This window comes from Chryseobacterium lineare (assembly GCF_977014045.1).
In genome coordinates, this window is sequence record NZ_CDRNIQ010000001.1 from 4,058,289 (window position 1) to 4,173,631 (window position 115,343).

111 protein-coding genes, 1 tRNA gene, 1 other RNA gene and 1 pseudogene (2 of these 114 cut by a window edge) are annotated in these 115,343 nt (G+C 35.9%); 66 read left to right on the forward strand and 48 right to left on the reverse strand.

Annotation, left to right across the window (positions count from 1 at the left end; genetic code table 11):
- The 3 genes in view from ACWNCI_RS18235 to ACWNCI_RS18245 are tightly spaced (at most 57 nt apart) and all read right to left on the reverse strand, a layout consistent with a single transcriptional unit that may run on beyond the window.
- On the reverse strand, positions 1–95 hold the start of the coding sequence (locus tag ACWNCI_RS18235) for a putative signal transducing protein (RefSeq protein ID WP_346986417.1). Its footprint begins 304 nt before the window's first position; 95 of the gene's 399 nt are visible here — the first part of the coding sequence; it begins with the start codon at positions 93–95; the stop codon falls past the left edge of the window.
- Positions 96–97: 2 nt separating this feature from the next.
- Positions 98–862 (reverse strand): 3'-5' exonuclease, encoded by a 765-nt coding sequence (locus ACWNCI_RS18240; protein ID WP_346986416.1) that lies wholly within the window; start codon positions 860–862, stop codon positions 98–100.
- Between the two features lie 57 nt (positions 863–919).
- Positions 920–1,639, reverse strand: a complete 720-nt coding sequence (locus ACWNCI_RS18245; RefSeq protein ID WP_449389371.1) for a CDP-alcohol phosphatidyltransferase family protein — start codon at positions 1,637–1,639, stop codon at positions 920–922.
- A gap of 159 nt (positions 1,640–1,798) precedes the next feature.
- Here ACWNCI_RS18245 and ACWNCI_RS18250 point away from each other — a divergent pair, with 159 nt between their 5' ends.
- The 9 genes from ACWNCI_RS18250 to ACWNCI_RS18290 all read left to right on the forward strand — a co-directional run bounded on the left by ACWNCI_RS18250 (position 1,799) and on the right by ACWNCI_RS18290 (position 12,939).
- Complete coding sequence (locus tag ACWNCI_RS18250; RefSeq protein ID WP_449389372.1) at positions 1,799–3,730, forward strand: LTA synthase family protein; 1,932 nt, start codon at positions 1,799–1,801, stop codon at positions 3,728–3,730.
- Positions 3,731–3,879: 149 nt separating this feature from the next.
- A complete protein-coding gene (locus ACWNCI_RS18255; protein WP_449389373.1) occupies positions 3,880–4,296 on the forward strand; it encodes a DUF2147 domain-containing protein in 417 nt (138 codons plus the stop codon).
- Between the two features lie 109 nt (positions 4,297–4,405).
- Positions 4,406–5,386, forward strand: coding sequence for a pyruvate dehydrogenase complex E1 component subunit beta (locus tag ACWNCI_RS18260; protein ID WP_449389374.1), 981 nt, complete (start codon positions 4,406–4,408; stop codon positions 5,384–5,386).
- 123 nt (positions 5,387–5,509) lie between these two features.
- Positions 5,510–7,504 (forward strand): KUP/HAK/KT family potassium transporter, encoded by a 1,995-nt coding sequence (locus tag ACWNCI_RS18265; RefSeq protein WP_449389375.1) that lies wholly within the window; start codon positions 5,510–5,512, stop codon positions 7,502–7,504.
- Between the two features lie 67 nt (positions 7,505–7,571).
- Positions 7,572–8,045, forward strand: a complete 474-nt coding sequence (locus tag ACWNCI_RS18270; protein WP_042720826.1) for a Fur family transcriptional regulator — start codon at positions 7,572–7,574, stop codon at positions 8,043–8,045.
- Between the two features lie 19 nt (positions 8,046–8,064).
- Complete coding sequence (locus ACWNCI_RS18275; protein ID WP_449389376.1) at positions 8,065–9,798, forward strand: OstA-like protein; 1,734 nt, start codon at positions 8,065–8,067, stop codon at positions 9,796–9,798.
- 425 nt (positions 9,799–10,223) lie between these two features.
- Positions 10,224–11,399: an aspartate aminotransferase family protein gene (locus ACWNCI_RS18280; protein WP_449389377.1), complete on the forward strand. Its 1,176-nt coding sequence runs from the start codon at positions 10,224–10,226 to the stop codon at positions 11,397–11,399.
- A 268-nt stretch (positions 11,400–11,667) separates the two neighbouring features.
- Positions 11,668–12,054 (forward strand): START-like domain-containing protein, encoded by a 387-nt coding sequence (locus ACWNCI_RS18285; RefSeq protein WP_029294636.1) that lies wholly within the window; start codon positions 11,668–11,670, stop codon positions 12,052–12,054.
- A gap of 69 nt (positions 12,055–12,123) precedes the next feature.
- Positions 12,124–12,939, forward strand: coding sequence for an aminotransferase class IV (locus ACWNCI_RS18290; protein ID WP_449389511.1), 816 nt, complete (start codon positions 12,124–12,126; stop codon positions 12,937–12,939).
- A gap of 73 nt (positions 12,940–13,012) precedes the next feature.
- On the opposite strand, the gene ACWNCI_RS18295 is transcribed toward ACWNCI_RS18290, so the two are convergent.
- Together ACWNCI_RS18295 and ACWNCI_RS18300 are read right to left on the reverse strand one after the other, a co-directional pair.
- Positions 13,013–13,597, reverse strand: coding sequence for an N-acetylmuramoyl-L-alanine amidase family protein (locus ACWNCI_RS18295; RefSeq protein ID WP_449389378.1), 585 nt, complete (start codon positions 13,595–13,597; stop codon positions 13,013–13,015).
- A gap of 104 nt (positions 13,598–13,701) precedes the next feature.
- A complete protein-coding gene (locus ACWNCI_RS18300) occupies positions 13,702–14,250 on the reverse strand; it encodes a YqgE/AlgH family protein (protein WP_449389379.1) in 549 nt (182 codons plus the stop codon).
- Between the two features lie 24 nt (positions 14,251–14,274).
- Between ACWNCI_RS18300 and pdxH the strand changes: the two genes are divergently transcribed.
- The gene (gene pdxH / locus ACWNCI_RS18305; RefSeq protein ID WP_346986407.1) at positions 14,275–14,919 is read left to right on the forward strand and encodes a pyridoxamine 5'-phosphate oxidase; all 645 of its coding nucleotides are present in this window, start codon (positions 14,275–14,277) and stop codon (positions 14,917–14,919) included.
- Between the two features lie 103 nt (positions 14,920–15,022).
- Here pdxH and ACWNCI_RS18310 read toward each other — a convergent pair whose 3' ends face one another.
- The gene (locus tag ACWNCI_RS18310; RefSeq protein WP_346986406.1) at positions 15,023–15,313 is read right to left on the reverse strand and encodes an HU family DNA-binding protein; all 291 of its coding nucleotides are present in this window, start codon (positions 15,311–15,313) and stop codon (positions 15,023–15,025) included.
- Between the two features lie 400 nt (positions 15,314–15,713).
- Here ACWNCI_RS18310 and panD point away from each other — a divergent pair, with 400 nt between their 5' ends.
- The 3 genes from panD to ACWNCI_RS18325 all read left to right on the forward strand — a co-directional run bounded on the left by panD (position 15,714) and on the right by ACWNCI_RS18325 (position 17,818).
- Positions 15,714–16,064, forward strand: coding sequence for an aspartate 1-decarboxylase (panD, locus tag ACWNCI_RS18315; RefSeq protein WP_072954497.1), 351 nt, complete (start codon positions 15,714–15,716; stop codon positions 16,062–16,064).
- Positions 16,065–16,068: 4 nt separating this feature from the next.
- A complete protein-coding gene (locus ACWNCI_RS18320; protein WP_346986405.1) occupies positions 16,069–17,097 on the forward strand; it encodes a lysylphosphatidylglycerol synthase transmembrane domain-containing protein in 1,029 nt (342 codons plus the stop codon).
- A gap of 145 nt (positions 17,098–17,242) precedes the next feature.
- Positions 17,243–17,818 carry a TerD family protein gene (locus ACWNCI_RS18325; protein ID WP_346986404.1) on the forward strand — a complete coding sequence of 192 codons (576 nt, stop codon included), beginning with the start codon at positions 17,243–17,245 and terminating at the stop codon, positions 17,816–17,818.
- Positions 17,819–17,838: 20 nt separating this feature from the next.
- Here the strand turns inward: ACWNCI_RS18325 and ACWNCI_RS18330 are convergent, their stop codons facing one another.
- Positions 17,839–18,456 carry a hypothetical protein gene (locus ACWNCI_RS18330; RefSeq protein WP_449389380.1) on the reverse strand — a complete coding sequence of 206 codons (618 nt, stop codon included), beginning with the start codon at positions 18,454–18,456 and terminating at the stop codon, positions 17,839–17,841.
- Between the two features lie 190 nt (positions 18,457–18,646).
- On the reverse strand, positions 18,647–20,683 hold the full coding sequence (locus ACWNCI_RS18335; RefSeq protein WP_449389381.1) for a M3 family metallopeptidase: 2,037 nt from the start codon (positions 20,681–20,683) through the stop codon (positions 18,647–18,649).
- A gap of 216 nt (positions 20,684–20,899) precedes the next feature.
- Between ACWNCI_RS18335 and ACWNCI_RS18340 the strand changes: the two genes are divergently transcribed.
- The 7 genes from ACWNCI_RS18340 (at position 20,900) to rimM (ending at position 25,536) form a co-directional block, all read left to right on the forward strand.
- Positions 20,900–21,433 carry an SRPBCC family protein gene (locus ACWNCI_RS18340; RefSeq protein WP_346986401.1) on the forward strand — a complete coding sequence of 178 codons (534 nt, stop codon included), beginning with the start codon at positions 20,900–20,902 and terminating at the stop codon, positions 21,431–21,433.
- 121 nt (positions 21,434–21,554) lie between these two features.
- Positions 21,555–22,004 (forward strand): hypothetical protein, encoded by a 450-nt coding sequence (locus ACWNCI_RS18345; protein ID WP_449389382.1) that lies wholly within the window; start codon positions 21,555–21,557, stop codon positions 22,002–22,004.
- A gap of 97 nt (positions 22,005–22,101) precedes the next feature.
- On the forward strand, positions 22,102–22,755 hold the full coding sequence (locus ACWNCI_RS18350) for a DoxX family protein (protein ID WP_449389383.1): 654 nt from the start codon (positions 22,102–22,104) through the stop codon (positions 22,753–22,755).
- A gap of 27 nt (positions 22,756–22,782) precedes the next feature.
- Positions 22,783–23,295 (forward strand): nitroreductase family protein, encoded by a 513-nt coding sequence (locus ACWNCI_RS18355; protein ID WP_449389384.1) that lies wholly within the window; start codon positions 22,783–22,785, stop codon positions 23,293–23,295.
- Between the two features lie 187 nt (positions 23,296–23,482).
- Positions 23,483–24,322, forward strand: coding sequence for a T9SS type A sorting domain-containing protein (locus ACWNCI_RS18360; protein WP_449389385.1), 840 nt, complete (start codon positions 23,483–23,485; stop codon positions 24,320–24,322).
- A gap of 102 nt (positions 24,323–24,424) precedes the next feature.
- Positions 24,425–24,982 (forward strand): 30S ribosomal protein S16, encoded by a 558-nt coding sequence (locus ACWNCI_RS18365; RefSeq protein ID WP_449389386.1) that lies wholly within the window; start codon positions 24,425–24,427, stop codon positions 24,980–24,982.
- Between the two features lie 11 nt (positions 24,983–24,993).
- Positions 24,994–25,536: a ribosome maturation factor RimM gene (gene rimM / locus ACWNCI_RS18370; protein WP_449389387.1), complete on the forward strand. Its 543-nt coding sequence runs from the start codon at positions 24,994–24,996 to the stop codon at positions 25,534–25,536.
- A 74-nt stretch (positions 25,537–25,610) separates the two neighbouring features.
- On the opposite strand, the gene ACWNCI_RS18375 is transcribed toward rimM, so the two are convergent.
- The 3 genes from ACWNCI_RS18375 to ACWNCI_RS18385 form a co-directional block, all read right to left on the reverse strand.
- The gene (locus ACWNCI_RS18375; RefSeq protein ID WP_449389388.1) at positions 25,611–27,254 is read right to left on the reverse strand and encodes a serine hydrolase domain-containing protein; all 1,644 of its coding nucleotides are present in this window, start codon (positions 27,252–27,254) and stop codon (positions 25,611–25,613) included.
- A gap of 240 nt (positions 27,255–27,494) precedes the next feature.
- Positions 27,495–28,301 carry a helix-turn-helix domain-containing protein gene (locus ACWNCI_RS18380; RefSeq protein WP_449389389.1) on the reverse strand — a complete coding sequence of 269 codons (807 nt, stop codon included), beginning with the start codon at positions 28,299–28,301 and terminating at the stop codon, positions 27,495–27,497.
- Position 28,302: 1 nt separating this feature from the next.
- Positions 28,303–29,247 (reverse strand): XRE family transcriptional regulator, encoded by a 945-nt coding sequence (locus ACWNCI_RS18385; RefSeq protein ID WP_449389390.1) that lies wholly within the window; start codon positions 29,245–29,247, stop codon positions 28,303–28,305.
- An 89-nt stretch (positions 29,248–29,336) separates the two neighbouring features.
- On the opposite strand from ACWNCI_RS18385, the gene ACWNCI_RS18390 reads away from it, so the two are divergent.
- The 6 genes from ACWNCI_RS18390 (at position 29,337) to rpoN (ending at position 34,277) form a co-directional block, all read left to right on the forward strand.
- A complete protein-coding gene (locus ACWNCI_RS18390) occupies positions 29,337–29,903 on the forward strand; it encodes a hypothetical protein (protein ID WP_449389391.1) in 567 nt (188 codons plus the stop codon).
- A 6-nt stretch (positions 29,904–29,909) separates the two neighbouring features.
- Positions 29,910–30,509, forward strand: coding sequence for a CDP-alcohol phosphatidyltransferase family protein (locus tag ACWNCI_RS18395; RefSeq protein WP_449389392.1), 600 nt, complete (start codon positions 29,910–29,912; stop codon positions 30,507–30,509).
- A gap of 121 nt (positions 30,510–30,630) precedes the next feature.
- Positions 30,631–32,079 carry an asparagine--tRNA ligase gene (gene asnS, locus ACWNCI_RS18400; protein WP_346986392.1) on the forward strand — a complete coding sequence of 483 codons (1,449 nt, stop codon included), beginning with the start codon at positions 30,631–30,633 and terminating at the stop codon, positions 32,077–32,079.
- 81 nt (positions 32,080–32,160) lie between these two features.
- On the forward strand, positions 32,161–32,376 hold the full coding sequence (locus tag ACWNCI_RS18405; RefSeq protein WP_346986391.1) for a DUF2683 family protein: 216 nt from the start codon (positions 32,161–32,163) through the stop codon (positions 32,374–32,376).
- Positions 32,364–32,657: a type II toxin-antitoxin system RelE/ParE family toxin gene (locus ACWNCI_RS18410; RefSeq protein ID WP_346986390.1), complete on the forward strand. Its 294-nt coding sequence runs from the start codon at positions 32,364–32,366 to the stop codon at positions 32,655–32,657. Before ACWNCI_RS18405 ends, ACWNCI_RS18410 begins: the two co-directional genes overlap by 13 nt.
- Before the next feature lie 156 nt (positions 32,658–32,813).
- Positions 32,814–34,277 carry an RNA polymerase factor sigma-54 gene (rpoN, locus tag ACWNCI_RS18415; protein WP_449389393.1) on the forward strand — a complete coding sequence of 488 codons (1,464 nt, stop codon included), beginning with the start codon at positions 32,814–32,816 and terminating at the stop codon, positions 34,275–34,277.
- 74 nt (positions 34,278–34,351) lie between these two features.
- Here the strand turns inward: rpoN and ACWNCI_RS18420 are convergent, their stop codons facing one another.
- Genes ACWNCI_RS18420 through ACWNCI_RS18430 form a run of 3 tightly spaced genes read right to left on the reverse strand, consistent with a single transcriptional unit; the run spans position 34,352 to position 37,193 of the window.
- Positions 34,352–35,974 (reverse strand): AMP-binding protein, encoded by a 1,623-nt coding sequence (locus ACWNCI_RS18420; protein WP_449389394.1) that lies wholly within the window; start codon positions 35,972–35,974, stop codon positions 34,352–34,354.
- 60 nt (positions 35,975–36,034) lie between these two features.
- A complete protein-coding gene (locus tag ACWNCI_RS18425) occupies positions 36,035–36,709 on the reverse strand; it encodes a beta-carotene 15,15'-monooxygenase (RefSeq protein WP_449389395.1) in 675 nt (224 codons plus the stop codon).
- Positions 36,702–37,193, reverse strand: coding sequence for an RNA polymerase sigma factor (locus ACWNCI_RS18430; protein WP_042722258.1), 492 nt, complete (start codon positions 37,191–37,193; stop codon positions 36,702–36,704). The genes ACWNCI_RS18425 and ACWNCI_RS18430 overlap by 8 nt, the downstream gene beginning before the upstream one ends.
- A gap of 156 nt (positions 37,194–37,349) precedes the next feature.
- On the opposite strand from ACWNCI_RS18430, the gene rnpB reads away from it, so the two are divergent.
- An RNA gene (gene rnpB / locus ACWNCI_RS18435) (RNase P RNA component class A) lies at positions 37,350–37,673 on the forward strand.
- A 160-nt stretch (positions 37,674–37,833) separates the two neighbouring features.
- Here the strand turns inward: rnpB and ACWNCI_RS18440 are convergent.
- Both ACWNCI_RS18440 and ACWNCI_RS18445 read right to left on the reverse strand, forming a co-directional pair.
- Entirely contained in the window at positions 37,834–38,706 is an 873-nt protein-coding gene (locus ACWNCI_RS18440) for a PPK2 family polyphosphate kinase (RefSeq protein ID WP_449389396.1), read from the reverse strand.
- A gap of 86 nt (positions 38,707–38,792) precedes the next feature.
- Positions 38,793–39,260, reverse strand: coding sequence for a DUF1573 domain-containing protein (locus ACWNCI_RS18445; protein ID WP_449389397.1), 468 nt, complete (start codon positions 39,258–39,260; stop codon positions 38,793–38,795).
- A gap of 128 nt (positions 39,261–39,388) precedes the next feature.
- Between ACWNCI_RS18445 and ACWNCI_RS18450 the strand changes: the two genes are divergently transcribed.
- The 8 genes from ACWNCI_RS18450 to ACWNCI_RS18485 all read left to right on the forward strand — a co-directional run bounded on the left by ACWNCI_RS18450 (position 39,389) and on the right by ACWNCI_RS18485 (position 47,147).
- Positions 39,389–42,004 (forward strand): valine--tRNA ligase, encoded by a 2,616-nt coding sequence (locus tag ACWNCI_RS18450; RefSeq protein WP_449389398.1) that lies wholly within the window; start codon positions 39,389–39,391, stop codon positions 42,002–42,004.
- Positions 42,005–42,072: 68 nt separating this feature from the next.
- On the forward strand, positions 42,073–42,708 hold the full coding sequence (locus tag ACWNCI_RS18455; protein WP_346986384.1) for a DUF4241 domain-containing protein: 636 nt from the start codon (positions 42,073–42,075) through the stop codon (positions 42,706–42,708).
- 44 nt (positions 42,709–42,752) lie between these two features.
- Entirely contained in the window at positions 42,753–43,643 is an 891-nt protein-coding gene (locus ACWNCI_RS18460) for a ribokinase (RefSeq protein WP_449389399.1), read from the forward strand.
- Positions 43,644–43,730: 87 nt separating this feature from the next.
- Positions 43,731–44,570, forward strand: coding sequence for an alpha/beta hydrolase family protein (locus ACWNCI_RS18465; RefSeq protein WP_449389400.1), 840 nt, complete (start codon positions 43,731–43,733; stop codon positions 44,568–44,570).
- Positions 44,571–45,215 carry an HD domain-containing protein gene (locus tag ACWNCI_RS18470; protein ID WP_449389401.1) on the forward strand — a complete coding sequence of 215 codons (645 nt, stop codon included), beginning with the start codon at positions 44,571–44,573 and terminating at the stop codon, positions 45,213–45,215.
- A 41-nt stretch (positions 45,216–45,256) separates the two neighbouring features.
- Complete coding sequence (locus ACWNCI_RS18475; protein ID WP_449389402.1) at positions 45,257–45,850, forward strand: hypothetical protein; 594 nt, start codon at positions 45,257–45,259, stop codon at positions 45,848–45,850.
- A gap of 141 nt (positions 45,851–45,991) precedes the next feature.
- Positions 45,992–46,282, forward strand: a complete 291-nt coding sequence (locus tag ACWNCI_RS18480) for a hypothetical protein (protein ID WP_449389403.1) — start codon at positions 45,992–45,994, stop codon at positions 46,280–46,282.
- Between the two features lie 319 nt (positions 46,283–46,601).
- Positions 46,602–47,147: a hypothetical protein gene (locus ACWNCI_RS18485; RefSeq protein ID WP_449389404.1), complete on the forward strand. Its 546-nt coding sequence runs from the start codon at positions 46,602–46,604 to the stop codon at positions 47,145–47,147.
- 203 nt (positions 47,148–47,350) lie between these two features.
- Here the strand turns inward: ACWNCI_RS18485 and ACWNCI_RS18490 are convergent.
- Positions 47,351–48,441 (reverse strand): IS3 family transposase gene (locus tag ACWNCI_RS18490; RefSeq protein WP_449386732.1). Its coding sequence is split into 2 segments (ribosomal slippage): positions 47,351–48,189 and positions 48,189–48,441, totalling 1,092 coding nucleotides; the frame shifts between segments, so codons are not numbered across the junction.
- Positions 48,442–48,527: 86 nt separating this feature from the next.
- Here ACWNCI_RS18490 and ACWNCI_RS18495 point away from each other — a divergent pair.
- The 7 genes from ACWNCI_RS18495 to ACWNCI_RS18525 all read left to right on the forward strand — a co-directional run bounded on the left by ACWNCI_RS18495 (position 48,528) and on the right by ACWNCI_RS18525 (position 60,106).
- Positions 48,528–49,274, forward strand: coding sequence for a hypothetical protein (locus ACWNCI_RS18495; RefSeq protein WP_449389405.1), 747 nt, complete (start codon positions 48,528–48,530; stop codon positions 49,272–49,274).
- Positions 49,275–49,585: 311 nt separating this feature from the next.
- Complete coding sequence (locus ACWNCI_RS18500) at positions 49,586–50,401, forward strand: cell wall anchor protein (protein WP_449389406.1); 816 nt, start codon at positions 49,586–49,588, stop codon at positions 50,399–50,401.
- Positions 50,402–50,406: 5 nt separating this feature from the next.
- Entirely contained in the window at positions 50,407–50,880 is a 474-nt protein-coding gene (locus ACWNCI_RS18505; RefSeq protein ID WP_449389407.1) for a hypothetical protein, read from the forward strand.
- 37 nt (positions 50,881–50,917) lie between these two features.
- Complete coding sequence (locus ACWNCI_RS18510; protein ID WP_449389512.1) at positions 50,918–57,799, forward strand: colicin E3/pyocin S6 family cytotoxin; 6,882 nt, start codon at positions 50,918–50,920, stop codon at positions 57,797–57,799.
- Between the two features lie 9 nt (positions 57,800–57,808).
- Positions 57,809–58,369: a DUF7683 domain-containing protein gene (locus tag ACWNCI_RS18515; RefSeq protein ID WP_449389408.1), complete on the forward strand. Its 561-nt coding sequence runs from the start codon at positions 57,809–57,811 to the stop codon at positions 58,367–58,369.
- Positions 58,370–58,458: 89 nt separating this feature from the next.
- Complete coding sequence (locus ACWNCI_RS18520; protein ID WP_449389409.1) at positions 58,459–58,998, forward strand: M20/M25/M40 family metallo-hydrolase; 540 nt, start codon at positions 58,459–58,461, stop codon at positions 58,996–58,998.
- A 421-nt stretch (positions 58,999–59,419) separates the two neighbouring features.
- Positions 59,420–60,106, forward strand: a complete 687-nt coding sequence (locus tag ACWNCI_RS18525) for a hypothetical protein (protein ID WP_449389410.1) — start codon at positions 59,420–59,422, stop codon at positions 60,104–60,106.
- A 154-nt stretch (positions 60,107–60,260) separates the two neighbouring features.
- Here the strand turns inward: ACWNCI_RS18525 and ACWNCI_RS18530 are convergent.
- Together ACWNCI_RS18530 and ACWNCI_RS18535 are read right to left on the reverse strand one after the other, a co-directional pair.
- Positions 60,261–60,347, reverse strand: a tRNA-Ser gene (locus ACWNCI_RS18530).
- Positions 60,348–60,401: 54 nt separating this feature from the next.
- Positions 60,402–61,418: an asparaginase gene (locus ACWNCI_RS18535; RefSeq protein ID WP_346986348.1), complete on the reverse strand. Its 1,017-nt coding sequence runs from the start codon at positions 61,416–61,418 to the stop codon at positions 60,402–60,404.
- Positions 61,419–61,498: 80 nt separating this feature from the next.
- Here ACWNCI_RS18535 and ACWNCI_RS18540 point away from each other — a divergent pair, with 80 nt between their 5' ends.
- Positions 61,499–62,179 carry a TrmH family RNA methyltransferase gene (locus ACWNCI_RS18540; protein ID WP_449389411.1) on the forward strand — a complete coding sequence of 227 codons (681 nt, stop codon included), beginning with the start codon at positions 61,499–61,501 and terminating at the stop codon, positions 62,177–62,179.
- A gap of 15 nt (positions 62,180–62,194) precedes the next feature.
- Here the strand turns inward: ACWNCI_RS18540 and ACWNCI_RS18545 are convergent, their stop codons facing one another.
- Genes ACWNCI_RS18545 through tsaD form a run of 3 tightly spaced genes read right to left on the reverse strand, consistent with a single transcriptional unit; the run spans position 62,195 to position 64,298 of the window.
- Complete coding sequence (locus ACWNCI_RS18545) at positions 62,195–62,893, reverse strand: RsmE family RNA methyltransferase (RefSeq protein ID WP_449389412.1); 699 nt, start codon at positions 62,891–62,893, stop codon at positions 62,195–62,197.
- Positions 62,890–63,285, reverse strand: a complete 396-nt coding sequence (locus tag ACWNCI_RS18550) for a hypothetical protein (RefSeq protein WP_449389413.1) — start codon at positions 63,283–63,285, stop codon at positions 62,890–62,892. Before ACWNCI_RS18550 ends, ACWNCI_RS18545 begins: the two co-directional genes overlap by 4 nt.
- Positions 63,282–64,298 (reverse strand): tRNA (adenosine(37)-N6)-threonylcarbamoyltransferase complex transferase subunit TsaD, encoded by a 1,017-nt coding sequence (gene tsaD / locus ACWNCI_RS18555; RefSeq protein ID WP_346986344.1) that lies wholly within the window; start codon positions 64,296–64,298, stop codon positions 63,282–63,284. The genes ACWNCI_RS18550 and tsaD overlap by 4 nt, the downstream gene beginning before the upstream one ends.
- Before the next feature lie 4 nt (positions 64,299–64,302).
- Between tsaD and ACWNCI_RS18560 the strand changes: the two genes are divergently transcribed.
- The 5 genes from ACWNCI_RS18560 to ACWNCI_RS18580 all read left to right on the forward strand — a co-directional run bounded on the left by ACWNCI_RS18560 (position 64,303) and on the right by ACWNCI_RS18580 (position 71,308).
- Positions 64,303–69,099 (forward strand): translocation/assembly module TamB domain-containing protein, encoded by a 4,797-nt coding sequence (locus tag ACWNCI_RS18560; protein WP_449389414.1) that lies wholly within the window; start codon positions 64,303–64,305, stop codon positions 69,097–69,099.
- Between the two features lie 134 nt (positions 69,100–69,233).
- A complete protein-coding gene (locus tag ACWNCI_RS18565) occupies positions 69,234–69,704 on the forward strand; it encodes an Lrp/AsnC family transcriptional regulator (protein ID WP_042723244.1) in 471 nt (156 codons plus the stop codon).
- A 68-nt stretch (positions 69,705–69,772) separates the two neighbouring features.
- Positions 69,773–70,150, forward strand: a complete 378-nt coding sequence (locus ACWNCI_RS18570) for a hypothetical protein (RefSeq protein WP_449389415.1) — start codon at positions 69,773–69,775, stop codon at positions 70,148–70,150.
- Between the two features lie 213 nt (positions 70,151–70,363).
- Positions 70,364–70,888, forward strand: a complete 525-nt coding sequence (locus ACWNCI_RS18575; RefSeq protein ID WP_449389416.1) for a TetR/AcrR family transcriptional regulator — start codon at positions 70,364–70,366, stop codon at positions 70,886–70,888.
- Positions 70,889–70,894: 6 nt separating this feature from the next.
- Positions 70,895–71,308, forward strand: a complete 414-nt coding sequence (locus ACWNCI_RS18580; protein WP_449389417.1) for a DUF1348 family protein — start codon at positions 70,895–70,897, stop codon at positions 71,306–71,308.
- Positions 71,309–71,357: 49 nt separating this feature from the next.
- On the opposite strand, the gene ACWNCI_RS18585 is transcribed toward ACWNCI_RS18580, so the two are convergent.
- From ACWNCI_RS18585 to ACWNCI_RS18645, 13 genes and pseudogenes are all read right to left on the reverse strand, one after another.
- On the reverse strand, positions 71,358–72,305 hold the full coding sequence (locus ACWNCI_RS18585; RefSeq protein WP_449389418.1) for a transketolase family protein: 948 nt from the start codon (positions 72,303–72,305) through the stop codon (positions 71,358–71,360).
- 98 nt (positions 72,306–72,403) lie between these two features.
- Positions 72,404–73,255: a transketolase gene (locus ACWNCI_RS18590; RefSeq protein ID WP_449389419.1), complete on the reverse strand. Its 852-nt coding sequence runs from the start codon at positions 73,253–73,255 to the stop codon at positions 72,404–72,406.
- A gap of 250 nt (positions 73,256–73,505) precedes the next feature.
- The gene (locus tag ACWNCI_RS18595) at positions 73,506–75,047 is read right to left on the reverse strand and encodes a sodium:solute symporter (protein WP_449389420.1); all 1,542 of its coding nucleotides are present in this window, start codon (positions 75,045–75,047) and stop codon (positions 73,506–73,508) included.
- 162 nt (positions 75,048–75,209) lie between these two features.
- Positions 75,210–75,503: a GNAT family N-acetyltransferase gene (locus ACWNCI_RS18600; protein WP_449389421.1), complete on the reverse strand. Its 294-nt coding sequence runs from the start codon at positions 75,501–75,503 to the stop codon at positions 75,210–75,212.
- A 1-nt stretch (position 75,504) separates the two neighbouring features.
- Positions 75,505–75,903, reverse strand: coding sequence for an OsmC family protein (locus tag ACWNCI_RS18605; RefSeq protein ID WP_449389422.1), 399 nt, complete (start codon positions 75,901–75,903; stop codon positions 75,505–75,507).
- Between the two features lie 10 nt (positions 75,904–75,913).
- A complete protein-coding gene (locus ACWNCI_RS18610) occupies positions 75,914–76,447 on the reverse strand; it encodes an NADPH-dependent FMN reductase (protein WP_449389423.1) in 534 nt (177 codons plus the stop codon).
- An 18-nt stretch (positions 76,448–76,465) separates the two neighbouring features.
- A pseudogene (locus tag ACWNCI_RS18615) lies at positions 76,466–77,369 on the reverse strand (pirin family protein).
- 98 nt (positions 77,370–77,467) lie between these two features.
- Complete coding sequence (locus ACWNCI_RS18620; protein WP_449389424.1) at positions 77,468–78,343, reverse strand: pirin family protein; 876 nt, start codon at positions 78,341–78,343, stop codon at positions 77,468–77,470.
- 592 nt (positions 78,344–78,935) lie between these two features.
- Positions 78,936–80,339: an MFS transporter gene (locus ACWNCI_RS18625; protein WP_449389425.1), complete on the reverse strand. Its 1,404-nt coding sequence runs from the start codon at positions 80,337–80,339 to the stop codon at positions 78,936–78,938.
- A 169-nt stretch (positions 80,340–80,508) separates the two neighbouring features.
- Positions 80,509–81,321 (reverse strand): hypothetical protein, encoded by an 813-nt coding sequence (locus ACWNCI_RS18630; protein ID WP_449389426.1) that lies wholly within the window; start codon positions 81,319–81,321, stop codon positions 80,509–80,511.
- A gap of 281 nt (positions 81,322–81,602) precedes the next feature.
- Complete coding sequence (gene asnB, locus ACWNCI_RS18635) at positions 81,603–83,285, reverse strand: asparagine synthase B (RefSeq protein ID WP_449389427.1); 1,683 nt, start codon at positions 83,283–83,285, stop codon at positions 81,603–81,605.
- Positions 83,286–83,602: 317 nt separating this feature from the next.
- On the reverse strand, positions 83,603–85,267 hold the full coding sequence (locus tag ACWNCI_RS18640) for a GLPGLI family protein (RefSeq protein ID WP_449389428.1): 1,665 nt from the start codon (positions 85,265–85,267) through the stop codon (positions 83,603–83,605).
- A gap of 151 nt (positions 85,268–85,418) precedes the next feature.
- A complete protein-coding gene (locus ACWNCI_RS18645) occupies positions 85,419–86,624 on the reverse strand; it encodes an RsmB/NOP family class I SAM-dependent RNA methyltransferase (protein ID WP_449389429.1) in 1,206 nt (401 codons plus the stop codon).
- 148 nt (positions 86,625–86,772) lie between these two features.
- Here ACWNCI_RS18645 and ACWNCI_RS18650 point away from each other — a divergent pair, with 148 nt between their 5' ends.
- A complete protein-coding gene (locus ACWNCI_RS18650; RefSeq protein ID WP_449389430.1) occupies positions 86,773–87,117 on the forward strand; it encodes a zinc ribbon domain-containing protein YjdM in 345 nt (114 codons plus the stop codon).
- Positions 87,118–87,588: 471 nt separating this feature from the next.
- On the opposite strand, the gene ACWNCI_RS18655 is transcribed toward ACWNCI_RS18650, so the two are convergent.
- Positions 87,589–88,524 (reverse strand): sulfate/molybdate ABC transporter ATP-binding protein, encoded by a 936-nt coding sequence (locus ACWNCI_RS18655; protein ID WP_449389431.1) that lies wholly within the window; start codon positions 88,522–88,524, stop codon positions 87,589–87,591.
- Between the two features lie 85 nt (positions 88,525–88,609).
- Here ACWNCI_RS18655 and ACWNCI_RS18660 point away from each other — a divergent pair, with 85 nt between their 5' ends.
- The 4 genes from ACWNCI_RS18660 (at position 88,610) to ACWNCI_RS18675 (ending at position 92,801) form a co-directional block, all read left to right on the forward strand.
- Positions 88,610–89,269, forward strand: a complete 660-nt coding sequence (locus ACWNCI_RS18660; RefSeq protein WP_449389432.1) for a YceI family protein — start codon at positions 88,610–88,612, stop codon at positions 89,267–89,269.
- Between the two features lie 130 nt (positions 89,270–89,399).
- Positions 89,400–90,410 carry a phenylalanine--tRNA ligase subunit alpha gene (gene pheS, locus ACWNCI_RS18665; RefSeq protein WP_449389433.1) on the forward strand — a complete coding sequence of 337 codons (1,011 nt, stop codon included), beginning with the start codon at positions 89,400–89,402 and terminating at the stop codon, positions 90,408–90,410.
- Positions 90,411–90,492: 82 nt separating this feature from the next.
- Positions 90,493–92,208: a sensor histidine kinase gene (locus ACWNCI_RS18670; protein ID WP_449389434.1), complete on the forward strand. Its 1,716-nt coding sequence runs from the start codon at positions 90,493–90,495 to the stop codon at positions 92,206–92,208.
- Positions 92,205–92,801 (forward strand): response regulator, encoded by a 597-nt coding sequence (locus ACWNCI_RS18675; protein WP_449389435.1) that lies wholly within the window; start codon positions 92,205–92,207, stop codon positions 92,799–92,801. The genes ACWNCI_RS18670 and ACWNCI_RS18675 overlap by 4 nt, the downstream gene beginning before the upstream one ends.
- A 484-nt stretch (positions 92,802–93,285) precedes the next feature.
- On the opposite strand, the gene ACWNCI_RS18680 is transcribed toward ACWNCI_RS18675, so the two are convergent.
- Positions 93,286–94,056 (reverse strand): DUF3108 domain-containing protein, encoded by a 771-nt coding sequence (locus tag ACWNCI_RS18680; RefSeq protein ID WP_346986324.1) that lies wholly within the window; start codon positions 94,054–94,056, stop codon positions 93,286–93,288.
- Positions 94,057–94,212: 156 nt separating this feature from the next.
- Between ACWNCI_RS18680 and ACWNCI_RS18685 the strand changes: the two genes are divergently transcribed.
- Together ACWNCI_RS18685 and ACWNCI_RS18690 are read left to right on the forward strand one after the other, a co-directional pair.
- The gene (locus tag ACWNCI_RS18685) at positions 94,213–95,268 is read left to right on the forward strand and encodes an NAD(P)/FAD-dependent oxidoreductase (RefSeq protein ID WP_449389436.1); all 1,056 of its coding nucleotides are present in this window, start codon (positions 94,213–94,215) and stop codon (positions 95,266–95,268) included.
- A gap of 76 nt (positions 95,269–95,344) precedes the next feature.
- Positions 95,345–95,674: a ferredoxin gene (locus tag ACWNCI_RS18690; RefSeq protein ID WP_449389437.1), complete on the forward strand. Its 330-nt coding sequence runs from the start codon at positions 95,345–95,347 to the stop codon at positions 95,672–95,674.
- A 66-nt stretch (positions 95,675–95,740) separates the two neighbouring features.
- Here the strand turns inward: ACWNCI_RS18690 and ACWNCI_RS18695 are convergent, their stop codons facing one another.
- From ACWNCI_RS18695 to ACWNCI_RS18720, 6 genes are all read right to left on the reverse strand, one after another.
- Positions 95,741–96,322: an LOG family protein gene (locus tag ACWNCI_RS18695; RefSeq protein ID WP_449389438.1), complete on the reverse strand. Its 582-nt coding sequence runs from the start codon at positions 96,320–96,322 to the stop codon at positions 95,741–95,743.
- A 13-nt stretch (positions 96,323–96,335) separates the two neighbouring features.
- Positions 96,336–96,635: a type II toxin-antitoxin system RelE/ParE family toxin gene (locus ACWNCI_RS18700; RefSeq protein ID WP_346986319.1), complete on the reverse strand. Its 300-nt coding sequence runs from the start codon at positions 96,633–96,635 to the stop codon at positions 96,336–96,338.
- On the reverse strand, positions 96,619–96,852 hold the full coding sequence (locus tag ACWNCI_RS18705) for a hypothetical protein (RefSeq protein WP_449389439.1): 234 nt from the start codon (positions 96,850–96,852) through the stop codon (positions 96,619–96,621). The genes ACWNCI_RS18700 and ACWNCI_RS18705 overlap by 17 nt, the downstream gene beginning before the upstream one ends.
- 115 nt (positions 96,853–96,967) lie before the next feature.
- Complete coding sequence (locus tag ACWNCI_RS18710; RefSeq protein ID WP_449389440.1) at positions 96,968–98,413, reverse strand: aminoacyl-histidine dipeptidase; 1,446 nt, start codon at positions 98,411–98,413, stop codon at positions 96,968–96,970.
- Between the two features lie 85 nt (positions 98,414–98,498).
- Positions 98,499–98,990: a hypothetical protein gene (locus ACWNCI_RS18715; RefSeq protein WP_449389441.1), complete on the reverse strand. Its 492-nt coding sequence runs from the start codon at positions 98,988–98,990 to the stop codon at positions 98,499–98,501.
- Between the two features lie 20 nt (positions 98,991–99,010).
- Positions 99,011–99,616: an LURP-one-related/scramblase family protein gene (locus ACWNCI_RS18720; protein ID WP_312901631.1), complete on the reverse strand. Its 606-nt coding sequence runs from the start codon at positions 99,614–99,616 to the stop codon at positions 99,011–99,013.
- A gap of 382 nt (positions 99,617–99,998) precedes the next feature.
- Here ACWNCI_RS18720 and recR point away from each other — a divergent pair, with 382 nt between their 5' ends.
- The 5 genes from recR to ACWNCI_RS18745 are packed head-to-tail and all read left to right on the forward strand — an operon-like array spanning position 99,999 to position 104,131.
- Positions 99,999–100,613 (forward strand): recombination mediator RecR, encoded by a 615-nt coding sequence (recR, locus tag ACWNCI_RS18725; RefSeq protein ID WP_449389442.1) that lies wholly within the window; start codon positions 99,999–100,001, stop codon positions 100,611–100,613.
- A gap of 15 nt (positions 100,614–100,628) precedes the next feature.
- Positions 100,629–101,420: a glycosyltransferase family 2 protein gene (locus tag ACWNCI_RS18730; protein WP_449389443.1), complete on the forward strand. Its 792-nt coding sequence runs from the start codon at positions 100,629–100,631 to the stop codon at positions 101,418–101,420.
- On the forward strand, positions 101,417–101,968 hold the full coding sequence (locus ACWNCI_RS18735) for an acyltransferase (protein WP_449389444.1): 552 nt from the start codon (positions 101,417–101,419) through the stop codon (positions 101,966–101,968). The genes ACWNCI_RS18730 and ACWNCI_RS18735 overlap by 4 nt, the downstream gene beginning before the upstream one ends.
- A gap of 4 nt (positions 101,969–101,972) precedes the next feature.
- A complete protein-coding gene (locus tag ACWNCI_RS18740) occupies positions 101,973–103,106 on the forward strand; it encodes an NAD-dependent epimerase/dehydratase family protein (protein ID WP_346986312.1) in 1,134 nt (377 codons plus the stop codon).
- Positions 103,103–104,131 (forward strand): hypothetical protein, encoded by a 1,029-nt coding sequence (locus ACWNCI_RS18745; protein WP_449389445.1) that lies wholly within the window; start codon positions 103,103–103,105, stop codon positions 104,129–104,131. Before ACWNCI_RS18740 ends, ACWNCI_RS18745 begins: the two co-directional genes overlap by 4 nt.
- Positions 104,132–104,220: 89 nt before the next feature.
- On the opposite strand, the gene secG is transcribed toward ACWNCI_RS18745, so the two are convergent.
- The 3 genes from secG to ACWNCI_RS18760 form a co-directional block, all read right to left on the reverse strand.
- A complete protein-coding gene (secG, locus tag ACWNCI_RS18750; protein ID WP_346986309.1) occupies positions 104,221–104,577 on the reverse strand; it encodes a preprotein translocase subunit SecG in 357 nt (118 codons plus the stop codon).
- A gap of 133 nt (positions 104,578–104,710) precedes the next feature.
- A complete protein-coding gene (locus ACWNCI_RS18755) occupies positions 104,711–106,756 on the reverse strand; it encodes a M16 family metallopeptidase (RefSeq protein ID WP_449389446.1) in 2,046 nt (681 codons plus the stop codon).
- A 49-nt stretch (positions 106,757–106,805) separates the two neighbouring features.
- On the reverse strand, positions 106,806–108,119 hold the full coding sequence (locus ACWNCI_RS18760; RefSeq protein ID WP_449389447.1) for a M16 family metallopeptidase: 1,314 nt from the start codon (positions 108,117–108,119) through the stop codon (positions 106,806–106,808).
- A 179-nt stretch (positions 108,120–108,298) separates the two neighbouring features.
- Between ACWNCI_RS18760 and ACWNCI_RS18765 the strand changes: the two genes are divergently transcribed.
- Together ACWNCI_RS18765 and ACWNCI_RS18770 are read left to right on the forward strand one after the other, a co-directional pair.
- Positions 108,299–110,155, forward strand: coding sequence for an ATP-binding protein (locus ACWNCI_RS18765; protein ID WP_449389448.1), 1,857 nt, complete (start codon positions 108,299–108,301; stop codon positions 110,153–110,155).
- A gap of 10 nt (positions 110,156–110,165) precedes the next feature.
- On the forward strand, positions 110,166–110,534 hold the full coding sequence (locus tag ACWNCI_RS18770) for a response regulator transcription factor (protein ID WP_449389449.1): 369 nt from the start codon (positions 110,166–110,168) through the stop codon (positions 110,532–110,534).
- 78 nt (positions 110,535–110,612) lie between these two features.
- On the opposite strand, the gene ACWNCI_RS18775 is transcribed toward ACWNCI_RS18770, so the two are convergent.
- Complete coding sequence (locus ACWNCI_RS18775; protein ID WP_449389450.1) at positions 110,613–110,786, reverse strand: hypothetical protein; 174 nt, start codon at positions 110,784–110,786, stop codon at positions 110,613–110,615.
- Here ACWNCI_RS18775 and ACWNCI_RS18780 point away from each other — a divergent pair.
- The 3 genes from ACWNCI_RS18780 to ACWNCI_RS18790 all read left to right on the forward strand — a co-directional run bounded on the left by ACWNCI_RS18780 (position 110,767) and on the right by ACWNCI_RS18790 (position 114,402).
- Positions 110,767–111,303 (forward strand): TlpA family protein disulfide reductase, encoded by a 537-nt coding sequence (locus ACWNCI_RS18780; protein ID WP_449389451.1) that lies wholly within the window; start codon positions 110,767–110,769, stop codon positions 111,301–111,303. The two genes, ACWNCI_RS18775 and ACWNCI_RS18780, sit on opposite strands and share 20 nt — an antisense overlap.
- Before the next feature lie 81 nt (positions 111,304–111,384).
- A complete protein-coding gene (locus tag ACWNCI_RS18785) occupies positions 111,385–111,726 on the forward strand; it encodes a hypothetical protein (RefSeq protein WP_449389452.1) in 342 nt (113 codons plus the stop codon).
- A 342-nt stretch (positions 111,727–112,068) separates the two neighbouring features.
- Positions 112,069–114,402 (forward strand): ATP-dependent helicase, encoded by a 2,334-nt coding sequence (locus ACWNCI_RS18790; RefSeq protein ID WP_346986305.1) that lies wholly within the window; start codon positions 112,069–112,071, stop codon positions 114,400–114,402.
- A gap of 13 nt (positions 114,403–114,415) precedes the next feature.
- Here ACWNCI_RS18790 and ACWNCI_RS18795 read toward each other — a convergent pair whose 3' ends face one another.
- Positions 114,416–114,565 (reverse strand): hypothetical protein, encoded by a 150-nt coding sequence (locus ACWNCI_RS18795; protein ID WP_449389453.1) that lies wholly within the window; start codon positions 114,563–114,565, stop codon positions 114,416–114,418.
- Between the two features lie 12 nt (positions 114,566–114,577).
- Here ACWNCI_RS18795 and ACWNCI_RS18800 point away from each other — a divergent pair, with 12 nt between their 5' ends.
- On the forward strand, positions 114,578–115,343 hold the 5' portion of the coding sequence (locus tag ACWNCI_RS18800) for an alpha/beta hydrolase (protein ID WP_449389454.1). Its footprint extends 53 nt past the window's final position; 766 of the gene's 819 nt are visible here — the first part of the coding sequence; it begins with the start codon at positions 114,578–114,580; the stop codon falls past the right edge of the window.

A 115,343-nucleotide genomic window follows, 5' to 3' on the forward strand; every position in this document is an offset into this window, starting at 1 on the left:
ATAAAGCTGTTGATGCCACTTTCCGCCAGGATCTGCTTGTCCCGGTTGGCTTGAAGCGCCGTTTCATAGAATTTAAATTTTACAAGCTCACTCATGATTAAAATCTGCTTGATAACTGGATTTTCGTAAAGACTTTCTTGGTGTACAAAGGGAATTCCGCATTCTGAAGCCACCCGAAATAGCCAAGATCTTTCTTGAAAACGACCTTTACACACTGTCCTTTATATTTTCCGAAGTTGAATACTTCCTCCAGTTTTTCGTTATACCCGATAAATCCGGCAAGATCTGCGTGTTTATTGTGGAAAGTAAACTCACTTAGCGGTCCGATTTCATTCGGGATATCGTCATATTTACCCACCTGTGCATCCAATACTTCAAAAGTTGCCATCACATCAGCTTCCGCAGAATGGGCATTTTCTAATGTTTTTCCGCAATAAAACTGGTAGGCGGCACTCAGATTTCTTGGTTCTTTTTTATGGAAGATCGTCTGTGCATCTACCAATCTGAATTTACTTAAATCAAAATCGATTTCCACTCTCAATAATTCTTCTGCCAGCAACGGCACATCAAAACGGTTGGAATTAAAGCCTCCCAAGTCACTTCCGGCAAGCATTTCCATGATTTTCGGAGCAATTTCTCTAAACGTAGGGGCATCTTTCACATCTTCATCATAAATTCCATGGATCTCACTGCTCTCTTTCGGGATTGGCATTTCAGGGTTTACTTTCCATGTTTTGCTTTCTCTCGAAGCATCAGGATTCACTTTTAAAATACAGATTTCAACAATCCTATCTTTCCCGATGTTGGTTCCTGTGGTTTCTAAATCAAATATACAGAGCGGTTTATGTAATTTTAAGTTCATTTTTTATAATTTGAAAATTTGAGAATGTGTTAATTTGAAAATGGAATCACGATAGAATCAATCCTGTTTCAATTGTTTTTGAAAGATAAGAGAAATTAGGATATAATAAATGATTACTAAAGGAATTCCGACTGTTTTAAAAATAATTAAAATAATGACAGCGCCAAGTAATAATGCGATTTTTGGATAATTATCATGCAGCTTCATCGATTTGAATTTCATTGCAATCATTTTTATCGGTGATATCAGAAGCCATGATGAAAGTACAGTTAAAATAATCATTATCATGCTGTTGTTTAATAAAGAAACAAAGATTTCTTCATGTTTAAAAGCGTAATATAATCCAAAAATTAGTATTGTATTGCTGGGAGTGTTCAACCCTTTAAAATAATATTTCTGTTCTTCATCGAGATTGAAAATAGCCAGTCTTAAACAGGAGAAAAGCGTAATCAGTAATCCGAAATATTTAATCTCAAAAGGTAAAGTGATTCCTGAAAGATCATTTCCGGACGGCTCAAGAATTTTAAACATCGTCAAGCCCGGAACAAGCCCGAAACTCACCATATCTGCCAAAGAATCCAGCTGAACACCAAGATTGGAATTTGATTTTAAGGCTCTTGCCACAAATCCGTCAAAAAAATCCAGGATCAGAGAAAAAATCAGGCAGATGGCGGTCGTCTGGTAATCACCTAAAATAAGATGAATCGCACCTACACATCCCGAAAAAAGGTTGCCTAATGTAATGGCGTTGGCAAGATTATTTTTAATAAAATTCATAGTCACAAAATTAATAAATTAATATAACAATGTATCAATTTAACAGTGTATCAATTATTGCTTCATTTTCCGAATCGTTGCACTGTTCCATTATTCCACTGGTACACTATTACATTGCTACATTGTTTAACTGTTACATTATTTTGGTAAATTTGCGCCATGAAATTGTTTAAAGAATTTAGAAAACAGGAGGTTCTGGTGCTTTTGTACAGGATCTTTTTAGCCTATTTTTTCTATCAGATTGCCCGGTTTTTATTCTGGTATTTCAACCGCGGATTAATAAAAGTAGATTCTGTATCAGATTATTTCAGTCTGTCATTTCACGGAACTGCTTTCGATACCACAGCAATTTTATATGTTAACGCGCTTTTTATCCTGTTAAGCATTATTCCAATAATCATTAATACGAAAAAAGGATATCAGAAATTTCTTTTCTGGCTGTACTTTATCACCAATGGAATTGCATATGCCATGAACTTTGGAGATATGGTTTATTTCAAGTTTTCCCAAATGAGGCTGACTTCCGCTGCGCTTCAGGTTGCACAGCACGAGAATAATATTTTCAAGGTTTTTACATCTTCAATCGTTCAGAATCCTTTTGTTCTCATTTGGTTCGTAGTGTTAATGGGATTATGGGTTTTCCTGTATAAAAAAGTAAAAATAACAGAAAAGAAGCCTGTAAAGCTTGTTCCGTATTTTATATGGTCTGTGGTAGTGCTTTGTGTAACAGCCGTTTTGACGGTTGGGGGAATTCGTGGCGATTTCAAACACAGCACAAGACCAATCAATCTGGTGGACGCGAACCGTTTTGTAAAACTGCCTGCCCAGGGAAATATGGTGCTGAACAGTACATTTTCCTTTTTCCGAACTTTAAATACTAATAATTTTAAAGAAGTTCATTTTGTTGATGAAAAATTTATCGAAGATAATATTCATCCTTATAAACTATATGAAAGAAAGGTGACGGAAAAACCTAATATTGTCATTTTTATTGTGGAATCTTTCAGCAGAGAATATTCCGGAGCTTTTAATAAAGATAAAAATATCAAAGATTATGTGTCTTATACGCCTTTTATGGATAGTCTCGCAGGACAAAGTCTTATTTTTCCGAATACTTTTGCGAATGGACGACAGTCGATTCACGGGATGAGTTCTGTTCTGGCGGGAATTCCAAGCTTGACTGATGCTTTTACGAGTTCGCCGTATTCTAACCAGAAAATCCAGTCAATCGTTTCGGTATGTAACGAAATGGGCTATGATACCTCGTTTTATCACGGTGCACCAAATGGTTCGATGGGATTTTTGGGCTTTGGTAATATTTTGGGCTTTAAACATTATTTTGGTAAAACGGAATACAATAACGAAAACGATTTTGATGGAATGTGGGCGATTTGGGATGAACCGTTTTTACAGTATTTTGCTAAAAATGTAGGTAAAAAGCAGCCGTTCATGGCAACTGTTTTTACCGCTTCTTCGCATCATCCGTTCAAAATTCCTGAAAAATACAATGGTAAGTTTAAAAAAGGTAAGAACCCGATGCACGAGCCGATTCAGTACACCGATTACTCCATTAAAAAGTATTTTGAAACGGCTAAAAAACAGCCTTGGTACAACAATACGATTTTTGTTTTCACGGGAGATCATACCAATGAAGTGTATTATTCTGAATATGAAAAAATTATGAACCGTTTTGCTGTTCCTTTAATATTTTATTCTCCAAATCCTGAATATCAGTTAAAAGGGGTGAACAATGAGTTTGCTCAACAGATTGATATTTATCCTACATTAGCTGATCTGATTGGTTATAATAAAAAAATAAGAAGCTGGGGAAGAAGCCTCGTGAGCGAAAAACAATATGATCCGATTATCGCTAATTCAGACGGTGCTGTGGAGCAGTTTATCATCGGAAATTATATTTACCGTTTCGATGGTAAAGAAGTGATAGGTATTTTTGATAAATCCGATCTTGGACTGGAAAAAAATCTTAAAGATAACATGAAAAATAATCCTGAAGCAGAAAATGGGGAGAAGATTGCTAAAGCTTGGTACCAGGATTATATGAACAGGGTGATCAATAGGAAATTAAATTGAAATATTTCAATTTAACTATTTGAATTAAAGCACATCTATCTTAATGTATGTTCCGGATAATAAATATTTTTGTTATTTGGAAATTAATTTCTATTTTTAGCAATATATAGACAACCAAATTATTTTATTACAATTAAAACTATAAAAATATGAGAAAATTATTATTAACATTTATTCTTTCTTTCATGGGAATCTTTTCATTTGCTCAGATCGAAGGAAAATGGAAAACGATAGATGATAAGACCAAGCAGGCAAAGTCTATTGTAGAAATCTATAAAAAAGGAGATCAGTATTATGGAAAAGTTTCCCAGCTTTTGATAAAACCTGCAAATCCTAATTGTGTAGATTGTAAGGACGACAGAAAAAATAAGCCGATTCTGGGGATGGAAATCATCAGAGGTCTGAAAAAAGATGGAGATGAATTTACCGGCGGTACAATTACAGATCCTAAAGATGGAAAAACATATAAGTGTACCATTAAAAGAGATGGAGACAAACTTAATGTAAGAGGTTACTTAGGATTTTCTCTCATAGGAAGGACCCAAGTATGGCATAAAGTTAATTAATTACCATTAAATAAAATTAATAAACGGCATTTCAATAAATGAGATGTCGTTTTTGCTATGTGAATAATAAAAAAACACTATTTTTGTACTCTAAATTTTTCAAAAAGATATGGCAGAATATACTTTTCGTGAGGTAATTGCACAGGCAATGAGCGAGGAAATGCGTAAAGACGAATCCATTTATTTGATGGGGGAGGAAGTAGCAGAATACAATGGTGCATACAAAGCTTCAAAAGGAATGCTGGATGAATTTGGTCCTAAAAGAATAATCGATACACCAATCGCTGAGCTTGGTTTCGCAGGAATCTCTGTGGGAGCTGCAATGAATGGTAACAGACCTATCGTAGAGTTTATGACCTTCAATTTCTCTTTGGTGGGAATCGATCAGATTATTAATAATGCTGCAAAGATCCGTCAGATGAGTGGAGGTCAGTGGAATTGTCCTATCGTTTTCCGTGGTCCTACGGCTTCTGCAGGTCAATTGGGTGCCACTCACTCTCAGGCTTTTGAGAGCTGGTATGCCAACTGTCCGGGATTGAAAGTGGTTGTACCTTGTAATCCTTACGATGCAAAAGGATTGTTAAAAACAGCTATCCAGGATAATGATCCGGTAATTTTCATGGAATCTGAGCAGATGTATGGTGACAAAATGGAAATTCCTGAAGAAGAATACTACTTGCCGATCGGAAAGGCTGATATCAAGAGAGAAGGAAGCGATGTTACCTTGGTTTCTTTCGGAAAAATCATGAAACTGGCTATTCAGGCAGCAGAAGATCTTGCAAAAGAAGGAATCTCTGTAGAAGTAATCGATCTTAGAACAGTGCGTCCTTTGGATTACGATACGGTTTTAGCTTCTGTTAAGAAAACAAACAGATTGGTTGTTCTGGAAGAGGCGTGGCCATTTGGTTCTGTCGCTTCTGAAATTACTTACATGGTGCAACAGAAAGCCTTTGATTATTTGGATGCTCCTATCAAGAGAATTACAACTCCTGATGCCCCTGCTCCTTACTCCGCGGCTTTATTTGCAGAATGGTTCCCAAAACTTGAAAAAGTAAAAGAGGAAATCAAAAAAGCGATGTACGTGAAATAATTAACATAATTATAGAGAAAAACTTCCGAAAGGAAGTTTTTTCATTTATTATATTCATGAAGAATAATTCTTAGGGTTGTAATTTTGACTTAAATTTGCGCGTTTAAAATAAAATTAGCTGATATGGCAGAAGTTACAGAAGGCGGTCAACATTTTGACATTAAGAAGCTTTCTTTCATTGGAGTTTTAGTTTCTCTGGGTATTGTTTTCGGGGATATCGGGACTTCACCGCTTTACGTTATGAAAGCAATCGTGAATGCCAGAGAAGGCGGAAGTACGATGCCCTTTAACGAGTATATTGAAGGAGCTCTTTCATGTATTATCTGGACGCTTACTCTTCAGACAACCGTAAAATATGTTATTATTGCTCTTAGGGCAGATAATAAAGGGGAAGGAGGAATTCTTGCCCTGTTTTCATTGGTGAAAAATCTTAAAAAAGGCTGGCTGTATCTTATTGCCATCGTCGGAGCGGCAGCTCTTATTGCAGATGGTGTTATCACTCCGTCACTGACGGTAATGTCGGCTATTGAAGGTCTTGAAATCTACAATCCTCACACGCCGGTAGTTCCTATTACAATAGCCATTTTAATTGTCATTTTCGTGGTTCAACAGTTCGGAACAAGCTTTATTGGAAAGTTCTTCGGACCGGTTATGGTGATCTGGTTTTTGGTATTAGGTGGTTTGGGATTATCTCATTTAAGCGAAAATATGGAGATCCTGAGATCATTCAATCCGTATTATGCCTATAAGCTTATTGCACATTCGCCAAGTGCCATCATTATCCTGGGAGCTGTATTCCTGTGTACAACAGGTGCTGAAGCGCTTTATTCAGATTTGGGACACTGCGGGGCAAAAAATATCAGAGTAAGCTGGGGATTTGTAAAAATCATGCTGATCTTAAACTATCTTGGTCAGGGAGCGTGGCTTTTAACGAATTATAATAAACCTGGTTTTTCAGCTGTTAATCCTTTTTTCGGAATTATGGAAGAATGGATGGTTATTCCGGGAGTTATTTTGGCTACAGCAGCAGCAATTATTGCAAGCCAGGCTTTGATCACAGGTTCATTTACTATTTTCTCAGAAGCGATGTCTCTGAATTTGTGGCCTAACCAGAAAATTGATTATCCATCCGGTGTTAAAGGGCAGATGTACATTCCTAGAATCAACTGGGGGCTTTTGCTATTCTGTATTATAGTGGTTCTTCACTTTAAAGAATCAGGAAAAATGGAGGCGGCATACGGACTATCAATTACTGTAACCATGCTGATGACAACGATTCTTCTTGTCTATTGGCTATTGAAGCGCAGGGTAAATAAAGTTTTAATTCTTGTATTTGGCTTAGTGTATATGGCGATCGAATTAGGATTTTTCAGTGCTAATATCATAAAATTCTTGGAAGGAGGCTGGATCACGGTAGTTTTAGCAGGTTCCATAGGAGTTTGTATGTATGCCTGGTATAATGGAAGATCCATTAAAACGAAATTTATTAAATTCATTAAGCTGGAAAATTATATTCCCATCATTAAAGATATGAAGCTTGATGAAACAATACCAAAATATGCTACCAATCTCGCTTATCTCAGCAGAGCTAAAAGAAATGATGAAATAGAATCAAAGATTATTTATTCTATCATAAAAAAACAGCCGAAAAGAGCGGATCATTATTTTATCCTAAGCATTACCAATCAGGAAGATCCATACACTTTCAAATATGCTGTTGATGAGGTGCTTCCCGGGACGATCTATAAGATTAATTTTATGCTTGGTTTTAAAATTGATAGGAGGATTAATGATTATTTTGATATGGTCTTAAGGGATATGATGGCAGACGGAACAATTCCTTCGAGAAGCAGCCATCCATCGTTGAGAGCTCATAACATTCCTCCAGATTTAAAATATGTGATTATAGATAATACCTATATCAATGATATACTTCTCACGGTAAAAGAGAAAATTATCATGAATATTTACAATTTCGTTAAGTACATCGGAAGCGACGATTTCAAAGCCTGGGGAATTACTTCACACAATGTAGTGGTAGAATCAGCCCCTATGACAGAAGATTGTGTGGGCAAATCCAGGATAGAGCAATGTGAGTATAAGCGTCATAATAGTTAAATTCTTTAACATTGTGGTACAATATTTATTTAAATAAAAATCAATAAATTTGTAGATAATTTTTTTGATGGATACAATACAAAAAGAAAAAAATATTGCACTTATTAAAGATGTTTTAAGAAACTATTTGCTTGAAAAAGGTTTCCGGAACACTCCCGAACGATATACAATATTAGAAGAGATTTACAGTATGGATCATCACTTTAATGTGGATGATCTGTATCTTTTGATGCTGCAGAAAAAATATCATGTTTCCAAAGCAACAATTTACAATACCATTGAGATTTTTCTTGATGCAGGATTGATCCGTAAACACCAGTTTGGTGAAAAAACGCTCACATCTTCTTCCTATGAAAAATCTTATTTTGACAAACAACATGATCATCTTGTGATCTATAAAAAAAATTCCGATAAGGAAATTGAGGAGATTATAGAATTTTGCGATCCGAGAATTCAGGGAATTAAAGAGGCTATTGAAGAAGCATTTGGGGTAAAAATCGATTCTCATTCGCTTTATTTTTATGGTACGAAGAATGACTAACTTATCGCTGAGGCTTATTATGGGCCTTTTCATTTGTATTTCTTCATTTATCTTTGCACAGGATAATCCGAAACCTTTGCAAAAGGACCCGTATTTTACGCCCAAAACTGTTCCTCAGAAAAATGCTCCGCCAGCAGAAAAAGTGAAGCATATCCATTCTGATGAATTACGTAAGGATCCGGCAAAGTATGACGGCAACAATTATTTTACTGGAAATGTTCAGTTTGAACATCAGGGTTCTTTACTTAATGCTGATCTCGTGATTGTTTATGAAGGACAGAATTTTGTAAAGGCAATCGGTAATGTAAAGCTTCAGAATGCGGATGGCTCAGTAATCACTGCCGATGAAATGGAATATGACGGTAATACTCAAAGAGGAATTGCCAGAAAAAATGTGATACTTACGGATCCCAAAGGAACTGTGATTAAAACTGAGACGATGTACTACGACAGAGTTTCCAATCAGGCGTATTACAATACTGGAGGGACAATCAACGACGGTAAAAGTACGACGTATTCGAAATCGGCAACCTATTTTCTTACGACACGAACCATCGATCTTTCAGGCAGGGTAAAAATAGAAGATGCACAATATACTCTTGAAGGTGAGAACGTTGTTCAGAATCAGAATACAAACATTGTAGACATCAATGGCCCGACGACCATAACGAATAAAAAAAATCCTAAAAACCGCATTGTCACAGATAAAGGAAATTACAATACAAACACAAAAGAGGCTTTCTTGTATAAGAATTCCAGAGTGTATTATAATGATAAAATCCTTACCGGTGACGAAATGTATTACAACCAGATCACCGGTTTCGGAAAAGCGACCGGAAATGTAACATTGGATGATCCGAATGAAAGAAGATGGATCAAAGGCGGATACGGAGAGATTTATGAAAAGAAAGATTCTGCAATGATGACGAAGAATCCTTATGCAGTAAAAGCGCTGGAAAAAGATTCAATGTACTTTGCTGCGGAAAAGATACTCTCATTTCAGAAGCCGGATTCTGCGAATGCAATGGTTAAAAAAAGTTTCCTGAGAGCATTCAGGAAAGGGAGATTCTACAAATCTAATGCGCAGGGAAGAGCCGATTCTATAGCTTTCAATGAAACGGACGGTGTATTGCATATGTACAGAGAACCCATTTTATGGAGTAACGGAAAACAAGTGACCGGTGATAAAGTAGAAGCCTATTTTAATACTGAAAAAGAAAATATCGATTCTTTAAAGGTGATCGGAAATGCATTTGCCATCAGTAAAGTAGATTCATTGAATATGAAAGATGAATTCAATCAGGTGAAAGGAAAGCTGATGTCGGTATATTATGGTGCAGATAACAATATCAGAGAGGCAAAAGTCATTGGAAATGCACAAGCGATCAGTTATTCTGATGATGAAAATAAAGATACCAAACAAAAAGAAAGGATTGGAATCACCCTCAGCACATGTGGAATTATTGATGCAATCTTTGAAGAGAAGGCGCTATACATTATAGAATGCAATATCGGTGCTGCTTCAGATACGTATCCGATGAGTATGATTGAGCCTGCAAGGCGAAAATTCCCGGATTTTAATTGGAATACTAAAGACCGGATTTTAAAATGGCAGGACATTTTGGTAGACAGTCCGAATTATCCGGAAGTAAAGTACGAATCTGATACCGGTCTTTACGATTCGGCACAGAAAGTGATTGAAGATGAGAAGGCTAAGGAGGAAGCTAAAAAGCCAAAACGCGTCAAGAGATAGACTTATTCTTTATCAAAATATGTACTCACTATTATAACAATAGTGAGTTTTTTTTTTATTAAAATACTGTAGGTCAATGTTTTAATTTTTTTTCTATTTGAAATTCAATTTTTTTTCTTAATTTTTTAAAACTTCTCTAAAATGTGAAATCATTAAATCAATTGGGTTTTAATGATTTTATATATTGTTAATCAATTGATTGATTTAATTATCATTATCAAATGTGATTTTTTTTTACTAATTGTATATTTGGATTGTTTTTTTACATATATTTGAATTAGGAATTAATTAAGCTATATTAATATTTTGTGATTTGGTGGTGTCGCTTACAGGTTTGCTGTAAGCGATTTTTTTATTCTATCGGTTTAATTTCGATGTTTGATGAATGTTTTTTAGCTTTGCTGAAATTTTTCAATAGTATGCAAATGCAAAAAGATTTTTTTAGCTATCAGGCACAAACTACAAAATTTGCGGCTGGGTTTGAAGTGGAAAAAGCAGAAGGAAGTTATATTTATGGTACCGACGGAAAAAAATATCTGGATTTTGTAGCCGGTGTTTCTGCAAATACGTTGGGGCATTCGAATCCGAAAGTAGTAAATGCCATTAAACAGCAGGCTGAAAAATACCTTCATGTAATGGTTTATGGCGAATATGCGCAGGAAAAGCCGGTGGCTTTATGTAAGTTGCTGGCAGAAGCAACTCCGGATCCGTTAGAAGTTACCTATCTGGTAAACAGTGGTGCAGAGGCGATCGACGGAAGTTTGAAACTTGCCAAAAGATATACAGGAAGAGAGGAGATTGTTTCCTTTAAAAATTCTTATCACGGAAATACTCACGGTGCACTAAGTGTTTCGGGCAATGAAACTCATAAGAGAGAATTTCGTCCGCTTTTACCAATGGTAAATTTCATTGAGTTCAATAATGAAAAAGATTTTGCTAAAATTACCGAGAAAACGGCTTGTGTAATTATGGAAACTATTCAGGGCGCGGCCGGCTTTCTGGTTCCTGACCATGAGTATTTAATTAATCTGAAAAAAAGATGTGAAGAAGTTGGTGCCTTATTAATTCTTGACGAGATCCAACCGGGATTCGGAAGAACGGGAAAATTATTTTCCTTCGAGCATTTTGGAATTGTCCCGGACATTCTGGTAATGGGAAAAGGAATGGGCGGTGGAGTTCCTGTGGGAGCTTTTATGAGTTCAAAAGAAATCATGGAATCGCTGGCGCACTCTCCGAAACTGGGGCATATCACGACTTTCGGCGGAAATCCTCTTATTGCGGCTTCCAGTCATGCAACCCTGAAAGAAGTTCTGGAAAGCGGTTTGATGAATGAAGTTGAAGAAAAGGAACAATTATATAGAGACCTCCTGGTTCATCCTAAAATTAAAAACATCAACGGAAAAGGCTTAATGCTGGCGGTAAATCTTGGATCTCCGGAATACACCCTAAATGTTGCAAAAAAATGTATGGATAAAGGTCTGATTGTTTTTTGGCAGCTTTACAGAAATGAATATCTCAGAATATCACCACCGCTGACGATTTCAAAAGAAGAAATTATAGAGGGCTGTCAGATTATTCTGGATGTTTTAAATGAAAATTAAGGATGTGACACCTTTATAAAAAGACATCAAAATCTTCGGTGTCTTTTTATATTGCTTCGTAATGAAGCATTTATGCTTCATGAAAATATTTCCAGTAATTGATTAAAGTAAAAGCCATTAAGATTCTCTTATTTTAATGTTAAATCGATCTAAAAAATTATTTAAAAATCTCTGACAAATATCATGAAGATTGTGTAAAAAAGTAAAGACATTTTTGTGTAATAAAAAAATTAATTTATATATTGCGGGACGATTAAAACAAAGATATATGGCGAAACATAAAGTCCATTACGAATTTCCAATGCATTGCTTATCAGAGATATTGTACGAATATCTGGCAACTGCAGAAGGATTGTCTGAATGGTTTGCGGATGATGTTACTGAAAAAGGTGATGATTTCTTTTTTAGCTGGGGAGGTGGTCCTGCCGAGAAGGCGACTTTAATTAGATATAAGCCTGAAGGTTTCGTGCGTTTCAGATGGGAAGAGGATGAAGGAACGAAACATTTCTTTGAAATGACTATTACAATCGACGATATTACCGAAGATCTGGCTCTGAATATTACAGACTTCTGCGAAGAAGGAGATGAAGAGGAAAATGCTATGTATTGGGAAAATCTTATCGAAAACCTTAGAATAAAATTAGGTGCCGCTTAAACGTAGGCAGTACTGCAGATAAAACTGATGAACGATTTATCGTTCATTATTTTTTTATAAATAAATCAGATTAAATTGGAAAATCAATATTATACATCAGAAGAGTTAAATGTGAAGAACAGAGCGTTTCTTTCAGGCGATGCGGTGAAAGTTTCATTCTTTATAAGAAATGGAAAACTGATCATGGATGAAGAATGTTATTTTTTTCTGATGGCTTCCATGAGAAAAATGAGGATGAATATTCCTTTGTCGTACACTTTGGAGTTTTTCCAGTCACTTTTCGTACGTGATATTATTGAAGGGCAGGACATTAAAAACGGAATTATCAGTTTTCTGGTTTTCAGAAATACAAACGGAATCACCTTGTCGAAGTCTTCTGTTTCTTATTATTATGAAATACTGGAGATGTCTGATATTCTGACTGTCCATGAAAGACCTTTGGAAATTGATTTAATCAAAGAAATTAACGTTAATAATAATCTTTTGAGCAATATCCATGTTCACAGCCCGGAAAATATCTATGGAGAAATCTATGCGCAGGAAAATGATCTTGATGATGTCATTTTCTTAAATCCTGATAAGAGAATTGCACGCGCTTCGTCAGGTAATCTTTTATTTCTGGAAGGTGATGTTATCAAGATCCCGAAACAGACTGAAGGGGCGTATATCTCGCCTTTAATGGAAAATTTTGTTACTTTTTTACATAAAAACAACCTTGCTGATATTCAGGAAAATGAAATCATTGCGTTTGAATCTCAGAAAGCTGATGAAATTCTTTTAATCTCCGATGAAAAAGGAATTTTCTCGGTGGGTAAAATAAGAAATAAAACTTTTACGAATACCAGGTTTTTAGAATTGGTGAAAAGCTGGAGAGGAAGTTTCTAAATTGACAAACCCGGTAAACAACAGTTAAAGTCCTTTACCGGGTTTTATTCTGAATAGATCAGAAAATTGTATTTTATTGATTTTCGTTGAATACTTCGATGAATTTTTGAGCAATTTCCTTTTGACCATTTTCACTGGTCAGATATTCCAGATCATTTGCATTATTGATGAATCCGAGTTCCATAAGAATTGCCGGAACTTTAGATTCTCGCAGGATATGAAGGTTTTTTTCTTCAATTTTCTGCACATTGAATTTTCTTGAAATTCTTTCGGCTAAATTTTTTGAAGCCTCAGTATTCTGAGTGTAAATTTCCTGCCCATGCTGTGTGGATTTAGGGTCGGCACTGCTGTTAACATGAAGAGAGATCACCATTTCAGGATTCAGTTTGTTGATCAAAGCTGTTCTGTCTGACAACTGACTATAAGTGTCATCTTCCCTTGTTAAGATAACCTCGTATTGATCCTGAGAAGTATTGAATTTTTGGATTTCTTTTCCGATGTTCAGAACGATATCTTTTTCATAAATACCATTTCTGTTGGCTCCCATATCATTTCCGCCATGACCGGCATCAATGATGATTAATTTTTTATTTACAGGAGTAAAGGACAAAAAAGCTGTAGAAAAAACTGATATAGTAAGTAGTCGTATTCCTTTCATGTCCGTTGAATTTTGGTTTAACAAATAACGGAAATTGTTTAATTAAAATTGGTTAACGTTATCCTAAAGAAATGTTAAAAATAACGCTTTTTTTCTGAATAATTTTAATTTAAAGAGATGTCTTCAGGTGAGTTGGCCCAAAGTAAATATTCGCCGCCAAGATTCTGCATGATTGATTTCCAAAGCGTCTGGTCATTAGGTAATGTGTAATCCAGATTGTAAACATCTACCACGGTCCATACTTTTCTCTGAATTTCTCCGTCAAGTTGCATCGATGTCCATCCGGAATAGCCTGAAAATATTTTTACATCATTGATATTTAGTTCATTATTCAGAACGGCGCTAATGATTTTCTCAATGTCTTCTGTAAGGTAAAAATCTGGCGTGATTTCGACATACGTTTCCGTTACTATTTTTCCTTTTACAATAAAGAAAACTTTGTCATTTTCCACAGGACCACCGTCATATACTTCAATTTTAAATTCAAAAAAATCTTTGAATTTATCACTCATCTGGCCGTTTTTTTTATTTAAAATTAAGCCAAAAGCACCCTGTTCGTTATGTTCTATAACCAATACTACCGATCGGGAAAAAATATCACCGGAAATGTCAGGTGTGGAGATTAATATTTTACCTTTGTAGGAGTAATTCATACTCAAATTTAATAAAAAAAAATTATGGAAAACCTGCACGATAAGAGAAAAGTGTACGAGAGATCCCAACTTATTGAAAGTGAGATAAAACAAAATCCTATTGAACAATTTCGTGACTGGTTTTTAGATGCAGGCGAAAATCCGGCTATTTCAGAGGCTAATGCAATGGCTGTTTCTACGATGGAAGATGATGGCTGCCCGCGTACCAGAATGGTTCTACTTAAGGCTTATACATATGAAGGATTTATTTTTTATACCAATTACGACAGCAGAAAAGGGAAAGCTATAGAAAAGACACACAAGGCCTGCCTTCATTTTTTTTGGCCCAGCCTGGAAAGGCAGATCATTATTAAGGCAAATCTTGAACGTGTTGCGGGAAATCTTAGCGACGGATATTTCCATTCCCGGCCGAAGGGAAGTCAGCTTGGAGCTGTAGTTTCGCCACAAAGCCAGGAAATTCCCGACAGAGAATTCTTGGAAGGCAAGTTGAAGGATCTCGAAAAGCAATATGAAAACGAAGAAGTTCCCCGTCCTGAAAACTGGGGAGGATACATCGCAAAACCTTACGAAATAGAATTCTGGCAGGGAAGGCCAAACCGTTTGCATGACAGAATCATTTATCAACTGGTTGACGGTATTGACTGGAAAATCTCACGGCTTGCTCCATAGTTCAATCTGTCTCCGAAAATATATAATTGATAGATGAGCTGCCCGAAGCTCCCAAAAAAACCTCATCACATGATGAGGTTAATTTTTTTTTAATCTGAATGGATTATTTTTTCTTAACTCCGGAAACTGCATTTGAAAGATCAGCTCCAGCTTTGAATTTAGCAACTTTTTTAGCAGCAATCTTGATTGGTTTTTTAGTTGCAGGGTTAATACCTTGTCTTGCTGCTCTCTCAGCTACTGAGAAAGTACCGAATCCTACTAAAGAAACTTTTCCGTCTTTTTTCTTCAAAGTAGTCATTACATTATTGATGAATGATTCTAAAGCAGCTTTAGCTGCAACTTTAGTGATGCCAGCATCTTTTGCGATTGCGTCGATTAATTCAGACTTGTTCATAATTTTTTTAATATTAAAGTTAGTTCGTAATAATAGCAAATATAATACTATTTTCTATATGTGCAATTTTTTTCTAAATAAATAAATAATTTTTTCGTTTTTTGATGAAATTAGTTAAAATATGATAATTTCAGTTTTAACGTAAAATGTACGTTACACGTTACTAAAATCATGCCAAATGCTTATGTACATTGACTTTATGAAAATCAGGGTATTATTTTATGTATTTGTTAAATCCTGAATTTTAGGTAAAGTAATAAAAGTTTTCACGATATGTTGTTAATTCTACAAATAAAAACTTGAAAAATTATATTTAAAGAAATTAAATTACTGTCTCTCTGATAGTTTTAAAATCATTTTAAAAAATCGTTTTATTGATTTTTATTAATAAATTTGCAGTATGTTAATAGAAGTTTTTAAGTCTAAGATTCACAGGGTGAGAGTTACGGCTTCTGACCTTAATTATATCGGAAGTATTACAATTGATGAAGATCTTATAGAGGCTGCGGGCCTTGTCGTAGGAGAAAGAGTATATATCGTGAATGTCAACAATGGTGAACGTTTTGACACCTACGTGATCAAAGGTAAAAGAAAATCAGGAGAAGTTTGCCTGAATGGCCCTGCGGCTAGAAAAGTACAGAAGGACGACATCATTATCATCATTGCTTATGCGCAAATGACTCCCGAGGAGGCTCAGGATTTTCAGCCGAAAATTGTTTTCCCGGATGAAAAAACGAATCTTTTGACGTAATCTGATGGAGAAAAAAACAAAAAGTCCTTTAAAGTCAGTCCTTACAATAGTAATTTCGCTTGGTTTTGCAGGCTTTTTTTTATGGTTTGCTCTGAAAGGTTTAGACTTTAAGGTTATTCAAAAATCTTTATCAAGGGCAAATTACTGGTGGGTTCTATTTGCAGCCTGTTTCGGAATTGCGGCATATTGGTTCAGGGCAATACGCTGGAATCTGATGCTGGAACCTATGGGACATAGCATTTCAAATTCCAATTCACTGTGGTCGATTTCTTTCGGATATTTAATGAACCTTACGATACCGAGAAGCGGTGAGGTGGCAAGGGCGACAGCTTTATACGGTGTGGAAAAAGTACCTGTAGATCAATCCTTCGGAACCATAATTTTGGAAAGAGTGGTGGATCTGGTTTGTATGGTTGCATTTCTGGGGCTGACTTTAGTATTTAAAGGTGAAGCAATTTATTCTTTTTATAGAAATTCCGGAATACAATTTAATCCCAATAAAATTTTAATTATTCTTGGAATCCTGATTCTTGGGACGGTTTTGTTTTTTGTATTTAAAAAGAAATTAGCCAACGTTCCTGTTTTAGATAAAATTATCAGATTTATTGATGGTGTTTTTGAAGGATTGACTTCCATATTTAAATTAAAACAAAAAGGAAAATTCATTCTTTACACAATAGGAATCTGGGTGTCTTATTATTTTGCAGCGTATCTGGTATGCTTTGCATTGCCCGAAACCTCAGATTTTACTTTTGATGACGGTTTTTTAATTCTTGTTGTTGGGACTTTGGGAATGATTATTCCCGCCAGTGGAGGGATCGGAGCTTTTAATCTGGCAATGAAATATGGTTTTATGGCCTTATTTATTTCAATGGGTAAAAGTGGTGAAGTGGGTGGCGAAATAGGATTAACCTATTCATTTATCTCATTACCTTTACAGATTATGATTATGCTTAGTATGGGGCTTATATCAATTCCGATGCTGGCCAGGGCAAGAAATAAGGTGGTCGAAAAATATGAATTTCACGAATGATTTTCTGATAAAATATAATCCGGTCTATTTGATCGGATTTTTTGTTTTGGTAAGGGCTGAATCAGATATTTTTATAATGGAAATATTTGGAAAATTCTTAAAACAGCCATACCTTAGATGAGCAAACGTAAATACTCAATATAATATGGCAATCAACTTACAGAAAGGGCAAAGAATTGAACTCGGATTCACAAAAATGACCATCGGCCTTGGCTGGGATCCGAATGAAGGAACGGGATATGATTTTGACCTTGATGCTTCAGCAATCATGATCGACCGCAACAGGAAGCTGGTAAGTGAAGAATATTTCGTTTTTTACAATAACCTTAATTCTCCTGATGGAGCACTTACCCATACAGGCGACGACCCCAATGGTAAAAGCAGTGATGGCGACGATGATGAAGCCATTATTGTTGATCTTGAAAAAGTAAATCCGGATGTGGAAGAGATCCTTTTTGTAGTAACCATTGAAGATTTCGAAAGACGTAAGCAGAATTTCGGCCAGGTGAGAAATTCCTATATCAGAATTGTCGATACGATAACCAATCAGGAAATTGCAAAATATGAGCTTGATGAAGATTTTTCTATCGAGACAGGAGTAGAATTCGGAAGGCTGTATAAAAGAAGCGGAAGCTGGAGGTTTGAAGCTTCAGGAATTGGCTACAGGGCTGATCTTAGCTTTTTTCTTGAGAAATATTACAAAGGACAAATCATTAAATAATCTTAAAGCCAAATCTGGTTTTAATAATTGTAATCAAGTTCAATAACGGAGCCTCTGTAAAATTTTGTAGCATCATAAAGATCTGAAAAATACTGATACATTTCAGGCTGTAAAGTTATACCATATCTTTTCTCATCATAGCCCTTTTCCGCTAACGAATAAAGAATGTTATGATCCTGCTTTAAAAAGTTGAAAAGATATTTTTCTTCAGAATTTGCCATTCCGGTAAAAAATATTCCATAAATCAAGAAATGATTGAAACTTTCTGAGTTGACGATAAATGAAAGCTTAGTCTGTAAATAATCTTCATATCCTGAAAGAATGTGTGAGAAATTCTTAATGCATAAAGAATTTGAAATATCATAAAATATATCAATTCCATGAACAAAAAGTTCAGTTTTCATTTTTTCAGTATCTGCGCCATATGTTTTTTCAAACCAGTCGAAAATACAGATTAATTCTTCTTTTGAAAGACTTTCAATGTTTTCCTGAGTTTTTTTCTTAATAATTTCCAGACTTGTTTTTTTATCTTCTTTCAGGAATTCAATTACCTGATTTTCTTCGCTGCAAAGTTTATTATATAAATTAATCTTTGCGGTAACAGGATTGGTTTTTATGAAATAAAGCTTCTCTGCCATAATATTATGCAACCCTTTGTTTTTTGGTTTTACTAAAGGTAATAAAAATTAAATGAACTAAATCACTAATGATAATGACTTTTAACGGTATTACATAATTTGAGTTTGATATCGGAAACTATCCAAATTAAATAATAGTATAATTTGATTTTTCCTTGGATATATTTCCGATATCATTATTCTAATTAAATTACCCAAACGCTCTCTTCAACAGGCTTTCCACTTTCGGTTCACTACCTCTGAAGTTTTTATATAATTCCATCGGATCTTTTGTGCCGCCGGAAGAAAGAAGAATTTTGTATTTTGCGGCAATTTCAGGATTGAAAATTCCGTTTTCTTTAAAATACTGAAACGCGTCGGCATCCAGAACTTCCGCCCACTTGTAAGAATAATATCCTGCAGAATATCCACCTTGGAAAATATGTGAAAAGCTTGGACTCATCGCTGTTTCAGGGTTTGCGGGGTAAAGCTGGGTTGCTTTTGTGTACTCGTCTTCAAATTCTTTCACTGTTTTGCCGGTCAGCTCTCCGACTTTAGTATGATAATTCATGTCCAGTAACCCAAAACCAATTTGTCTCAGGGTTTGGTAGCCTTCCATGAAATTTTTTGACTGTGCGATCTTTTCAATTTTTTCATCAGGTAAAATTTCTCCTGTTTTATAATGTTTGGCAAAAGTTTTCAGGAATTCAGGTTCGTAGCAGAAATTTTCAAGAAACTGCGACGGCAATTCCACAAAATCCCATTTTACAGAAGTTCCGGAAAGGCTGGGATATTGTGTATTAGCCAGCATTCCATGAAGGGCGTGACCGAACTCATGGAACAGTGTTGTGACTTCCTGGAACGTTAATAAACTCGGTGCCTCTTTCGTAGGTTTGCTGAAATTACAAACAATTGAAATATGCGGGCGGGAATTTTCACCATCTTTCTGATACTGATTTTTATAGCTCGTCATCCATGCGCCGGCTCTTTTGCCTTTTCTCGGGAAATAATCTACATAAAGCAGAGCTTTGTAGCTGGTTGCTGGTTTTTGGTTGTTGGTTTCTTTTACTTCGTAAACTTTCACATCTTCATGGTATTTCGGAATGTCATTTCTCTCCTCAAAAGTCAATGCAAAAAGTTTATTGGCTAATCCGAAAACAGCATCCTGAACCTGTTCCAGCGGAAAATAAGGTTTTAGTTCTTCATCATTAAGATCAAACTTTGCCTTACGAAGTTTTTCGGCATAGAAAGTATGGTCGTAAGCCTGCATTTCTTCAATTCCGTCAGCCTTTGCCAAAGATTTCAGCTCTTCGATCTCTTTATCGGCAAAAGGTTTGGCTTTAGTTAAAAGTTCGTTTAGAAAGTCAAGAACTTTAGCCGGGGATTTTGCCATTCTTTCTTCCAGTACATAGTCTGCATAGTTTTTATAACCTAATAGTTCTGCTTTTTGCTGTTTTAAACTAAGAAGTTCTTTAATGAGATTCTGATTGTCAAATTCTCCACCGTCAAAAGATTTTTTACCGTTTGCTAATGCAATTTCCTTCCTCAGTTCACGGTTTTCTGCATAGGTCATGAACGGAATATAACTTGGATACTGCAAAGTCACCACCCAACCGTCAAGATTTCTTTCTTTTGCTTCTTCAGCATATTGTTCGAGAATGGCATCAGGAATTCCTGCCAGATCTTCTTTTTTTGTGATGTGCTTAAAATAATTGTTCGTTGAAGCCAGTACATTTTGCCCGAACTGAAGAGATTTCAGAGATAAATCCATACTTATTTTCTTCAGCTTTTCTTTGTCTTCTTCATTTAATAAAGCTCCACTTCTCACAAAACCTTTGTAGGTTTCATTCAAAAGCATTTGCTGTTCGTCGTTCAGATTGTATTGATCCTGTTCGTCGTAAACCGTTTTAATTCTTTTAAATAAAGCTTCGTTTTGAGAGATTTTTGATGAATATTCCGTTAAAATCGGTGAAACTTCCTGAGCGATTTGTTGTAATTCATCATGTGTTTCTGCAGAATTTAAATTGAAAAAAATATTGGAAACCACATCCAGCTGTTCACCGGAGTAAGCGAGTGCTTCAATTACATTTTCAAATGTGGGCGCTTCCGGATTGTTGACAATCGTATTGATTTCTTCTTCAGATTTTTGAATTAATTCTTTAAAGGCAGGAAGGAAATCTTCATTTTTGATAGAACTAAATGGTGCGGAATGATATGGTGTAGTAAATTTTTCTGTTAAAATATTCATTTTTAATTTCTTTTAATTATTGTAAATGTAGCAAATCATCGTGATTTCCTGAATGCTATGCTCAAAAATAGTGCCCGTGCAAAATGATATGACAAAATTGTTTAATTTTATTAATCTTGTCATATGCGAAGTTCAGATGAGTTCAGATTGGTTAATTTTGACATGAACTGTCAAGTTTATTTTAAAAGTTGAATTGTATTTAAATTATACCTTACTATGAAAACATTTTTAAAAATTATCGGAGGAATTCTTCTTCTTATTGTTGTATATGCGCTGATTGCGATGGTGGCTTTCGGTAAAGTGTATCGTTACGAAAAATCAATGGTGATGAATGCTCCCGTTGAGAAAGTATGGATGCAAATAAGTTCTATGAAAGCTTTTAATCAATGGAACCCATGGATGAAACTAGACCCGGGAATGAAAATTATCTATGGCGGAAACTCGGGTAAAGTGGGGGATAAATATTGTTGGGACAGCAAAGATGACGAAGCCGGAGCGGGCTGCCAGGAAATCAAAGAATTGGTTGTCAACAAAAAGCAGAAAACAGAGATGATCTTTATAAAACCTTTTGAAGGGCAGGCAATCTCTGAAATCATATTGACTCCCGAAGGTAATGCAACCAAAGTAACCTGGACTATGGAAACCGAACAGGATGCTATGATGAAAATAATGCGGCCTTTTATGGATTATCAGATGGGGAAATCTTATCAAGAAGGTCTTAGCAACCTGAAAAATTTGGTTGAAAAATAAGATGGAGCTTCAATACATGGATTTTTGCAAAGAATTAAATTCTTAAACTTTTTATAATTTTTTGCAGACAAAAAATAGAATTATTTAAAAAATATTATCTTTATGTAAAAAGATCTGATGTATGGAGAAGATAGTATTTGAGAAAAACAACATAAGAGATTATGTAAAAACCGTGATTGCCGAAAAAATTGAAAGACTGAAAAACTTTATCGAGTTTACCCTTGAGGCTAGTCGCGATATAAAAAAGACTCCGAAATATGACAGTATGCGGGAAGAAATGCAGGAGGAAATTTACCAGATGCAACGTCAGTTGGGAGCTTTGAATGATCTTAAAAGGAATATGGCTAAGGTTCTGAATAATTCTACGGAAAGGGTTCAGTTGGGTTCTTTGGTGATTACCAACAAAGCCAGATTTTATATTTCGGTTTCTCTGGGAGAATTTTTTTTTGAAGGTGACAGATTCTACGCCATTTCTGCGGAAAGCCCGATGGCGAAAAAGATGATGGGTATGAAGCCCGGAGATGAATTTACTTTGAATAAGATTCATCAGAAAATTATAGAAGTACTTTGATTTTATAATAACCCCCAAAATTTAGCTTCAAATTTATTTGAAGTTTTATTTTTATTTAGTACCTTGCAATACATATTATATTACATTAACTATTATTATGAAATTCGAAAAACTAAGAACAAACAGATTCAATCAATGGATTATTATTAATCTCCGCTATCTGGTAGGATTTGCTTTTTTCCCTTCAGGACTTGTAAAAATTGCAGGAGAAAGGTTTACAGAAGTCTCCACTGCAGAACCGATCGGGTATTTTTTTGAAGCCTTGTACCAGTCAGGTTTTTACTGGAACTTTTTAGGTCTTGCTCAGGTTGTTGCAGGAATCCTATTAATGACCCAGCGATTTGCCGTACTTGGAAACCTGATTTTTCTGGCGATTTTGAGCAATATCTGGATGATAACCATTAGTCTTTCATTCACGGGGACATGGGTTATTACAAGTCTTATGATGATTGCGGTTATCATCATGCTGATTTGGGATAAGCACAAACTATCACCGATTTTTAGCTATAATATATCATGTATTGTCAAGGGATATCCAGATCCCGAACGCTCATGGATTGTTGCCGGAATGATATATGCTTTCTGTTTCATAGCCATATTTCTGCTTGGGCCAGTAAACGACAGTTTATATGCAAAGTGGGGTTCTGTGCTGTTGGGCATTATTATTTTCTTCACATTTATCATCAGTAATTATAAAGCTTATAAAAACAGAAAATTGATTCTAAATATTAAAAAGGCAGACAAAGAATAATCGGATTACAAATTGTAATTTTGTTGAATGAATAAAGCAGAAATTTTAAAAGAAATCATAGAGCAAAGAAGAAGTATCTTTCCTAAAGATTATACAGATAAAGAAATTTCTCAGGAAATCCTTGATGAAATTTTAAATTCGTCGGCATTTGCTCCCAATCATAAACGTACAAAACCATGGCGTTTTAAAGTATTCAGAGGAAATGAAAAAGCAAAATTAGCTTCAGAAATGCAGGCTATCTACAAAGCTGCTCAGCCCGGACATCTTTTTCTCGAAAAGAAATATAATGACATTGGTTTTAAAATCAATAAAGCAGATACTGTAGTTTCGATTGTTGTCAATTTTAGCGGGATGGTTCCGGAATGGGAAGAAATTGCTGCCGTTTCAATGGCCGTTCAGAATATGTACCTTACTTGTACAGCCAACGGAATCGGTTGTTACTGGAGTTCTCCAAAAATCGTCGATCACCTGAAAGAATCTCTTACGATTGAAGAAAATCAAAAATGTTTGGGATTGTTTTATATGGGGAATTTAGAATAAAAAAATAAATATCTATAATAATTGATTTTGATTAAAAAATAAAGCAAATTTTTAATTTTGATTGATAATATTTTTTATCAATTTTAATTTAAAGAAAAATATCAAATCTGCTTCATTGTGAGGCAGATTCGTTTTTTTTGGCAGTTGAAAATAATTATGTAATTTCAAATAATTAAAAACAAATTTTATGAAAAAAAAATTACTAATTCTTAAAACTGTAACCGTTATTCTTGTTAATGTTTTCAACATTTCTTTCAAAGGACAGTGTGCAAATCCGGCAAATATATATTCTTTTAACTATAACGGAAAAACGTATCAGGTCGTTAAAGAGAACAAAAATTGGATTGATGCTGCGGCTTGTGCCGTTGAAAAAGGAGGATTTCTCGCTGAAATTAATGACCAGAACGAGCAAGATGCTGTCTTTTCAGGAGTACAGAATGCCGGGATTGTCAACAGTAATACTATGGCACCGGATGGAGGAGGAGCTTCCTATGTGTGGTTGGGAGGTAATGATATAACCGTAGAAGGAACGTGGATATGGGATGGTAATAATGATGCGGCAGGATCGCAGTTTTGGCAGGGCGACTATACGGGAAATCCGGTTGGAGGGCTCTACAACAACTGGGGAGATGAGCCGGACAACTACAATTCTTTTCAGCATATTTTAGGGCTTGCTCTTACTGATTGGCCTTTTGGAACAGCTGGGGAATGGAACGATATCTATCAGAATAACACATTGTATTATGTTATTGAGTACAATACTCTACTAGGGACTCAGGATCTGTCGGATCCTGCTGAAAATCTTACTATACATCCCAATCCTGTTACGGATTTTCTTACCATTGACAGCAAAAATAATAGGAAAGAAGTTTTGGTAACAGATGCTTCGGGGAAAAGAATTAAATCAATTTCAGGCAAAGATTTATCCGATAAAATAGATTGCAGGGATTGGAATGCCGGAGTTTATTATCTAAAGATATATTATGAAAATAAAAAACCATCATTATATAAGGTAATAAAAAAATAATCTTAAAATTATCTGCACACGTGTATTGGATTTTAAAATTTTATGTATCTTTGCACTCTTAAAATATTTAACTGGGACGAGTTCCCGTAAAATTCAAACATTATGTCAGTAAAAATCAGATTACAAAGACACGGATCAAAAGGAAGACCTTTTTTCCACATCGTGGTTGCAGATTCCAGAGCTAGAAGAGATGGTAAATTCATCGAGAAATTAGGAACTTACAACCCAATTACTAACCCTGCAACGATCGATTTGAACGTTGATTCTGCTGTAAAGTGGTTAAACAACGGTGCTCAGCCAACTGATACGGCAAGAGCTATTCTTTCGTATAAAGGTGCTCTTTACAAAAAACACCTACAAGGTGGTGTTGCTAAAGGTGCTTTTGATGAAGCTGAAGCTGAAAAAAGATTCAATGCTTGGGTAGAAGCTAAAGAATCTAAAGTACAAGGTAAAGTAGAAGGTTTATCTAAAGCTCAGGCTGATGCTAAGAAAGCTGCATTAGAAGCTGAAGCTAAAGTAAACGAAGCTAGAATCACTGCTGTAGCACAAGCTGAAGCGGATGCGAAGGCCGCTGAAGAAGCTGCAAACGCACCTGCTGAAGAAACTGCTGCTGAAGGAGAAGCTGCTGCTGAATCTACAGAAGAAAACACTGAAGCTTAAAAAATCTCCGTATGCGTAAAGAAGATTGCTATTTATTAGGAAAAATCACACGCAGACACGGACTTGCGGGAAACGTTATCCTTAAATTGGATACCGATCAACCCGAGCTTTACAATAAACTGGAATCAATATTCGTTGAAATCAACGGATTATTGGTTCCTTTTTTTATTGCTAAAACAGCCAGGAGCAAAACTGATGCTCTCAATATTTTATTTAAAAATTCTACGGAAGCCCTTGTGGATCAGTCTTTAGGTAAAAATGTTTATTTACCGCTGTCTACATTGCCAAAACTTTCAGGTAAGCAATTCTATTACCACGAAATCATAGGATTTGAAATTTTTGATGAAAATGATAACAATTGTGGCGTAATCAGATCGGTAAATGATCAGACGGCTCAGGTGTATTTCATTACTAATCTTGATGGAAAAGAAGTGGTAATCCCTATGATCAAAGACTGGATTCTTGAAGTGGATCGTGAAGAAAGAACGATTAAAATGCAGCTTCCTGAAGGTCTTATTGATGTTTTTCTGGTTCCTTCTAAGAAAGACGAATAATTAATTTACTTTTGTGATCATCAATTTTCCATTGACTATTCACTTTATTGACAATTTTTATTACTCATTACCAATTACTCATAAATTGCAGATAATAAATATTCCTGTACCATTTTATCAACCTGAGAATGGGCGTAAGGTTTGTTATATGCTTTTGCAGTAATAATGATCACTAGAGGAATTTCTTTGAAAATAATAATCTTATTTCCGCCATTTCCGCTGGATTGATAGGATTCAAAATTTCTATTTCCGACTTTGTAAATTTTTCTCCAAAATAAATATCCGTAGCCTTCAAAATATTCATTGTCAGCAAAATAATTAGTAAAAGATTTCTTGATCCAGTTTTTATCTAAAATTTCCTTTCCTTTCCAGGTTCCGTTATTTTTATAAAGCTGACCGAATTTTGCGAAATCCAGTGCATTCATTTTTAATCCACCTGCCAAAGATGGCTTTTGTTGAGGTGTGAATTGCCATCTGTAATTGGTGATTCCCAAAGGTCGAAATAATTTTTTATCTGCATAATCTTTTAATCCTTTCGGAACAGATTTGTCCAAAATATCTCCTGTTAAAACTACTCCGGCAGTAAAATAGTTCCAGTTTTTTCCGATCTTATTTTCGGTCATGGGCAGGTCTAAAGTGAATTTTACCCAATTATCCGTCGGATACATATTTTCTTCGTTTCCGGGAGATTCGTAGTCTTCATCGTTTCCGTTAAAACCTGAGCTCATAGTCAGTAAACTTTTAATCGTAACACTATCTTTTCTAGAAGAATAATTATTGAATTTCTTTAAATTGTAAACTTCTTTCAGTCTCTGATTCTCACTTTTAATAAAACCATCATGAATTGCAATTCCCATTAATGCAGATGAAAAGGATTTTCCGACAGAACGGGTGTCATTTAAACTATCTCTTTTATAACCGTTGAAATATTCTTCAATTAATAATTTTTCATTCTTAATGACAACAATTCCTGTAATATCACGAAACCTGTTTTCTGCAATTTTTTGATTTAAAGTTCTGATTTTTTCCTGATTGAATTTCTCCTCAGAGATTTTCCAGCCACTATTAGGTTTGATTTTCTGAATGGCAATTTGCTCTTCAGAGATATTTTTTTTAGGAATGTTTAATTGTACTTCTCCTTGTGCAATTATATTTCCAACTTTCAGTGTTGATGTTTTTAAGTAAGGTTTAATTTCAATTCTTAAAACATGATTCCCTTTTTCTAATGCATCAATTCCGCCGTTGGCAAAGTAGAACCGCATCCACAGATATTTCCCCCAGGAATCTTCATTTTTCGAACTCAGAAAAGGAATTCTGAAACTTGTTTTAAACTTTTTCTGATCCACAGTTCCGGCTCCTGAATTTAGGTTTTCGGTATAAATTAATTTTCCGTCAACAAGAAAATTGAATTGATAATTTCCTTTTTTAAGCAATTCCTCAACAGACAAAGAAGAATCAAGCTGATGTAAGTAATTGACCAAGGAATTATCCATAAAAACCCGAATGTCAAGATCTTTATCTTCTTGGTATGTTATTGATTTTGGAAAATCAGCTTCATTAATATTTTCAAAAGGTATTACTTTATCTGAAAAAAGTATAGTATTTAAATGATTTTTCTGAACGGGATTTTCGATTTTCTCCGGCTCAATGATATTTTGAATCTGTCCAAAAGACAAACCGCAAGTAAGAATCAGAACAAATAAAATAATTGATTTCATGGTAAATATTATCTTGACAAAAATATAAAGCAGTTTTTAGAAAAAATAGAATCAAATTAACATTTGAGTTTTTTTTGTATTTTAAGTGTTGCTAATTAGCATCGAGTTTGTCATAGAAATCGGAATGACAAACGTGCTGGAAAAGTATGATAAAAAGAAAATTTGTGATTTTAGAAGTTTATGTATGTTAAAAAAATTATGCATAATCATTTGTGGGAATCTGTGCAATCTGTGGGAAAGCTATTTCAAAATCTTCTTATATCTCAAAGGAGTAATTCCAATATTTTCTTTAAAGCAACGAATAAAATGACTTTGGTCTGAAAATCCGCATTCTAAAGCAACTTCAGATAAGGATTCAAAATCATTTATAATTTTTAGTGATTTTTCGACTTTTAACTTTCTCAGATATTCACTTAAATTACATCGGAAATATTTCTGAAAATCTCTGCTCAAATGGATCGGATGTATATTTAATGTTTTTGAAAGTTCATGTAAACTCAATTTTTCTGTAAATCTTTCGTGAAGGATTTCATCAATTTGTTTTACCCAGATCGGTTTCTTTTCTGAATTTGAGCTGCTTTTCTGATCGGATAATTGATCGAAAAGATGCAATAAAAGCTGATATACAGAAAGATCAAATGAGTTGTCATTGAATTTTGTTTCCTTGAAAATCTGATACATCAATAATTTTACAGCAGGATTTTTTATATTAAAACTTCCTTCAATAATTTCCTTGGAAAGTTCAAATTTTTTAAACCAGTCTTCTGTGATATTAATGTGAAAACCTCGTGTGAAAATGTCAGGTTTTATGTTGTAATGTGCGTCTTCCCAATGATGATAAAGCAGCGTTCCCGCCGAACAATCGTAGATTTCCTTTTTATTGCCTTCCTTCATATTTCCTTGCAGCAGAAAAGTGAAATATGGATTTTCATGATAATGCCAATCCACAAAAGAGTGTGTGTATTCAGTATCCGTAATTGTTAATCCATCACAGTTAATGATGCTGTTGGTTTGGCCGAAAAATTCACCATTACGAAGATTTTTCATATTACATTTTTTGATTTAAATTTTCAATTTGTTGATACATTTTATTGAAAAATATTTTTCTGTCACGATTTCCCGATGTATTTAGCGATTTTGAATTTTTAATCTGATGTTCAAAATAATTCAACGTTTCGTTGCAGGTTTTGGCATCATTTATCAAAATATATCCAAACATATTCGTAGGCAACGCAAAAAGTGACTGTTTCGGATGATGAAAAAAGATGTCGTTGGAAAGATGCATTAATTCATTTTCGTACAGATGAAATTTAGGATTGTTTTCTGTTTTCAGCTCAATGTATTCGATTAGTTCTTTCAATTCTTCTAAAATAATTTGTGCTTCATTTTTTTTCAAAAGTCCGGTTTCATAATAGAATAAAATCTGCTGCAAAATACTGGAAACCGTCATGTCATTCCATAATTCTACAACATTTTGCTCTTCATATTTTTTTCTTAGTTCTTTGGTTTTAGATTCAAAATTCGGTGGTGAAAACTGTAGGAAAGGTACGAAAACTTGTTTTGCATTCAATAAATTCATCCAGACATAAATTTTGAAACGGGAAAGCAATGTATCCGAAAGTGTATAAAAAAACGGAATATCTTTGGCTGAATAATAAATTGTCATTGCATCGGAAAGTGGCAAATTTTCAAACACACCCAGATTATTTCTGAAAAAAGACTCGAGGTCTTCTGTTTTGGTAACAGCTGATGTTTTTCTTACAACAATTTGCTGATCGGATGAGATAAACTGATCCAGTGAAATTTGATAATATTTTGCAAGCTCCAAAGCTTCTTCAAAACTGAATTTAGCTTTCAGTGAGGTTCGCCTATGCGCTGCATCATAGCTGATTCCCAGAATATTGGCTATTTCGTCATTTAATGAACTGTCTCCGATTCTTCTTCGTATTTCTCTGAGTAAAAATTCCTGATGCATATCTTTTGTGATTTTCACAAATGTACTTATTTATTTTAATTTTTTTTCGCATTTAATTTTGTGTTTTCTGCAGATAATTTTGATGAATAATTTTAAAATAATGAGCTATGAAAAAGTATCTTATATTTTCAATACTTATCTCAATTCTTAATTCTTGTGCGACTTTCAGCAGAAAAATGATTAAAGATGACTTATCAGTAATTACAAAAGAAAATGTTTCGGTAATCGATGGAGAATATGATTTTAAAGGATATGAACATATTAATTCCGCAGGGAAAATATCTGAACAGACAAGAGATTTTGCAGGAATGATTGACTTGAAAAATTCCAAAATTGCGGATTGCGATAAAGTTGTGATAAAATCGAAACCTTTAGAAAAAAGAAAAACGTATGAATTAGATTTTAAACTGTTGAAGAATGATTCCGTAAAATATTCCTTTACATATAACGGAACGCTTAAAAACGGACTGCTTACACTAAGCAATTACACTTCAAAATGTCACGGAATTCCTTTCTTGTTTGGAGGATGCCAAAGTTTTCAGAGCAGAATTGGTCTTACGGGTCAGAAAAATTTTCTGATTCAGGATTATTATGATAACAGTGGAGCGGCTTTGTTCATTATGTGGGCAGGTTATACAATTAATTATGCTGAAAAATTTAAAAGAATTCAATAAATCACCATGAAAATAGTACCATATCTATTAATTGCCATACGGTTTATTTTTGCGCCAATTATTATTTCTTTAGCTTATTTCAGAGGCGAAGAATCCCAATTTTTAATTTTAATATTAATGTATCTTGGATTATTGACTGATATTTTTGATGGAATTATTGCCCGGAAAGTCGGAGTTTCTTCTGAAAAATTAAGAAGACTGGACAGTCAGACCGATTTAATTTTCTGGCTTTCCTTAGGATTTGCTGCTTACTTTTTAAATCCTGATTTGATAAAGAACGAATGGAAAGGAATTCTTTTGATTTTCATTATGGAAGCGCTTTGCTACACAGTAAGCTGGCTTAAGTTCGGAAAAGAAACCTGTACACATGCCTTTTTGTCAAAAATGTGGGGACTAAGCCTGCTGATTGCTTTCACTTATCTCATCGGCTTTCAACAGACGGGATGGGCCTTTTATCTAAGTGTTGTATTAGGGTTTATTTCTCATATTGATGTGATTATGATTGTCTTACTACTTCCTAAATGGCAATATGACGTTCCGAGTTCCTACCATGCATGGAAAATCAGGAAAGGGAAAAGTAGAAAAAAGACTATTTTTTTTAATTGATATCTTTTAAAGTATAGTTTTGATTAAATGATTTTTTAAAAAGACAGTGTAATCATCAAGTTGCGCTGTTTTTTTGTAACTTTGCACTCATTAATTTTTACACAAAAATTTTAATCAACAAATGAAAAAGCAAACCATTAAGGAGATCCTAGGAGATTACAAGAAAGTATTACATCATGACATTACGGTTTACGGCTGGGTAAGAACATTCCGTGCCAATCGATTCATTGCGCTTAATGATGGTTCTACGATCAATAATTTGCAGATTGTTGTTGATTTTGAAAATTTCGATGAAGAAATTATCAGTAAAATCAGTACGGCTGCCTCTCTGAAGGTTGTTGGCGAAGTCGTTGAAAGCCAGGGTGCCGGGCAGAGTGTTGAAATTGTAGCTAAAAAAATTATTATTCTTGGAGATAATTTCACTGAGGAAAGAGACAAAACAATTCTTCAGCCTAAAAAGCACTCTCTGGAAGTTCTTAGAGATCAGGCACATTTAAGATTCAGAACAAATCTTTTTGGTGCGGTTTTCAGAGTGCGTCATGCAGTGAGCTTTGCCATTCATTCATTCTTTAATCAAAACCAGTTCTTTTATATCAATACGCCGGTTATTACTGGAGCTGATGCCGAAGGAGCAGGTGAGATGTTTGGAGTTACCAATTTCGATTTAAATAATATTCCGAGAGATGAGCAGGGAGATATTGATTTTTCCCAGGATTTTTTCGGTAAAAAAACAAACTTAACGGTTTCCGGACAGCTGGAAGGCGAAACTGCAGCGATGGGATTGGGAAGAATATATACTTTCGGGCCGACTTTCCGTGCAGAAAATTCAAATACGACAAGACACCTTGCGGAATTCTGGATGATTGAACCGGAGGTTGCTTTCAATAATCTTGAAGATAATATTGATCTGGCGGAAGATTTCCTGAAATATGTGATTCAGTATGTTTTGGATCACTGTAAAGATGATCTGGATTTCTTGGATAAGCGTTTTGAAGAAGAACAAAAATCAAAGCCTGAAAAGGAAAGAGCAAAAGAAGGTCTCATAGAAAAGCTTGAAAATGTTGTTGCTAAACGTTTCAAAAGAGTTTCTTATACGGAAGCAATTGAGATTTTATTAAATTCAAAAGAAAATAAAAAAGGAAAATTCCAGTATCCTGTTGAAAACTGGGGAACGGATCTTCAGTCTGAACATGAAAGATATCTGGTTGAAAAACATTTTGAAAGTCCGGTAGTGTTATTTGATTATCCTAAAGAGATTAAAGCATTCTACATGAAGCTTAATGAAGACGGTAAAACTGTTGCGGCAATGGATGTTCTTTTCCCGGGAATCGGTGAAATCATCGGCGGTTCTGAGAGAGAAGCAAGACTGGATGTTTTAAAGCAGAAAATGGCAGATATGCATGTTGATGAACACGAGCTTTGGTGGTATTTAGACACCAGAAAATTTGGTTCAGTACCGCATGCAGGATTCGGATTAGGATTGGAAAGATTGGTTCTTTTCGTAACGGGAATGACAAACATCAGAGATGTGATTCCTTTTCCGAGAACACCTAAAAACGCAGAATTCTAAAATATTTATTCTTAAAAATACTGAAATCCTTCTGAACAAAACAGAAGGATTTTTTTTATTAACTTTACTAAAATTTTGGAAATGAGTACAATTACAATACATACGGATAATGAGAATCAAATTAATTTGCTAAAGGCTCTTTTAAAGGAATTGAAAATTAATTTTGAAATTGATAAAGAGGAAAATCTAACGGAATGGCAGAAAGAAAAAATTTTGAAAGGAATGTCGGATATTTCTGAAGGAAAATTTTCATCAAGCGAATCAGTTGCTGAAAAGGCCAGAAAATGTTTAAGATAATTTGGTCACATCACGCTGAATGTGATTATATTGATATTTTGGAATATTGGATCAATCATAATAAATCAAATAAATACTCTACTAAATTAATCAATGAAGTTGAAAAGAAAGAAAAGCTTATTTCTAAAAATCCAAATATTGGTTCTTTATCAGAAATCGAAGGAGTACGCTATGTACTGATAAAAATTTTTCTCTTTATTACAGAATTAATAAAGATATTATTGAAATTCTCGCATTCTGGGACAACAGAAGAAGCCCTGAAAAACTTCAGTTTTGAATAATTAAAAAGCCCTGAAAATCATACTTCAGGGCTTTTGTTGTTTATTTTAAATAGCTTATTATGGAGTGTTAAATGCAAAAATCGTGCTAAAATTTATTTTTGTCAAATTATTTCACTAAATTCGTAAAATATGTTATGTTAAACACCATCTAGTAATATGCTTAAACAACACTTACAACTCAAATTAGGACAGAAGCTGGCTCCCCAGCAAATCCAGCTCATGAAGTTGATCCAGCTTCATACGTTGGAATTTGAGGAGGAACTTGAAAGAGAGTTAGAAGAAAATCCGGCATTGGAGATCGCAAAAGAAGAATCTAAGGAAGATGATTATGCTGCCCTTGAAGATTCGTATGAAAGCGAAGGAACGGAAAGCATTCAGACTGATTTTGATGTTGACCAATATCTTTATGATGACGAGCCGAACTACAAAACTGCATCCAGCAACTATTCTTCAGATGATGAGGAATTTGATAATGAAAGTCTTTTAACGGAAGGGCAGTCTCTTTATGACTATCTTCTTGAGCAGATCCATCTTGTGAATATTAATGAAGAAGATGAAAAAATCGCAGAATATATCATCGGAAATCTTGATACCGACGGATATTTAAGAAGAGAAATTAAATCTATTGTTGATGATCTTGCCTTTTCTCAGGGAATTTATACCACGAAAGAAAACGTTGAAGATATTCTTGAAAATTACGTTCAAAAGCTGGATCCGCCAGGCGTAGGAGCAAGAGGACTGCAGGAGTGCCTTCTTTTGCAGATCGAGAAAAAAGTAAGTTCTGATAAAGCAGTTTCTCTGGCTGCCAATATTTTGAGATATCAGTTTGATGCTTTAACGAACAAACATTACAACAAGATCATTCAGAAATATGATATTGAGGAAGAAGATCTGAAAGATGCACTGGATGAAATTTCAAAATTATCTCCGAAAGTCGGGGGGAATTTTGATACTCAAACGATTACGATCAATCAGGAAATTATTCCGGATTTTGTGATTCAGGTAAAAGACGGACAGGTAATCCCAATGCTAAACAGCAAGAATGCTCCCACTTTAAGAGTTTCTGAGGAGTACAAGGATATTTTAACGACCTATTCTCACGATAAAAAATCTTCTGAACATAAGCAGGCAGCTTTATTTATCAAACAAAAACTTGATGCGGCCAAATGGTATATTGATGCGATTAATCAACGTCAGAATACATTGTTACAGACAATTACAGCCATTGTAAAGTTTCAGAAAGATTATTTCCTTACAGGTGACGAAAAATCATTAAGGCCGATGATTTTAAAAGATATTGCAGATATTACAGGTTTTGATATTTCCACTATTTCAAGAGTTGTGAAAAGCAAATATGCTGATACACCCAACGGAATTATTTATTTGAAAGATCTGTTTTCCGACAGCCTTACAAATGACGATGGTGAAGAGGTTTCTACAAAAGAAATTAAAACCCACCTTCTGGAGGTCATCAGCAAGGAGAATAAAAGAAAACCGCTTACAGATGATGCTTTGGTGGTAATTCTGAAAGAACAGGGCTACAATATTGCCAGAAGAACGATTGCTAAATATCGTGAACAACTTAATATTCCGGTCGCGAGATTAAGGAAAGAACTTTAAAATATAGAAAAAGCACCTCAGATTGAAGTGCTTTTCTTTTGTTTACATCTGACAGATTTTTAAACAAATATATTTTAATCGTTTACTTTTTCCAATCCAAGTTCACGGATAGAAATTTCTCTCATTTCCACTTTTCGTATTTTTCCTGAAATGGTCATTGGGAAATCATCTACAAACTTCCAGAATTTGGGTACTTTGTAGTGTGCGATTCTTTCTTTGCAGTAATCCACAAGCTCTTCTTCAGTTACATTAAAGCCTTTTCTTACTTTTACCCAGGCCATCACTTCTTCGCCAAATTTTTCGCTGGGAATGCCAATGATCTGAACATCTAAGATATTCGGATAAGTATAGAGAAAGTCTTCAATTTCTTTAGGAGAAATATTTTCTCCGCCACGGATAATCAGATCTTTTATTCTCCCTGAGATCGTAATATAGCCGTCATCATCCATTGTTGCCATATCTCCGGTATGCATCCACCGGGAATCGTCAAGAACTTTCTTTGTGTTTTCGGGATCGTTCCAATATTTCAACATCACAGAATAACCTCTCGTGCAAAGTTCGCCATGTTCTCCTCGGGTAACGGTCTTTCCGTTTTCATCAATAATCTTGATTTCCAGATGATCCTGAACAGTTCCTACGGTATGAACCTGTTTTTCAAAAGGTGTCCCAATCAAAGTCTGAGTAGAAACGGGTGAAGTTTCCGTCATGCCGTAGCAGATGCTCATTTCTTTGATATTCATGAGGCTTTCTACCTTTTTCATGATTTCGGGCGGACATACCGAACCTGCCATCACACCAGTTCTCAAACTTGAAAAGTCAAAGCTTTCAAAATTCTTTACGGCCAATTCAGCAATAAACATCGTCGGAACTCCATATAATGAGGTACATTTTTCATCGGAAACGACTTTTAACGTAATATCCGGATCAAAACTGTCATTAGGAATTACCATACAGGCACCATGAGCAGTACAGCAAATATTTCCGATCACCATTCCGAAGCAATGATAAAACGGAACAGGAATACAAACTCTGTCTTTCTCGGTGTAATTTAGCCTTATTCCTATAAAATATCCGTTATTTAAAATATTATGATGGGAGAGTGTTACTCCTTTTGGAAAGCCTGTAGTGCCTGAAGTATATTGAATATTTACCGGATCATCAAACTGTACATGTTCTTCAAAGCTGTGCAGGACGTCGTCTGAAATATTTTGTCCGTTATTGAGAAAATCATCCCAGTTGTCGTCAAAGAAAATTTCTGACTTCAGGCTTGCACAAAATTCCCGGGCATCTGCAATCATATTCTTGTAATCGCTTGATTTAAAATTTAGAGAGGAAAATATATGGGACATTTCCGATTGATTGATCACAAAAATCAGTTCGCTCGTCCGGTATGCAGGATTAATATTAACGAGAATGACGCCTATTCTGGCGGTAGCATATTGCAGAAGAACCCATTCATAACGATTTGCAGACCAGATTCCAATGCGGTCACCTGCTTTTGCACCGAGAAAAATTAATGCTTTTGCAACAGCAGTTGTCTGATTGTAAAATTCCTGATACGTAGCACGGTAATTTTGATGCACACAGATCAGCGCTTCATTATTGGGGAATTTTTCTACAGTTCTCTTAAGGTTGTTTCCGATAGTTTCTCCTAATAAAGGAATAGCAGAAGAACCGTGAACATAGGATGTTTGCATGGAGTGAAAGATTTGGATACATAAAATTAACAATTATATCTTAAACTCCTGCGTTCTATACTAGATTTCCTGAGAATCGATTTCCTTAAGCTGTTTGAGGTTTTTATCGAGCTTACTCATAATAATTCCGTAAACCAGTCGGTAGTAAAGCCAGATAAGCAGTACTGAAAATGCAGTTGTAAGAATGACTCCTACGATAAATATCATCATCTCAGAGTTTTTCGGCTCTACATTCTGTAAGCTTAAAGAATAAAATATAAAAATGGTAAAAATTGACGTAAAAGCCACCAATAAAAGAATACTGATTAAAATAAAGGCATTAACGGTTTTTTTGAACTTGATAATTCTTATAATCAGACCTTTGAGATTTTCTTCAATTCGTATTTTGCGATAGTTCTGGTAAAATTTATAAACAAAATATGCTGTGACAATAAGGCTTAATACCTTCAGTATCCAATAGATATTATCGAAACTGTTTTCAACTTCAGGTGTTTTTTGGGCTCCTAATTTCTCTAAAATATTTAGAAATCCGTTAGATTCCTCACCCTGAAAAAAATAGAATATTCCCATCACAGAAAATAATAGGAATTCTGCCACGCTGATCCAGAAAATATACTTCACATAGTTTCGTGATTTTCTGTTGAGCATCTTAAGGATTTCATTATCATCGTATTTCTGCTGAACAGTTTGTTCCTGCCATGTTTTCTTAAAGCTGTCTAAGTCAAATTCAGGCATATTTTTCCATCTTTTCTTTAAGGGTTTTCTTTAATCTGTTCATCTTCACACGAGCATTAACTTCGGTGATTCCGAGGTTTTCTGCAATATCCTTGTAAGGCAAATCATCCAGATACATCATTACTATCGCTCTTTCCACATTGGGAAGTGTTTTTATTACAGTGTACAAAAGTGATACCTGTTGTTGCTTTTCGTCATCATCTTCGATAAAATCTGCGTGATTAATATCCAACTCATTAGTAGGAAGGCTTTTGCTTTTTTTCCTGAAGAGGGTAATGGCTGTATTGAGAGCAACACGGTACATCCAAGTAGAAATTTTAGAATTTCCTTTAAATGAGTCATAACTTCTCCATAATTGTAACACAATTTCCTGGAAAAGATCTTCTTCATCCTCCAAAGAATTGGTATAAAGACGCGAAACTTTGATAATCAGACCCTGATTATCTTTAATAAGCTGTGCAAATTCTTTTTCCTTTGAAGCCAATGCTGATGTATAATTTAGTGGTACGAAGATAAAGACAAAATGTCAATTTAGCAATGTAATAATTTAACAATCTAGCAATTATTAAAGTCGGCGTAATTTTCATTGTTATATTGTTACATTGCTAAATTGTTACATTAAATTGTATCTTTGCAGCCACGAGAAAATCGGCTTGTTGATTCTTGCTTTGGCAAGGGTAGGAAAGTCCGGACACCGTAGAGCAGCAAAGCGGATAACATCCGTCACCCGCGAGGGTAGGACAAGTGCAACAGAAAGGATGTACAGTTCGGCTGTAGTGAAATCAGGTAAACTCTTTGTGGTGCAATGATAAGTATATCGGTTCTTTTCAGCAATGAAAATAGGAGTTGCTCGCTCTGAAAGCCGAGGGGTAATCAGCTAAAGTTTTGCAGCAATGTAAGACGCAGATAAATAACAGGCACTTCTTCGGGAGAACAAAATCCGGCTTACAGATTTTCTCGTGATTTTTTAAGCTGGAAGCAAGTTTTTAATTTAAATATTTAAAATAGAGATGCTTCGACTCCGTTCAGCATAACATTGCTACAAATTAACGGTTATATAACAAATAGTATTAGCGTTGTCATGCTGAGCGGAGTCGAAGCATTTGTTTTTATAATCAATTGAATTATTTTTCACCTTCCAATTGTTTTTTAGCTTTTTCTAAATCCAATTTATCTTCATCAGAAAGCTTAGGATAATTAAGATTCATTTTCTTCAGCGTATCAATAATAATCTGAATGGCGGCTACTCTTGCAAACCATTTATTGTCTGCCGGAAGCACATACCAAGGCGCATAATCTTTCGATGTTTCGTTGATGGCAGTTTCATAGCACTCCATATATTTGTCGAATAATGCTCTTTCGGGAAGATCTGCGGCCGAGAATTTCCAGTTCTTTTCCAGTTCGTTGATTCTATCCAGCAATCTTTTCTTTTGCTCATTTTTAGAGACATTCAGAAATATTTTTATGATGGTTGTTCCGTTGTCAGTAAGGTGTTTTTCAAAATTTCTGATGCTTTCATACCGGTTTTTCCAGAATTTTTCATCAAAATCTTTTACGGATTTCCAGGTTTTTTCGTTCAGATTATATTCAGGATGAACTTTGCACACCAATACACTTTCATAATGCGAGCGGTTGAAAATTCCGATCATGCCTTTTTTGGGTAACGCGAGATAATGTCTCCACAAAAAATCATGTGAGTACTCTCTTGAGCTCGGGGTTTTAAAGCTGATGACGTTACATCCTTGTGGATTTACTCCTCCAAAAACATGTTCTATCATACTGTCTTTTCCGGCGGCATCCATGGCCTGAAGCACTACCAAAAGCGATTGGCTTCCATCTGAATATAATATTTCCTGGAGTTCCCGCAGTTTTACTTTTTCAAGAATAAGCAGTTTTTCGCCCTCTTCCTTCGTTAGCTTTCCTTTGTATTCTGTTGATACATTTTTTATTGAAAATTTTCCTTTCACTAAAAAGTCGTCTGAAAAATTGATGTCCATATTATATTAATTAGATTAAGTAATTACTTAAATATAATAAAAAAACCGCCTCAATGAGACGGTTCTTCTATTTTTTTGAGTAGAAATTACTTTGCAACAGCAACTTTTTTAGATGCTTTAGCCGCTTTTTTGTCAGCCTTAGCTTTAGCTTTAAGTTCTGCAGGAGTTAAAGGTTTTGGATCCGGGGCATTAGGATCTACGTTTCCTTTGATGTAGATTACACTTCTGTTGTTTACAGGGTCGTTAGAAAACACCTCGATTGTTTTGTTGAATCCACCGTTAATAGCTGTATTGTATCCAACTTTGATCTTAGCAGATTTTCCTGGCATGATAGGATCCGTGCTAAATTCAGGGGTCGTACATCCACAAGATGCCTTTACATTCGAAAGGATAAGAGGCTTATCACCTGTATTGGTTACGGTGAAGAATCTGATACCGTCTGAACTAGGTTTAATAGTTCCGTAATCAAAAGTAGTTTTATCAAATGTGATAGTTTGTGCAGATGCTAATGCGAATGTTCCGAATAATGCAATTCCTGCGATTAATTTTTTCATATTCTTGAATATTAAATATGTTGTTAGATAAATTTTGAGAAACAAAGTTAAAAATTATTTTAATTCATACTTAAAATTTTTTTTCTTTAGACTATTTTTGCAAATTGTAAAGTAAAGTAAAAGAATTTATGCAGATTTCAGAAAAGTACAATCCACAGGAAACAGAACAAAAGTGGTACAATTACTGGTTGGAAAACAAATACTTCCATTCAGAGCCGAATGAAAAGCCGCCTTATACTGTTGTCATCCCTCCGCCAAACGTTACGGGGATCTTACACATGGGGCATATGCTGAATAATACCATTCAGGATGTACTGGTCCGCCGTGCAAGAATGCAGGGCTTCAATGCCTGCTGGGTTCCGGGAACAGATCATGCTTCCATTGCTACGGAAGCAAAAGTTGTTGCCAAACTGAAGTCTGAAGGAATTAATAAATCTGACATTACAAGAGAAGAGTTCTTAAAGCACGCCTGGGAATGGACTGATAAATACGGAGGAACTATTCTTGAGCAGCTTAAAAAACTCGGATGTTCTTGCGATTGGGACAGAACCCGCTTCACGATGGAACCAAAACTTTCTCAACAGGTTATTAAATCTTTTGTTGATCTTTATAATAAAGGATTGATCTATCGTGGTTACAGAATGGTGAACTGGGATCCTGAAGCAAAAACAAATATTTCTGACGAAGAAGTAATCTTTAAAGAACAAAACGGAAAATTATATTTCCTGAAATATGCCATCGAGGGATCAGAAGAATTCCTTTCGGTAGCTACCACTCGTCCTGAAACTATTTTCGGTGATACTGCGGTATGTATTAATCCTAATGATGAAAGATATGCTCATTTAAAAGGTAAAAAAGTAATTGTACCGATTGTTGACAGAGTCATTCCAATTATTGAAGATGAATATGTGGATATTGAATTTGGAACGGGTGCCTTAAAAATTACACCTGCTCACGATGTTAATGATTATGAAATCGGACAAAAGCACAATCTTCAAATGATTGATGCTTTGGATGATGACGGAAATCTTAATGATTACGGGCTGCATTATGCAGGAAAAAACAGATTTGAGGTAAGAAAACAGATCGCAAAAGAACTGGAAGAAAAAGATCTTTTGTTGAAAGCAGAAGATTACGTAAATAAAGTAGGAACTTCTGAAAGAACAGGTGCAGTGATTGAGCCTAAAGTTTCTGTTCAATGGTTCCTGAGAATGTCTGAAATTGCAAAGCCCGCTTTGGATGTAGTAATGGATGATGAGGTTAAATTTTATCCTGAAAAGTTTAAAAATACCTACAAACACTGGATGGAAAACATCCGCGACTGGAATATTTCCCGTCAGCTTTGGTGGGGACAGCAAATTCCGGCGTATTATTATGGTGGTGGCGAAAATGACTTCGTAGTTGCAGAAAGTATTGAAGAAGCTTTAAAACTCGCAAGAGAAAAAACTTCTAACTCCGAGCTTCCAGCTTCCAGCTTAAAACAAGATGAAGACGCTCTTGACACTTGGTTTTCATCGTGGCTGTGGCCAATGTCGGTCTTCGACGGATTGCTGGATACTGAAAATAGAGATATCAATTATTACTATCCGACTTCAGATCTGGTGACCGGTCCGGATATTATTTTCTTCTGGGTGGCCAGAATGATTATGGCAGGGTTGGAATACAGAAAAGAAGTTCCGTTTAAAAATGTTTATTTCACAGGAATTGTAAGAGATAAGCAGAGAAGAAAGATGTCTAAATCTTTAGGGAATTCTCCAGATCCGCTTGAATTGATGGATAAATACGGAGCAGATGGTGTTCGTGTAGGGATTTTACTAAGTTCTGCAGCCGGAAATGACCTTCTTTTTGATGAAGACTTAATGCTTCAGGGAAGAAATTTCATGTCTAAAATTTGGAGTGCATTCCGTTTAATTAACATGTGGAATCACGAAGATAAGCCGGCAAACTCGACAGAAATTCAAGCAATCGAATGGTTCGAAAATAAATTAAATAAAACAATCGCTGAAATCAACAGTCAGTTTGAAAAATTCAGAATTTCCGATGCTTTACATTTAATTTATAAACTGATTTGGGATGATTTCTGTTCTTGGTATTTGGAAGCAATTAAACCAAATTACGGGGAAGGAATTTCAAAAGAGGTTTACAATAAAACAGTTGCTCTTTTTGAAGAATTAATGAAACTACTTCATCCATTTATGCCTTTCTTAACGGAAGAATTATGGCAAACAATTTCAGAAAGAAATACTGAGGATGCACTGATTATCGCCGAGCAGAAAAAAGCGGAATCGTTCAATGAAGATATTATTAAAAACTTCGAAACGGCGTCTGAAATTATTTCGGGTATAAGAAATTACCGCCAGACAAAAGGAATTTCCCCTAAAGAAGCGGCCGAAATTTATACCAACGCTTCAGAATTTGCCAATGAAGCTGTGATTAGAAAGCTGGCAAATGTTTCAGAAATTCATTTCGGAACAAAGACTGATAAGCCTAGTTTTACATTTTTGGTGGGATCAACGGAAGTTTCTATTCCTTTAAGTGAAAACCTAGATTTAGCGGAAGAAAAAATAAAAACAGAAGAAGAATTGAAATATTTAAAAGGCTTCTTAATTTCTGTTGATAAAAAGCTTTCCAATGAAAAGTTTGTTGCCAATGCAAAACCTGAAATCGTAGAAGTTGAGCGCAAAAAGCAAAAAGATGCGCTTGATAAAATTGCGATTTTGGAAGAGAAATTGAAAAGTTTGTAATATAAAGGTTTAGGTTAAGGCTGAGTATCAAGCTTAGCCTCAACCTTAATTTTAACCTAAAATATAACATGACACATTTAGAAAATATAAAAAAGCTATTCTCAAAAAACTTCATAGAAAGTCCTTTGATAGAAAGCTTTGAAGTTGGGAAAATTTACCTTTCCAGTGGAAAGCTTGTTGCCTGTGATCCACTGATCACGAATGATATGAAACCCTTTTCTGCCGAATTTCCCAAAGGAGATTTTTCTGTTCTTGTACATAAAGAAAGAGAAAGCAATTGTGTGGCCTATGTAGAAATAATCTTTAATAATGCGGAAATTGCAGATTGGAAATTAGCGACAACAGAAGGGCAGAATGTTAAAGACCTCACTGATGAAGAAGTTTTCGGGTATCCGGTAGAAAGTGGTATGGGATGTTTTATGGATGCCGATACTCAAAGTAGCCTTAATGATCTTGAGCAGAAATTATATCACCGTAAAGGAGTCGATTTCATGGGAATTTACGAAGAGTTTTTCCACGAATATTTTTTTGATGAAAACGGAGCGATTGATCAATATGCATTTTTAAAGCCATCCGAAAACCATCCTGGAACTATTTTTGCCTTTGAGACAGGATATGGTGAAGGATTTTATGCAAGTTATATTGCTTACGATAAAAATCAGTCGCCGGTAAAAATAGTAACTGAATTTATTGAGATCAGTTAATTATATTTACAAACCAACACCATCACAATATTAATATAAAGGCAATGAATTTCTCATCACAACAACCGAAAATCATCGTTGTCGGGAGCTCATCGGTAGACCTTATTCTGGAAACCGAAAAAGTTCCCTGCAGCAACGAAACAGTGATTGCAAGTACGTCTGAAAGTTTTTTTGGAGGAAAAGGAGCCAATCAGGCTGTGGGTGCGGCAAGACTGGGTGCAAAGGTGCATTTCATAGGTTGTGTGGGAATGGATCCTCTGGGACAACAGATCATGAGAAATATGATCAGTGAAAACGTAAATATAGATTTTGTTTTTGAAACAGATCATGATGCCAGCGGAACGGCCTACGTCACTACTTCGGAAGGCAGTTCAGCCATTGTGGTAGTGCCTGCCGCCAATAATTATTTAAGCAACGAACATATAGAATCTGCCGATAAATATTTCCGGACCACAGATCTTATTCTTCTTCAACTGGAGGTTTCAATGGATGTCGTTGAATTTACAGTTGATAAAGCCAAAAAATACGGTAAAAAAGTAGGGCTGTACGCATCGCCTGCGCAAAAGCTAAAAGATGAGATTGTTGAAAATCTCGATTTTATTGTGGTAAAAAGCAATGAACTTCATATTCTTTTTGGAGAAGAGCAACGAGAAAAAATTCTGAAGAAATACTTCAATAAAGTCTTTGTAAGAGATGACATCAATTCGACAGTTTATTTTGATGGCACCGAAATGAAATACTGCAGGAATGATAAGGATAATACCATCTATAAAATGGGAATGGGCGATGCCTTCACTGTGGGATTTTCCATTGCCTTGTGTCACAACAATGATATTGAAGACTGCGTCAAATTCGGGAATGAAGTTTCTGCAAGAGTTTCTGCAAAAAAAGGATCACAGACCGGACTTCCCAGAATATCAGATTTTATTTCATAAGCTATTTGGCACATATCGAAAGTTTTAAACTTACTCTGAAATACAAACTAAAATTTCCACTTTTATAGTGGATTTTTTCTTTTATCTATGCAGGAATTAACCATTACAACACAGGATCAGGCTGTAATTAAGGCTCATTTGTTTTTACCCGATCAGAGTAATCAGCGGTTGCTGCTTATCAACTCTGCGACAGGCGTGAAGCAGCAGGTCTATTTTTCTTTTGCCAGGTATTTCGCTGAAAAAGGATTTACCGTTATCACCTATGACTACCGGGGAATAGGACTTTCAAAACCCGTTAAGATGAAGAATTTTAAGGCTTCCATGAGAATTTGGGGTGCTGAAGATTTTAAAGCAGTAACAGAATATATAAAGGGTAATTTTAAAGATTTTAAAAAATATTGTGTAGGACACTCCGTTGGGGCTTTGATTCTAGGAATGAATAAAGACTCCGGTATTTTTGATGAATTTATTTTTGTAGGAACTCAGAATGCATTCGTCGGAAATTTAAAATTCCGAACAAAAATAGAAGCATATCTGGGCTTCGGGATTGTACAGCCGCTAACAACAACATTATTAGGCTATTTCCCTGCGCAATGGTTCGGGCTGGGAGAAAGTCTTCCGAAAAATTGTGCATATGACTGGAGAACCTTAATTTTAAACAGGAAATCCACCAATGGCTTGTTGAATAAAACTGAGGATTATTCTAAAAATTTAACACAGAAAGTCTTTGTAATCAGGGCAGAGGATGATGTATGGCTGACTGAAAAAGGTGTGAGAAGCCTTTTAAACGAAACCTATCCGAATCTGAAACCTACCTACAGGCTGATCAAAACCTCCGAATCTGATAAAGGAGAAATAGGTCACGTTAATTTTTTTAGAAGCTACAACAAAAAGCTCTGGAATATTATTTTAAATGAATTGATATAAATGAAGAATCTGATAGAAAAAACGGTAGAATTCGTCAAAGAAAAACTTAAAGGTGCGGAAGCCGGACACGATTGGTTTCATATCGAAAGGGTATGGAAACTGGCGAAGAAAATAGCCGAAACGGAAGAATGTAATCATGAAGTTGTAGAGCTTGCAGCACTGTTGCATGATATTGCCGATCCTAAATTTCATGCCGGTGATGAAACACTGGCCTTAAAAGTTTCAGGAGAATTCCTGGAAAGTCAAGGTGCTTCGGAAGAAGTGACTGAAAAGGTTTTATTTATTATTAAAAATATTTCGTTCAAGAACAGGGGCGAGGTTCCGAAAGATCTTCCTGTTGAACTTAAAATCGTTCAGGATGCAGACAGGATTGATGCGATTGGTGCCATTGGTATTGCCAGAACATTCAATTTTGGTGGTTATAAAAATAATCTGATGTATGATCCGGAAATTAAGCCAAAACTGAATATGTCGAAAGAAGAATACAAAAAGTCTGACGGTACGACGATCAATCATTTTTATGAAAAACTTTTGCTGCTGAAAGATCTCATGAATACCCAAAAAGGAAAAGAAATTGCCGGCGAAAGACATGATTATATGCTGCAATTTCTTGATCAGTTTTATAAAGAATGGAATGTCAGCTGATATTCCTTCTGAAAACTTCTTAAAATAAGTATCTTTGCAGTATGGTATTCATTGTTCTGGTTATCTTCTGGGCGTCCGTATTTTCTCTGTTTTTATCTAAAATAAAAAGAGGAAAAGGAGCGGAGTGGGCAAAATTGTTCCGTATTGTTACCATTGTTTTTTCGATTTCCATTTTTACCTATTGGTTTATTAAAAAAAGTGCAATAGGAATTGTGGAAGATTCTGTGGCTTTGCAGGTTATCAATAAACTTCCGCAGCCGCTGGATTTTTATGTGGTGACGATTAATGATTCCGAAGCTGGCAAAGTGATTGATACAAAGCACATCGGAAAAATCCGTCCCGAATATTATAGAATCGAATATCTTAAAATGGATAGATCTGATGAATATTGGATCGTCGGCTATCTGGGAAAGAAAAACCTTGTTTATTTTTCACAACATGCACTACCCAATAAAAATATAGATCAGATTATTGAGATCCGGAATTATATCAACCAGAGTGTCAAACTTTCAGATCTCGCTAAAAAACAGGTGGAGGCCTACAATTATGAAAATATAAAGGTAGGCATCTGGATCACACTGGATTTTCTCCTCCTCTTTCTCAATCTGATGCTACTTATAAGAAATAGAAAATAAATTTTCCGGCTTGCGAAGCAAGCCGGAATTATTATAGAGCCTCACTCGTGCTATATTAGACCATAACGAAATAAGAGTGTAATAATAAACCATATGATAAGCTGATGCCAGTTTTTAATCATTACATAAATACTCATTGCTATGAAAAATTATCTTTACACAATAATGCTTTTCTCTATTTTTCAAGGATGTAAGTCTCAAAACATAAAAACCAATCATCTCATATATCATTATGCAGATTATCAATTAGGGAAAATTTTTGAAGAATGTATTTATAATAGTTTAACAGGAGTATATGAATATAAAGAATACAATGATAAGAACGAAGTAGTTAGGAATATCAGAATATTTTTAAAACTTACTCCTAAAGATTTAGAAGATATTAATAAATTATATTCTTCCTCAAAATCAGAACTTAGCGATTGCTATTAAGAAAATATGATACTGGCACACAAGTCAGCAATTACATTCAATTCTCAGAAAGATAATTTTAATTTAATAAAATGCAATAAAAATGAAAATCATGCTTTTGTTAAAATGGAGGATAAAATTGAGGAATACATAACTTCTTCTGGCATATACAAAACAACTTTTTTTGGGAAGCTTATAGGAGATAAGAATATTTCACTGCCAGCGCAAGCGTCTCACTCGTTTCTAAAATAAAAAAAAGCAATTGCAAAAAGGCAATGTTTTTTATCTCATACTAGTCAGATTGAAGTATAAAAAATATCATCAATCTTATTAATAAATTATGAAAAAAATAAAATTAGAATACAACCTGTGTGTCTTTTTATTTGCTTATTTAAATCAAGCAGATTTATCATTACACAGAGCGGGATGGACAAGTCTAATGGAATTAAAAAGGTTTTATTCAAATCAGGTTAATCCTAGAGAAGTAGTAAAGCTTTTGGTATCAAATGCTAATATAGATGCTAATAAATTAAACCATGTTTATAGAATAAATGAGTATAGTCTTAAAAAAAGACAAATTCTTTCTTTAATCCACTTTTCATTTAGATTATCTACTGTCTTCCTTGAAGATGAAATTTATTATATATGCCAACAATTGATCTATTTTGCAGAAATGCTCGAAAAGGATGGAGATGTCAGCCAATGGGAAATGGAAAATTTAAGAGTAGATATATCAAAATTTACTTTTGGGATATTAAAGTATAAAATATCTTATAAAGATTATAATAAAGCATTAAGAGTTGAACATTATATGCAGCATGACATGCTAAAGGATATCAAAATAAAAGAATTTATAAAAAAAAACTTCCTAATTCATCGGATTTAAAATAATAATCCAATAACAAAACCACTGCATTTTTTGCAGTGGTTTTTCAATTCCCATGAAAACAATTCTTCAAATTAAAATAAAAGATTAAATATTTTATATAATTCTGTAAATCAAACGATTGATTTTCGTTTTCTGCAAAAAAATAAAATTAAAATATATATTTGTAGCGATATTGTAAGCTACCCAATTTTGTGACCATTCTAAATGATAGATTCTTTCATTTTTTGTTTATATTTTTTAGGGCTTATATTTCCTAATGCTTCGTGCGGTCTGTTGTAATTATATTCTATCCACCACTGATTTGCTTTTTCTTCGGCATCCTGTAGATTTTTAAAGACATACATATTGAGAAGCTCATTTCTACAGCTTTTATTCAGTCTTTCAATAAGGCTGTTTTGTGTAGGTTTCCCTGGTTGTATATAATGGATCTCTATTTTATTTTCCTGAGCCCATAGCTGAAGATTTTTAGATATAAACTCAGGGCCATTGTCAACTCTTATGCGTTTAGGCTTACGCCCTTGTTGTTTTAACTGTTCTAAAACTCTCACTACTCTTGCAGAACAGATACTTGTATCAATTTCCATAGACAGTAATTCCCGGTTATAATCATCAGCAATATTTAATATTCTGAATCTTCTCCCGTCATATAAACTGTCGCTCATAAAATCCATACTCCAACATTCATCAGGCTCCAGAGGAATATTGATGTTTTCTTTGATTCTGGTGGGAAGTCTTTTTCTTACCCTTCTGCGAATGCTCATTTTTAAGGCCACATAAACCCTATGAACCCGTTTATGATTCCAAATATATCCCAAATTCCTAAGTTTATGATATAGCTTCCAAAAACCATAACCTGGATGCTCTTGCGAAAGTCTGGTCAGAGCATCAATTAATTCATCGTCGTTCTTTCTGCTTTTGTACCGATAGCTGCGCCTGCTGATACCAATTGTTAAACAACTTTTCCTCTCACTGAAATTATATTTCTCCCGGATAAAGTTGACAATTTCACGCCGTCCAGAAGGCTTTACCACTTTTTTGACAGAACATCTTTTAAAGCTTCAATCTCTAAACATCTTTCTGCATAAAGTTTTTTAAGTTTAGAATTTTCGGATTCCAGATCCCGCATCTTTTGAATATCCGAACTTTCCATCCCAGAATATTTACTCTTCCAACGATAAAATGTACCTTGTGTAATACCATGAGTACGGCATATTTCTATCACACTCTTCCCAAGTTCTTGTTCTTTCAAAATTCCAAAAACCTGACTCTCTGAATACTTACTCTTTTTCATATTTAAATTTAAAGTTTTTTAAAGCAAAAACTCTATCTTTAAATGGATACATTTTCAGGGAAGTTTACAATATAATAAACATAAATATGAAAAACACGAAAAACTCTGTGAGTGAGACAGGACACTCCAAAAACATCGCTAATCTTCAGGATCTCATCTCTTTTTGTACAGCCTACTTCGACAAATACAATCCCGTAAAAGAAGAACTGAAAATCTCCAGCCTTGAAGCACTCTATGAAGATGCCCTTTTAAAATTAAACGAAGCACAAACCAAAAAAACACTGTTTGACAATGCCACCAACCAACGCGCCGAAGTCTTCAAAGAATTGAATCCGCTCGCGACAAAAGTAGTTAATGCATTGGCTGTGTCAGAAACAAACCCTTCGATGCTCAGCAATGCCAAATCCTACAACAAAAAACTGCAGGGGAGAACAAAAACAAAACCGGAAGTCGCTAAGTCAGAAGAAGAAACGGAAACCCCTACAAGAACCATCTCGACTTCTCAACAAAGTTACGACAGTAAGATCAATCACTTCTCCAATTTAATTCAGGTGCTCGAACAAAGTGCTGCCTACAATCCCAATGAAGAAGAATTAAAAACTATTGCTTTAAAGGATAAGTTAGCAGATATGAAAAGCAAGAACACTACTCTTATTCATGCCAACACAGAATATTCTAATGCAAGGTTATCCAGAGATCAGATATTGTATAATAATCTTATGGGTCTTTGTCAGATTGCAAAAGAAGTAAAGCAGTATGTAAAATCAGTTTTCGGAGCTACAAGCCCTCAGTACAAACAAATTTTATCCTTAATATTCGTTAAAAGAAACTAATTGTGAAGTATTGATAATTTACATTTGAAATAAACTCCTTTTATAGAGAATTTCATAAATAAGCTTATATTACATGATGTTGGTTATCTTGTAAAGTAAACTGTATTTTAAGTAAAGTTAATGATTGCTTTAAGCATGATTATTATTTAACATTAAGGTGATAAATTTTATTTATATTTGTGCCGCAAAAAAAAACATATAACCATGAACACACTTTATTTCCAACTCATTGTTCATTTCGGAACATCAATTTCTATTAGAAATTTCAGCGAACTTATCTTTTGCATTTAATTAATTTTTTTAAATACTTTATGAAAACAACATTATTATCATTAGCCATGCTGGCTTCAACATTAACATTTGCCCAAACTTGGAATTTAACAGGAAATTCGGGAACCAATCCTACAACCAATTTTTTAGGAACAACAGACAACCAATTCTTAATTCTAAAAGCAAATAACTCAGAGGGATTAAGAATTCTTCCTGATGGAGGAGTAAGGATAGGGGCAAATAATGATGCAGCCTTTAATAATGGAGGTATAGCATTTAGAGTATATAGAAATGAGAATACGCTGATGGAGATGGCAAATTCATTAGGAAGATTTCAGATGTTTAAAGCTTCATGTACCAATTGTGGTGCAGTCGGTGTTATACCCGGTGATACCGTCTTGAGAAACCTAGGAGATTCTCATAATATATTACTTTCCATGCCTAATAATGGAAATGATGGCTCAACCTATATTGGAATTAATGATGGTGCAAACGGTACTTGGGTTAAGTTTTTAAACAATGCGGTAGCAAAATTTGACGGTAAAATATATGCCAAAGAAGTAGAAGTGAAAGCCAATGTGTGGGCAGACTATGTTTTCAAAGACGACTATAAACTGAAAACTTTAGAAGAAGTTGAAAAGCATATTGAAGATAAAGGCCATTTGCCAAATATCCCTTCTGCCGCAGAGGTTGGGAAAAACGGAATTAACCTTGCTGAGATGGATGCCAAACTTCTTGAGAAAATTGAAGAACTGACACTTTATTCGATACAACAAAATAAGCAGTTGCAAAAGCAGGCTGATGAGATTACCGAACTTAAAGAACAGGTTCAAAAATTAATATCCGAAAAAAAATAACCACGATGAAAAGAAAAATATTATCCCTTTCTTCTTTGTTGATAGGATTTTTGGGTTATTCCCAAACGGAAGTATATTTCAAATACGATGAAGCCGGAAACCAAAGATACAGAGGAACAAATTCAGCAGGCAAAGCTGCTGCAACTGAAGAAAAAAACGCAGAAACAATTAAAAAGGCAAGTCTGGAGAAACAGCAGCCTTTATTGGATGAAGCATCTTTCTGGAAGCAGGTCAGACTATATTCCGTTCCTGTCAATGATTATCTTACGATAGACTGGACAGAAGAAGTTGATGGCCTTATCGAATCTGTTTCCCTCTACCAACACAGTATGGTGCACTGGAAGTTCCAGCAGCAGAATATCCCGGATCTTAACAGAAAATTAAAGATCAACATGACCGGTTATGAATGGGGAGTATATATAGTACGCTTTAAATTAAAAGATGGAAGAGTATTCAGTAAAAACATCACCAAACGATAAAAACTTTTAACCAAAATAATTATTACGAACAATGAAAATGAAATTATTTTCATCATTTATATTGTCTTTGTGTGCAGTCATGGGCTTTTCACAGACCATTCTGTATCAGGCAGAAACCACTACCCGAACGGTTCAGGATCCGCAGACGGTAGTATTAGCACAGGGGTTTCGGGCATCAGGAAGCGTATCGAATCCTTTTGTCGCAAAGATTGGCCCTGGAACGGAAAATCCGGGCGGCGGACCGACGGATTCTAATGCAGGAGCAAATAATCCATCGGGAACCACTGCTCCTTCAGGAAAAAGCTTTCATGATACCAAAGGAAATATCGAAGTGAATGGAGCCGGACAATTGGAGTTTACATTACCAATCGCTTTGCCTCCGGGAGTAAAAAGTGTTGCTCCACAAGTTAATCTTACATATACCAGTGGTTCTGCTAATGGTATTGCAGGATATGGGTGGAGCCTTGGAGGTATTACTTCTATTTCAAGAATTGGAGAAAATATTGAAAGGAACAGGGAAATCCGCGGTGTGCAATTAGATTATTCTGATGGCTACAGTTTCAATGGTCAAAGACTAATCCTGAAATCTGGGGCCTACGGACAGGACGGAGCTGAATATATAACCGAAAAGTATTCTAATATAAAGATTAAATCAATTGGATCCTTACAGGGGGTATCACAAAATATGAATGGACCGCAATATTGGGAGGTTACTTTTGAAGATGGCTCACAGGCATGGTACGGTGCAAGCGATTCTAGCGTAGAATTCAGTCCTGGTCGTACGCCTTTGGAATATAACATTATTAAATGGAGAGATCCTCAAGGGAATTATATCACCTATATTTATACTCAGTCTAACAATGTTTCATATATCTCATCAATACAATGGGGAGGTAATGATAAAATCAACAAACCTCATTTTAACAGTATTCAGTTTAATTATGTAGGCAGAAAGCTTAATGAAATTGCTTATGTTAATGGAAGAGAATTTATTCAGAATCAATTATTAAAGAGTATTGAAGTAAAAGCCAATCAAAATAAGTTCAAAAAGTATGTAATAGATTATGAAGAAACCAGTAGCAGCTATCAGTTTGTAAAAAATATTACAGAACAAAATGGGGATTATGAATCGGCAACGCCTGTAAATATTGAATATTATACCAATGCGGGGAGCAATGAAGAAACTACCTATCAAAATGCTCCAAGTACTACTACTACAAAAAAGTATGGAGATTTTAATATGGATGGAACGACTGATTATCTTGAGTTTGTTTCTGACGGTAATTTAAGTTTTAAAAATTCTATTTATTCAAGTAGTAATTCCACTGTAAACTTACAATATGATGCCACGAAGTTTAAATTAGAAAATTTCAAGAATGCTATTCCGCTGGTATTTAAAAAAGATAATTATATTACTAATAAAATGGGACTGGTTGTACCTGTTCCCAAAAATACAAGCGTAACATATAAGAAAGATTACGAATTTCAGATATATTCTATTGATATTCAGAATCAAAAATTAAATTTCGAATATTCCAAGACAATGGATTATGATTCATTCACTCCATTATCGTTAGATGATGAATTGGATGTTTGCCAGACTCCTTCAGCTCCGAGCATCATGGAAGCACAAAGCCATGATTTTAATGGCGATGGCATACCTGAATTAATTATCAAATATAGAGTGACAAGAATCTGTGGAAGTATTATAACTGATCCGGGAGGACCAATTTTTAATAGCTTATCCTCAGCGGAATCATCATCTGTAGGAGATGAGGTAACTATTCCATCATTAATTGACAGGAATACAAATACAGAAGGTATTGAAGAACCAGAACCGGAACAAATCGGAAACGGACAGACAATGAAAGCATTTTTTTCCTATGTTTTTTTCGATTTGGATCAAAATTTAACAATACCACAGAGTGTATATAAATTTGATACAAGCTCTACAGGAGGAGGTTCTGTTGGTGGGACTTCGCAAATCAGATTGGCAGACCTTAATGGAGATGGCGTTCAAGATATAATTGCGCAGACTAATTCCCAGTTTTCCAATGTATTTAATATCAAACGAGATGATGCCTATAATTACTCAAAGGCAACAGTAGGAAATTTTGCCGGAACTAATTTTGTGGGATTACCTTATACTGCAATGATGTTCGGTGATTTTAATGGGGATGCAAAAACGGATATCATAGTTCCGCAGGCAAGCGGCTCTAATGTTTACAAACTGTACATTTCTAATGGTGATAATTTCATTATCTCTTCCGTTCAATTACATCCCTATCAGCCGAATCCTGTACTTATGGCGCAAGATTCTCATAATGGATTTCCGGAAAGTAAATGTGTTTATCAAACCATTGATTATTACCAATATGATGTAAATGATTTGGATGGCGATGGAAAATCTGAAATCATAATTAGTGAAGTTATGGTTACTGATCATGAATGGGCATCTCATAACAATCAAGAGTCTACAGAGTACAGAGTAGCAGTATATTCATTAAATAAAATTGATAATGTAAATGTCTCCCTTTCCAATCAAACTGATACAAGTGGGAAATATACTTTTTACCAAACAAGAGTTTGGACAAAATACTTATCGGGACAGGCAGTTTATTTTTCTCAGTTATCATTAAACAGAGATAATCAGCAAATTATTTTAGTCGGAAAATTAAGTGATTGCACAGGAAATAATTGTAATTATATAGTAAATTACGGACATCCGTATTTACCTGCAAAATCAAGGATAAAAACAATTACCCAAGGTGGCATTACAACCACAGCTTTATATCAGGAACTTAATACTTATCAGGATTCAAATCTCTACAAACCTGTTAAAAGAGAGCAGTTTCCTTATTATGAGATGGATATAATCCCTCAATCTTCTATTGTTACCAGATTAATCCAGACAGGAACCTCATCGCTATATCAGGATTTCAGGTACAGAGGAATGATTTCACATTTTACGGGTAAAGGAATGATAGGATTCCGTCAAAGTGCGCGTTCTTCTTGGTATACAAATGGATACGAAAATACGAAAATTTGGACCGGAACAGAAATTGACCCTCTGAACGAAGGGTTACCTGTAAAAGAATGGGCGATTAGAACTACAGACGAAAGTAAAATTTTCCCTGCGGATTTATCTGAAAATAATACGCAGCTGATTAATTTAAAAACAACTCAGTATCAAACAGATCAGTTGGTAAATGGACAAATTGTATCCACAATATCAGATAATGATAAACCAAATGTGGTATTGGCAATTGTACCAAAAATTGTAAGATCAAAGGATTTTTTAACAGCTACCACTAAACAGGAGAGTATTACCTATGGAGAATACTATCTTCCAGTTGAAAGAATATCAAACATAAATAATGGATATGGTATAACCACATCTATATTCGACTATTATCATAATGCATCCGGGGCAGGGACAGATTATTATATAGGTCGTCCCAAATCTAAGACAGATGTATCTCAGGCTTATGGAGATATCAAATCCGCAAAAGAAGAATATATCTACGACAGCAATCAGCTAAAGTCAATTAAGAGTTGGAACAGAGACAACTCAGCATATGTACAGGAAACTTATAATTATGACGATTTTGGAAATATTAATCAAAAAATTATAAGTAATACCGTAGATTCCCAAACTCAGATATCTAAAACGGAATACGATTCAAAAGGAAGATTTGTTATTAAGAAAACAGATAATCTAGGATTAGAGACTAATATAACTTATAATGACTTTGGACAGATGTTATCTGAAACAGATCCGGACGGAAACTCTACAATCCACACTTATGATAGTTGGGGGAAAATTATAAAGACAAAAGATAATTTGCTGGGAGTTACCACCTATCAATACGAAAAAGATGATAATTTGAATATTATTGTTACGCAGTATGATCCGGATGGCGATATCATAAAAAATTATACCAACAGACAAGGACAAAACTATTTAACATCTACAAAAGCATTTGGGCAAGGACAGTTTGTACATAAACAGTTTAGCTATGATTTGATCGGTAGAAAAGTAGCAGAAAGAGAGCCATTCTATGATGGAGGACCACTGCAATGGAATCTGACAGCTTATGATGATACTACTTATCCAGCTAAAATTACATCTACTTCATTTACAGGAAAGAAAATTGAAACTACTGTATCTGGATTAACGACCACTATGAAAGAAATTAACCCTTCTGATTACGGTAGAGTTAATACAAAAACAGTAGATGCTTTAGGTAATGCAATTTCCACTACAGATAAAGGAGGTGCAATTAATTTCTTATATAATGCGGCTGGAGAGCAAATACAAGCGAAGTATGCAGAGAATATTGTAATTACAAAATATGATAGTTGGGGCAGAAAGTCCGAATTTAATGATCCTTCCAATGGAATTTATAAATACGAATACGATGGTTTTGGACAGGTTAAAAAAATTATCAGCCCTAAGGGAACTAAAGAATTTGTTTACAACAATGCAGGGCAGCTTATTACACAGAAAGAATTGTCAACAATAGATGGTGGTCAGGCTACTAATAAAATGATTGCTTTTACTTATGACAGTAAAGGAAGAATAATTTCAAAATCAGGAACCTCGAAAGGGAAAGCATATGCCTCAAACATTAATTATGACCAACAAGGTAGGATATTGTCATCATCGGAAAGTAGTAATGGCAGATATTTTATACAAAAAGGTATTACTTATGATGATAAAGGAAGAGTAATCTCTTATGAAAAGCAATTATATTCTTCAGGAATAATGACTAAAGTAAATATAGAAAATGTTTACAGTAATTGGAATGGAGAATTATATCAGGTTAAAGATCAGACGTCAGGAAAAATACTTTGGGAACTTAAAGGAGTTAATTCTAAAGGTCAGGTTTTAAGTTCAAAACTGGGATCTGTTGATATCACAAATACATACGATACAACTCATGGATTTCTCACAAGTGCAAATCATGTGAATCAGAATAACGCTGTAATTCTTCAGATGAACTACACTTTTGATGCTATTAAAAATGAACTTAAAACAAGAACAAGAGGAGGAGACTTTAATATCACCGAACAATTTAATTATGATGATAACAACAGATTAATTAATTGGACAAACCCTGTTACCGGACAAATGCTTCACAACGTCTATGATGTAAAAGGAAGAATAACAGAAAATGATCAGGTAGGAACTGTGAAATATGAAAATTCTTCTAAGATCTACCAGCCAACCGGAATGACCCTAAATGCAGCGGGTGAACAAAATTATAATAATGATTTAATCCAAACTATCACATATAACGAAAACAACGATCCTGTGTTTATAGACGGAATGAAAGGTGATGTTGCTTTCCAATACGGATTATCAGGAATGAGACAAAGAGTAACCTATGGAGGCAATTTTGATGCAGATAAGGACGGAACATTTACTAAGTTTTACAGTGAAGACGGAAGTTTTGAAGTACAGTTAAATAATACAACCGGAGCAGAAAAACATATTCTTTACATAGGTGGAACACCTTATGAAAGCAATATTATTTTTGTTAAAAATTACGCTGAAACAATAGGTTCATATAAATTCTTACATAAAGATTATTTAGGAAGTATTCTAGCAATTACAGATGAGACAGGTAATAATTTGGAACAAAGACATTTTGATGCATGGGGAAATATGACCCATTATAAAAAAGGAATTAAAGCTATTGTTACAAATCGTGATCAGATTAATACGATTATAGCTAATGGAAACTTAATAATTGACAGAGGTTATACCAGTCATGAATATTTTCCTGAAGTTGGCATTATTCATATGAATGGTAGATTGTATGATCCTTTACTAAGAAGATTCTTAAATGCCGATGAAAATATTCAGGATCCCACAAATACACAGAATTATAATAAATATGGGTATGTATTAAATAATCCATTAATGTTTAATGATCCTAGTGGAGAATTTGTTCCCGTTGTTGCGGCAGCAGTTTTATTTTGGCAGGCTGTAGCTATAGGTACCTATATTGCTTTTGCCACCTATCTTGTAACAACAGCTTATTTAAGTAAAGAACAAATCAGCTTAAAAGGTGGACTTAAGTCAATATTCTTTGGAGCCGTCTCCTCAGCCGTCACCTTTGGAATAGGAAGTGCCTTTTCCAGTGCCGCCGGAGCCACCCAATTTGCCAAAAGTTTAGGAGATGCCGCATTTTTAGTAAAAGCGGCAGCACATGGTATCGCTCAGGGAACATTATCTTTGATGCAGAACGGAGATTTCAAACAATCTTTCTTCTCAGGATTCTTTGGAAGCGTAGGAGCTTCTGCTTTTGGTGCTGTAGCAGGTAATGCAGCAAATAGTGCCATAGGTACAATTGCATTCGGAGCTGCTTCTGGAGGTGTCGGTGCCGAACTTTCAGGAGGAAACTTCTGGCAGGGTGCTGTGATTGGAGGAATGGTTGCTGGGTTAAACCACGTGATGCATGAAATGGACTTTGGATTTACTGAAGATGGGGATGGAAATAAAAAAGGAGGAGATAGTTCAAGGGATGCGAGACATCATAAACCTGCACCAAGAGACTTAAAGGGATTTCCTGATGCGAAAAGAGTGCCAAATAAAGGTAGAGCCAGATGGAAAAATCCTGATGGTAAGATTTTAGAATGGGATAAGCAACATGGTGATGTCGAAGTATATAATAAAAAGGGGAAACATCTAGGATCTGCAAGACCAGAAACAGGTGAAATTTATAAGGAACCCGTTCCAGGACGGAAAATTGATCCACTTATAAAAGTTGGAGTAGGAACGGTGATTATAGTTGGAGGACTAAAATTTTTAGATTGGGCTGCTAGCAGAGTAACTCCTTTATTAATGACCCCAATAATGCAAATGCAAATGAATCAACAGCCTAATTATAAAAGTAATGAAATTTATTAATTGTAAGTAATGAGAGTTATAGAAGAATATTGTAAAAGTGATGGTTTTCTACACAAAGATTATATTTTGAATATTACACCTGCAGAAATTATAAAAACATTAGATGATTTGGAACTTAATGAAGATGATTATGAAGATGAGATTTACGATTCATATATTTTAGATAATGTGCAAATACAAAAAATAAAATCTTTTTTATTAGAAAATTTAAATGAAGATTTTGATAAATATGAATATTTATTAGCGTGCTATAGTGACGATGAAAAATCCTTAGAAAAAGAAAAGATAAAATCTTTTGAAGAGTATATAGAGCTTAACGAATTTGATAGAAAAACTAATACCATTAGCAGACACTATAAATTAACTATTGCTCCGACTGAAATATTTTCCTATATTAAAGATATTGTTTTACAAAATGATGATACATTAGAAGATTATGAACTGTATGAATTAAACAAAAAACAAATAAAAAGGTTGAAAAATTTTGTAAAAAATGATATTTTAAATGAGGATGTTAGTAAATATAAATATTATTTACATCATAAGATAGGTCCTAATGCAATAGATTGAATTTTTTCTACTTGCAATGAATCTTTGCTTACGTGAGCAAAGTGAGTGTCTCGCTCGTGCTCCTCTCAAATAACCACTGCAAAAATGCAGTGGTTTTTCAATTCCCATTAAAACAATTTTCCCAGCTCACCAAAAATAATTCTACTAATGCATTGGTACGTACCACGACCGCCCTCACCATGATGAAAGGCAGTGATGCCCCAAACGCACTTTCCCCTGAAGTAGAATTCATTGTCAACTTCAGGCTACTTTCCGGAAATACCGTCAAAGACGTTAAACAGCATATTACCGAAGCCACCAAAGGATTCGATGTGGAAATTGAAGAAATTGACACTGTCAAAGAAGCTTCAGCCGTTTCCCCAACCAATACAAAAGCCTTTAAGTTAATAGAATCTGCCATTAAAGAAATTCATCCTTCAGCAATTGTTACACCTTACCTCACCGTTGGCGCAACAGATGCGTACAAATATCAGATCGTAAGCAAGAACATCTATCGATTCATGCCCGTCAAAATAAATAACGCCGAAAAACAATCCATCCACAGCACCAATGAATATCTTAGCATAGAAAACTACATGAAGATGATTCACTACTTTGAATACCTTATGAGAAATTATGATAAACAATAAATGATGGGTAATAAGCAATGAGTAATGAATGATAAATAATAAATAATAAATTACACAGATAGTATTAGCAACATGTCATCCTGAGCGCAGTAGTCGAAGGATCTAAAAAATAACACACCCTAAAACCGACATAGGAATCTGAAGCGTTAAGAAAATTAAAAAAGTATTCCGTTAAAAAATTCCCACTGTTCGAAGCGCTGAATAATAACGAATTGAAGAACCAAGATTGCATTCGCGCAAGTTTTGGGAATTTTAGGAATACTTTTTAATTTTTAGCATTCAGATTACAGGTCTTGAATTTTTGTTTCTTTTGTTTGACTACGTCGAATCTTCGATTTCAAGACAAAAGAAAAATAAAAAATAACACGTCAAGTTTTGTCGCATTACCCCATTAGCTTTGTCATATCAAAACAACGAAGCTATGGAACTGCCATTATATTTAAGTTTTAATGAATTTGAAAAGTGTTATTACGACAACCTTGAAAAATGGTTTGAAGAATATCATAATACCTCCGAGACCGATTACTTGAAAGCATTTGCAGAAATGTATAGTCCTTATTTATATTATAATTTTGCTAACGACAGGCTTCAGGCAGATGCTTCCATTCAGATCAAAGATTGTTTCTTTCCTTCTTACGACAAAATAGGTCTTTCATTCTGTACAGGTTGCGACAACGGTAAATCTCCGAAAAGTTCTAAAAATATGAATCATGTGTTTGAGTGGAAAACCATTACCATGATGGAATATGCCCAGCATATTTTAGACAAGATCAACAGACATATCTCTGGAAACAAAGATAAAGATGTAATGAGTTTTATCAACGATTATGATGTGATTACTTCCAGAGATGGTGCAGGATATTGCGTAAATTACAATCAGCATCAGTCGACACTGCCATTCCTGAAAGCATATCTTCCTGTTTATGGGCAAACGGTTAATATTTCTGTTTACAGAGACTTTATATTCTCTATTGTTCAGATCGCAGAATGTATCGATCATAAATTAAAAGAGGTCGGGCTTTTTGAGAACACGATTTATTCAAAGTTGAAATCCGACGCCAAATTCAAAGTACAGATGAGCCACCATTTTCTTACCCTATGCAACTAAACTAATACACCAACATTCATATAGCTAAATTATAGTTTGAAAAGAGGTTGAGACTTTTTAAACGCAGAACTCAGTCGCAGGACTGAGTTTTTTTTCTATTGAATTCCCAAATAAAAATAAAAAAAGCGTTGAAAAATATCAACGCTTTTCTTTGCAGAGAGGAAGGGATTCGAACCCTCGATACAGTTACCCGTATACTACCTTTCCAGGGTAGCTCCTTCAACCACTCGGACACCTCTCTATTTGAGACTGCAAAAATAATGGAATTTATTGGATTTCCAAATTATTCATGCAATTAGTGTGAAATTTCTCCGCAAAGGCTTCTCGTAAAGTTATCGGCGAAACTTCCTTCGTAATTTGGGTTGTCAATAAGATGCATGGCTTTAGTGATAGCACTTTCGGCCGTCATATCCCTTCCACTGATAGCACCGATCCTTGAAAAAATATTACTGTTTTCATACTTTCCGAATGATATTCCTCCTGAAATACACTGACTTACTACTACGATTTCCGTTCCGTTATTCCTGATCTGCTGAAGAGTTTCCACTGTTTTTTCACTGCTGAAAATAGTTCCTGATCCAAAAACCTGAAGAATGAGAACTTTCATTTTCGGAATTTCTTTAAAATGATTGAGATTCATTCCCGGAAAGATTCTCCAGAAAATAATATCTTCCGAAATGTGATCGTCTATCTGAAAATCAATTCCAGAATCATAGCGATGTAGATTATCTTTTATAATATTTAAATGCACCCCGGATTGTCCCAGAATAGGATAATTAGGACTTGCGTATGCATCAAAATACTCCGCAGAATATTTTAGCGTACGGTTTCCTCTCAGTAGTTTATATTCAAAATAAATCGCAACCTCCTGAATTACTGCATCATCGTTTTCATACAAACTGGCATAATAGAGGCTTGTCAGAAGGTTTTCTTTGGCATCGGTACGAAGATCTCCGATTGGAAGTTGGGAACCGGTAAGAATTACGGGCTTTTTTAGTCCTTTCAACATAAAACTTAATGCTGAAGCAGTGTAAGACATAGTGTCTGTTCCGTGAAGAATCAGAAATCCATCGTAGTTGTGGTAATTTTTATGGATATAACGAGCAATAATTCTCCATTCTTCCGGACCCATATCAGATGAATCAAGCGGTTTTGAAAAAGGATGAACGAAAACTTCACATTCCATAAGCGTCATTTCAGGCATTTTTTCGAAGATATTTCCAAAATCAAATGCGCGCAGGCTGCCGGTTTCGTAATCTTTCTCCATACCGATGGTGCCGCCGGTATAGATCAAAAGGACTTTTCGTTTCATACATGAATTTTATTAGATTTCCATACCTCTTTCAGGATGATTCCTCAAAATTACGTTAATTTGCAAAGATTTGAAAATGAATGGAAGATTTAGCAAAAACTTTTGAGTATTTAAAACAGTTTTTAACGGAAGAGCGGTTGGCAAAAATTGAACATTTTTCCCAGGAAAGCTCAGATTTTGTGCTGCCTGTCGTAGAAGATATTTACCAGTTCAGGAACGCTGCTGCTATTGTTCGTTCCGTAGAAGCCTGCGGTTTTCATAAAGTGGTAGCTTTGCAGGAGGAATACAATTTTGAACCGAATCTCCGCGTTACAAAAGGTGCCGATACCTGGGTTGAGGTGGAAAAGCTTCCCAGAAATATGGAGTCTTTTCAGAAAATTAAAGACAGAGGCTATAAAATATTGGCTGTTTCACTGGAGAATAATGCAACCATGCTTCCCGACTATCAAATCACTGAACCGGTTGCCTTGGTTTTCGGAACCGAAATGGAAGGCGTTTCCCAAGAAATTCTTGACTTTGCAGACGAAACCCTGGCTATTCCGATGTATGGTTTTACCAGAAGTTTCAATGTTTCGGTAGCGGCGTCCATCTGTATGTATGAGCTGAAACAAAAGCTTATAAAATCTGATCTAAATTATAAACTTAATGAAGAGAAACTTCTGAAAATGAAGATTCGATGGGCTGTCAATTCCATACGAAGCGGGCAGGAAATTTTTAGTAAATATCTGAAGGATCATCAGCTTGAAGAATGGCTGATATAAGAGAAATCTTTAATTCTACCATTGTATATTATTATAATTCCACGCTGCAACAAAAACTCCTGCAGTTTCCGTTCTCAACCTTTGATTTCCCAGGGAAACCGCTTTTACATTGTGTTCAGCCAACGTCATAATTTCCTTTTCAGAAAAATCGCCTTCAGGACCAATGAGGAAAGTAATGTGGTCTAGCTTCGGAATTTCCTTTAATGCAATTCTTTGGAGATTTTCATGACAATGTGCTACAAAAGTATTTTCGGGAGTGATAGTTTTTAAAAAATCCTGAATTTTAATACTGTCATTAATGACGGGAAAATGAAATCTCAAACTTTGCTTAGAAGCCGCTATCGCCTGTTTTCTTAATTTATCAATATTGACGTTTTTACGTTCGGTTTTTTCAGTCTGTAACAATGTGATTTCTGAAATTCCCATTTCCACTGCTTTTTCAATAAAAAATTCGATACGGTCGATATTTTTTGTCGGCGCAATAGCAATATGAAGTTTAGGATTATAATTTGGCAGTTCGGTTTTAATTTCATCTACGACAAGATTCACTTTTTTGCCTTCAATCATCAGACTTCCGGAAGCAAGATTTCCTTTTCCGTCTGTTACATGAATTGCTTCACCTTCCTTCATGCGAAGAACTTTTACAATATGCTGTTGTTCTTCGTCGCTGATCGTAACTTTATTTCCTTCAATTTTTCCGTAGAATAGTTTCATATATCTTGCGTTAAAAAGGCAACTCCTGTTTTTATTGTTGTGTAAATGTCTGTATCACAGTCTCGGTAAGAACAGATAAAAATTTCTTCTATCCAATTATTATTCATGAAAATCAGATTTAAATATTCCTGTTTTCTTAAGTTGTTTTTAATAGATAAATAATCTCCTTCCTTGGGTTCGTAGGGAAAACTGAAAATATTTTCAGAATTTATTTTTTCTATAATTTCATCTTTTATATCCTGAATATATCCTTTTTCTGAAGAGGATGGGAAATAATCTATAGAAACTTCTGATGCATCATTTTTTCCTGTAACGGTTTCCAAAATCCAATAATATTTTGAATTTTTCTTAGAATGTGTTCCAAGTATTTTTTCTTCTAAAAGGATTTTCATAAATCGTATTTCGCTGTTGCACTGGTTCTTAAATCCGTGAATTCACCTCTTTCAAATTTGAGTTGGGCCACCATGGCAATCATTGCTGCATTATCGGTTGTGTATTCAAATTTTGGGATGTAAATATTCCAGCCGAGTTTTTCATGATTATCCTCCATTGCGTTTCTTAATGCTGAATTAGCCGAAACACCACCAGCAATGGCAACTTCACTGATATCTAAATCTCTTGCGGCTTTTTCCAGCTTGTTCATCAGAATTTCAATGATTGATTTCTGAACGGATGCGCACAGATCATTCAGGTTATTTTTAATAAAATCAGGATCTTTTCGTACTTCTTTCTGTATGAAATATAATACAGAGGTTTTGATTCCGCTGAAAGAATAATCGTAATTCTCAAGTTTTGGCTTATTAAATTTAAAAGCATCGGGATTGCCCTCTTTTGCCAGTCTGTCTATAATCGGACCTGCAGGATAGTCGAGGTCAAAAATTTTTCCGATTTTGTCGAAAGCTTCTCCGGCGGCATCGTCGGTTGTTTTTCCGATAATTTCCATGTCAAAATAATCCTTCACCAGGACGATCATCGTGTGTCCACCACTTACGGTAAGGCATAAAAAAGGGAATTTCGGCGGCATAGGATTTGCATCCTCAATGAAATGCGCTAAAATATGTGCCTGGAGGTGGTTTACTTCAATTAAAGGAACATCTAGGCTCATTGCCAAAGACTTAGCAAAGGAAGTTCCTACCAGAAGTGATCCTAAAAGTCCAGGGCCGCGGGTAAAGCCTATCGCGGAAATTGCATTTTGTTGTATATTTGCTTTAGTTAGAGATTTTTCAACAACCGGAATGATATTTTGCTGATGAGCACGTGACGCAAGTTCAGGGACAACACCGCCATATTCTTTATGGATCGCCTGATTTGCAGCAATGTTCGACAGAATAGAATTTCCCTTGATGATAGCTGCTGATGTGTCGTCGCAAGACGATTCAATACCTAAAATTATAGAGTCGCTCATAATAATGGCAAAGTTAGAGAATAATAACGAGAATGAGAACAAAAAATCGGTAGCTGAAAACCTAGGTAATCAGGTACAAAAGGCTGTTGAAAACGCCGGTGATAAAGTAAAGGAGACTGTAAAAGAGGCTTCTGAGCTTGCCTCTGATGCTATTAAACATCCTGTGGAAACTGCTGAGGAGTTCGGAAAACAGGCCGTAAAAGACGTTACCAGCTATTCGTGGTGGGCGCGTTTGCTGCTGATTCTTTTCTGGCTCGGACTCGGTCTTGTCGTTTCGGTTTTTATCATTATCAATCTTCCCGTTACCAAACAATGGGCTGCCGACCAGGCGTTACAGGTGGTGAACAGGGATTTTAAAGCGCAGATGTCAACTGAAAGTGTTGAAGTCAATTTTTTTGGAAATGTAAAGATCAAAGGGTTAAAAATCAAAGACTATAAAGGATACGATTTTATTCAGTCAAAAGAATTTATTGCCAATTCCAACTGGCTTTCTCTGGTTAAAAATATCACTAAAAATAATTCGTTAAGCTTCAATTCTTTAACCTTAAAAAATGCGGATGTAAAAGTCATTACGTACAAAGGTGACAGTATTTCGAACTTTATCCGTTTTACACAATTATTCGATGACGGGAAGAAAAGAGATCCCAATAAGCCTCCTTTTCAACTGGATTCGAGACTGCAGATTCTGGATTCTAAAGTTTCCATTGTCAATTTAAATTCTCCCGGTGAAAAGGGAAAATGGCTGACAGCGACTAATTTTAATTTGAAAGCCCCGAATGTAAAGGTAAATGGCAGAAATATCTCTGCTATGATCAATAATATGTCCTTCACTACAAAACGATGGGGGAAATCTCATTTTGTCGATACTTTTTCTACAGAACTTTCGATGACTCCTGATTACCTTTCATTAAAAGATTTGACCTTAAACACGGATCATTCGCTTTTGCAGGGAGATATTAAATTTAATCTTCATGATGACGGTTCATGGTCCGATTTTGCCGATAAAGTAAAATGGGAGATGAATCTTATTCAGGGAAGCCAGCTGAGCGGCTACGATATCAGTTATTTTGTGACGAACTGGGATAATTTTAAACCATTTAATATTTCCGGCAAAATGGCAGGTCCTCTGAATGATTTTAAGCTAAATAATTTCCTGATCAGAAACCCTGACGTGAATATTGCGACAAAATTAATGAAGGTCAATAAGCTGTTAAAAGGTAATTTTTTAATTGAAACGAATGATCTTTCTGCAGATTTTACCTATAAAGATTTGAAAGCGATGATGCCTACATTCATTTCCCAAAAGATGAAAAATTTTGCTGATGATTTCGGGAAGTTAAAATATAACGGAACAGCAAGCGTTAATCCTAATCGGGTGTATGTTGCCAGCGGAAATTTAATTACAGGAATCGGACAGGCAAAAATCACTCAGTTTTCTTTGACAGATTACAGTTCCTCAATGCCGAAATACGTCGGAATTGCTGAAGTTAAAGATTTAAATACTTCCGTTATTACAAAAAATAAATCAGTCGGATTGATTTCCGGAAGATTTGATATCAATGGGCAGAGTTTCGATGTGAATACAATGAAACTTACCACCAAATCCAGAATTACCAGTATTGAGATCATGAATAAGGAGATCAATAATGTGTACCTCGAAGGCCTGCTGGATCATAAAAAATACAACGGACTCATCACCGTCAATGACGAACAGGCAAAAGCGAATATTAAAGGATTAATTGATTTCAGTACTTCGAGAATTTCGATGAATGTGAATGCTGATGTTAATTATCTCAACATGAATTATTTCACCAATACTCCCGGAACACAAGTGTTAAGCGGAAGAGTGACCGGCAAAATGGCTATGTCATCAATCAATGATCTGACTTTAGATGTTGAAGCCAATGGAATTAATTTCGCTACGGCGTCCCAAAAATATTCAATTCCAAGTGCCAGGTTGAAAACCTTCATCGAAAATGGTGGTCGTGTAATAGATGTTGATGCGCCGGGAGCGGCCAATGGAAAAATTTCAGGCAGATATAATCTTGGCGATCTCGCAGGAATGGTAGAGAACGGATTAAACAAAATTCTTGTAGGACCTGCTCCGAGAAAAATGTACAGAGGACAGAGCTTTGCCATGAACTTTGATGTTCAGCAGGGTTTAATAAGCTATTTCCTTCCTGATCTTAAATTGCCGCAGGGAGCGAAAGTTGAAGGTCAGTACGATGGGAATTCCAATAACCTTATTTTAAACCTGGATGCTACCTCGTTAAAATATATCATGACGAAAAAGCAGGAAATCACTGAGGCTGATAAAGCATTAGCAGACGCGAATCCTGCGTATTCCATTAACGATAGAGACAACATCACCAGAGACAGTGCGATGGTAGACAGTGTTATGGTGAGAATTAATACTGCCAATCTTGACGAACAGATCTTTGCGAAGATCAACAGATTGCAATACAATAAAAACATTATCAAAGATCTTACATTAAGTGGCAGAAATGAAAACAACGAAGTTCTTCATCTGGCAACGAAATTCAAACACGGAAGTCCTGAAGATGAATTGGATGATAATCTGAAAGAATATGCCATCAATATTAATCAGTCTACCAATGCGGGAGGTGATTTTGTATTCCGTTTTGAGCCTACCGAGGTGAAATTCAATGATGTGACTTGGGCTATTGATACAAGTCCGGAGCTAAATCATTCCATTACTTACCGTAAGAAGGAAAAAGATTTTGATATCAGAAACCTCAGAATTTACTCTGATAAAAGTGCATTATTTGTAAAAGAAGCACAGTTTAAATCTGCAAAAGACTTCTATCTTGATGCTGAAGTCAATGATTTTGCCATAGAAAAGGTAATGGAAATGCAGTCCGGCGGAAATTCATTGAATATAAAGGGCTTAGCCAATGGTAGCGTGAAAATAAGGATGGATAAAAGTACGCTTCAGCCATTAGTGGATATGACGATCGACGATATCATGATGAATGGAAATGATATGGGTGATATCACGATTTCTGCAACCAATGGATTCTCTTTAAATGTATATGACATTGACATTAAAGTAAATTCCGCCGGCGTTATCGGAAACAATAGCCTCCATGTAACAGGAACCGTGAACAATAACGCTTCGTCACCTGTCATAGACCTTACAGCTGAAATGAGGGATTTTGATATAGCGTTTGCCCAACAGTTTGTGACCACAGTTTTTGGTAATTTACGAGGTAAAGCGACCGGAGATTTGAAAATCAGCGGAAAATTCAGCGATTTGGATTACAGCGGAGATATCGCCTTGAAAGGATTTGGACTTAAACTTTTATTTACCGGTGTAGATTATTCATTTGATGATACGGTCATTCCGTTGACTAAAGGTCTGGCCATTCTCAATAATATTGAAGTTCATGATGGAAGAACAAATTCGAAAGGAAATATTTCAGGGGCAATCCAGTTTGAAACTCTTTCTTCAATGGGGGTCAACCTCGTGATGAGAGCAGATAACTTATTGGTTTTAAATACAACTCAAAAGGATTATGATCTTTTCTGGGGAAGAGTGTACGGACAGGGGGATTTATATGTCGACGGTCCGGTTTCGGGCTTAAGTCTTTCTACTCCTAATATGAAAGCGCTTAGTGGAAGTACCTTCACTTTCAATTCTAGCTCGACGTCTAATGTGGAAGAGTTTAAAATGTTGAGGTTTCTTAAAGAAGGAAAGGACGGTCTCGTGACACTTGAAGATAAGAAGAAATCCGGTGCCAATATGAATATTGATTTTGCCCTTGATGTAGATAAAGGAACTACCGTAAATGTACTCATAGGCGATGATGTTGGAAATATTACCGTAAAAGGAGCTGCAGAAAAGCTGCGTTTCCAGATGAGTAGACAGGGTAATATAGCCATGAACGGAACTTATAAGGTAGAAAACGGAACTTTTGTTTCCAAAGCTATTCTAAATAAAACTTTCCAGATCGAAAAAGGAAGCAGCATCCGATGGGATGGCGATGCCATGAAACCCGCGCTGGATATTACGGCAAACTATGTAAGAATGGTTTCCAATGCAGGGGAATACCTGAATATGGGAAGTCTGCAGCCTATCAGTATTTTGCTTCAGGCTAATATTACACAATCTCTCGTTGACCCGAAAATTGATCTCGATGTCACGGCATTAGATGTTTCCAGCCAGGTAAAAGAAACACTGGCAGCGAAAATGAGTCAGGAAGGGGAGAAAGTATTACAGTTCGGGTCTGTGTTGCTTTTAAATAGTTTTAATGTTTCCAGAACCGGTGGAGTAGACGTAGATGTAGCAGGCGTTGCGGAATCTTCCGGATATAATATGTTGTTAAAACAATTGGGTTCAGTGCTTAATACAATGAGTAACGAATTCCAGATTGACCTTAATTACGTAAAAGGAGACCAATATTCAAACACCGGTGACCGTGCCAATGCCGGGGTAAGTTTTGCCCTTTCACCGAGAATTAAAGTAAAAACAGGGTTGGGAATTCCTCTTACGAAAACAGAGAATACAGAAACCAATTATCTCTCCGGAGAAGGAACTATTGAGTATGATATATCAAAGAAAAATGATGGGAGTCTTATCTTAAGAGGGTATTCTAAGCCTTCAAATATTGGAGTTATTAATGGTGCAGGATCTAATGGAACTGCTAATCAAGCCTATGGAGGAGGTATTGTTTGGAGTAAGAGCTTTAATTCTTTATTCAAAAAGAAGAAAAAAGATAAAAAAGCAGCTGAGGATAAAGCTCAGATAAAAACAGATTCTACAAAATCAAATGCAAAATAATCTCAAATTTATAATGATTTTTATCATATGTGTTAATTATTGTTAATATTTGATATAAATTTTTTAGTTAAATTATTTTTTATAAATTTGCAAAAAATACATTGTTTTTTTAAGAAAATTGTAATTTAACTAATATGAACTATCAACTGGACGAAATAGACAAGAAAATTCTTGATTTCTTAGTAGAAAACACAAGAATGCCTTTTACTGAAATTGCAAAGCAGATGGATGTTTCCGCTGGTACAATTCACGTAAGGGTGAAAAAGATGGAGGATGCAGGTATTATTTTGGGATCATCTCTTAACATCGATTACGGAAAGCTAGACTATCACTTCACAGCTTTTATCGGAATTCTTTTAACAAAATCCAACAGAACTCAGGAAGTTTTGAAAGAACTTACAAGTATTCCTAATGTAATTGAGGCGAGTGTAATTTCAGGAAAATATAATATTTTCTGTAAAGTAAGAGCCAAAAATACAGAAGATGCCAAAAGAATTATCTATCAGATAGATGATATTCAGGATGTAATGAGAACTGAAAGTATGATTTCTATGGAAGAATACTTAAGTGACAAGAACAGATTGATCAACGCTATCTCTATCTAATTCAAATTTTAAACGAATTATATAAAAGAACTTATGAAATCTCTCATAAGTTCTTTATTTTTGTACCTATGGAAGAATACAGCTATTTTGACGAAGATCCGAAGAAAGGATGGGGATTTATTCTGGCTTTTGCAGCGTTAATGCTTTTTACCTTTATGGGATTCGGGATTGATCTTGATGAGTATTTACAGCACGAATATCTTCATATTCCGAGATGGTATTTCTTTGTAATTTTTACCGTAGATGCATTGATGGCAGTAAGTCTTGTTTTAATGTTTTTCTACCGTAAAATAGGCATCTTTGCCTTTCCTGCGCTACTCGTTCTGCATTTCTTCATGCATAACTATTACTTGTCGACTTTTCTTTACACAGATGTCACCAATCTTTTCCTCTTTACAGGTTTCGGAATGCTGGCAATTATTCCGAAGTGGAAGTTTTTTAAATAATTTCTTTGATTAAATTAAAGATTTAAATTCAAAGACTAAGAATGTTACTATATCAATAGAAGCGGGCTTTAGCCCGCTTTTTCATTTGAACTAGTTCAAATGGCTTTAGCCAAAACCTAATGAATTATTGATATTTCTTTATTATAATTATAGACAGAAAAGTCTGTCTGTTTTAAAAATTTAATCTATCTTTGACTTATTAAAAAGTAAAATATGTCGTCCCCAAAAGAAAGAATCATGGCCACGACTTTTGAACTATTTGCCAAACAAGGTTATAATTCTACCGGAATCAATCAGATTGTGGCAGAGGCAAATGTGGCAAAGGCGAGCTTTTATCAGCATTTTAAGTCCAAAGAAGACCTTTGTGTAGAGTTTTTGAATGTAAGACATGATTATTGGTTTAATGAGCTTAATCGCTTTGTATTGACAGAAAAAGACATTAAATCAAAATTGACTTCGTCCTTCGATTTTTTAGTATATATGAATCAAAAGGAAAACTTCCGTGGATGCAGTTTTCTGAACATCTTATCTGAAATTCCTACCGATAATGTGAAAATATTGAATGTTATTCAAAATCATAAAAAGGATTTGAGAAATTATTTTTCAGAATTAATTGAAGATAAAGATCTTTCGGATCATGTTTATTTATTATTTGAAAGCAGCATCATTGAAAGTCAGCTCTTTAAATCAAACGAATTAATAGTAAAATCTAAAAAAATAATCACCCAATTAATTTAACTTATTATGGAACAAAAACGTCCACTTCCGCCTTTCACTTATGAATCGGCATTAGAAAAAATCCAATTAGCAGAAGATGCCTGGAACAGCCAGGATCCTGAAAGAGTTTCCAAAGCTTATACCATCGACAGCGAATGGAGAAACAGAGATCAATTTGTCAACGGAAGAGAAGAAATCGTAAAATTTCTCAGTGGAAAATGGGAAAGAGAACTGAATTATAAACTGAAAAAAGAATACTGGGCACATACAGACAACCGTATTGCAGTCCGTTTCGAATATGAATATCAAACCAGAGAAGGCAACTGGTTCAGAGCTTATGGCAACGAAAACTGGGAGTTTGACAAAGATGGTTTAATGAAAAAACGATACGCAAGCATTAATGATTTAGCAATCTCAGAAGAGGAGAGGAAGTTCAGATAAATTAAAAGCATCCAAAAACGGATGCTTTTTAATTTATATCCAAAAGAAATTATTTATCTAAAATTCTTTTCACCGCTTCTTTCACCGCATCTGAATCAATTTTATATTTCTTCATAAGCTCGGCAGGCGTCGCAGATTCTCCGAATGTATCATTTACTGCAACAAATTCCTGTCTTGTTGGTCTTTTTCTTGCAAGCATTCCCGCAATAGATTCTCCAAGACCACCAAGATAATTGTGCTCTTCAGCCGTTACGATTTTTCCTGTTTTTTCAACCGATTTTAAGATGATTTCTTCGTCAAGAGGTTTAATAGTGTGGATGTTGATCACTTCACAAGAAATACCTTCTTTTTCAAGTTCATCAGCCGCCAATAATGATTCCCAGACAAGGTGACCCGTTGCAACGATTGTTACATCAGTTCCTTCTTGTAGCATAATTCCTTTTCCGATCTCAAATGGCATATCTTCCGGAATGAAAACAGGAACTACAGGTCTTCCGAATCTTAAGTAAACAGGACCTTCAAAATCAGCGATTGCCAACGTTGCAGCTTTTGTCTGGTTGTAATCACAAGTGTTGATTACCGTCATTCCCGGAAGCATTTTCATCATACCGATATCTTCCAGAACCTGGTGAGTAGCGCCGTCCTCTCCTAAAGTAAGACCTGCGTGAGATGCACAGATTTTAACATTTTTATTGGAATAAGCAATTGACTGACGGATCTGATCATACACTCTGGAGGTAGAAAAGTTAGCGAAAGTTCCTGTAAAAGGAATTTTTCCGGTAATGCTCAACCCTGCAGCAAGGCCCATCATATTCGCTTCCGCGATTCCCACCTGGAAGAATCTTTCCGGAGCTTTTTCAATGAACTTCTCCATTTTTAAAGATCCGATAAGGTCTGCACAAAGTGCTACAACATTTGGATGAGTATCTGCAAGTTCAGCAAGTCCGGCTCCGAATCCTGAACGGGTATCTTTTTTTTCTGTATATGTAAATTTCATTTTACTTAAAGTTTTTGATAATTGATAAATGACAGTTGAACAATGATCTTTTAAAGATCTAGGATCATCATTTATCGTTAATAATTTATCATTTATAATTAATAATCAGCAGGAGCTTCTAAATACAATTGTTTGAAGGCTGTTTCCAGTTGCTCATCATTAGGCGCTTTTCCGTGCCAAGCGTGAGATCCCATCATAAAGTCTACACCATTTCCCATTTGGGTATGAAGAATAATCGCAACCGGTTTTTCTTTTCCTGTTTCAGTTTTTGCCTTTTCAAGGATCGCAATTACTGCTTCAAGATCATTACCGTTTTTCTCTTCCAGTACCGTCCATCCGAAAGCCTCAAGCTTTGCATGAAGATTTCCTAAAGAAAGTACATTGTCTGTACTTCCGTCAATTTGCTGTCCGTTGTAATCTATTGTAGAAATGATATTGTCAACCTTTTTGGAAGCAGCATACATGAAAGCCTCCCAATTCTGACCTTCCTGCAATTCGCCGTCTCCCTGTAAAGTATATACGAAAGATTTATCTCCGTCTAATTTTTTGGCTTGAGCTACACCTAAAGCGACCGAAAGCCCTTGACCTAAAGATCCCGAAGCCACTCTGATGCCCGGAAGTCCTTCGTGAGTCGTCGGGTGACCCTGTAATCTGGAATCTAATTTTCTGAAAGTTTTCAATTCATCTACCGGGAAAAATCCGAACCTGGCCAAAGTAGAATAGAAAACCGGAGATATATGTCCGTTCGAAAGATAGAAATGATCTTCATTTTTACCTTCCATGGTGAAAGGAAGTTTATAGTTCATTACCTTTCCGTAAAGAGCTGTAAAGAATTCAGTACAACCTAAACTTCCACCTGGGTGACCGGAATTCACAGCGTGAACCATTCTTAAAATGTCTCTTCTGATTTGCGTAGTAAGAGATTTCAACTCTTCGATGCTTTTACTCATTGCTTAGAATTTATATGCACACAAATCTACAATTTTTTAGTGGCTTATGGAAATGTAAAAACCCGGATTTATGTCCGGATTTTAATCTTTTAGCGTATTTTTAATGATAAGTATTTTAATTTTAAAGTAATCTGATTTTATATTGACAATCTGACGAAGCATCAATGTAAATGCAATTAGATTTTATCATTACTCTATCTTTTCATTTGGAAATGATAAGTAAAATGTAATAAATCTGCATAAAATGAAATTATTTTCTCCTGATCAGCCAAAGTCCGATAAAGGTTAGCAATCCGTTTAAAACAATCAATTCTACGCCAATTCTGTAATCGGTGTAAGTTGTTATTAAATAATTAATTATATATGTCACAACGGGAGCTAAAATCGTCACGGCAAGAATTGAATATTTTCTTGAAATCTGAAATTTTGTAAAAATCCCGAAAGCAAAAAGTCCCAAAAGCGGACCGTAAGTGTACCCTGCAATTTCCATGATCAGATAAACAATAGACTTGTCATTCAGCGCTTTAAAGATCATAATCAAAATGAAGAAAATAATGGTAAAGGTTAAATGAACTTTCATCCGAAGGTGCTTTTTCTCTCTTTCGGTCTTGTTTCGGTCTTCATTAAGATTTAAAAGATCTACGCAATACGAACTGGTAACTGCCGTTAAAGCGCCATCCGCAGAAGGGAATAAAGCAGAAATCAATCCGATAATAAAGATAACAGAGATGATCATCGGGAAATGTCCCTGTAGTGATAAAGCCGGAAAAAGATCGTCTCCCATAATATTTTTAATCTCACCTGCAGAATCTTTGAAGCCGAAAATATTGGTTACTGTTTCACCGTTGATCTGGCTGTACTCTGCACCGTTCTGCAAAGCAAAAAGATAAAGAAGACCTCCTAAAAATAAGAATGCAAGATTCACAAAAAGCAATGTTCCGGCGAAAGTCAGCATATTTTTCTTGGAATTTTTAAGATTGTCTACCGAGATGTTTTTCTGCATCATTTCCTGATCGAGACCGGTCATGGCTATCGTGATGAAAATTCCGCCTAAAATGGTTTTAAGGAAAAATGTTTTGGAATTCGGATCAAAATTGATAAAATGTGTATAATTTTTCTGCTCCAAAATTGTGTATGCTTCGCCTAAAGATAAATTTAAATTTGATAAAATATAAACGATACATGCAATTAAGCTGATAATCATAAAAGAAGTCTGCAGTGTATCGGTGATCACAATCGTTTTTACACCACCTTCAAAAGTATATAAAAGCACCATGAGTAAAAGCACCAGAGCTGTTAACCAGAAAGGAACTCCCAGGCTTTCCAGCAAAAAGATCTGTAGCACGTTAACAACTAAATATAATCTCGCAGTCGCCCCGATCGCTCTTGAAATAATAAAAAATATGGATCCGATTTTATGTGCTTCAACATTGAATCTTTTACCAAGATAGGTATAAATTGAAGTAAGATTCATCTTATAATACAGTGGCAGAAGAATAGCGGCGACAATAAAGTATCCGATAAAAAATCCGATCACCATCATATAATATTCAAAACCGCCATAGATGTATTCGCTACCAGTCATTTTTCCCACTGTTCCGGGAACGGAAATGAAAGTCACGCCACTCAGGCTGGTTCCGATCATCCCGAAAGCGACAAGCCACCATTTACTTTTTTTATTCCCGATAAAAAATGACTGATTATCAGAATTTCGGCTCGTAAAATAAGAAATGACCAAAAGCCCGATGAAATAGACAAAAACAAACAGCAGAAGAATAGTTCCGGAATTCATGCTTTAATTTAAATTTTAGCAAATATAGTTTTTTTCTCTTCTGCCTAAAAAAATAAAACCTTCCGGAGTTGAAAGGTAAAGGTAAAGGTAAAGGTAAAGGTCGCGGAAATATTGTTCTCTTACGGTTTCATGCTTAGCCTTTACCTCAACCTCAGCCTTAGCCTACACTTTATTCACAAGCACATCCTGAATTTCTTCATCCTTCTGGAAAGTAGCTTTTGCAAAAGGACACAGCGGGATAATGGTTTTGCTGTTTTTTCTTGCAAAGTCTACCGCAGCCAGAAGCATTTCTTTGCCAACGCCTTTACCGTTGTAGGCTTCTTCCACTTCAGTATGATCGATGATGAATCTCTCATCTCCCGCCCATGTGTAGGTCATGAGACCTGCGTGGTTTCCATCTATAAATGCTTCAAAATTTCCGTTTTTCTCGTTGTTGTTCTGCTTTACTTCAATCATATTATGAAAATTTGGTTAGTATTTCGATATCGTTAGTCAAAATTTTATGAATAGGGCAGGCATCTGCTATGGTTCGCAGCCTTTTTATCTGTTCCTCGTCAGGAACTATGCCTTCAAAAGTAATGTCTCTTTTAAAAATAGCTCTTTTAGTCAAAGGGAAGTTCTCAAGTTCAACTTCTACATTGATCGTGTCTATATTCCATTCTTTTCTGTCAATATACATTCTGAGTGTTGCTGCCGTACAGCTTGCCAGCGATGTTGCCAGAATTTCAAAAGGGTTGAAGCCTTTATTACCTCCGCCCTTATCTACCGGTTCATCGGTGATAAGGGTGTTTTCACCGGCGACAACTTCGGTGTAGTATTTTTCTTTGCCTAAACTGGCTTTTACGGTTATAGACATGATCTTGGTTTTATTGTTTGACCTGAGCTTTAAAGCTTTCTATTTTATTTTTTAAATCCTTCAGCATTTCGGGATTAATGACACCGGCTTCCAGATCAAAATTCTCATAGAACTTAGGAAGTGAAAATGTTTCTTTTATATCTGCGCCAAATTGCGGAAAAAATGTTTTTGCCGTATTCATTACATTTCCGCCGCCGTATCCTCCCGGGGAAGTTGACATCAGGAACATCGGCTTATTCTGGAAGACTTTTACATTAATTCTGGAAGCCCAGTCGAAAACGTTTTTAAATGCAGCGCTGTAAGACCTGTTGTGTTCAGCAAGTGAGCAGATAATTATGTCGCAGTCTTCAATCACTTTCAAAAAATGATGAGCCTCATCAGGAAACCCTTTCTTTTCGCGGTCTACAGAAAATACAGGCATATCGAAATCATTTAAATCAATTAAATTAATCTCCTCATTCTGAAAATCTTTTAAAACAAACTTTACCAGTTCTCTGTTGATGGAAGTGGAAGAAGTACTTCCTGCAAATGCTAATATTTTCATAGTTTATAATATTTCTTCCTAAGGTTTTCTGTTTAAAATTGCTTTTGGAAGCGGTACGTATTCTTCTTCATCTCCCGGAACAAGAGAAAAAGCTTCGTGATTCTGATCATTCCAGTTTACTTTGGCCTGCTCAATCAGTTCTCGGTCAGAATTTACAAAATTCCAGAATATAAAGCGTTCTTCATCAAAAGGCTCGCCGCCGAAAAGATAAACGGTTCCGTTTTCGCTCATGTCAAACTCGCAAAGCTTGGTATCTTTAGCAATCATGAGTTGTTTTGAACCGTAAGAATTTCCGTCTGTGGTTACCGTTCCATCCAGCACATACATTGCGGCTTCTCCGTAAAGATCTTTTCCGATGCTGATCTTTTTAGCGTCTTTTGTTTTAATTTCAATAAAGAATAATTTGCTGTGAACGGGAACCGGTGATTTTCTGCCGAAAGCTTCCCCTGCAATCAGTTTATATTGAATACCTTCTTCTTCCCAAACCGGAATTTCATCTGCTTCGATGTGATGAAATGTAGGCTCTGATTGCTCAAGATGCTTTGGAAGTCCTACCCAGATCTGGAAACCGTGAAGTCTTTTGTCTGAATGTCTAAGGTGTTCCGGTGTTCTTTCGGAATGCACAACGCCTTTTCCTGCGGTCATCCAGTTGACGGCTCCCGGCTGAATTTCCAATGCGCTTCCCAGGCTGTCTCTGTGAAAGATTGAACCTTCCAGCAGATAAGTTAAGGTAGAGAGCCCGATATGCGGGTGTGGCGGAACCTCAAGGTTTCTGGTAATCTTTAAGGTCAGCAGGTCCCATGTGGTCGATAAAAACAAAAGGGCCTACCGCTCTTTTCTCACGGAAAGGCAAAAGTCTTCCCACCAGGAAGTTGCCGATGTCAGCCGATTTTTCTTCTATAATAAGTCCGATATTTGACATGATCAATTAATTTTTAATTAGGTTGTTAATGAGAAACTCAATAACATTTTCCATAAAAATAAGGAAAAATAATAAATGGATTTTGTTTTTAGGTTAAATTAATCCGCTAAATAGCCGAATCTTCCCAGATTATAATCCTCGAAAGCCTGCATTATTTCTTCTCTTGAATTCATCACAAAAGGGCCATGGGCATGGATCGGCTCATTCAAAGGCATACCGCTGATAATAAGGATGATGCTGTCTTCCTGAGCTTCAATTGTAAACGTTTCTCCTTCATTTTTAAAAAAGACCAAATGATTGACAGAGGCTCTTTCATTATCATTGACCACGATGCTTCCTTCGATCACCAGAGCGGCCGTATTGTAATCAGCCGGGAAATTAAATTCTGCCTTTCCGCCTTTCTTAAGTTTTGCATTCATGACATGAACAGGGCTGAAGGTAAAAGCCGGACCTTTCTGATCATTGTATATTCCTGCAATAATTTCAACAAACCCATTATTGCCAAGGTCAACTTTTGTCATATCGGTATTCGGGATAGACTGGTATTTCGGGCAGCTCATTTTATATACAGCAGGAAGGTTCACCCAAAGTTGCACCATCTGAAAAATTCCTCCTGTTTTCGCCCATTCTTTCTCGTGATATTCTTTATGGAGTACTCCTTTTGCTGCAGTCATCCACTGTACATCTCCCTCTCCGATAATTCCGCCTCCTCCTGCGCTGTCATGATGCTGAACTTTTCCTTTATACGCTATCGTAACGGTTTCAAAACCTCTGTGAGGATGTACCCCTACGCCACGGGGCTGATCTGTACCGTTGAAATGAAATTTTGAATTGTAGTCAAGCATAATGAAAGGATCCATTCTTTTCATATCCATTCCCGGAATTCCCAGAATGAAATTATGAACTCTGAAACCATCACCCACAAAATGAGCAGGTTTCGGAGATATTATCTTTTCTACTGTTTTGGTTGTCATAATATTGTTGGTATTATGGAGCAAAGGTAAGTCAGGTAAAGATCTGATGCATTGATCTGTGGTAATATCGGTTTCGGTTTTATTAGTTGTTAAATAATTGCTGTAAAATGAAACAAAAATGAAATAAGATTTTAAGATGATTGGATCTTTAGCTTTAAAATGAATGGGATCAACAATAAAAAGAACTCACATTATATATTGAGACTTTAGAATAATATTGGTTCGCCTTTTCTCGGTCTGAGAAACCTTCCCACGAAATTGGTTGGGGCTGTCTCAGGCTGAGACAGCTTCTCCTAAAACTGGTTTACCCATTCTCAGCCTGAGACAATGTGCCTGAAAATAGGTTCACGATTTCTCAGGCTGAGAAAGATTACCTGAGAAATGATTGGTTTTGTCACGCCTTGAGAATATGTAAAAACTTCTTATGGATGAAGTTTAGATATGGGAGTTCCTAAGATCCTAGCCCGGATTGTAGTGGAAATCCTTTTTTTTTGCGGCTGGAAGTCACTCTCCTCGGGAGAGGGATTTAGGGGTGAGAAAAAAGATTGCAACGGAAAGCCGGATAAAGCTCCTAAAAAACTTGAAGAGATCGTTATTCCTCCTTCGATTTCATGTTTTTTCCGTCAGAAATATGGAGTCTGCGAAAAACAAATCCTGAAATGATGGTGAGGATACCAATGGTGAGAAAGGTATAGCGGAATGCATTGTGGGGTTCGCCGTGGATAAGATCAGTGTTTTCAAAAATCTTTAAAACAATCAACCCAAATGCAATTCCGAACCCGATAGCCAGTTGCTGGTTGACTGATAAAAGAGAGTTTCCGCTGCTGGTCTGGAAATTACGCAGATCTGCAATGGAAATCGTATTCATTGAAGTAAACTGAATTGAATTGAAAAATCCCAACACAGCGATGATCGGGACAAACCAATAGAGTGAGGTATTGATGTCTGGAATAGCCAATAAACAGATCAGAGTTCCTATAATGAACGTATTAATCATGAGGGTCTGGCGGTAACCGAACTTATTTAAAATTTTAATGACATAAGATTTTCCGAAGATAGCTGTAAGAGCCATAGGCGCAATGATCCATCCTGACGTAACGGCCGATTGTTTGTACGCAATCTGGATCATTAAAGGTAATAGCAAAGGAACGGAGCTGATTCCTAGTCTTGTTGCCAGGTTTCCAACAATTCCTACCCTGAAAGTTCTTACCTGAAATAAGTTTAAAGGGAAAATCGGACTTTCATCCTTTTTTGCATGACGATAGTAATAATACATAAAAAGAAATCCTAGAATGAAAACCACTAAAACAGGTGTTGTGTTCTGGAGATCTCCGAAAAGTTCCAGGGAAATCGATAGCAGAAGGGAGGCTGCTGCGAAAATAAGAAAGCCTTTCAGGTCGAAATCAACATCTGCAGATTTATAATTGGGCATGAATTTTAGTCCTAAGGTTATTCCTAAAATTCCGATCGGAATATTGATAAGGAAAATCCAGTGCCAGGAAAGATAATCAACCATGTAACCGCCGACCAGCGGACCGAGAACGGGGCCGATCAGTGCCGGAATAATGGCAAAGTTCATGGCCTTGAGGAGTTCATTTTTATCAAATGTTTTGATGAGTGCCAATTTTCCGACAGGAGTCATCAGACTGCCTCCAATACCCTGAACAACTCTTGAAATAACAAGATGGGTAAGGTTTTGCGAAATCGCACAAAATAAAGATCCCAGACTGAATAATACGATCGATGCGATAAAAATTTTTTTTGTTCCGAACCTATCTGCCAAAAATCCGCTGGCCGGCATGAAGACTGCTAAGGTTAAAACATAACTTATAATGGCATTCTGCATATTAAGCGGCGATTCTTTGAGGTCGCGTGCAATCGCCGGAAGGGAAGTGTTGAGGATGGTAGAATCCAGCATCTGCATGAAAATTGCGGTTGCTAAGATCAGGGGTAGTATTTTTTTTATCGAATTGGGCTGTGAAATTACATCTGACATTTTTCTGAGTACTGGAAATCAATATTCCAGGTTTGTTTAGTTCAAGAATAAATAATGTTATTTGAAAGCAATATTTGTTCCTTTAGATATTTTAATTTAAAAATTTGGTGAGGTTATTATGTTTTTTTGATTAATAAAAAAGTCCTGCAAATTTTGCAGGACCTTCATTCTATTTTCTAGGTTTTTCAACGCCTTTCCACTCGTCGCCGGCTTTTCTGTACTGGCTCAACTCGAAGGTTTTGAAATCTTTTGTTTTATACTCAATATTGTCTGTGTTTTGCTCAAACGGCATGATGTAGTAGTAGTCTGCATCCGTTCTGTCTGTTTTGGTTCCTTTTTTTACGGAAGGAACATATTTTGAGAATTTGTAGCTCGGAAGATACTGCTTTAATCTTGCGTAGAAAGCTTTGTTTTCTTTTTCTTCAGGAATAATGTCTACGATGTTGAAATCATCTTTCTTCTTGTCGATCCACAAATAATAAGTTTTGTCTTCGCCCGTATTTCTGTTGGTGGAATTGAAAGCGAAAAGTTCTTTCGGTACCAGTTCTTTGATTTTTTCAGCATCAACTTTTGTGTAATACTGTCCTTTTGACGGGTCAACGTAAGTTTCAAGATTGTACATCAGAACAGAATTGTTCTCCAGATTTTTATTTTTGAAATACTGGTTCAAAGATAATTCTGCTGTTTCTCTTAGCTCTTTTCCACGCGCATCCAGTTTTTTAGTAGGATTCTGAGGGTTTACTTTTTTTACAAATTCGTATAAAACTTTTGGTTTTATGTCCTTAAGGTGAGGATATGTTTTCAGCTGCTCAGCTTTTACCAGCCAATAGTATTGTTGATAAAAGTCGTCTTTATCGGCATCCTTCACACTTTTATACACCATTGCAAGTTTTTTGGAGCTAAGATATTTGCCATATTTTCCCTGCCCGAAAGCTAAAGTCATGGATAATAAAGCAAATAAGAGAGTAATGTTTCTTCTCATTTTTTTTATAATTGATTTTTCGTTTTCCAAATATAATTATTTATTAGATAATATTTTTGATTAACGGTTAAATTCTGACAATATTATTAAGGTTTATTCAAAAGAAAATCCTGTATTGCTACAGGATTGATAAATTTTTAAAATTTAGCCATAGAAAATGAATACAATTTATGATTGATCAAATCACCATTCGCATGATGTCAATGGTCAATTCCTGCTGGTCAATGGTCAATCTGAATTATTAAAAATTCACTTGCAAAGCAAAATTCACCATTGACTTCTCACTTCGAAGATTCTCCGTAAGACGTTTCATGTACTTTTACGGCTCTTCCGCTCGGGTCGTTCATGTTTTTGAAAGCTTCATCCCATTCTAATGCAATCGGAGTTGAGCACGCAACCGAAGGTACCGACGGTACTGTAGCAGCGGCAGTCTCACTCGGAAAATGCTCTTCAAAAATAGATCTGTAACGGTATTCTTCTTTATTTTGTGGTGTGTTTAAAGGAAATCTGAATCGGGCATTGGTCATCATTTCATCAGTCACTTCTTTTTCAGCCACGGCTTTTAAAGTATCGATCCATGAATAACCTACACCATCTGAAAACTGTTCTTTCTGTCTCCAGACAATAGATTCCGGAAGAATGTCTTCGAATGCTTTTCTTAATACCCATTTTTCTATTTTTCCTTCGGCTGCATTTACCATTTTATCTTTAGGGTTGATGGTCATGGCTATATCCATAAATTCTTTATCTAAAAAAGGAACGCGGCCTTCTATTCCCCAACTCATTAAAGCTTTGTTGGCTCTCAGGCAATCATAAAGATGAAGTTTCCCTAATTTTCTCACGGTTTCATCATGAAATTCCCTGGCATTCGGAGCTTTGTGAAAATACAGATAGCCCCCAAATAGTTCATCAGAACCTTCACCGGAAAGCACCATTTTAATCCCCATAGATTTAATGACTCTCGCCAAAAGATACATCGGGGTAGAAGCCCTTATGGTAGTAACATCATACGTTTCCAAATGATAAATAACGTCACGGATCGCATCTAGACCTTCCTGAACGGTAAAATTAACCTCATGATGAACGGATCCTATATATTCTGCCGCTTTTTGTGCCGCCACAAGATCAGGAGATCCTACAAGGCCTACCGCAAAACTGTGAAGCCTTGGGTACCACGCTTCCTGAGTGTCTCCGCTTTCCACTCTCTGCCGGGCAAATTTTGCTGTGATGGCAGAAATTACCGAAGAATCCAGGCCGCCGGAAAGCAAAACTCCGTAAGGAACATCGCTCATTAATTGTCTGTGAACAGCATCTTCCAAGCCTTTTCTTAATTTTTCAATATCGGTTTCAGCATCTTTTACGTTGTCATAGCTTTCCCAATCTCTTTTGTACCATTGCTGAAGTTCGCTTCCGTCTTTGCTGTACACAAGATGTCCGGGCAGGAAAGTTTCAATCTTTTTGCAGATACCTTCCAATGCTTTCAGTTCGGAAGCAACATAATAATTTCCGTTTTTGTCCCAGCCCTGATACAGCGGGCAGATTCCCATGTGATCGCGGGCGATGAGGTAAATATCATTTTCGGTATCATACAGGGAAAAGGCGAAAATACCGTTTAGTTTTTCTATAAAGTCTTTGCCGTATTTTCTGTAAAGTGCTAAAATTACTTCACAGTCAGATTGTGTCTGAAATTCATAATCAGGAAATTCTTCCTTTAATTCTCTATGGTTATAAATTTCTCCGTTTACGGCCAGCACTACTTTACCGTCTTTAGTGAAAAGAGGCTGTTTTCCTGATGTAGGATCTACAATAGCCAGTCTTTCATGAGAAAAAACTACTTTTTCATCCTGAAAAACTCCGCTCCAGTCCGGGCCTCTGTGACGGATTTTTTTGGACATTTCCAACACCTGGGGTCTTAATATTTCGGTTTTTTGTTTTGCATCAAACAAACATACAATTCCACACATATTTTATCATTTAATTTGAAACAAAAGTATAAGTGTGGTTTATAATAAACAATAAAAAAAATCATTAAGTTTAAATTTTTAACTTAATGATTAATTATGTAGTAAAATTTTAATTATAAATGAAAATTGAGATGATTTTAGTTAATTTTTTTCGTCGGGAATATTTCGTTAATCATATACAAAATAAAAACAATATAATTAATAATCTATGTTAATTTATTCCGGAAATTTTTACCATTACTTTGTGGCTCGAAATAATTTTTTTTCATCATTTGTGTTTTTACCTTCTTGCAGAGTCAATTTGCAAGAAGGTTTTTTTATTCATTTCCAAGTAATACTCCTGAAACATTCCATGAACTGAAGCTTGTTCCTTCGGTAGGCCCTTGTGGAATTTTAACCTGAATGGTATGTTTTCCTGCTTTTAAATCTCCAAGAGGAATGAAATTAGGATTGGTCACCGTACCCGGACACCAATTGGAACGACTCAGATCTGATGACGAAAGTCCATCACCAAAATTTCCTGAAGCGGGATTGTAAAGCCGATAAGAACCACAATCTGATCTCCATGGCACGAATGAAAAAGCCATCTTTCCATCCAGGAAAATGGAATTTGCTTTAGGAACGAATTCATCGCCGTTTTCCCAGCCGCCGTGGCCGGTGGTGATGTATCTCAACTGTGCGTTCTTCAGCTCTTTTTTAAGAGTAAATTCTACAAATAGACCTTTATCCTCACTGAACATGGTAGAATAATCCTGCCCGGCCATTTCCATAATATTCAGGCTGTTGAATAAAGGAATTACGGTATTGTTTTTATGGATATTCTGATCACTTTTATGAATAGTGATTTCCAGGCTTATTTTATGACCACCTTTGTCGTAGTTCCCAATAAAAGCTCCCACCCATAGTTCTTTTTCACTCAAAGAAGGTTTTAGCTCGGTAATATCCTGACGGTATGGGCTGATCGTCTGCCAGGTTTTATCTTTAAGCTGAAGGTTATTAAATTTGTTAATTCCGAAAGCGGTAAAAAAACGCATCATTTCAACCGCCGGATTATAGTTTTCTGTTGAAACAACTCCGAAGTATTGCTTGCCATTTCCGTTATCGTACAGCGGAAGGGTTTTTACACCATTTTCGAGACCGTTCAAGAAAGATTCTTTTTTATCTTCAGGAATAAAAAAAACCGTTCCGGTTCGGTCGTAAGCATCTCCGTTGGATTGTTGTTTTAATTCGACGAAAATATTTTCGCCTTCCGAAATTTTCGGGAACTTAATTTTTTTAAGGATAATGGTTCCTTTAGCGAATCTTTTAACATTACTGTCTGTTTTTGAATCATCTGAAAAATTAATAGTTTCGTTTTCAAATACTTTTAAAGTGGTGAATCTGCTTTTCCAGACCAGATCTTTGTAACCAAGCTGATCGGTAGAGTTGACCTGGCCGTGAAGGATTTTATCAATATCGGTTTTCTTTACCTTTTTAATTGAATTGGCGGTAATCAATGAATTTTTATTTCTTTCGATCTCTAAAACAAACCCTAAACTTTGCCCAAGTGTTGAAGGTCCTCCCTGTATTTTCAGGTCATTGGTGCACCAGATCTCAATGGTGTTTGAATTGATTTTGGTGACTGCTTTTTTACAAGTATAGCCTAAAATCTTTTTCGTTTCGTTGGTGAATTCAAAAGTTTGCTTTCCGACCGATTCTGAATCTGAAGTTGAAATTATTTCGTCAGGTTTTAAAAAAGCGTACGAAATTACAGTATTTGATGGCTTTTCAATTTTCGTTATTTCATAAGGAAATTCCGCTTTTTGTTTCTGGATTTTGGTGTTAAGGATAAAATTTTCCTTTTCATTGGCCCAGACTAAAGTGAGAGGCTGTTCTGAATTTACTTTTCCGTTGTATGAGCTTACGTATTGAACTTCATATGTTTGCGCGAAAGCGAATAATGACAAAAAAATAAAGAAACTGAGTGAAATTCTTTGATGCATATTGATTGATCGTTTTTCACAAAGATAAATTTTAATATCAATTTATGAATTATACTTATTTTTCCTTTAAATGTAGTGATTAAGATAGGTAGAAATAAATAAAAAACTACCCTGCATGCAGAGTAGTTGTATTGTTTTATATATTCTGAATTTAAGAAATTCTTTCAATAAGAGCCATGTAAAATCCGTCGTAGCCTTCGCTGGGCATTACTTTCTCATCTTTGATCATTTTAAAATTCGGATTATTTTTCAGAAATTCTTCAACCTGGCCATTGTTCTCTGAAGGTAGGATAGAACATGTCGCGTAAACCATTTTTCCTCCTTTTTTAAGCATTTTAGAATAATCCTGAAGAATCTGCTGCTGTTCTGTTTTGATTCTGTCAATAAAATCCTGGTCGATTTTCCACTTACTGTCCGGATTTCTTTTTAAAACCCCAAGCCCTGAACAAGGCGCATCGATCAGTAATCTGTCGGCTTTGTCATGAAGCCTTTTAATTACTTTATTATCCGAAATCATACGGGTTTCGATATTGTGGGCTCCGGCTCTTTTAGCACGGCGTTTCAGCTCGGCTAATTTCCATTCAAAAATATCAAGGGCAATGATCTGTCCTTTGTTTCCCATCAAAGCTGCAAGGTGAAGCGTCTTTCCACCCGCACCAGCACAGGCATCAACAACTCTCTGCCCTTCTTTTACGTCAAGGAAATATCCGATTTTCTGCGAAGAAGCATCCTGAACTTCAAATAATCCTTCTTTAAAAGCAGTCGTAAGAAAAACATTCTTTTTTTCTTCAAGCTGTACAGCATCAGGATAATTTTTTATGGGATATGCCGTAATATTTTCGTCTGCAAGATCCGAAATAAGCTCTTTTGGAGTTGTTCTCAAGGAGTTGGCTCTCAGTACAGTAGGTGCCTGTTCGTTTAAAGCATACATTTCTTTTTCCCATTTTTCTCCCAATTCTTTTTCCAGGGTCTCCGCGAGCCATTCAGGAATAGAATGTTCAATTGCTTTCGTAGGAACAGTACCTTTCTTAAGTTTTGTAAGAATATCGGCAATTTTTATTCCGTCAAATTCTTCAAATTTTTTATAATTGGTTTTGCTCCAGAGAAGATAAGCCATTATCAGCTTGTAAACATTATTGGGTTTTACGCCTTCTCCCATATAATATTCGAGACGCTTTTTCCAACGGATGATATTATAGAAAATCTCAGAAACAACAGCTCTGTCCTGGCTTCCCCATTTTTTGTTTGCTTTTAAAAGTCTTTCGATCACTTTATCGGCATATTTGTTTTTCTCAAAAAATGTTTCCTGTAAAGCATCGTGAATTCCGATGGCTAAGTTTCTGTGAATAAGTTCCATAAAATTGGGTTCTGCTATTTTGAATCTGCAAAAATACGACTTTTAATTGATAACCAATAAGCAATTGGTTATGAGTAATGTGTCAATCTTTCAATCTTTGAATTTTAACATATTTAATTTAATCTTACCTTTGCAAAAATTGAAAAATATGAGTGATACTGTACTTTGTCCGAAATGTGGCTCCGAGTTTACCTACCCAAGTGATAATATGATGGTCTGTTCTCAATGTTTCTACGAGTGGAATCCTCAGGAAGCAGCATCTGAAGTATCAGATTCAGGGAAAATACTGGATTCAAACGGTAATGAACTTCAGGACGGAGATTCTGTAGTTGTTATCAAAGACCTTCCTGTAAAAGGAGCGCCGAAGCCTGTAAAAGCAGGAACAAAAGTAAAAAATATTCGCCTTAGACCGGGCAGCGATCATAATATTGACTGTAAAATTGACGGTTTTGGCGCAATGGCCCTGAAATCAGAATTTGTAAAAAAGGCGTAAAAAAAGGAAAAAATTGGACAGTGTAATCTTTCAAAAAACTAGATTGCAGAACTGCTAATTTTCGTCTTAGGAGGCAGAAAGAGAATTAACCAAAAATTTCCTTATGCTGTGGGAATACAAATGTAAGAAAAAGTTTTAAACCGGATTCTTATATTTGTATTTTTTTTATGAACAATTCCACAATAACTATTGGAAAATGTGTTAATTATATCTGAAAAAGCAAAAGCTGATAATTTAAACAAAATATTTTTCATGAGCTTTTTGACTCCACCGAATTGTTTTTTTTGGAGCAATTTGATTATATCGAAAGCAATATATTTTTTATTTGAAGCTTTTTCCCGCTTTCGCTACTCGCTATTTTTTGGATTTCGGTGCGGCGGCAGAGCCGCCGCACCGAAATCCAAAAAATGAGCTCAGACATGCCGCTCGATCGGGGCTAGGAAGTTGTCATCACATGGGATATTAGACCCGTTAATCAAAGGAAATAGTAACTGAATTTTCAATTTTCCGATCCGTGTAGATCACCAGTTCTTTATTTTTAGCACTCAATTTATTCCAGTAATGATTTCCTGCAAAACGGCTTTCCAGAACTTCTGCTTCAACACCATTTTCCGAAACTTTTATTTCTTTAGGATAATATGAAAATTTGCCGATACCGAATTCCATCATTTCATTATCAGTAAAGATATTTACTTCACCGAAAAGCTTGGCTACATAAGGATTGTATGGATTTCTGAAAGTTTCTTCCGGCTTATCGTTCTGAACCAATCTTCCATTCTCAAGAACAACGATCTGGTCCAGCCATGGAATAATATCCTGAAGTTCATGCGTAGAGATAATTAGTGAAATATTTTGTTGCTTCACATAGCGGAATAACTTTTCGCGCAATTCAATTTTTCTCGGGAAATCCAGATTGCTGAAAGGTTCATCAAGAATCAGAAGCTTTGGAAGTACAGAAAGAGCCCTTGCTATGGCAACGCGCTGTTGCTGGCCGCCACTCAGGTATTTTGGAAGAATATTGGCAAATTCCTCAAGTCCTACCACCTCAAGAAGTTCGGCAACGGTTTCTTTTTTCTTTGTTAAATTAATATTAGAAATAAATTTACCCACATTTTCAGCAACGGTTGCATAAGGCATCAGGTCAAAATTCTGGGCTACAAATTTCATTTTTGCCTCACCCGGAACCAAATTTCCTTTAGGTCCCATCAGTTTTTCGCCGTCAAAAACAATATTGCCGCTCTGCCAGTCGAGAAGTCCGTAGATCAGGCTTAATAAAGTCGATTTCCCGCAACCGCTTTCTCCTGCGAGCGCAATGATCTTACCTTCATCAAACCTAAGGTTAAGGTTCTGAAACAAAGGTTTTTCTTTAGAATATGAAAAGTATAAATTGTTTATTTCTAATAGCATATTACAAATGTAATGAAATGAAATGTTTCTAGGAAAGAACCGTTTTTTTTATTATTTTAGCAGAAGTAATAAAATTTTAAAAATTATGAAAAGAAAGCTATTTTCGGTAGTTTTTTCTGCTTTTTTTGTTGCATCCGTGCTGATTTCCTGTAAAAAGGAAAAGCCTGTTTCCGGAGAAAGTGATGAGGCTGTCACTTCTAAAGAGGGTGCTCAATTTACAGTAGATACTTTAAACAGTAAAGTAGAGTGGAAGGGATATAAAATTTTTAAATCTGAAAATACGAGCCACTTTGGAACCATCAAATTTGAAAGCGGCGATGTAACTGTGAAAGAAGCAAAGCTGGAAAGCGGAAAATTTGTTGCGGATATGACTTCTCTCACTTCCGAAGATCTTAAAAACAACGCCAGCCAGCTGGAAAAACTGAACGGACATCTGAAAAGCGGCGATTTCTTTGAAGTGGAAAAATTTCCGACAGCTTCTTTTGAAATTACAAAAGTAACTCCTTCTGCTGAAGGAGATTACAATACACTTCTGGATGGGAATTTAACCATAAAAGGGATTACAAAACCCACTCAGTTTAAAGCCAATGTTTCTGTGAAAGACGGAGTGGTAAGTATTGCTACGGAACCTAAAGATATCAGCAGGAAAGAATATGGTATTTCCTTCCAAAGCCCTGTTGAAAATGGAGTGATCAAAGATGAAATCACCCTACAGATCAACGTGAAAGCTTTAGAGAAAAAATAATTTTTTTATTTAAGTGAAATAAGTGATTGAAGTCTGCTTCCTGAATGGGGCAGATTTTTTTTAACAGTTTAAGGAAATATATTTCGCCGAAAAACCGTATTTTTGCAAAACATTTTGAAAGGGTAAAACAATGATAGAAAAGATAGAAGAGTTACTCGTTGAGGTAAACAGCTTCAATGCCACATCAAAAGAGGAGATCGAAAACTTCCGTATCAAATACAATGGGAAGAAAGGAATTCTGAACGATTTTTTTGAAAAATTTAAAGAAGTTCCTAATGACCAGAAAAAAGATTTCGGGCAGAAGATCAATACATTGAAACAGGCAGTTAATGTAAAACTGGAGGATTTGAAAAATGCTTCGGCATCTTCTGTTGTAGCTGAAAAAGAAGATCTTACTAGACCTGCGTTTCCTTTGGAACTGGGCTCAAGACATCCTATCAATCTGGTAAAAAACAGAATCATTGAGATTTTTAAATCTATTGGTTTTGCAGTGGCAGACGGGCCTGAAATTGAGGACGACTGGCACAACTTTACCGCACTGAACCTTCCGGAGTATCATCCGGCAAGAGACATGCAGGATACCTTTTTCATTGAGCAGAATCCTGATATTCTGCTGAGAACGCATACATCTTCGGTGCAGATTCGTTACATGGAGGAAAATCAGCCGCCGATCAGAATTCTTTCTCCGGGAAGAGTGTTCAGAAACGAAGCGGTATCTTCACGTTCACACTGTATTTTCCATCAGATAGAAGGTTTATATATTGATGAAAATGTAAGTTTTGCAGATCTTAAGCAGACCATTCAATTCTTTACGACGGAACTTTTCGGAAAGTCAAAAATAAGATTAAGACCTTCTTATTTCCCTTTTACGGAACCGAGTGCTGAAATCGATGTTTACTGGGGATTAAACTCTGAAACAGATTACAGAATTACAAAAGGAACCGGATGGCTGGAAATTATGGGCTGTGGAATGGTAGATCCGGCAGTTCTTAAAAATGTGAATATTGATTCTGAGAAATATTCCGGCTATGCCTTCGGGATGGGAATTGAAAGAATTGTTATGCTTCTTTATCAAATGAGTGATATCAGAATGTTCTTCGAAAATGATATCAGAACACTTGAGCAATTTAAAAGTCTTTAATTAGTTTAAAATTTAAACATAATGTCCTGCAAATTAATTATTGCAGGATTTTTTTATTATTTTTATGCTTTAATTTACACCAATGTTTGAAAAATTAAATTTTAGATCAAGAAGAATCGTTCATTATTCGCTGATTGTATGTATCTTACTGATACAGGCTCTGATTGCTGCCTTTTTTTATAATGAATTTATTACGAAGAAAAATCTAACGTTTATTAAGAATCAGCTGAATGAAATTCATTCACTGGAAATGCTTACAGACAATTCTAAAAAAGAGCTTTTCAATGCTCAGGTTGACTTTAGGAAATATGTGATTACTGAGGACGAAAATTATTTGAAATCATATTTTACATCTTTAAATAATTTAGATAAAAACCTTGACAGCATCGGGCAATACGGAAATAAATATCCGAGATTGAAAAATGCTCTTACAACAGAAAAAAACCAACCAGCAGAAGTTAAAAAGCTAAAATCCCTTATTGATTCTACGTACGAATATTCTTCAAAAACAAATTTTAAAACCGAAACCGATTTTCCTAAAATCAGAAAGTACGATTTGGATTATAACTTTGATAAATTTAATATTGAAACCAAAACTTATTCGGATACCGTGAAGAAAAAAGGTTTCTTCGGACGTCTGGGTGATGCAATTTCCGGGAAAGAAAATGTGCGGAAGGAAAGTACGATAATTACTGTAAAACAAGGGAAAACTCCTGATGCAGCTACTATAAAAGCTGAGTTTGACAGTATTATCCATCTCGTAAATAATCATTATACGGGACAAATCAGGAAAATGCAGATTAACGTTACCAAAAAAGAGAATAATAATGCTGCTTTTTACAAAATATTCAGCAATCTCCTGACTTATGGGAATGGCGTTATGAATATTTATGAATACGCTATCAAGAATTCCAGAGCTGATCTTGAAAAGGAATATGAAAAACAGAATTCCAGAAATAACAGAGTAAGAATGAATCTTATCTTCGCTGCTATAATTCTCATGTTCATCGTTTCAGTACTCATTATGATGCTTACGAGTATCGCTTTTTCTTACGAAAGAAAACTAAAAGCTGCCAACAGCCAGATTAATGCAAATCTGGAATTTAAAAACAGACTTTTAGGGATGTTGAGCCATGAATTAAGATCTCCTTTAAAAATCATCAGTATTCTTATTGGGAGAATCAGTGAAAAAACGAATGATGAGGAAATTAAAGAGTACCTCAGGTCAATTAATTTTACAAGCAATAGTTTACTTCTTCAGTCTAATCAGATTTTGGAATATACTAAAAATCAACGGATTGAAAATAAATTGGTTTCGGTGACTTTTAACCTTAATAATCAGATAAGAGCTATTTTAAATTCTGTGGAACCTTATATCCAAACAAGGAATAACAGGTTCGTAATGCATATTGATATAAATCCTGACCTAACTGTATATTCTGACAATACGAAGATTAATCAGATTTTTATGAATATCCTTGGAAATGCCAATAAGTTTACCGAAAACGGACAAATAACTGTTAATACAAAAGCTGAGAAAACAGATGATGATACCATATTATTATCAACAGAAATTATTGACACCGGCACAGGGATTTCAAAATCGGATCTTAAAAAAATATTTGAGCCTTACTATCAGGGTGTCTTGTCGGAAGATGTTCAAAATATCGGTGCCGGATTAGGCTTAAATTTGTGCAAAGAATTGGTGGAATTATACAATGGCAAAATATCTGTAACTGCCGAAGAAAAGATAGGAACTTCTGTCTTTTTCTCTCTTAAACTAAAAGTGAAACAATGAAATCAGATGTTCGGGTTACCAACTTTTTGGTGGCAGATGATCACAGCCTTATCAGACAGGCAATCGTAATGATTCTGAATGTTATAGGAATTGAATATAAAGTTTTTCATGCTTCGACAATTCAGCAGATCACAGAATGTATAAAGACCCATCATATAGATATTGTCATTATTGATGTTTATTTTCCCGATGGAAACAGCCTTCATCTTATTCCTGAAATCAAAAATTCCAATCCGGAGATTAAAATCCTCATTTTCACAGGAATTGATGAAGATAAATATTCTTTAAAATTCCTTAAAGCTGGTGCTGACGGTTTTTTAAGCAAGCTCAGTGAAGAGAATGAGGTTGAGAAAGCCATTGTCCAAATAATGAATGAAGGTCAATATATTTCTCCATTAACACAGTCTTTGTTGATGACTTCCTTACGGAGTATGAACGTTATAAATCCTTTATCTTCCTTAACAGAAAAGGAACTGCAAATTGCTGAAATGTACGCCAGAGGATATGGGAATCTCGAAATTTCCAATGTACTCAACGTAAGGCAAAATACCATCAGTACAATAAAAAAAGAATATTCCATAAGCTTGGAATAGAAAATATTGTAGAGCTGATTGATTTAATTAAAATTCATTCCGAAAGTTTTTTGTAGAAAAATATCTACAACGTTGTCGATTTATATCTAATAGTTTTATAGCTGTTAAGTAATGACCTATTAATATCTTTGTACCACAATAATAGTTATTATTTAAATCTTTGATTCTGAAAACGCAAATGATGAATTACTAAAAAAGGGTCAAAGATTGAAGCACAAATGATGAACAATAAGTAGGCTCTTTTGGGAAGCAGAGCCTTCTTACTTAATTGCAGGTTGCAAAATTAACCTCCGAAATTTTTCGGAGGTTTTTGTTTTTAATTGCTGACCTAGAAACAAAACGCAATTAAAAACGATGATTAAATTGCAACGGTTATCATAACCGATATTCTGAATCATTTTCATATATACTTAAAAGACAATTGAGAATCAATATCCATTACATATAAAAAAAATGCCTGTAAACATATACAGGCCTAATAACTTTATTTTGTAAACTTAAGAGGATATTTTACGTTCTTATATCCGTCAATACTTGCTTTTAAAGAACCAACCGCCAATTCGGCTTTCAGCAATATAGGAATATGATTTGCATCATTGGATACCCACATCGTTACTCCTTCTTTTTCTTTAAATACTCTTCCGCTTTTTACTGATGGGATGATTCTGAGACAGTTAATCGTTCCGAATTTTGTTTTAAGATTTTCCGTTCCGGTGACTTTCAGCTGAAAAGGAAACATTTCGTCGTCAATCCATACATTCATGTTGATCACGGTTCCTATTTTCAATTCTGCGGCGCTTTTACTTCTTAAAAAATAAAAACAGGAAAGCATATCCTGAACACCTTTTACCGATTTTATCACTTTCGAGCCATTGGCAGGTGTTTTTTTATCTGTCAGAATTAAAGTATTGTTATCGTGGTTAAAAACTGTTTCAAGATGTTGACGGTAGCTTCCTTCTTTCACATTTCTTACATAAAAACTCGGAAGTTCGGTATTCATATTAATGTAGCTTTCATAAAAATCATCAACTTTAAAAAATGCTTTTACCGCTCCCGTTGTCTGCCCCGTTCCTTTTACATGGAGATGTGGAACTCCTTTATAAATAGTCTTTTGTGCTGTAAGATTGGCTATTCCGGCATTAAGAAATCCGTAATGAATTCTTAAAGTAATAGATTCACCGTCCGAGATATTGGTAATCTGGCTAAAACTAAAGGTGAATAAAAATATTAACACGATACTTAAACATTTCTTCATAATCAAAATTTTACAAAAACGTTGCCAAATGCAATAACTTAGAAATTTGAAAGATATTTGATAAATCTCAGTTTTTTATTTAAACTGAATTAAATATGCTTCGCATTAAAATTAGTAAATTTGCAGCCACAAGTATAATTAAATTATCTTATTATTATGATAACGACCGATATATTGATCATAGGAGCCGGACCAACAGGGCTTTTTGCTGTATTTGAAGCAGGTTTACTGAAAATGAAGTGCCATATTATCGATGCGCTTCCTCAACCGGGAGGACAGTTGGCTGAGCTTTATCCTAAAAAACCTATTTTCGATATTCCGGGTTATCCGTCTGTAAATGCAGGTGAGCTTATCGACAACCTGATGGAGCAGATCAAGCAGTTTCAGCCTGGCTTTACGTTGGGAGAAACAGCGGTTTCTTATACCAAAGTTGATGATGAATTGTTTGAGGTAATTACCAATAAAGGGACGGTCCACAGAGCTAAAGCTATCGCTATCGCAGGGGGATTGGGTACTTTTGAACCAAGAAAACCTACCATTGAAAACGTTGCTGATTACGAAGAAAAAGGGCTTGAATATTTCGTGAAAGAGCCTGAGCATTTCAGAAATAAGAAAGTGGTTATTGCCGGTGGAGGAGATTCTGCGCTGGACTGGAGTATTTTCCTTTCCAATGTTGCAAGCGAAGTAACATTGATCCACAGAAGAAACGAATTCCGCGGAGCGTTGGATTCAGTAGAAAAAGTTCAGGATCTTAAAAATCAGGGAAAAATCAAATTAATTACACCTGCTGAAGTTACCGCTATCAAAGGTGACGGAAAGGTGGAAGCCATTACCGTAGCCATCGACGGACAGGATCCTTACGATATGGAAACGGATTATTTTATTCCATTATTCGGATTGACCCCAAAATTAGGTGAAATCGGAAACTGGGGACTGAATATCGAGAAAAATGCAATCGTGGTAAATAACGCTCTGGATTACCAGACTAATATCGAAGGAATCTATGCGATAGGAGATATCAATACGTACCCCGGAAAACTGAAACTTATCCTTTGCGGTTTCCACGAGGCAACTTTAATGTGTCAGAGTGTTTACAACAGATTAAACCCAGGAAAAAAATTCGTTCTGAAATATACAACAGTAAGTGGAGTAGACGGATTCGACGGAAGCAGAAAAGAAGCTGAGAAAGCAGTTGTGAAAAAAATTGACTAAATTTGTTGCCAGTTTTTGGATATATTGATAGTAAAACAAATTCCATCAACCGTCAACCATTAACCATCAACAAAAGATGAACGATATCAATATAAAAATTACCGATAGAGAAGGGGTAACCCACGATGTTGTAGCGCCAACGGATATGTCTATGAACTTAATGGAAATCATTCGTTCATACGAATTGGCAGAAGAAGGTACAATCGGGGTTTGCGGAGGAATGGCAATGTGCGCCTCCTGTCAGGTTTACGTGGTTAATGATCCCGGGCTTGAAGAAATGGGTGCTGAAGAAGACGCCATGCTTGGAGAAGCTTTTCATGTGAAAGAAAACAGCAGGCTGGGTTGCCAGCTGCACATCGTTCCCGAAATGGAAGGACTTGAAGTGGAAATTGCTCCTTATCCTTAGGAAATTTTATTTAAATTATACAACAACACCCGAAGACTTGTCTTTGGGTGTTGTTGTATAATAGATTTATGTCTCATCCTTCGAAATCCATTTCCCAACCGTTGGAGCTTTATAATTCCTCATCATTTTCAGCAATTCATCAATATCATTAGTGATCAGCAGCATGTCGCGGTTAATTTGCTTTAAAAATCCTTTGTCAACCATTGTTTGAACTAGCTTAATCAAATCATCATAAAAGCCGTCAATGTTGAGAATGCCAATCGGTTTTTGATGAAGCCCGAGCTGCGCCCAGGTAATCATTTCGAAGAATTCTTCCAGTGTTCCATAACCTCCCGGAAGTACGATCACACCATCACACAATTCATTCATCTTTGTTTTCCTTTCATGCATGGTTTCAACCAGAATCAGTTCGGTCAGTTGTTTATGCACAATTTCCTTTGATTTTAGAAAGTGGGGAAGGACACCAATTACTTTTCCGTCTGCATGTAAGGCTCCATCTGCCACGGCACCCATCAGGCCAACATTTGCACCGCCATAAACCAGCTGTATATTATTTTTTGCCAGTGTTTTTCCAAGCAGTGTTGCCTGTTCTTTATAAATGTCTTCCGAACCAAAACTCGATCCGCAGAATACAGTGATGCTTTTCATGGTTAAATTAGAATTAAATTTTTCTTTTTTGAGGAGATTGTCTGTTTGAAAAGAATGATAAAATTTCCACATCGCTATCATTTACACGATAATACATAGTGTTAAATTGCAGAATAATTGCCTTGTGAACATCTTTGCTTTCGGATACAGGAAATATAAAAGGATTTTGAGATATAATTTCTATCGAGCTTTCAATTTTATGAACAAGTTTTCTAATTTCTTTATCTGTAAAATTATTTTGAAGATAATCTATGGTTTGTTCTAGTTCCTTTAAAGCATTTGGAGTCCAGAAAATTTTATAACCACTTTCCATATAACTGTCTGGCTTCGGAATGAGGTTTCAATTCGTTATTGTCAGCTTCTGATATTCCTTTTTCAATAGATTTTTTTTCTTCTTCCGAAATTGAATTCCACCAGTCTTTGGTTTCTTCTTTCCTGAATTGAATCAGTTTTTTAATAATAGAAGCATCCTCCAATGTACATAACCATTGAATTAATTCAAGTTTTTCATTGAGAGTCTGTGTATTCATAACTTGTATTATTTATTCAAATTTATAATTTTATATAACAATCTGCAAAGATTCAAAAACAAAAATATCCAAAGCCATCACAACTTTGGATATTCAATATAGTCATTTTACAATTCTATTGTAAAGGAATATTCGCTAAAATATCCTTTGTAAAGCTCCAGAATTTCTGTGCTGAAGGAATATTGGCCTTTTCATCAGGCGAGTGTGCTCCTCTGATCGTCGGTCCGAAGCTTACCATTTCCATTTCCGGATAATTTGCTCCGATAATTCCGCATTCAAGGCCGGCATGACAGGCAACAACGTGAGGTTTATCACTGAATTTTTCAGTATAGATTTTTTCCATCAGCTTTACGATCTCAGAACCGGGTTTTGGTTTCCAGCCAGGATAAGAACCACTGAAAACAGTCTTCATTCCCGCCAGTTCTGCTACGGATTTCAATTGCTCTGCTACGGAATCTTTTGACGAATCTACAGACGATCTCGAAAGATTTAAAATTTTTAAGGCTCCGTCCTTTAATTCTACTCTTGCAACATTATTGGAAGATTCCACAAGATCCTTTACGTCAGGACTCATCCTATAAACACCATTGTGAAGAGATTTCAGGGTAAGAATGATTTTTTTCGAATCTTCTTCAGAAAGTGCTTTCTCTGAAGTTGTGGAACTTTCAATATTGATATGAAGATTAGGTTCTACCGTTGCAAACTCTTCAAGAATTTCTTTTTTAAGTCCGTTTGTTACTTCATCGATGAATTCCTGTGCATTTCGTACAGAAACTACAGCAACGCCTTCTCTTGGAATGGCATTTCTTAATCCGCCACCATCAATAGAGATTAATTGAATGTTTTCTTTTTCCAAACCTTTATAAAGGATTCTTCCTAAAATCACATTGGCATTTCCAAAACCTTTATGAATATCCATTCCCGAATGACCACCCTGCAAACCTTTAACTTCGATTCTGATAATTTGTCCCTTCGCCACTTCTGTATTATAATCCTGCGAAATGCTTACATCAATCCCGCCGGCACAGCCGATATCAATTTCATCATCTTCTTCCGTGTCGAGGTTAAGAAGAATCTGGCCGGTAAGCTGTCCGGGTTTTAAACCCAAAGCACCTGTCATTCCGGTTTCTTCATCGATGGTGAAAAGTGCTTCCAGATCAGGATGCGGAATATCGGTACTTTCTAAAATCGACATGATCGTAGCCACTCCAAGACCATTGTCTGCACCCAAGGTCGTTCCTTTCGCCTTTACCCAGTCACCATCGACCTCCATTTTGATTCCTTCCGTATCAAAATCGAAATTAACATCATTGTTTTTCTGGCATACCATATCAAGATGCGACTGAAGCACCACCGATTTACGGTTTTCCATGCCCGGTGTTGCCGGTTTTTTAATGATGACATTGCCGACTTCATCAACTGTAGTTTCCAATCCTAGATTTTCACCGAATTCTTTGATGAATGCAATGACTTTTCCTTCTTTTTTTGATGGTCTCGGAACAGCATTTAATTTGGAAAAATTCTTCCAGATAATCTGCGGTTCTATAGTAGATAGTTCCATTGAAATTTATTTTTCTCAAAATTACAAAATAAAAAATGCTTCCGATAATCCGGAAGCAGTAATTTTGCCAGAAGCCAGAAGCCTTTTAACAGCCGCATTCTCCATAGATCGGCATCTTTACGATAGTCCCGTCAGGCTTTTCGATCGTTAAAGTACCTTCAAACAGCAGGGCTTCTTCGCCTTTTATTTTTTTACCTTTTACAGAGATTTTATAGTTATCATTTTCTATCTCCTTGCTCAGTTCTTCATCGCCTTCCATATCACTTGATGAGATCAGGTTTAGAGAAATCTTTTTTCCGTCAAGCTTCATGTAAGCAGTTTTCCCGGCATCGTCTGCATAAATATATTTCTCGGCAAGGAAGTCAGCTTTAGTTTTGGCAAAATAGCACGAACATTCCTTAATTTCTGTCGGAAAGGGAAAGGTATCAACGGTAATTTTTCCTGAAGAAATATCAGCTGCTACAGTATCCTGAACTGTCTTGGCAGAATCTGCCGGAGCAGAAGCCTGAGAGGTCTGTTGTTCTTTTTTACAGGCAACCAGCAGAAAAGCAGAAAAGAAAATGATAAGGTATTTCATTGTTGTGGTTTGTTAAAAGTTTATCCTCTTGCTCTTTCAAGAAGTGTCATCATCAATAGCGAAAGGATTACAAGGCTCTCCTCTTCATCATCAATATCGATGAGGCGGTCAAGCTGGAATCTTCTTCCGAAGAATGACGGCATTTTTTTCAGTTTAAAATACTCTTTTCCATCTAATCCGGTCACCGTGTAGGAAGGATTTAGGAAATATCCCGTAAATGCTCCGATGAGTGGAATCTCTCCAACCATTCCGTCAAAAAATCGTACCCACGCATTGTCTTCCTGAATTTTGAATTTGGGCTGATCGTTGGCATCCAGTACATCATAGCTGGCCTTCCAGATAGAACGCATGCCTTTTCTGGCCATTCTTCCGAAGTTTCTGCCCGTAGCAATTTCGGTTAAAGAATACGAGGCGTTGAAATCGATCCACTGATTGGCTTTGATTCTGAAAAGTTCTTTGGATTTACTTTCATCGTTAAAAACAATAACGTCTTCCTTCAGCTTAAACATTTTCTGACGCACATACGCAACATAGTTACCGTTCTTATCCGTGATGTTGAAATCACTGGCTAATGTTGTAATCTTAAATTTAAAATCCAGAGGATAGTTTAAATTGTTAAGTACCATTTTAGTTTATTTTCAAGTTAATATTTAGTGGCTCAAAGATAATATTATTTGCTTTAAATATAGGGTGTGTTAACGCCATTTAAGCTAAAAAGTAAGGTTTTTATGAACATTTAAGAATTAAATATTTCAGAAACACGGAAAGTTCCTTACACTCTCGCAACAGGTTTTCCCGACAGCAAGAAAATCTGCTGCACCCTTGCGACAACCTTTCCGGTGACCAGGAAAGCTTCATGCACCCTCGTAACAACTTTTCCGGAAGCCGGGAAAGTCTCTTACACCCGTGCGGCAAACTTTCCGGAAATGATATTCCGATTAAGATCTCAAGTTCGGGCAGCTTCTTAAAAATATTCCGAATCCGCATCTTTTTGTTTATTTTTGTGTCATGGATTACCCAAGTAAAGTTTTGGCAAAAGCGGTGGATGAAATTTCCGGATTGCCGGGAATAGGCAGAAAAACGGCGTTGCGCTTAGCATTACATTTATTAAAACAGCCGGCTTCCAGAGCAGTAAGCCTTGGAAATTCCCTGATCAGCCTTGTGAATGATATCAAATACTGTAAGGAATGTCATAATTTTTCAGACTTTGAGGTCTGCGAGATCTGCAGTAATCCGAAAAGACATGACGAACTGATTTGTATCGTAGAAGATGTTCGTGACGTGATTGCCATCGAAAACACGGGGAAATATACCGGAAAATACTTGATCTTAGGTGGGAAAATTTCTCCGATGGAAGGTATAGGGCCCGCCCAGCTGAATATCCCAAGCATTGAAAAGAAGATTAATGACGGAAAGGTGAAAGAGTTCATCTTTGCGCTGAGCGCTACGATGGAAGGAGATACAACAGCATATTATATTTACAAGAAATTTAAAAACTTTGATATAAGCTTTTCGAGCATAGCGAGAGGAATCTCCGTAGGAGATGAGCTGGAATATGCGGACGAAATATCTCTGGGAAGATCGATTGTAAACAGGTTGCCCTATAATGAAGAAAAATCATGATATAATTCTTCCGATATGATCTCTGTAATAATACCGATGTTTAACGCTGAAAATACAATAATCAAAGCTTTGGATTCTGTGAGAAATCAGGATTACGATCTGAAGCAGTTTGAGATTATCATCATTAATGACGGCTCGACGGATCAGAGTAAAGGATTGGCGGAAAACTACAGGGATGCACACACAGAACTTAATATAAAAGTTATTACCCAGGAAAACGGAGGAGTTTCCAAAGCCCGAAATGCAGGAATGAAAATTGCAAAGGGCGATTATATTGCCTTTCTTGATTCCGACGACGAATGGCTGCCGCAGAAAACAAAAAGACAGATGAAATTTTTGGAGGATAAAAAATTAAATATAGATTTTATTACAAGCCTTCGAAATGGTGAGAAGATATGGTTCCCTTATAAAAAAGATCACTTGAATCTTGCGGTAATGACTGTAAGAAAATTACTTTTAAGGGTAGACGGACAAACTTCTACGGCTTTATTTAAAAGGAAAGTTCTTGAGAATACAGGTTTTTTTGATGGAAACCAAAGATATTCTGAAGACGCCAATTACTGGATGAAGATTTCTAAAAACAATTCAATGTATATTCTGGGAGAAGAACTGGTATATACCGGCGGAGGGAAAAGATCTTTCGGAGCCTCCGGTCTTTCAGCCAATCTTCCGGAAATGGAGAAAGGGATACAGAAAAATCTTCGCGAGATGTACCAATTGAAAAGAATTAGCTATTTTGAATACGTTTTATTTTTTATATTTTCAAAATTAAAATATATTGTAAGGATTTTTAAAAGCAGGCTATGATTTATAAAATCTTTTGGGCATTAAGAGCTTTGTTGTATGCTCCCTTTTTCGGAAAGTTTGGTTTTCCCTCTTATCTGGGCAGACCGATATTTTTGATGGGAACCCGAAATGTTTTTATAGGTAAAAAAGTACGGATATTTCCCCATCTCAGAATGGAAGTGCATCGGAAGGGAAATATTCATATACAGGACGATGTGGTCATCTCTCAAAATGTTCACATTACTTCTGCAGGAAATCTTGTGATTGGAAAAAGTTCTCTGATATTAGCAAACGTATTCATCACCAATATTGATCATGATTATGAGGAGCTTGATAAGCATATAGTCAATCAGGAATATATCGTTAGTGAAACTATTATTGGTGAAAACTGCTATATAGGAATGGGATCAGCGATCATGGCGGGAACAAAGCTTGGAAAACAATGTATTGTAGGTGCTAATTCTGTCGTAAGAGGCGAGTTTCCGGATTACTGTGTTATTGTCGGAGCGCCGGCAAAGATTGTTAAAAAATATAATTTCGAAACCCAGGAATGGGAAAAAGTAAAATAAAAGTATGCAGAAAATACTTATCACGGGAGGAGCCGGGTTTATCGGCAGTAAATTGTCTTTGGAGCTGAAAAGAAAAGGATATGACGTTACGGTTATGGACAATCTTTCCTGCCAGATTCACGGGGACAATCCTGAAGAAGATTCTCCGCTGTACAGAAGTATTTTAGGGAAGGTAAATTTTATCAAAGGAGACGTTGTCAATTTCCAGGATTGGGAAAAAGCGATTGAAGGACAGGAGGTAATTGTACATCTTGCTGCCGAAACGGGAACCGGACAATCAATGTACCAGATCGAAAAGTACACAGAAGTGAATGTTTCCGGTACAGCAATGATGCTTGATCTTTTGGTAAATAAGCCGCACAACGTAAAAAAAGTAGTAATTGCTTCTTCCCGGGCCGTGTATGGTGAAGGGAAATATCTTCATCCTGAATTGGGACTTATTTATCCCAAACCGAGAAATGTAGAGGAAATGCGCAACGGTATTTTCGAGATCATTTATCCCGACGGGCAGATGCTCCGTGCTTTGCCGACCGATGAAGAATCAAAGATACATCCTACGTCAATCTATGGAATTACAAAATATGCACAGGAGCAAATGGTGATGACGGCCTGTTCTTCCATGGGCGTTGCACCGGTTGCGGTGAGATTTCAGAATGTGTATGGTGAGGGACAGTCACTGTTGAACCCTTACACCGGTATTTTGTCAATTTTTTCTTCGCAAATTCTTAATGGAAATGACATCAATGTTTTTGAAGATGGAAACGAGTCACGGGATTTTATCCATGTCAATGATGCCGTGGAAGCTACAGTGAAATGTATTGAAAACGATGCTGCAAACGGAGAAATTTTCAATGTAGGAACAGGGGTTTCAACATCAGTAACCACAGTGGCAGAAAATCTGAAAAGGTTTTATAATGTAGATTTTGAGATCAATGTCTCCGGACAGTTCCGGTTGGGAGATATCAGGCATAATTTTGCGGATATCAGTAAGATTAAATCAAAACTGAACTTCCAACCGAAGATATCTTTTGAAGAAGGGATGTCAAAATTTACCAATTGGGTATTACAGCAGAATATTCAGGATGTGAAATTCAAGGAATCTCTTGATGAAATGAAAGTAAAAGGACTTTTAAAATGATCGATTTAAATGGTAAAAAAATACTTTTCTTATCAGTAAGTTTTTTTAATTATGAAAAAGCCATAGCAAAAGGACTTTCTGATCTCGGTGCTGAGGTTGATTTTTACGACGAAAGGCCTTCCAACTCCAATTTTTCCAAGGGAATCGTACGCCTTAATAAAAAGTTTTATCATTTAAAAATAAATACTTATTACGACCGTATCTTAAATGAGACCCGAAATAAAAAATATGATTATTTCTTGTTAATTAAAGGTGAGGCGACACCTTCTTTTTTCCTGAAAAAGATAAAGGAAAGCAATCCTGAAATGGAAATGATCTACTATAATTTTGATCCTCTGACAGAGTATCCTGACCTGATTGATCATCTTAAATATTTCGATAAAAAATTTACCTTTGAATATCGTGATTCGGTTACTTACGATATGAATTTCCGTCCACTTTTTTATCTGGATGAATACAAAAACCTGAATCAGCGTTCCGAAGCTTCGGTCTATGACATAGTATTTATCGGAAGCGCCCATACAGACCGGTATATTGTAGGTGAGAAAATCCGTGACGTTGCCGACAAGTTTGGGCTCAAATCTTATTTTTATTATTATGCGATGGGCAAAATAGCTTTCAGATTAAAAAAGATCATTGACAAAAATTTAAAGCAGTTTGACATGGCAAAAGTAAGTTTCGAAAAACTGAATCATCAGCAGATCATTGATTTTTACAGAAAAACGAAATCGGTTGTTGATATCAATAAACCCTTCCAGAACGGGCTTACGATCAGGACTTTTGAGGTTTTAGCTTCGGGAAGGAAACTTATTACTACGAATTCGGATATCATACACTATCCCTTTTATTCTCCGGATAATGTTTTGGTGATCGACCGGGAAAATATACAGCTGAATCCCGATTTTTTTAAAACAGATGGTAAGGAAATAGACCAGGATATTTTGTATAAAATGTCTCTGAATTCCTTTATAGATTGTCTTTTCGGGGATGCGCAGGATGATTATTGGAATTCCTTTAGAAAATAATAATAGAGATTCAATTCGTCGATACGATTAGAAAAAATAAAAAGCAACTCAAATTTGAGTTGCTTTCATTATGTAAAAATATTATTTGCTTATTTCGTCGGTGCAGGAGTCTGAACCGGTGTCGTAGCTGGCGCTGTGGTATTCGCAGGTACCGCAGATTGCTTAGCCGGAGCTTCTTTAGATGCAGGAACCGGTACCGGTGCTGCAGAAGGTTTACCAGTAATAACAACGCTTAAAAGAATAAGAACGATAATTGTCGCTCCTAAAGTCCATGTTGCTTTTTCCATGAAGTCGTTGGTTCTCTGCACCCCAAACTGAGCAGAAGACGCACCTCCAAATGTACTGGAAAGGCCTCCTCCTTTCGGGTTTTGAGCCATAACGATGATTACCAGAAGGATACTGGCGATCATAATAAGAACCATCAATAGTATAAATATAGAATCCATTAATTTGATATCTTTTTGAATGGGCAAATTTAATCTTTTTTTACTGAACAGCAAAGAAAGATGTGATCAAATATCTGATAAAAATAAAAAACGGCAACATTTGTTGCCGTTTTCTTTATAAAGTAAGAAAGTCTTATTTAAAATCAGAATCCTTAGCCTGATTTACTTCATAAGATTTTACTTTCATGGTCATATCCATTCCCATTTGATTGATAGAGATGGTGTATGGCATTTTTACCCCTGCTACCTCTTTATAATCCGAATATACCGTAGGAACAGTCATTTCCTGCCCTTGAGCTTTTATCGTTTCAGTTTCTCCGGTTTTCAATCCTGTTTTTACACTGTAATAGTAGGTCGTATCTCCTCCTTTTATCACGTAAGAATCTTCACCTCCAACTTTTTCAATTCCTGCAAGTTTGTAATCTGCTGACTTAGCAAAGCCTAATTCTTCAAAAAGCTGTGTATTTTTTTGTTTGTCAGCAATCTCGTCTGCTTTCATAGGTACTTTTTGTCCCATTTGTTCAGAATATCCTGTTTTTCCATCAAATACCTGCTTCTGAACTACCTGTCCCATAGCGGTAACCATAGTGAGTTCTTTTCCACCCTGAGCTTTTACGATCTTAAAATCGATATTCTGTCCCTGCATAGACATTGAAGCGTTTATTGTGTAAGAAGAAATCTTATCAACATTAGCTTTTCCTCCAATGGCATTGATATATTTATCTGCGATGGAAGCCACTGTTACGCTGGCGTCTACTTTCTGTGCTGTCGGTTTTGCTACCGGATTTGCATCTTTATCGTAATATTTTACAGGATAACCTAATTTTTCCAAGCCTTCAGAAATATCAGAGGCCTTACCAGCGATGAAAATTCTGCTTTTTCCTGGATAGATGGTAGAATTCACAGCGCTCGAAACGTCAGCGGCAGTTACTTTATCGATCGATTTAAGATAATTGGTGTAGAAATCATCCGGAAGGTCCTGAACTTTTTGGTTTAAGGCAAATCTTGCAATCGTTGCAGGCTGCTCAAGAGACATAATGAAAGATCCTTTCAGTTTAGCTTTAGCATTTTCCAGTTCTTCAGGTTTTACGGTAGAAATTGCATTAAGCTCATTCATAAATTCTTTAACCGCTTTATCAGTTACCTCATTTCTTACACTTGCACTTGCAGAGAATTGCGGAGAATATTTGCTTGCACTCATGTTGGAATAAGCGCCGTACGTAAATCCGTTTTTCTCACGAAGGTTCATGAAAAGTCTCGCTTCACCGCCACCTCCAAGAATGTAGTTGGCAATAGTAGCAGCGAAGTAGTTCGGATCCTTCATTTTCAAAGTATTCAGGTTGTTTACGGAAACTACAGACTGTACTGCGCTAGGCACGTCAACAACATCAATTTCTGTAGCAGCTACGTTGGCAGCAGGCTCAACAGGAGTGATGGGGGTGTTGGCTTTTTTCCATCCGCCGAATGCTTTTTCGATCATAGGTTTTACCTTGTCGAATTTTACGTCTCCTACGATTACCAGATAAGCATTGTCAGGAGCGTAGTATTTTTTATATGTATTTTGAACATCAGCTAATTGGATTTTGCTGATAGATTCAACGGTTTCAAATTCTCCTCTTGAAGTATTTTTACCATACATCAAAGCGGTGGAAACTCTTGATGCAATAGAAGATGCATTTTTTTCTTCAGATTTTAAACCTTCGATGGCTCTTTCTTTAGAATCTTCAATTTCTTTAGCAGAAAATTTAGGATTTATAATAGCGTCAGCCATTAAACTCAACACCTGAGGAAAATATTTTGAAAGTGCATTTGCAGCAGCACCGTTTGAAGAAAAATTAAGATTAGCGCCAAGATAATCAACTTTTTTGTTGAAATCGTCCTTACTCATGTTGGTTGTTCCGTTTTCGAACTGTTCCGCCATGATTTCGCTTACTCCCACTACGTTTCCTTCATAATACGGAGGTCTGTCCATAGAAAGGCTGGCGCTTACTCTTGGAAGTTTGTTGTTTTCTACAACCATTACTGTAAGACCATTGCTCAGCTGGAATGTTTTAGGTTTCGCAATGTTGATAGCAGGAGTCGGCCCCGGCTTCGGCATTGCGTTAAGATCAATTTTTTGTGCTGAAACCATTCCTGTGAAGAAAAACGCTGCAGCTATATATGTTAATTGCTTTTTCATTTGTAAAAATTTAATGTTAATAATCAATATTATAACCTATGTCAGTTGACTACTTTTTTTCAGGTACGTAATTGATGATTATTCTTTGGTTGGAATTAAGATACTTTTTAGCAGCATTCTGAAGATCCTGTCTTGTGATAGATCTGTAAATGTCGAGTTCTTTGTTGATAAGATTTGTATTTCCCATCAAAACGTGGTTGGTTGCCAGTGAAGCAGCAATACCCTGGATACTTGAGTTCGCGTTTACAAACTGGTTCTCAAACTGGTTCTGAAGTTTTTGATAATCTTCTTCGGAAATCAAAGTCGTCTGAAGTTTTTTGATCTCAGCATCAATGTCAGCCTGTAAAGTTGCTTTTGTAGTCTGTCCCATCGGGATCGCGAAGAATGCGAAAATTCCGTAATCTTCAAGCCCTTGGTTGAAAGCAGCTACCTGCAATGCTTTTTTATCCTGATCTACCAATTTTTTGTATAAAACAGAAGATTTTCCGCTGCTCAGGTAAGAAGAAAGCATATCTAAAATATAAGCGTCTTTCTCTTTGTTACCCGGAGTTCTGTATGCAAAAACATAAGCCGGAAGCTGAATGTTCGGATCTGTAGCCGTTACTTCTTTTTCCTGAGTGATAGGAACATCTTTAGGGAAGTTTTTAGGGTAAACCGTTCCTTTTGGAATTCCCCCGTAATATTCCTGGATCCATTTTTTAGTCTCTTCAGGATTGATATCTCCTGCAACAACTAAAGTAGCGTTATTCGGAACGTAATATTTTTTATAGAAAGCTTGGAATTCTTCCAGTTTTGCAGAGTTCAGATCTTCCATAGAACCGATCGTAGGCCAGTTGTACGGGTGATTCGTGAACAGATTTTTTTGAATGGTAGTGAACAGATTTCCATAAGGCTGGTTGTCCATTCTTAATCTTTTCTCTTCTTTTACAACCTCTCTCTGAGTATCAACCCCAATTTGGTTGATTACGGCATGACGCATTCTTTCAGCTTCCATCCAAAGACCCAGCTGTTCATTGTTTGATGGAAAAGTTTCGTAATAATACGTTCTGTCGTTTGTGGTGTTCGCGTTGTTTTGTCCTCCGTTTGAAGAAACTATTTTGAACCAGTCACCTCTTTTGATATTGGGTGTTCCTTCAAATAAAAGATGCTCGAAGAAGTGGGCGAAACCGGTTCTCCCTTTTACTTCATCCTTTGCACCCACATGGTACATCACACCTGTCGTTACAACCGGTGCCGAATTGTCCTGATGAAGGATTACGTGAAGACCGTTTGGTAAGTCATACTCTTCAAATTTAATTTGTTGTGCATTCAGAGCCATTCCGAAGAAAGCCGCTGCAGCAACCGAAAGAAGTCGCTTTTTCATAAAGTAGAAATTGTTTTGTCAATTAGTGCCAAATTTACTTTAATTGTTACAATCTTTCAACATAATTTTTTTTGAGATCAAAAGTTGTATATTTATTTAAAAAATATCCTCTGTGTGGTATTGTTTAATTTTATTCTGTTCAGAATAAGAATTATTTTTACACGATAAAACAATAAAGAATGAAAAGCTTTTTAGAGCAAAATATTTCCCACGAATCTCTTATCACGCTGTTCAGTCAGGCGCCTGTGGCCGTATCTTTAGTCATTGGCGACGATTACTGTATTCACAGTGCTAATCCGCAGATGCTGGAACTTTGGGGAAGAGATGCTTCCGTTATCGGAAAACCGCTGTTTGAAGTTCTTCCTGAAATAACATCTCAGGGTTTTTTAGATATTTTTAAAAGTGTTTACCACCACGGAGAAATTTTTAACGGAAACAAATGGTCTGTATTTCTTGAAAAATACGGCAAATATGAAGAGCATTTCTTTAATTTTATTTATGCCCCTGTTTACAATGATGATAAAAAGATCATCGGAGTAAGTATTGTGGCTACGGAAGTTACCGATCAGGTAGTTTCAGAAAGAAGATGGAAAGACAGTGAATACCGTTTTGAAGATCTCATTAAAAAATCCGATTATTCTATTGCGATATATAGCACAGAAGATCTCTATATAGAATTTGCCAATGAAAAAATGCTGAGAACATGGGGTAAAAGCCCGTCGGTTATTAATATGAAACTAGAAGATGCTCTTCCCGAGTTGGAAGGCCAGCCGTTTATTGGTATTCTCAAAAATATTTTTAAAACCGGTGAAACCTATGCGGCAAAAGAAGATAAAGTAGACCTTGTGGTGGATGGAAAGCTTCAGACATTCTATTATAATTTTTCATATAAACCCCTGAAAAATTCTGAAGGTCAGGTATATGCTATCCTCAATATGGCCGTGGATGTTACAGATCTTGTAATGGCACGGAAAGAAATTCAGGAAAGGGAAAAGAAATTCCGGGATCTCGCAGATTCTATGCCTCAGTTTGTCTGGACCTGCGATGACAAAGGAGAGATCACGTATATGAATGACAGCTGGTACAAATATACCGGTTCAACAGCCAATGAAAATCAAACCAAACTTGTAAAAAGAATGATGCGGCCGGAAGCTGTCGAAAATATCGATAGAAGCTGGGAAGAATGTGTAAGAGCAAAAACTCCTTTCGTCATGGAATATGAGCTTGAAAATCCTAATCATAAAGGAACCTACCGATGGTTTCTGGGAAGAGCTGTTCCTAATTTTTCTGAAAACGGAGAAGTGAAACAATGGACAGGGACTTTTACCGACATTGATGAATTCAAGCAACTCGAAACACAGAAAGATAATTTTCTCGGTATTGCCAGCCACGAGCTGAAAACACCACTTACCAGCCTTAAATTATATACGCAGTTCATTAAAACAAATCTCGAAAAAGCGGGTGATCCTAGAAATGCAGAAGTAGCCAGAAGAATGGATTACCAGATTGATCTGCTTACAGGTCTTATCAACGAATTGCTGGATGTTACCAAAATACAGAAAGGGCAGATTCAGCTGAACGAATCGTATTTTGATTTTGATAAACTGGTAGATGAAGTGGTAGAAGAGCAACAGATGACTTCAAGGCATAAGCTTTTTGTAAGTAAAACAAGCAAGGTCGGAGAGGTGTTTGCAGACCGCCACAGGATCTCACAGGTGATGGCCAACCTCATCAGCAATGCAATCAAATATTCGCCGGAAGCAGATCAGGTGCATATTTCTACCTCTTTGAATGGGAATGATGCTCAGTTTAATGTCAGAGATTTTGGCATTGGGATTCCGGAAGAACAGCAGTCGAAGGTTTTTGAGCAGTATTACCGGATCAGCACGTCAAAAGATTATACCTTTCCGGGGCTCGGCCTTGGCCTTTATATCTCATCCGAAATTATAAAAAGGACTGGTGGGAAGATTTTTGTTTCGTCTGCGGAAGGAAAAGGGTCTGATTTTTGTTTCAGAATCCCCAAGAATAAAAAATAAAGTTTTTACCATGTCTAATGCTGCAAAAATTATGGTAGTAGACGACAGTCCTGCGATTGTTGACTCTATTGAAATGATGTTGGATTTTGAAGGATTTGAAGTTTCCAAATTTTACAAAGGTTCAGAAATGTATAATGCCCTTGACCCCGATAAAAAACCGGATGTTATTTTAATGGATATGTGGCTGTCCGGAGAAGACGGAAGAGATTTCTGCAAACTCATCAAAGCGCACGAGAACTTTCAGGATATACCCGTACTGATCATGTCGGCAAGCCGTGGTCTGGAGCAATCAGCAATCGATGCCGGAGCGAATGAATTTATCGCTAAGCCTTTTGATCTGGGAGATATGGTAGACAGAATCAGGCATTACCTAAAATAATCAATAGATAAACCGGCAGTATTCTGTCGGTTTTTTTGATGATTTATAGCTAATTTGAACTAAAAAAACTGAAAGATATTATAATCCTTCAGCTCTTTTTTTCCAGTACGCTATTTGTTCATCTTTTTCTTTTAGTCTTTCTTCATACTGCTCAATAAGTTTTTCAGAAAGGTATTCATTACCTATTCTTTGATAAATAAAATTTATATATTTATCAACAAAATAATACAGGATGAAAAAAATAATAGCCATAATCTTAGTTTTAATAGTTGCATTAATTTTGATAAGTTCAAGATTCAGCTTTAAAATCGGAAATACAACGATAGGTAAGCCAAGCGACGATATAAGTCTTAAAAATGAAAAAGAACTTTCTGAAAGTTCTTTTCATAAAAAATACTTCAATAGAAAAGGTTTAGTCATTGTAAATCTTTGGGCAACTTGGTGTAAACCATGTTTGGAAGAAATGCCTATTCTAAAAAAGATAGCTGATGAAAATGAAGAGATACCATTAGTTTTCTTATCCATAGATAAAGACAGCGCAGAACTTCAATCTTATCTTTCTCATCATCCAATTAATGATGTTACTTTTGAAAATAGAAACTATAGAAAGGCTATTAGAAAATTTCTTGATGGAAAGGGAGAGAATAATTTATTATATTCAGAAGTTGTTCCCAAAACATATATTATAAAAGATGGAAAAGTTCTTCATGCAGAAGAAGGAACGATAGATTATAAAGAATTTTCTGAAAAGTTAAACTCATTTAAATAATTATAAGTGAAGTTTACACAACATTTGCTTATTCTCTTAATCTTCATTTTTTCTTTAAGTTTAAAATCTCAAACTGCAACAATGTCTGGCTTAGACAAAGGTTTGGCAATTGGTAATATTCTTGTACAGGGTTATGTAGCATTAAAAGGCAACGGCGTAAAAACGGTAGATCCTAATGCAAAAACTGTAGACAGCTTCTGTTTTAAAAATAAAATGGAAGAAAAAATTACCATAAAATTCATCGGTAAAATAGAAGATGAAGAAGTGAAAAAAGAATTCGTCATACAGAAAGGCGAAAAAGAGTGTGCTTACAATTTGCCGAAAGGTATTTATACTTATGAAGTTTTACTTTCCAGTAAAGATACTTTTCAGAAAGGTGAATATAAGGTTTCGGAAGAGACTCTAATGACAATAGATAATTAAGTTTTTAAGCGGAGGTTCCTAACGGATCCTCCATTTTTATTGAATGGATTTAAATTTTAGAAAAAGTAAAATAAAATTATTTCCGGAAAACTTCATGCAACCGTGCGACAGCTTTTCCCGGCTTCCGGAAAATCATTTACTAGGGTGCAACAAACTTTCCGGAACACCAGAAAGTTCGTTGCAAGGGTGCGGCAACTTTTCCGGGTTACCAGAAAACCTGTTGCAGGGGTGCGGCAAGCTTTCCGGAAGACCGGAAAATATTTCTGCCAAAACAACGCAAGACCAAAGTTTGAATTCTCCATATAATACACTAATTTTGTGTTCCCAAAAATTTTTTGTCGCATGGAGGATTATCTGAAAGGACTGAATGAATCACAATTTGAAGCCGTTACCACATTACAGGGACCATTAATGGTTCTCGCAGGAGCGGGTTCCGGGAAGACACGTGTGCTTACTATGCGTATCGCGCACCTCATCACCAATGGCGTGGATCCTTTTAATATTTTAGCTTTGACCTTTACCAACAAGGCGGCAAAAGAAATGAAGGAACGTATCGCCAAAGTAGTGGGGCAAAGCAATGCAAGAAGTCTCTGGATGGGAACTTTCCACTCTGTTTTTGCAAGAATCCTAAGAGGGGAGGCTCATTATCTGGGATATCCTTCCAATTTTACCATCTATGATCAGCAGGATGCCCTGAATGTCATTAAAAAAGTACTCAAAGACATGAATATCGATGCCGATCTTTACAAACCTAAAAAAGTTCAGGCAAGAATTTCTACCTATAAAAATAATCTCATTACCGTAAAGGCTTACTACGCCAATCCCGAGCTTATGGAGGCTGACGAAAAAGCCAATATGAAGTTCATCGGACAGATCTACCAACGATATGTTGAGCAGTGCTTCAAAAACGGATCTATGGATTTTGATGATTTATTGTTAAAAACCAATGAACTGCTGACCCGTTTTCCTGAAGTACTGGCCAAATACCAGGACAGATTCAGATATATTCTGGTGGATGAGTACCAGGATACCAACCATTCGCAGTATCTTATTGTAAAAGCGCTGGCATCAAAATTTGAAAATATATGCGTGGTGGGAGATGACGCACAGTCTATTTACTCTTTCCGTGGCGCCAATATCTATAATATTTTAAACTTTAAAAAAGATTATCCTGATGCGGTAACGGTTTCTCTGGAGCAAAATTACCGTTCTACCCAGAATATCGTGAATGCGGCTAATGTGGTGATCGCCAAAAACCTTCAGCAGTTTAAGAAAAATGTTTTCAGTGAGAATGAAGAAGGGGAGAAGATCAAAGTCTACCGTTCCCTTTCTGATGCGGATGAAGCGAATTTCGTTGCAGGAAATATCTGGGAAACCCGGAACCGCGAACAGAGAAAATACAGCGATTTTGCCATTCTGTACCGTACCAATTCGCAGACACGTGCTTTTGAAGATGCCCTGAGACGTAAAAATATTCCGTATAAAGTGTACGGAGGTTTGTCTTTCTATCAAAGGAAGGAAGTAAAAGATCTGATTGCGTATCTGAGACTTTTGGTCAATGAAAACGATTCGGAAGCGCTAATGCGAATCATTAATTATCCTACAAGAGGGATCGGTGAGACGACTCAGAATAAATTGGTGGTATTTGCTGATGCTCAGAATGTTTCGGTTTCGAAAGTATTGGATAGCCTTCCGATGTATGCTCCTCATTTAGGCTTTAACAATGGAGTTTTAAATAAACTGAATGATTTCTGGTCGATGATCAAAGCATTTCAGGTGTTGCTCAAAACGGAAACGGCTTACAATGTAGCAATGGAAGTGGCAAAAAGAAGCGGACTGATTAAATTTTTAAAAGACGACCAGACTCCGGAAGGAATTTCCCGTGTAGAAAACGTTCAGGAATTGATGAACTCGATGCAGGGATTCATCGAAGAGCAGATGCAATTGGAAGACGGAGATCCTAGTCTACCGAATTTCCTTGAAAATATCGCACTTTCCGCAGATACGCAGGATAAGAATAATGAAGAGGATATGGTTTCGTTAATGACCATTCACCTTTCAAAAGGTCTTGAATTTCCGGTCGTACATTTGGTTGGATTGGAAGAAAATCTTTTCCCAAGCTTTATGAGTTCTGCCACGAGAGAAGATCTTGAAGAAGAAAGACGCCTCTTCTACGTAGCGTTGACAAGAGCAGAAAAGCAGGTATTTTTCTCCTATGCGATTTCACGTTTCCAATGGGGAAAAATTACAGACGCGGAACCATCAAGATTCTTAAGTGAAATTGATGATGAATATATCGAATTTGTAAACCCGGCTATTGAAAAACGTTTTATCAATAATGCAGGATTAAGGTCAAACATTTTTGATGAGCATCCTTCCGAAATGAAAAGTTTTAAAAAGGTTGAAAAGAAAACCATTGAAAGAAGCGAAAATTCAAAGCCTGTTGCCGAACCGAGAAAACTAAAACCTGTAAGCACGGCAAAAATTATTAATCCGAGCGGCGCCTCTTCGCAGGACATTGAAGTGGGCGATAAAGTGAGACACGACCGCTTCGGAGTCGGAGAAGTAACGTTCCTCGACGGAACCGACCCTCAGAATATAAAAGCAAAGGTAGTTTTCATGCATGAAGGCGAGAAAAATTTGATTTTAAAATATGCTAAACTCACGAAGATTTAAATTTCCCCACAGATTACTTTAGATATGCATCCTGATCTGCGTTATTAGCATAATCCGCGGGAGTTCTTTTACGCTCGCAGATTTTGGAAATTGAGCAGGTCTTTTTCCATCTGTGAAAATCTGTGGCAGCTGTGGGAAAATACAGATTTCGTATCTTAGCCATAAAAGTTTTACAATGCAAAGGATTCTTATATTTTTAATAATCACAGTATTCTCACTACCGTTACTTTCTCAGGAATACAATACGATCCAAAATATCCATTATTATGACAACAAAACAAATGCATCAGATGCTTACATCAACGAAAGATGCGTCCTGGATGTGTATGTTCCTAAAAATGTGAAAAATTTTCCGACAGTGATCTGGTTTCATGGCGGAGGTTTAACAGGTGGACAAAAAGAAATTCCTGAAGCTTTAAAAAATAAGGGGATTGCAGTGATCGGCGTTAATTACAGACTTTCCCCAAAAGTAAACGCTCCGAAATATATTGAAGATGCTGCAGCGGCTACGGCCTGGGTTTTCAACAATATCAAAAAGTATGGCGGAGATGAAAATAAGATCTTTATCTCGGGCCACTCTGCGGGAGGTTATCTCGCCATTATGGTTGGTTTAAATAAAATGTATCTTAAAAAATACGGAATCGATGCCGATCAATTAGCGGCAATTGTTCCCTTCAGCGGACAGATGATTTCCCATTTTACCGCAAGAAAAGAAAAAGGTATTGATGAGCTGGATGCCAGAATAGATGATATGGCACCGCTTCATTTTATAAGAGCAGACGCTCCGCCATTATTGTTAATTACCGCCGACCGCGAAAAAGAACTGTTGGGCAGATATGAAGAAAATGCCTACATGGCCAGAATGATGAAGCTGAAAGGTCATAAAGAAACAACGTTATACGAGCTTCAGGGTTTCGATCACGGAGGAATGGCACAACCTG

What these genes read in the sequence shown, in the direction of transcription:
- ACWNCI_RS18240 (WP_346986416.1), bottom strand. Translation starts at nt 862, where the DNA reads ATGAACTTAAAATTACATAAACCGCTCTGTATATTTGATTTAGAAACC.
- ACWNCI_RS18245 (WP_449389371.1), bottom strand. Translation starts at nt 1,639, where the DNA reads ATGAATTTTATTAAAAATAATCTTGCCAACGCCATTACATTAGGCAAC.
- ACWNCI_RS18250 (WP_449389372.1), top strand. Translation starts at nt 1,799, where the DNA reads ATGAAATTGTTTAAAGAATTTAGAAAACAGGAGGTTCTGGTGCTTTTG.
- ACWNCI_RS18255 (WP_449389373.1), top strand. Translation starts at nt 3,880, where the DNA reads ATGAGAAAATTATTATTAACATTTATTCTTTCTTTCATGGGAATCTTT.
- ACWNCI_RS18260 (WP_449389374.1), top strand. Translation starts at nt 4,406, where the DNA reads ATGGCAGAATATACTTTTCGTGAGGTAATTGCACAGGCAATGAGCGAG.
- ACWNCI_RS18265 (WP_449389375.1), top strand. Translation starts at nt 5,510, where the DNA reads ATGGCAGAAGTTACAGAAGGCGGTCAACATTTTGACATTAAGAAGCTT.
- ACWNCI_RS18270 (WP_042720826.1), top strand. Translation starts at nt 7,572, where the DNA reads ATGGATACAATACAAAAAGAAAAAAATATTGCACTTATTAAAGATGTT.
- ACWNCI_RS18275 (WP_449389376.1), top strand. Translation starts at nt 8,065, where the DNA reads ATGGGCCTTTTCATTTGTATTTCTTCATTTATCTTTGCACAGGATAAT.
- ACWNCI_RS18280 (WP_449389377.1), top strand. Translation starts at nt 10,224, where the DNA reads ATGCAAAAAGATTTTTTTAGCTATCAGGCACAAACTACAAAATTTGCG.
- ACWNCI_RS18285 (WP_029294636.1), top strand. Translation starts at nt 11,668, where the DNA reads ATGGCGAAACATAAAGTCCATTACGAATTTCCAATGCATTGCTTATCA.
- ACWNCI_RS18295 (WP_449389378.1), bottom strand. Translation starts at nt 13,597, where the DNA reads ATGAAAGGAATACGACTACTTACTATATCAGTTTTTTCTACAGCTTTT.
- ACWNCI_RS18300 (WP_449389379.1), bottom strand. Translation starts at nt 14,250, where the DNA reads ATGAATTACTCCTACAAAGGTAAAATATTAATCTCCACACCTGACATT.
- pdxH (WP_346986407.1), top strand. Translation starts at nt 14,275, where the DNA reads ATGGAAAACCTGCACGATAAGAGAAAAGTGTACGAGAGATCCCAACTT.
- ACWNCI_RS18310 (WP_346986406.1), bottom strand. Translation starts at nt 15,313, where the DNA reads ATGAACAAGTCTGAATTAATCGACGCAATCGCAAAAGATGCTGGCATC.
- panD (WP_072954497.1), top strand. Translation starts at nt 15,714, where the DNA reads ATGTTAATAGAAGTTTTTAAGTCTAAGATTCACAGGGTGAGAGTTACG.
- ACWNCI_RS18320 (WP_346986405.1), top strand. Translation starts at nt 16,069, where the DNA reads ATGGAGAAAAAAACAAAAAGTCCTTTAAAGTCAGTCCTTACAATAGTA.
- ACWNCI_RS18325 (WP_346986404.1), top strand. Translation starts at nt 17,243, where the DNA reads ATGGCAATCAACTTACAGAAAGGGCAAAGAATTGAACTCGGATTCACA.
- ACWNCI_RS18330 (WP_449389380.1), bottom strand. Translation starts at nt 18,456, where the DNA reads ATGGCAGAGAAGCTTTATTTCATAAAAACCAATCCTGTTACCGCAAAG.
- ACWNCI_RS18335 (WP_449389381.1), bottom strand. Translation starts at nt 20,683, where the DNA reads ATGAATATTTTAACAGAAAAATTTACTACACCATATCATTCCGCACCA.
- ACWNCI_RS18340 (WP_346986401.1), top strand. Translation starts at nt 20,900, where the DNA reads ATGAAAACATTTTTAAAAATTATCGGAGGAATTCTTCTTCTTATTGTT.
- ACWNCI_RS18345 (WP_449389382.1), top strand. Translation starts at nt 21,555, where the DNA reads ATGGAGAAGATAGTATTTGAGAAAAACAACATAAGAGATTATGTAAAA.
- ACWNCI_RS18350 (WP_449389383.1), top strand. Translation starts at nt 22,102, where the DNA reads ATGAAATTCGAAAAACTAAGAACAAACAGATTCAATCAATGGATTATT.
- ACWNCI_RS18355 (WP_449389384.1), top strand. Translation starts at nt 22,783, where the DNA reads ATGAATAAAGCAGAAATTTTAAAAGAAATCATAGAGCAAAGAAGAAGT.
- ACWNCI_RS18360 (WP_449389385.1), top strand. Translation starts at nt 23,483, where the DNA reads ATGAAAAAAAAATTACTAATTCTTAAAACTGTAACCGTTATTCTTGTT.
- ACWNCI_RS18365 (WP_449389386.1), top strand. Translation starts at nt 24,425, where the DNA reads ATGTCAGTAAAAATCAGATTACAAAGACACGGATCAAAAGGAAGACCT.
- rimM (WP_449389387.1), top strand. Translation starts at nt 24,994, where the DNA reads ATGCGTAAAGAAGATTGCTATTTATTAGGAAAAATCACACGCAGACAC.
- ACWNCI_RS18375 (WP_449389388.1), bottom strand. Translation starts at nt 27,254, where the DNA reads ATGAAATCAATTATTTTATTTGTTCTGATTCTTACTTGCGGTTTGTCT.
- ACWNCI_RS18380 (WP_449389389.1), bottom strand. Translation starts at nt 28,301, where the DNA reads ATGAAAAATCTTCGTAATGGTGAATTTTTCGGCCAAACCAACAGCATC.
- ACWNCI_RS18390 (WP_449389391.1), top strand. Translation starts at nt 29,337, where the DNA reads ATGAAAAAGTATCTTATATTTTCAATACTTATCTCAATTCTTAATTCT.
- ACWNCI_RS18395 (WP_449389392.1), top strand. Translation starts at nt 29,910, where the DNA reads ATGAAAATAGTACCATATCTATTAATTGCCATACGGTTTATTTTTGCG.
- asnS (WP_346986392.1), top strand. Translation starts at nt 30,631, where the DNA reads ATGAAAAAGCAAACCATTAAGGAGATCCTAGGAGATTACAAGAAAGTA.
- ACWNCI_RS18405 (WP_346986391.1), top strand. Translation starts at nt 32,161, where the DNA reads ATGAGTACAATTACAATACATACGGATAATGAGAATCAAATTAATTTG.
- ACWNCI_RS18410 (WP_346986390.1), top strand. Translation starts at nt 32,364, where the DNA reads ATGTTTAAGATAATTTGGTCACATCACGCTGAATGTGATTATATTGAT.
- rpoN (WP_449389393.1), top strand. Translation starts at nt 32,814, where the DNA reads ATGCTTAAACAACACTTACAACTCAAATTAGGACAGAAGCTGGCTCCC.
- ACWNCI_RS18420 (WP_449389394.1), bottom strand. Translation starts at nt 35,974, where the DNA reads ATGCAAACATCCTATGTTCACGGTTCTTCTGCTATTCCTTTATTAGGA.
- ACWNCI_RS18425 (WP_449389395.1), bottom strand. Translation starts at nt 36,709, where the DNA reads ATGCCTGAATTTGACTTAGACAGCTTTAAGAAAACATGGCAGGAACAA.
- ACWNCI_RS18440 (WP_449389396.1), bottom strand. Translation starts at nt 38,706, where the DNA reads ATGGACATCAATTTTTCAGACGACTTTTTAGTGAAAGGAAAATTTTCA.
- ACWNCI_RS18445 (WP_449389397.1), bottom strand. Translation starts at nt 39,260, where the DNA reads ATGAAAAAATTAATCGCAGGAATTGCATTATTCGGAACATTCGCATTA.
- ACWNCI_RS18450 (WP_449389398.1), top strand. Translation starts at nt 39,389, where the DNA reads ATGCAGATTTCAGAAAAGTACAATCCACAGGAAACAGAACAAAAGTGG.
- ACWNCI_RS18455 (WP_346986384.1), top strand. Translation starts at nt 42,073, where the DNA reads ATGACACATTTAGAAAATATAAAAAAGCTATTCTCAAAAAACTTCATA.
- ACWNCI_RS18460 (WP_449389399.1), top strand. Translation starts at nt 42,753, where the DNA reads ATGAATTTCTCATCACAACAACCGAAAATCATCGTTGTCGGGAGCTCA.
- ACWNCI_RS18465 (WP_449389400.1), top strand. Translation starts at nt 43,731, where the DNA reads ATGCAGGAATTAACCATTACAACACAGGATCAGGCTGTAATTAAGGCT.
- ACWNCI_RS18470 (WP_449389401.1), top strand. Translation starts at nt 44,571, where the DNA reads ATGAAGAATCTGATAGAAAAAACGGTAGAATTCGTCAAAGAAAAACTT.
- ACWNCI_RS18475 (WP_449389402.1), top strand. Translation starts at nt 45,257, where the DNA reads ATGGTATTCATTGTTCTGGTTATCTTCTGGGCGTCCGTATTTTCTCTG.
- ACWNCI_RS18480 (WP_449389403.1), top strand. Translation starts at nt 45,992, where the DNA reads ATGAAAAATTATCTTTACACAATAATGCTTTTCTCTATTTTTCAAGGA.
- ACWNCI_RS18485 (WP_449389404.1), top strand. Translation starts at nt 46,602, where the DNA reads ATGAAAAAAATAAAATTAGAATACAACCTGTGTGTCTTTTTATTTGCT.
- ACWNCI_RS18495 (WP_449389405.1), top strand. Translation starts at nt 48,528, where the DNA reads ATGAAAAACACGAAAAACTCTGTGAGTGAGACAGGACACTCCAAAAAC.
- ACWNCI_RS18500 (WP_449389406.1), top strand. Translation starts at nt 49,586, where the DNA reads ATGAAAACAACATTATTATCATTAGCCATGCTGGCTTCAACATTAACA.
- ACWNCI_RS18505 (WP_449389407.1), top strand. Translation starts at nt 50,407, where the DNA reads ATGAAAAGAAAAATATTATCCCTTTCTTCTTTGTTGATAGGATTTTTG.
- ACWNCI_RS18510 (WP_449389512.1), top strand. Translation starts at nt 50,918, where the DNA reads ATGAAATTATTTTCATCATTTATATTGTCTTTGTGTGCAGTCATGGGC.
- ACWNCI_RS18515 (WP_449389408.1), top strand. Translation starts at nt 57,809, where the DNA reads ATGAGAGTTATAGAAGAATATTGTAAAAGTGATGGTTTTCTACACAAA.
- ACWNCI_RS18525 (WP_449389410.1), top strand. Translation starts at nt 59,420, where the DNA reads ATGGAACTGCCATTATATTTAAGTTTTAATGAATTTGAAAAGTGTTAT.
- ACWNCI_RS18535 (WP_346986348.1), bottom strand. Translation starts at nt 61,418, where the DNA reads ATGAAACGAAAAGTCCTTTTGATCTATACCGGCGGCACCATCGGTATG.
- ACWNCI_RS18540 (WP_449389411.1), top strand. Translation starts at nt 61,499, where the DNA reads ATGGAAGATTTAGCAAAAACTTTTGAGTATTTAAAACAGTTTTTAACG.
- ACWNCI_RS18545 (WP_449389412.1), bottom strand. Translation starts at nt 62,893, where the DNA reads ATGAAACTATTCTACGGAAAAATTGAAGGAAATAAAGTTACGATCAGC.
- ACWNCI_RS18550 (WP_449389413.1), bottom strand. Translation starts at nt 63,285, where the DNA reads ATGAAAATCCTTTTAGAAGAAAAAATACTTGGAACACATTCTAAGAAA.
- tsaD (WP_346986344.1), bottom strand. Translation starts at nt 64,298, where the DNA reads ATGAGCGACTCTATAATTTTAGGTATTGAATCGTCTTGCGACGACACA.
- ACWNCI_RS18560 (WP_449389414.1), top strand. Translation starts at nt 64,303, where the DNA reads ATGGCAAAGTTAGAGAATAATAACGAGAATGAGAACAAAAAATCGGTA.
- ACWNCI_RS18565 (WP_042723244.1), top strand. Translation starts at nt 69,234, where the DNA reads ATGAACTATCAACTGGACGAAATAGACAAGAAAATTCTTGATTTCTTA.
- ACWNCI_RS18570 (WP_449389415.1), top strand. Translation starts at nt 69,773, where the DNA reads ATGGAAGAATACAGCTATTTTGACGAAGATCCGAAGAAAGGATGGGGA.
- ACWNCI_RS18575 (WP_449389416.1), top strand. Translation starts at nt 70,364, where the DNA reads ATGTCGTCCCCAAAAGAAAGAATCATGGCCACGACTTTTGAACTATTT.
- ACWNCI_RS18580 (WP_449389417.1), top strand. Translation starts at nt 70,895, where the DNA reads ATGGAACAAAAACGTCCACTTCCGCCTTTCACTTATGAATCGGCATTA.
- ACWNCI_RS18585 (WP_449389418.1), bottom strand. Translation starts at nt 72,305, where the DNA reads ATGAAATTTACATATACAGAAAAAAAAGATACCCGTTCAGGATTCGGA.
- ACWNCI_RS18590 (WP_449389419.1), bottom strand. Translation starts at nt 73,255, where the DNA reads ATGAGTAAAAGCATCGAAGAGTTGAAATCTCTTACTACGCAAATCAGA.
- ACWNCI_RS18595 (WP_449389420.1), bottom strand. Translation starts at nt 75,047, where the DNA reads ATGAATTCCGGAACTATTCTTCTGCTGTTTGTTTTTGTCTATTTCATC.
- ACWNCI_RS18600 (WP_449389421.1), bottom strand. Translation starts at nt 75,503, where the DNA reads ATGATTGAAGTAAAGCAGAACAACAACGAGAAAAACGGAAATTTTGAA.
- ACWNCI_RS18605 (WP_449389422.1), bottom strand. Translation starts at nt 75,903, where the DNA reads ATGTCTATAACCGTAAAAGCCAGTTTAGGCAAAGAAAAATACTACACC.
- ACWNCI_RS18610 (WP_449389423.1), bottom strand. Translation starts at nt 76,447, where the DNA reads ATGAAAATATTAGCATTTGCAGGAAGTACTTCTTCCACTTCCATCAAC.
- ACWNCI_RS18620 (WP_449389424.1), bottom strand. Translation starts at nt 78,343, where the DNA reads ATGACAACCAAAACAGTAGAAAAGATAATATCTCCGAAACCTGCTCAT.
- ACWNCI_RS18625 (WP_449389425.1), bottom strand. Translation starts at nt 80,339, where the DNA reads ATGTCAGATGTAATTTCACAGCCCAATTCGATAAAAAAAATACTACCC.
- ACWNCI_RS18630 (WP_449389426.1), bottom strand. Translation starts at nt 81,321, where the DNA reads ATGAGAAGAAACATTACTCTCTTATTTGCTTTATTATCCATGACTTTA.
- asnB (WP_449389427.1), bottom strand. Translation starts at nt 83,285, where the DNA reads ATGTGTGGAATTGTATGTTTGTTTGATGCAAAACAAAAAACCGAAATA.
- ACWNCI_RS18640 (WP_449389428.1), bottom strand. Translation starts at nt 85,267, where the DNA reads ATGCATCAAAGAATTTCACTCAGTTTCTTTATTTTTTTGTCATTATTC.
- ACWNCI_RS18645 (WP_449389429.1), bottom strand. Translation starts at nt 86,624, where the DNA reads ATGGAACTTATTCACAGAAACTTAGCCATCGGAATTCACGATGCTTTA.
- ACWNCI_RS18650 (WP_449389430.1), top strand. Translation starts at nt 86,773, where the DNA reads ATGAGTGATACTGTACTTTGTCCGAAATGTGGCTCCGAGTTTACCTAC.
- ACWNCI_RS18655 (WP_449389431.1), bottom strand. Translation starts at nt 88,524, where the DNA reads ATGCTATTAGAAATAAACAATTTATACTTTTCATATTCTAAAGAAAAA.
- ACWNCI_RS18660 (WP_449389432.1), top strand. Translation starts at nt 88,610, where the DNA reads ATGAAAAGAAAGCTATTTTCGGTAGTTTTTTCTGCTTTTTTTGTTGCA.
- pheS (WP_449389433.1), top strand. Translation starts at nt 89,400, where the DNA reads ATGATAGAAAAGATAGAAGAGTTACTCGTTGAGGTAAACAGCTTCAAT.
- ACWNCI_RS18670 (WP_449389434.1), top strand. Translation starts at nt 90,493, where the DNA reads ATGTTTGAAAAATTAAATTTTAGATCAAGAAGAATCGTTCATTATTCG.
- ACWNCI_RS18675 (WP_449389435.1), top strand. Translation starts at nt 92,205, where the DNA reads ATGAAATCAGATGTTCGGGTTACCAACTTTTTGGTGGCAGATGATCAC.
- ACWNCI_RS18680 (WP_346986324.1), bottom strand. Translation starts at nt 94,056, where the DNA reads ATGAAGAAATGTTTAAGTATCGTGTTAATATTTTTATTCACCTTTAGT.
- ACWNCI_RS18685 (WP_449389436.1), top strand. Translation starts at nt 94,213, where the DNA reads ATGATAACGACCGATATATTGATCATAGGAGCCGGACCAACAGGGCTT.
- ACWNCI_RS18690 (WP_449389437.1), top strand. Translation starts at nt 95,345, where the DNA reads ATGAACGATATCAATATAAAAATTACCGATAGAGAAGGGGTAACCCAC.
- ACWNCI_RS18695 (WP_449389438.1), bottom strand. Translation starts at nt 96,322, where the DNA reads ATGAAAAGCATCACTGTATTCTGCGGATCGAGTTTTGGTTCGGAAGAC.
- ACWNCI_RS18700 (WP_346986319.1), bottom strand. Translation starts at nt 96,635, where the DNA reads ATGGAAAGTGGTTATAAAATTTTCTGGACTCCAAATGCTTTAAAGGAA.
- ACWNCI_RS18705 (WP_449389439.1), bottom strand. Translation starts at nt 96,852, where the DNA reads ATGAATACACAGACTCTCAATGAAAAACTTGAATTAATTCAATGGTTA.
- ACWNCI_RS18710 (WP_449389440.1), bottom strand. Translation starts at nt 98,413, where the DNA reads ATGGAACTATCTACTATAGAACCGCAGATTATCTGGAAGAATTTTTCC.
- ACWNCI_RS18715 (WP_449389441.1), bottom strand. Translation starts at nt 98,990, where the DNA reads ATGAAATACCTTATCATTTTCTTTTCTGCTTTTCTGCTGGTTGCCTGT.
- ACWNCI_RS18720 (WP_312901631.1), bottom strand. Translation starts at nt 99,616, where the DNA reads ATGGTACTTAACAATTTAAACTATCCTCTGGATTTTAAATTTAAGATT.
- recR (WP_449389442.1), top strand. Translation starts at nt 99,999, where the DNA reads ATGGATTACCCAAGTAAAGTTTTGGCAAAAGCGGTGGATGAAATTTCC.
- ACWNCI_RS18730 (WP_449389443.1), top strand. Translation starts at nt 100,629, where the DNA reads ATGATCTCTGTAATAATACCGATGTTTAACGCTGAAAATACAATAATC.
- ACWNCI_RS18735 (WP_449389444.1), top strand. Translation starts at nt 101,417, where the DNA reads ATGATTTATAAAATCTTTTGGGCATTAAGAGCTTTGTTGTATGCTCCC.
- ACWNCI_RS18740 (WP_346986312.1), top strand. Translation starts at nt 101,973, where the DNA reads ATGCAGAAAATACTTATCACGGGAGGAGCCGGGTTTATCGGCAGTAAA.
- ACWNCI_RS18745 (WP_449389445.1), top strand. Translation starts at nt 103,103, where the DNA reads ATGATCGATTTAAATGGTAAAAAAATACTTTTCTTATCAGTAAGTTTT.
- secG (WP_346986309.1), bottom strand. Translation starts at nt 104,577, where the DNA reads ATGGATTCTATATTTATACTATTGATGGTTCTTATTATGATCGCCAGT.
- ACWNCI_RS18755 (WP_449389446.1), bottom strand. Translation starts at nt 106,756, where the DNA reads ATGAAAAAGCAATTAACATATATAGCTGCAGCGTTTTTCTTCACAGGA.
- ACWNCI_RS18760 (WP_449389447.1), bottom strand. Translation starts at nt 108,119, where the DNA reads ATGAAAAAGCGACTTCTTTCGGTTGCTGCAGCGGCTTTCTTCGGAATG.
- ACWNCI_RS18765 (WP_449389448.1), top strand. Translation starts at nt 108,299, where the DNA reads ATGAAAAGCTTTTTAGAGCAAAATATTTCCCACGAATCTCTTATCACG.
- ACWNCI_RS18770 (WP_449389449.1), top strand. Translation starts at nt 110,166, where the DNA reads ATGTCTAATGCTGCAAAAATTATGGTAGTAGACGACAGTCCTGCGATT.
- ACWNCI_RS18780 (WP_449389451.1), top strand. Translation starts at nt 110,767, where the DNA reads ATGAAAAAAATAATAGCCATAATCTTAGTTTTAATAGTTGCATTAATT.
- ACWNCI_RS18775 (WP_449389450.1), bottom strand. Translation starts at nt 110,786, where the DNA reads ATGGCTATTATTTTTTTCATCCTGTATTATTTTGTTGATAAATATATA.
- ACWNCI_RS18785 (WP_449389452.1), top strand. Translation starts at nt 111,385, where the DNA reads ATGTCTGGCTTAGACAAAGGTTTGGCAATTGGTAATATTCTTGTACAG.
- ACWNCI_RS18790 (WP_346986305.1), top strand. Translation starts at nt 112,069, where the DNA reads ATGGAGGATTATCTGAAAGGACTGAATGAATCACAATTTGAAGCCGTT.
- ACWNCI_RS18795 (WP_449389453.1), bottom strand. Translation starts at nt 114,565, where the DNA reads ATGGCTAAGATACGAAATCTGTATTTTCCCACAGCTGCCACAGATTTT.